Source organism: Bacillus sp. 22-7, from assembly GCF_010628845.1.
GTDB classification, from domain to species: Bacteria; Bacillota; Bacilli; order Bacillales; family Cytobacillaceae; genus Cytobacillus; species Cytobacillus firmus_B.
Window position 1 is genome coordinate 1 of record NZ_NJQY01000009.1, and the last position, 115,343, is coordinate 115,343.

General features: G+C 41.2%; 130 protein-coding genes and 1 riboswitch (1 of these 131 running past the window's edge). Of the genes, 115 read left to right on the forward strand and 15 right to left on the reverse strand.

The window, feature by feature from the left end:
• Positions 1-309 precede the first annotated feature (309 nt).
• Both CE058_RS25045 and CE058_RS07610 read right to left on the reverse strand, forming a co-directional pair.
• Positions 310-441 (reverse strand): hypothetical protein, encoded by a 132-nt coding sequence (locus CE058_RS25045; RefSeq protein WP_258750987.1) that lies wholly within the window; start codon positions 439-441, stop codon positions 310-312.
• A 107-nt stretch (positions 442-548) separates the two neighbouring features.
• Positions 549-1,457 (reverse strand): hydroxymethylglutaryl-CoA lyase, encoded by a 909-nt coding sequence (locus CE058_RS07610; protein ID WP_048008092.1) that lies wholly within the window; start codon positions 1,455-1,457, stop codon positions 549-551.
• A gap of 179 nt (positions 1,458-1,636) precedes the next feature.
• Between CE058_RS07610 and CE058_RS07615 the strand changes: the two genes are divergently transcribed.
• The 5 genes from CE058_RS07615 to CE058_RS07635 all read left to right on the forward strand — a co-directional run bounded on the left by CE058_RS07615 (position 1,637) and on the right by CE058_RS07635 (position 5,031).
• Positions 1,637-2,824: an acetyl-CoA C-acetyltransferase gene (locus CE058_RS07615; protein WP_048008093.1), complete on the forward strand. Its 1,188-nt coding sequence runs from the start codon at positions 1,637-1,639 to the stop codon at positions 2,822-2,824.
• 57 nt (positions 2,825-2,881) lie between these two features.
• Entirely contained in the window at positions 2,882-3,571 is a 690-nt protein-coding gene (locus tag CE058_RS07620; protein WP_048008094.1) for a CoA transferase subunit A, read from the forward strand.
• 27 nt (positions 3,572-3,598) lie between these two features.
• A complete protein-coding gene (locus CE058_RS07625) occupies positions 3,599-4,267 on the forward strand; it encodes a CoA transferase subunit B (RefSeq protein WP_061793533.1) in 669 nt (222 codons plus the stop codon).
• Between the two features lie 69 nt (positions 4,268-4,336).
• Positions 4,337-4,708 carry a VOC family protein gene (locus CE058_RS07630; protein ID WP_048008096.1) on the forward strand — a complete coding sequence of 124 codons (372 nt, stop codon included), beginning with the start codon at positions 4,337-4,339 and terminating at the stop codon, positions 4,706-4,708.
• 77 nt (positions 4,709-4,785) lie between these two features.
• Positions 4,786-5,031, forward strand: a complete 246-nt coding sequence (locus CE058_RS07635) for a YqkE family protein (RefSeq protein ID WP_048008097.1) — start codon at positions 4,786-4,788, stop codon at positions 5,029-5,031.
• Between the two features lie 63 nt (positions 5,032-5,094).
• Here CE058_RS07635 and CE058_RS07640 read toward each other — a convergent pair whose 3' ends face one another.
• The gene (locus CE058_RS07640) at positions 5,095-6,018 is read right to left on the reverse strand and encodes an aldo/keto reductase (RefSeq protein WP_048008098.1); all 924 of its coding nucleotides are present in this window, start codon (positions 6,016-6,018) and stop codon (positions 5,095-5,097) included.
• Positions 6,019-6,203: 185 nt separating this feature from the next.
• The gene (gene mciZ / locus CE058_RS07645) at positions 6,204-6,338 is read right to left on the reverse strand and encodes a Z-ring formation inhibitor MciZ (protein WP_082138920.1); all 135 of its coding nucleotides are present in this window, start codon (positions 6,336-6,338) and stop codon (positions 6,204-6,206) included.
• Positions 6,339-6,413: 75 nt separating this feature from the next.
• On the opposite strand from mciZ, the gene CE058_RS07650 reads away from it, so the two are divergent.
• Together CE058_RS07650 and CE058_RS07655 are read left to right on the forward strand one after the other, a co-directional pair.
• On the forward strand, positions 6,414-6,965 hold the full coding sequence (locus CE058_RS07650) for an NUDIX hydrolase (protein WP_048008099.1): 552 nt from the start codon (positions 6,414-6,416) through the stop codon (positions 6,963-6,965).
• A 1-nt stretch (position 6,966) separates the two neighbouring features.
• Complete coding sequence (locus CE058_RS07655; RefSeq protein ID WP_048008100.1) at positions 6,967-8,133, forward strand: endonuclease Q family protein; 1,167 nt, start codon at positions 6,967-6,969, stop codon at positions 8,131-8,133.
• Between the two features lie 30 nt (positions 8,134-8,163).
• Here the strand turns inward: CE058_RS07655 and CE058_RS07660 are convergent, their stop codons facing one another.
• A complete protein-coding gene (locus CE058_RS07660) occupies positions 8,164-8,727 on the reverse strand; it encodes a GNAT family N-acetyltransferase (protein WP_048008101.1) in 564 nt (187 codons plus the stop codon).
• Positions 8,728-8,900: 173 nt separating this feature from the next.
• On the opposite strand from CE058_RS07660, the gene spoIIM reads away from it, so the two are divergent.
• The 16 genes from spoIIM (at position 8,901) to lysA (ending at position 23,799) form a co-directional block, all read left to right on the forward strand.
• Positions 8,901-9,545, forward strand: coding sequence for a stage II sporulation protein M (gene spoIIM, locus CE058_RS07665; protein ID WP_095244751.1), 645 nt, complete (start codon positions 8,901-8,903; stop codon positions 9,543-9,545).
• 232 nt (positions 9,546-9,777) lie between these two features.
• The gene (fur, locus tag CE058_RS07670) at positions 9,778-10,245 is read left to right on the forward strand and encodes a ferric iron uptake transcriptional regulator (RefSeq protein WP_048008103.1); all 468 of its coding nucleotides are present in this window, start codon (positions 9,778-9,780) and stop codon (positions 10,243-10,245) included.
• A gap of 372 nt (positions 10,246-10,617) precedes the next feature.
• Positions 10,618-10,845 (forward strand): YqzK family protein, encoded by a 228-nt coding sequence (locus tag CE058_RS07675; RefSeq protein WP_035330067.1) that lies wholly within the window; start codon positions 10,618-10,620, stop codon positions 10,843-10,845.
• 9 nt (positions 10,846-10,854) lie between these two features.
• The gene (xerD, locus tag CE058_RS07680; protein ID WP_048008104.1) at positions 10,855-11,748 is read left to right on the forward strand and encodes a site-specific tyrosine recombinase XerD; all 894 of its coding nucleotides are present in this window, start codon (positions 10,855-10,857) and stop codon (positions 11,746-11,748) included.
• A 255-nt stretch (positions 11,749-12,003) separates the two neighbouring features.
• A complete protein-coding gene (gene deoB, locus CE058_RS07685) occupies positions 12,004-13,188 on the forward strand; it encodes a phosphopentomutase (protein ID WP_048008105.1) in 1,185 nt (394 codons plus the stop codon).
• Positions 13,189-13,236: 48 nt separating this feature from the next.
• Positions 13,237-14,058, forward strand: a complete 822-nt coding sequence (locus CE058_RS07690; protein ID WP_048008106.1) for a purine-nucleoside phosphorylase — start codon at positions 13,237-13,239, stop codon at positions 14,056-14,058.
• Between the two features lie 307 nt (positions 14,059-14,365).
• A complete protein-coding gene (locus CE058_RS07695) occupies positions 14,366-15,670 on the forward strand; it encodes a pyrimidine-nucleoside phosphorylase (protein WP_163141783.1) in 1,305 nt (434 codons plus the stop codon).
• Positions 15,671-15,815: 145 nt separating this feature from the next.
• Positions 15,816-16,979 (forward strand): D-alanyl-D-alanine carboxypeptidase family protein, encoded by a 1,164-nt coding sequence (locus tag CE058_RS07700; RefSeq protein WP_048008108.1) that lies wholly within the window; start codon positions 15,816-15,818, stop codon positions 16,977-16,979.
• A 472-nt stretch (positions 16,980-17,451) separates the two neighbouring features.
• Complete coding sequence (spoIIAA, locus tag CE058_RS07705) at positions 17,452-17,802, forward strand: anti-sigma F factor antagonist (protein ID WP_048008109.1); 351 nt, start codon at positions 17,452-17,454, stop codon at positions 17,800-17,802.
• Positions 17,803-17,805: 3 nt separating this feature from the next.
• Positions 17,806-18,246 (forward strand): anti-sigma F factor, encoded by a 441-nt coding sequence (gene spoIIAB, locus CE058_RS07710; RefSeq protein ID WP_035330074.1) that lies wholly within the window; start codon positions 17,806-17,808, stop codon positions 18,244-18,246.
• 12 nt (positions 18,247-18,258) lie between these two features.
• Complete coding sequence (gene sigF / locus CE058_RS07715) at positions 18,259-19,017, forward strand: RNA polymerase sporulation sigma factor SigF (RefSeq protein ID WP_048008110.1); 759 nt, start codon at positions 18,259-18,261, stop codon at positions 19,015-19,017.
• 156 nt (positions 19,018-19,173) lie between these two features.
• Positions 19,174-19,794: a stage V sporulation protein AA gene (locus tag CE058_RS07720; RefSeq protein WP_163141785.1), complete on the forward strand. Its 621-nt coding sequence runs from the start codon at positions 19,174-19,176 to the stop codon at positions 19,792-19,794.
• Complete coding sequence (locus CE058_RS07725; protein ID WP_048008183.1) at positions 19,784-20,206, forward strand: stage V sporulation protein AB; 423 nt, start codon at positions 19,784-19,786, stop codon at positions 20,204-20,206. The genes CE058_RS07720 and CE058_RS07725 overlap by 11 nt, the downstream gene beginning before the upstream one ends.
• Before the next feature lie 54 nt (positions 20,207-20,260).
• Positions 20,261-20,848 (forward strand): stage V sporulation protein SpoVABEA, encoded by a 588-nt coding sequence (gene spoVAEA, locus CE058_RS07730; protein ID WP_163141787.1) that lies wholly within the window; start codon positions 20,261-20,263, stop codon positions 20,846-20,848.
• Complete coding sequence (locus tag CE058_RS07735; protein ID WP_163141789.1) at positions 20,823-22,307, forward strand: spore germination protein; 1,485 nt, start codon at positions 20,823-20,825, stop codon at positions 22,305-22,307. The genes spoVAEA and CE058_RS07735 overlap by 26 nt, the downstream gene beginning before the upstream one ends.
• A gap of 172 nt (positions 22,308-22,479) precedes the next feature.
• Positions 22,480-23,799: a diaminopimelate decarboxylase gene (gene lysA, locus CE058_RS07740; RefSeq protein WP_048008113.1), complete on the forward strand. Its 1,320-nt coding sequence runs from the start codon at positions 22,480-22,482 to the stop codon at positions 23,797-23,799.
• Positions 23,800-23,827: 28 nt separating this feature from the next.
• On the opposite strand, the gene CE058_RS07745 is transcribed toward lysA, so the two are convergent.
• Positions 23,828-24,697: a DUF1002 domain-containing protein gene (locus CE058_RS07745; RefSeq protein ID WP_048008114.1), complete on the reverse strand. Its 870-nt coding sequence runs from the start codon at positions 24,695-24,697 to the stop codon at positions 23,828-23,830.
• Positions 24,698-25,178: 481 nt separating this feature from the next.
• Between CE058_RS07745 and CE058_RS07750 the strand changes: the two genes are divergently transcribed.
• Positions 25,179-25,526 (forward strand): GNAT family N-acetyltransferase, encoded by a 348-nt coding sequence (locus tag CE058_RS07750; protein ID WP_035330083.1) that lies wholly within the window; start codon positions 25,179-25,181, stop codon positions 25,524-25,526.
• A 98-nt stretch (positions 25,527-25,624) separates the two neighbouring features.
• Here the strand turns inward: CE058_RS07750 and CE058_RS07755 are convergent, their stop codons facing one another.
• A complete protein-coding gene (locus CE058_RS07755; RefSeq protein ID WP_048008115.1) occupies positions 25,625-26,146 on the reverse strand; it encodes a DUF309 domain-containing protein in 522 nt (173 codons plus the stop codon).
• A 191-nt stretch (positions 26,147-26,337) separates the two neighbouring features.
• A complete protein-coding gene (locus CE058_RS07760; protein ID WP_048008116.1) occupies positions 26,338-26,436 on the reverse strand; it encodes a YjcZ family sporulation protein in 99 nt (32 codons plus the stop codon).
• A 210-nt stretch (positions 26,437-26,646) separates the two neighbouring features.
• Here CE058_RS07760 and CE058_RS07765 point away from each other — a divergent pair, with 210 nt between their 5' ends.
• The 19 genes from CE058_RS07765 (at position 26,647) to CE058_RS07855 (ending at position 44,754) form a co-directional block, all read left to right on the forward strand.
• Positions 26,647-27,408: a segregation/condensation protein A gene (locus CE058_RS07765; protein ID WP_048008117.1), complete on the forward strand. Its 762-nt coding sequence runs from the start codon at positions 26,647-26,649 to the stop codon at positions 27,406-27,408.
• Between the two features lies 1 nt (position 27,409).
• On the forward strand, positions 27,410-27,997 hold the full coding sequence (gene scpB / locus CE058_RS07770) for an SMC-Scp complex subunit ScpB (protein WP_163141791.1): 588 nt from the start codon (positions 27,410-27,412) through the stop codon (positions 27,995-27,997).
• A 108-nt stretch (positions 27,998-28,105) separates the two neighbouring features.
• Positions 28,106-28,528 carry a hypothetical protein gene (locus tag CE058_RS07775; protein WP_048008119.1) on the forward strand — a complete coding sequence of 141 codons (423 nt, stop codon included), beginning with the start codon at positions 28,106-28,108 and terminating at the stop codon, positions 28,526-28,528.
• Between the two features lie 28 nt (positions 28,529-28,556).
• Entirely contained in the window at positions 28,557-29,045 is a 489-nt protein-coding gene (locus CE058_RS07780) for a YpuI family protein (protein ID WP_048008120.1), read from the forward strand.
• 142 nt (positions 29,046-29,187) lie between these two features.
• Positions 29,188-30,078 carry a superoxide dismutase gene (locus CE058_RS07785; RefSeq protein ID WP_048008121.1) on the forward strand — a complete coding sequence of 297 codons (891 nt, stop codon included), beginning with the start codon at positions 29,188-29,190 and terminating at the stop codon, positions 30,076-30,078.
• Positions 30,079-30,300: 222 nt separating this feature from the next.
• The gene (locus CE058_RS07790; RefSeq protein ID WP_048008122.1) at positions 30,301-31,452 is read left to right on the forward strand and encodes a D-alanyl-D-alanine carboxypeptidase family protein; all 1,152 of its coding nucleotides are present in this window, start codon (positions 30,301-30,303) and stop codon (positions 31,450-31,452) included.
• Positions 31,445-32,032 carry a nucleoside recognition domain-containing protein gene (locus tag CE058_RS07795; RefSeq protein ID WP_163141792.1) on the forward strand — a complete coding sequence of 196 codons (588 nt, stop codon included), beginning with the start codon at positions 31,445-31,447 and terminating at the stop codon, positions 32,030-32,032. The genes CE058_RS07790 and CE058_RS07795 overlap by 8 nt, the downstream gene beginning before the upstream one ends.
• Before the next feature lie 7 nt (positions 32,033-32,039).
• Positions 32,040-32,576, forward strand: a complete 537-nt coding sequence (locus CE058_RS07800) for a spore maturation protein (protein ID WP_048008123.1) — start codon at positions 32,040-32,042, stop codon at positions 32,574-32,576.
• 210 nt (positions 32,577-32,786) lie between these two features.
• Complete coding sequence (gene rluB, locus CE058_RS07805; protein WP_048008124.1) at positions 32,787-33,512, forward strand: 23S rRNA pseudouridine(2605) synthase RluB; 726 nt, start codon at positions 32,787-32,789, stop codon at positions 33,510-33,512.
• A gap of 184 nt (positions 33,513-33,696) precedes the next feature.
• On the forward strand, positions 33,697-34,221 hold the full coding sequence (gene resA / locus CE058_RS07810; protein WP_048008125.1) for a thiol-disulfide oxidoreductase ResA: 525 nt from the start codon (positions 33,697-33,699) through the stop codon (positions 34,219-34,221).
• Positions 34,222-34,240: 19 nt separating this feature from the next.
• On the forward strand, positions 34,241-35,872 hold the full coding sequence (resB, locus tag CE058_RS07815; RefSeq protein WP_048008126.1) for a cytochrome c biogenesis protein ResB: 1,632 nt from the start codon (positions 34,241-34,243) through the stop codon (positions 35,870-35,872).
• A 12-nt stretch (positions 35,873-35,884) separates the two neighbouring features.
• On the forward strand, positions 35,885-37,066 hold the full coding sequence (ccsB, locus tag CE058_RS07820) for a c-type cytochrome biogenesis protein CcsB (protein WP_048008127.1): 1,182 nt from the start codon (positions 35,885-35,887) through the stop codon (positions 37,064-37,066).
• A gap of 80 nt (positions 37,067-37,146) precedes the next feature.
• Positions 37,147-37,863: a response regulator transcription factor gene (locus CE058_RS07825; RefSeq protein ID WP_048008128.1), complete on the forward strand. Its 717-nt coding sequence runs from the start codon at positions 37,147-37,149 to the stop codon at positions 37,861-37,863.
• Positions 37,860-39,644, forward strand: a complete 1,785-nt coding sequence (locus tag CE058_RS07830; protein ID WP_163141797.1) for an ATP-binding protein — start codon at positions 37,860-37,862, stop codon at positions 39,642-39,644. Before CE058_RS07825 ends, CE058_RS07830 begins: the two co-directional genes overlap by 4 nt.
• Positions 39,645-39,896: 252 nt before the next feature.
• The gene (gene sigX / locus CE058_RS07835; RefSeq protein ID WP_048008130.1) at positions 39,897-40,448 is read left to right on the forward strand and encodes an RNA polymerase sigma factor SigX; all 552 of its coding nucleotides are present in this window, start codon (positions 39,897-39,899) and stop codon (positions 40,446-40,448) included.
• Entirely contained in the window at positions 40,423-41,685 is a 1,263-nt protein-coding gene (locus tag CE058_RS07840) for a GerMN domain-containing protein (protein ID WP_048008131.1), read from the forward strand. Before sigX ends, CE058_RS07840 begins: the two co-directional genes overlap by 26 nt.
• A gap of 214 nt (positions 41,686-41,899) precedes the next feature.
• Complete coding sequence (locus tag CE058_RS07845) at positions 41,900-42,799, forward strand: peptidoglycan DD-metalloendopeptidase family protein (RefSeq protein WP_163141801.1); 900 nt, start codon at positions 41,900-41,902, stop codon at positions 42,797-42,799.
• A gap of 68 nt (positions 42,800-42,867) precedes the next feature.
• Positions 42,868-43,680 (forward strand): histidinol-phosphatase, encoded by an 813-nt coding sequence (locus CE058_RS07850; protein WP_163141804.1) that lies wholly within the window; start codon positions 42,868-42,870, stop codon positions 43,678-43,680.
• Between the two features lie 156 nt (positions 43,681-43,836).
• A riboswitch (FMN riboswitch) is annotated at positions 43,837-44,007 on the forward strand.
• Between the two features lie 162 nt (positions 44,008-44,169).
• Positions 44,170-44,754 (forward strand): ECF transporter S component, encoded by a 585-nt coding sequence (locus tag CE058_RS07855; RefSeq protein WP_163141806.1) that lies wholly within the window; start codon positions 44,170-44,172, stop codon positions 44,752-44,754.
• Positions 44,755-44,877: 123 nt separating this feature from the next.
• Here the strand turns inward: CE058_RS07855 and CE058_RS07860 are convergent, their stop codons facing one another.
• On the reverse strand, positions 44,878-45,126 hold the full coding sequence (locus CE058_RS07860) for a ferredoxin (protein WP_048008135.1): 249 nt from the start codon (positions 45,124-45,126) through the stop codon (positions 44,878-44,880).
• Positions 45,127-45,385: 259 nt separating this feature from the next.
• On the opposite strand from CE058_RS07860, the gene CE058_RS07865 reads away from it, so the two are divergent.
• The 5 genes from CE058_RS07865 (at position 45,386) to CE058_RS07885 (ending at position 49,905) form a co-directional block, all read left to right on the forward strand.
• Positions 45,386-46,444: a YpbB family protein gene (locus CE058_RS07865; protein WP_048008136.1), complete on the forward strand. Its 1,059-nt coding sequence runs from the start codon at positions 45,386-45,388 to the stop codon at positions 46,442-46,444.
• Positions 46,441-47,940 carry a RecQ family ATP-dependent DNA helicase gene (locus CE058_RS07870; RefSeq protein ID WP_048008137.1) on the forward strand — a complete coding sequence of 500 codons (1,500 nt, stop codon included), beginning with the start codon at positions 46,441-46,443 and terminating at the stop codon, positions 47,938-47,940. The genes CE058_RS07865 and CE058_RS07870 overlap by 4 nt, the downstream gene beginning before the upstream one ends.
• A 6-nt stretch (positions 47,941-47,946) precedes the next feature.
• On the forward strand, positions 47,947-48,534 hold the full coding sequence (locus tag CE058_RS07875) for a CPBP family intramembrane glutamic endopeptidase (protein WP_048008138.1): 588 nt from the start codon (positions 47,947-47,949) through the stop codon (positions 48,532-48,534).
• 78 nt (positions 48,535-48,612) lie between these two features.
• A complete protein-coding gene (locus tag CE058_RS07880) occupies positions 48,613-49,359 on the forward strand; it encodes a LysM peptidoglycan-binding domain-containing protein (protein WP_163141809.1) in 747 nt (248 codons plus the stop codon).
• A gap of 87 nt (positions 49,360-49,446) precedes the next feature.
• A complete protein-coding gene (locus tag CE058_RS07885; RefSeq protein ID WP_163141812.1) occupies positions 49,447-49,905 on the forward strand; it encodes a YpbF family protein in 459 nt (152 codons plus the stop codon).
• Positions 49,906-49,943: 38 nt separating this feature from the next.
• Here the strand turns inward: CE058_RS07885 and cotJC are convergent, their stop codons facing one another.
• The 3 genes from cotJC to CE058_RS07900 form a co-directional block, all read right to left on the reverse strand.
• Complete coding sequence (gene cotJC, locus CE058_RS07890; RefSeq protein ID WP_048008140.1) at positions 49,944-50,513, reverse strand: spore coat protein CotJC; 570 nt, start codon at positions 50,511-50,513, stop codon at positions 49,944-49,946.
• A gap of 76 nt (positions 50,514-50,589) precedes the next feature.
• Entirely contained in the window at positions 50,590-50,850 is a 261-nt protein-coding gene (locus CE058_RS07895) for a spore coat protein CotJB (protein ID WP_048008141.1), read from the reverse strand.
• Positions 50,850-51,077 carry a spore coat associated protein CotJA gene (locus CE058_RS07900; protein WP_048008142.1) on the reverse strand — a complete coding sequence of 76 codons (228 nt, stop codon included), beginning with the start codon at positions 51,075-51,077 and terminating at the stop codon, positions 50,850-50,852. Before CE058_RS07900 ends, CE058_RS07895 begins: the two co-directional genes overlap by 1 nt.
• 146 nt (positions 51,078-51,223) lie before the next feature.
• Between CE058_RS07900 and CE058_RS07905 the strand changes: the two genes are divergently transcribed.
• The 7 genes from CE058_RS07905 (at position 51,224) to CE058_RS07935 (ending at position 57,631) form a co-directional block, all read left to right on the forward strand.
• The gene (locus CE058_RS07905) at positions 51,224-51,856 is read left to right on the forward strand and encodes a CBS domain-containing protein (RefSeq protein WP_048008184.1); all 633 of its coding nucleotides are present in this window, start codon (positions 51,224-51,226) and stop codon (positions 51,854-51,856) included.
• A 59-nt stretch (positions 51,857-51,915) separates the two neighbouring features.
• Positions 51,916-52,320 (forward strand): hypothetical protein, encoded by a 405-nt coding sequence (locus tag CE058_RS07910; protein ID WP_048008143.1) that lies wholly within the window; start codon positions 51,916-51,918, stop codon positions 52,318-52,320.
• 28 nt (positions 52,321-52,348) lie between these two features.
• Positions 52,349-53,137 carry a metallophosphoesterase gene (locus CE058_RS07915; protein WP_048008144.1) on the forward strand — a complete coding sequence of 263 codons (789 nt, stop codon included), beginning with the start codon at positions 52,349-52,351 and terminating at the stop codon, positions 53,135-53,137.
• Positions 53,138-53,258: 121 nt separating this feature from the next.
• The gene (locus CE058_RS07920; protein ID WP_163141815.1) at positions 53,259-54,164 is read left to right on the forward strand and encodes a MerR family transcriptional regulator; all 906 of its coding nucleotides are present in this window, start codon (positions 53,259-53,261) and stop codon (positions 54,162-54,164) included.
• Positions 54,165-54,291: 127 nt separating this feature from the next.
• Positions 54,292-54,870 carry a genetic competence negative regulator gene (locus CE058_RS07925; RefSeq protein ID WP_048008146.1) on the forward strand — a complete coding sequence of 193 codons (579 nt, stop codon included), beginning with the start codon at positions 54,292-54,294 and terminating at the stop codon, positions 54,868-54,870.
• A 389-nt stretch (positions 54,871-55,259) separates the two neighbouring features.
• Positions 55,260-56,534: a Glu/Leu/Phe/Val family dehydrogenase gene (locus CE058_RS07930; protein WP_048008147.1), complete on the forward strand. Its 1,275-nt coding sequence runs from the start codon at positions 55,260-55,262 to the stop codon at positions 56,532-56,534.
• A gap of 116 nt (positions 56,535-56,650) precedes the next feature.
• Positions 56,651-57,631, forward strand: a complete 981-nt coding sequence (locus tag CE058_RS07935) for a YpdA family putative bacillithiol disulfide reductase (RefSeq protein ID WP_048008148.1) — start codon at positions 56,651-56,653, stop codon at positions 57,629-57,631.
• Between the two features lie 22 nt (positions 57,632-57,653).
• Here CE058_RS07935 and CE058_RS07940 read toward each other — a convergent pair whose 3' ends face one another.
• Entirely contained in the window at positions 57,654-58,622 is a 969-nt protein-coding gene (locus CE058_RS07940) for an asparaginase (RefSeq protein WP_048008149.1), read from the reverse strand.
• 132 nt (positions 58,623-58,754) lie between these two features.
• Between CE058_RS07940 and prsW the strand changes: the two genes are divergently transcribed.
• The 9 genes from prsW to fni all read left to right on the forward strand — a co-directional run bounded on the left by prsW (position 58,755) and on the right by fni (position 67,020).
• Positions 58,755-59,444 carry a glutamic-type intramembrane protease PrsW gene (gene prsW / locus CE058_RS07945; protein ID WP_048008150.1) on the forward strand — a complete coding sequence of 230 codons (690 nt, stop codon included), beginning with the start codon at positions 58,755-58,757 and terminating at the stop codon, positions 59,442-59,444.
• Positions 59,445-59,562: 118 nt separating this feature from the next.
• Positions 59,563-60,399 carry a spore cortex-lytic enzyme gene (gene sleB, locus CE058_RS07950; RefSeq protein ID WP_048008151.1) on the forward strand — a complete coding sequence of 279 codons (837 nt, stop codon included), beginning with the start codon at positions 59,563-59,565 and terminating at the stop codon, positions 60,397-60,399.
• A 14-nt stretch (positions 60,400-60,413) separates the two neighbouring features.
• A complete protein-coding gene (gene ypeB, locus CE058_RS07955; protein ID WP_048008152.1) occupies positions 60,414-61,763 on the forward strand; it encodes a germination protein YpeB in 1,350 nt (449 codons plus the stop codon).
• Positions 61,764-62,172: 409 nt separating this feature from the next.
• Complete coding sequence (locus CE058_RS07960; protein WP_163141818.1) at positions 62,173-62,832, forward strand: flagellar brake protein; 660 nt, start codon at positions 62,173-62,175, stop codon at positions 62,830-62,832.
• 87 nt (positions 62,833-62,919) lie between these two features.
• Entirely contained in the window at positions 62,920-63,105 is a 186-nt protein-coding gene (locus CE058_RS07965; RefSeq protein WP_386852051.1) for a YpfB family protein, read from the forward strand.
• A gap of 168 nt (positions 63,106-63,273) precedes the next feature.
• Positions 63,274-63,954: a (d)CMP kinase gene (gene cmk, locus CE058_RS07970; protein ID WP_048008155.1), complete on the forward strand. Its 681-nt coding sequence runs from the start codon at positions 63,274-63,276 to the stop codon at positions 63,952-63,954.
• On the forward strand, positions 63,951-64,532 hold the full coding sequence (locus tag CE058_RS07975; RefSeq protein ID WP_163141821.1) for a lysophospholipid acyltransferase family protein: 582 nt from the start codon (positions 63,951-63,953) through the stop codon (positions 64,530-64,532). Before cmk ends, CE058_RS07975 begins: the two co-directional genes overlap by 4 nt.
• Before the next feature lie 274 nt (positions 64,533-64,806).
• Entirely contained in the window at positions 64,807-65,946 is a 1,140-nt protein-coding gene (gene rpsA / locus CE058_RS07980; protein WP_048008157.1) for a 30S ribosomal protein S1, read from the forward strand.
• Positions 65,947-65,958: 12 nt separating this feature from the next.
• Positions 65,959-67,020, forward strand: coding sequence for a type 2 isopentenyl-diphosphate Delta-isomerase (fni, locus tag CE058_RS07985; RefSeq protein WP_163141824.1), 1,062 nt, complete (start codon positions 65,959-65,961; stop codon positions 67,018-67,020).
• A gap of 70 nt (positions 67,021-67,090) precedes the next feature.
• Here the strand turns inward: fni and CE058_RS07990 are convergent, their stop codons facing one another.
• A complete protein-coding gene (locus CE058_RS07990) occupies positions 67,091-67,234 on the reverse strand; it encodes a YpzI family protein (protein ID WP_082138921.1) in 144 nt (47 codons plus the stop codon).
• A 146-nt stretch (positions 67,235-67,380) separates the two neighbouring features.
• Here CE058_RS07990 and CE058_RS07995 point away from each other — a divergent pair, with 146 nt between their 5' ends.
• From CE058_RS07995 to CE058_RS08150, 32 genes are all read left to right on the forward strand, one after another.
• Positions 67,381-67,989 (forward strand): YphA family membrane protein, encoded by a 609-nt coding sequence (locus CE058_RS07995; RefSeq protein ID WP_163141827.1) that lies wholly within the window; start codon positions 67,381-67,383, stop codon positions 67,987-67,989.
• The gene (locus CE058_RS08000; protein WP_048008160.1) at positions 67,986-68,873 is read left to right on the forward strand and encodes a YIEGIA family protein; all 888 of its coding nucleotides are present in this window, start codon (positions 67,986-67,988) and stop codon (positions 68,871-68,873) included. The genes CE058_RS07995 and CE058_RS08000 overlap by 4 nt, the downstream gene beginning before the upstream one ends.
• 3 nt (positions 68,874-68,876) lie before the next feature.
• Positions 68,877-69,062 carry a capping complex subunit for YIEGIA gene (locus tag CE058_RS08005; RefSeq protein ID WP_048008161.1) on the forward strand — a complete coding sequence of 62 codons (186 nt, stop codon included), beginning with the start codon at positions 68,877-68,879 and terminating at the stop codon, positions 69,060-69,062.
• Between the two features lie 240 nt (positions 69,063-69,302).
• On the forward strand, positions 69,303-70,613 hold the full coding sequence (gene der / locus CE058_RS08010) for a ribosome biogenesis GTPase Der (RefSeq protein WP_163141830.1): 1,311 nt from the start codon (positions 69,303-69,305) through the stop codon (positions 70,611-70,613).
• 94 nt (positions 70,614-70,707) lie between these two features.
• Positions 70,708-71,769: an NAD(P)H-dependent glycerol-3-phosphate dehydrogenase gene (locus tag CE058_RS08015; protein ID WP_163141833.1), complete on the forward strand. Its 1,062-nt coding sequence runs from the start codon at positions 70,708-70,710 to the stop codon at positions 71,767-71,769.
• Positions 71,770-72,013: 244 nt separating this feature from the next.
• Positions 72,014-72,217, forward strand: a complete 204-nt coding sequence (locus tag CE058_RS08020; protein ID WP_048008164.1) for a DUF2768 domain-containing protein — start codon at positions 72,014-72,016, stop codon at positions 72,215-72,217.
• A gap of 25 nt (positions 72,218-72,242) precedes the next feature.
• Entirely contained in the window at positions 72,243-72,956 is a 714-nt protein-coding gene (locus tag CE058_RS08025) for a hypothetical protein (protein ID WP_163141836.1), read from the forward strand.
• A gap of 348 nt (positions 72,957-73,304) precedes the next feature.
• Positions 73,305-74,783, forward strand: a complete 1,479-nt coding sequence (gene spoIVA / locus CE058_RS08030; RefSeq protein ID WP_048008166.1) for a stage IV sporulation protein A — start codon at positions 73,305-73,307, stop codon at positions 74,781-74,783.
• 642 nt (positions 74,784-75,425) lie between these two features.
• Positions 75,426-75,698 carry a non-specific DNA-binding protein Hbs gene (gene hbs, locus CE058_RS08035; RefSeq protein WP_009332755.1) on the forward strand — a complete coding sequence of 91 codons (273 nt, stop codon included), beginning with the start codon at positions 75,426-75,428 and terminating at the stop codon, positions 75,696-75,698.
• A 221-nt stretch (positions 75,699-75,919) separates the two neighbouring features.
• Positions 75,920-76,486, forward strand: a complete 567-nt coding sequence (folE, locus tag CE058_RS08040) for a GTP cyclohydrolase I FolE (RefSeq protein WP_035330138.1) — start codon at positions 75,920-75,922, stop codon at positions 76,484-76,486.
• A gap of 120 nt (positions 76,487-76,606) precedes the next feature.
• Positions 76,607-76,843 (forward strand): trp RNA-binding attenuation protein MtrB, encoded by a 237-nt coding sequence (gene mtrB / locus CE058_RS08045; RefSeq protein WP_048008168.1) that lies wholly within the window; start codon positions 76,607-76,609, stop codon positions 76,841-76,843.
• A 281-nt stretch (positions 76,844-77,124) separates the two neighbouring features.
• On the forward strand, positions 77,125-77,934 hold the full coding sequence (locus CE058_RS08050; protein WP_163141839.1) for a heptaprenyl diphosphate synthase component 1: 810 nt from the start codon (positions 77,125-77,127) through the stop codon (positions 77,932-77,934).
• A gap of 3 nt (positions 77,935-77,937) precedes the next feature.
• Positions 77,938-78,639 carry a demethylmenaquinone methyltransferase gene (menG, locus tag CE058_RS08055; protein ID WP_048008170.1) on the forward strand — a complete coding sequence of 234 codons (702 nt, stop codon included), beginning with the start codon at positions 77,938-77,940 and terminating at the stop codon, positions 78,637-78,639.
• A gap of 80 nt (positions 78,640-78,719) precedes the next feature.
• A complete protein-coding gene (gene hepT / locus CE058_RS08060) occupies positions 78,720-79,682 on the forward strand; it encodes a heptaprenyl diphosphate synthase component II (protein ID WP_163141842.1) in 963 nt (320 codons plus the stop codon).
• 166 nt (positions 79,683-79,848) lie between these two features.
• Positions 79,849-80,295 (forward strand): nucleoside-diphosphate kinase, encoded by a 447-nt coding sequence (ndk, locus tag CE058_RS08065; protein ID WP_035330143.1) that lies wholly within the window; start codon positions 79,849-79,851, stop codon positions 80,293-80,295.
• A 122-nt stretch (positions 80,296-80,417) separates the two neighbouring features.
• On the forward strand, positions 80,418-81,191 hold the full coding sequence (locus CE058_RS08070) for a CheR family methyltransferase (RefSeq protein WP_163141845.1): 774 nt from the start codon (positions 80,418-80,420) through the stop codon (positions 81,189-81,191).
• A 202-nt stretch (positions 81,192-81,393) separates the two neighbouring features.
• Positions 81,394-82,566, forward strand: coding sequence for a chorismate synthase (gene aroC / locus CE058_RS08075; RefSeq protein ID WP_048008173.1), 1,173 nt, complete (start codon positions 81,394-81,396; stop codon positions 82,564-82,566).
• Positions 82,566-83,642: a 3-dehydroquinate synthase gene (gene aroB, locus CE058_RS08080; RefSeq protein ID WP_048008174.1), complete on the forward strand. Its 1,077-nt coding sequence runs from the start codon at positions 82,566-82,568 to the stop codon at positions 83,640-83,642. The genes aroC and aroB overlap by 1 nt, the downstream gene beginning before the upstream one ends.
• Before the next feature lie 62 nt (positions 83,643-83,704).
• Positions 83,705-84,079, forward strand: coding sequence for a chorismate mutase (aroH, locus tag CE058_RS08085; RefSeq protein WP_048008175.1), 375 nt, complete (start codon positions 83,705-83,707; stop codon positions 84,077-84,079).
• An 87-nt stretch (positions 84,080-84,166) separates the two neighbouring features.
• The gene (gene hisC / locus CE058_RS08090) at positions 84,167-85,267 is read left to right on the forward strand and encodes a histidinol-phosphate transaminase (protein WP_048008176.1); all 1,101 of its coding nucleotides are present in this window, start codon (positions 84,167-84,169) and stop codon (positions 85,265-85,267) included.
• Positions 85,268-85,363: 96 nt separating this feature from the next.
• Positions 85,364-86,470 carry a prephenate dehydrogenase gene (locus tag CE058_RS08095; RefSeq protein ID WP_163141848.1) on the forward strand — a complete coding sequence of 369 codons (1,107 nt, stop codon included), beginning with the start codon at positions 85,364-85,366 and terminating at the stop codon, positions 86,468-86,470.
• A gap of 35 nt (positions 86,471-86,505) precedes the next feature.
• Positions 86,506-87,798 carry a 3-phosphoshikimate 1-carboxyvinyltransferase gene (aroA, locus tag CE058_RS08100; RefSeq protein ID WP_163141851.1) on the forward strand — a complete coding sequence of 431 codons (1,293 nt, stop codon included), beginning with the start codon at positions 86,506-86,508 and terminating at the stop codon, positions 87,796-87,798.
• Positions 87,799-87,917: 119 nt separating this feature from the next.
• The gene (locus tag CE058_RS08105) at positions 87,918-88,823 is read left to right on the forward strand and encodes a hypothetical protein (RefSeq protein WP_163141854.1); all 906 of its coding nucleotides are present in this window, start codon (positions 87,918-87,920) and stop codon (positions 88,821-88,823) included.
• A 19-nt stretch (positions 88,824-88,842) separates the two neighbouring features.
• Positions 88,843-90,105, forward strand: a complete 1,263-nt coding sequence (locus CE058_RS08110) for a tetratricopeptide repeat protein (protein WP_163141857.1) — start codon at positions 88,843-88,845, stop codon at positions 90,103-90,105.
• Between the two features lie 73 nt (positions 90,106-90,178).
• Positions 90,179-90,724 carry a ReoY family proteolytic degradation factor gene (locus tag CE058_RS08115; protein ID WP_048008181.1) on the forward strand — a complete coding sequence of 182 codons (546 nt, stop codon included), beginning with the start codon at positions 90,179-90,181 and terminating at the stop codon, positions 90,722-90,724.
• A 113-nt stretch (positions 90,725-90,837) separates the two neighbouring features.
• Positions 90,838-91,302, forward strand: a complete 465-nt coding sequence (locus CE058_RS08120; RefSeq protein WP_163141860.1) for a YpiF family protein — start codon at positions 90,838-90,840, stop codon at positions 91,300-91,302.
• Positions 91,303-91,451: 149 nt separating this feature from the next.
• Positions 91,452-91,958 carry a Rieske (2Fe-2S) protein gene (locus CE058_RS08125; protein ID WP_163141863.1) on the forward strand — a complete coding sequence of 169 codons (507 nt, stop codon included), beginning with the start codon at positions 91,452-91,454 and terminating at the stop codon, positions 91,956-91,958.
• A 3-nt stretch (positions 91,959-91,961) separates the two neighbouring features.
• Positions 91,962-92,636: a menaquinol-cytochrome c reductase cytochrome b subunit gene (gene qcrB / locus CE058_RS08130; protein ID WP_035330156.1), complete on the forward strand. Its 675-nt coding sequence runs from the start codon at positions 91,962-91,964 to the stop codon at positions 92,634-92,636.
• A gap of 43 nt (positions 92,637-92,679) precedes the next feature.
• Entirely contained in the window at positions 92,680-93,447 is a 768-nt protein-coding gene (locus CE058_RS08135) for a menaquinol-cytochrome c reductase cytochrome b/c subunit (RefSeq protein ID WP_048008303.1), read from the forward strand.
• 121 nt (positions 93,448-93,568) lie between these two features.
• Positions 93,569-94,165, forward strand: coding sequence for a lipoprotein heptaprenylglyceryl N-acetyltransferase LhaT (gene lhaT / locus CE058_RS08140; RefSeq protein ID WP_163141866.1), 597 nt, complete (start codon positions 93,569-93,571; stop codon positions 94,163-94,165).
• A 431-nt stretch (positions 94,166-94,596) separates the two neighbouring features.
• Positions 94,597-95,373, forward strand: coding sequence for a sporulation protein YpjB (gene ypjB / locus CE058_RS08145; RefSeq protein WP_163142078.1), 777 nt, complete (start codon positions 94,597-94,599; stop codon positions 95,371-95,373).
• 421 nt (positions 95,374-95,794) lie between these two features.
• Complete coding sequence (locus CE058_RS08150; protein ID WP_048008306.1) at positions 95,795-96,475, forward strand: zinc metallopeptidase; 681 nt, start codon at positions 95,795-95,797, stop codon at positions 96,473-96,475.
• A gap of 63 nt (positions 96,476-96,538) precedes the next feature.
• Here the strand turns inward: CE058_RS08150 and CE058_RS08155 are convergent, their stop codons facing one another.
• A complete protein-coding gene (locus tag CE058_RS08155; RefSeq protein WP_048008307.1) occupies positions 96,539-97,411 on the reverse strand; it encodes a YitT family protein in 873 nt (290 codons plus the stop codon).
• 214 nt (positions 97,412-97,625) lie between these two features.
• On the opposite strand from CE058_RS08155, the gene CE058_RS08160 reads away from it, so the two are divergent.
• The 19 genes from CE058_RS08160 to CE058_RS08250 form a co-directional block, all read left to right on the forward strand.
• On the forward strand, positions 97,626-97,958 hold the full coding sequence (locus tag CE058_RS08160; protein WP_048008308.1) for a nucleotide pyrophosphohydrolase: 333 nt from the start codon (positions 97,626-97,628) through the stop codon (positions 97,956-97,958).
• A gap of 14 nt (positions 97,959-97,972) precedes the next feature.
• Positions 97,973-98,776: a 4-hydroxy-tetrahydrodipicolinate reductase gene (gene dapB, locus CE058_RS08165; protein WP_048008309.1), complete on the forward strand. Its 804-nt coding sequence runs from the start codon at positions 97,973-97,975 to the stop codon at positions 98,774-98,776.
• A 14-nt stretch (positions 98,777-98,790) separates the two neighbouring features.
• Positions 98,791-99,213, forward strand: a complete 423-nt coding sequence (gene mgsA, locus CE058_RS08170; protein WP_048008310.1) for a methylglyoxal synthase — start codon at positions 98,791-98,793, stop codon at positions 99,211-99,213.
• Positions 99,200-99,916: a bacillithiol biosynthesis deacetylase BshB1 gene (bshB1, locus tag CE058_RS08175; protein ID WP_163141869.1), complete on the forward strand. Its 717-nt coding sequence runs from the start codon at positions 99,200-99,202 to the stop codon at positions 99,914-99,916. Before mgsA ends, bshB1 begins: the two co-directional genes overlap by 14 nt.
• On the forward strand, positions 99,913-101,055 hold the full coding sequence (gene bshA / locus CE058_RS08180) for an N-acetyl-alpha-D-glucosaminyl L-malate synthase BshA (protein ID WP_163141872.1): 1,143 nt from the start codon (positions 99,913-99,915) through the stop codon (positions 101,053-101,055). The genes bshB1 and bshA overlap by 4 nt, the downstream gene beginning before the upstream one ends.
• Complete coding sequence (locus tag CE058_RS08185) at positions 101,055-102,263, forward strand: CCA tRNA nucleotidyltransferase (protein ID WP_048008313.1); 1,209 nt, start codon at positions 101,055-101,057, stop codon at positions 102,261-102,263. Before bshA ends, CE058_RS08185 begins: the two co-directional genes overlap by 1 nt.
• Positions 102,236-103,219, forward strand: coding sequence for a biotin--[acetyl-CoA-carboxylase] ligase (locus CE058_RS08190; protein WP_163141875.1), 984 nt, complete (start codon positions 102,236-102,238; stop codon positions 103,217-103,219). The genes CE058_RS08185 and CE058_RS08190 overlap by 28 nt, the downstream gene beginning before the upstream one ends.
• A gap of 267 nt (positions 103,220-103,486) precedes the next feature.
• Positions 103,487-104,323, forward strand: coding sequence for a 3-methyl-2-oxobutanoate hydroxymethyltransferase (gene panB / locus CE058_RS08195; RefSeq protein ID WP_048008315.1), 837 nt, complete (start codon positions 103,487-103,489; stop codon positions 104,321-104,323).
• Complete coding sequence (gene panC / locus CE058_RS08200; RefSeq protein ID WP_048008316.1) at positions 104,320-105,177, forward strand: pantoate--beta-alanine ligase; 858 nt, start codon at positions 104,320-104,322, stop codon at positions 105,175-105,177. Before panB ends, panC begins: the two co-directional genes overlap by 4 nt.
• Positions 105,178-105,191: 14 nt before the next feature.
• Positions 105,192-105,575, forward strand: a complete 384-nt coding sequence (panD, locus tag CE058_RS08205; RefSeq protein WP_048008317.1) for an aspartate 1-decarboxylase — start codon at positions 105,192-105,194, stop codon at positions 105,573-105,575.
• A gap of 168 nt (positions 105,576-105,743) precedes the next feature.
• Positions 105,744-108,545, forward strand: a complete 2,802-nt coding sequence (gene dinG / locus CE058_RS08210) for an ATP-dependent DNA helicase DinG (RefSeq protein ID WP_163141878.1) — start codon at positions 105,744-105,746, stop codon at positions 108,543-108,545.
• Positions 108,546-108,983: 438 nt separating this feature from the next.
• Positions 108,984-109,832, forward strand: coding sequence for a ComEC/Rec2 family competence protein (locus CE058_RS08215; RefSeq protein ID WP_048008319.1), 849 nt, complete (start codon positions 108,984-108,986; stop codon positions 109,830-109,832).
• Positions 109,833-110,135: 303 nt separating this feature from the next.
• Positions 110,136-110,306, forward strand: a complete 171-nt coding sequence (locus CE058_RS08220) for a YpmA family protein (protein ID WP_163141881.1) — start codon at positions 110,136-110,138, stop codon at positions 110,304-110,306.
• A 15-nt stretch (positions 110,307-110,321) separates the two neighbouring features.
• Positions 110,322-110,795, forward strand: coding sequence for a cell wall elongation regulator TseB-like domain-containing protein (locus tag CE058_RS08225; RefSeq protein ID WP_048008320.1), 474 nt, complete (start codon positions 110,322-110,324; stop codon positions 110,793-110,795).
• Positions 110,796-110,852: 57 nt separating this feature from the next.
• Entirely contained in the window at positions 110,853-112,037 is a 1,185-nt protein-coding gene (locus CE058_RS08230; protein ID WP_163142081.1) for a pyridoxal phosphate-dependent aminotransferase, read from the forward strand.
• Between the two features lie 166 nt (positions 112,038-112,203).
• Positions 112,204-113,496 carry an asparagine--tRNA ligase gene (asnS, locus tag CE058_RS08235; protein ID WP_156185103.1) on the forward strand — a complete coding sequence of 431 codons (1,293 nt, stop codon included), beginning with the start codon at positions 112,204-112,206 and terminating at the stop codon, positions 113,494-113,496.
• Between the two features lie 178 nt (positions 113,497-113,674).
• The gene (locus tag CE058_RS08240) at positions 113,675-114,385 is read left to right on the forward strand and encodes a DnaD domain-containing protein (protein ID WP_163141884.1); all 711 of its coding nucleotides are present in this window, start codon (positions 113,675-113,677) and stop codon (positions 114,383-114,385) included.
• Positions 114,386-114,436: 51 nt separating this feature from the next.
• Positions 114,437-115,093 (forward strand): endonuclease III, encoded by a 657-nt coding sequence (gene nth / locus CE058_RS08245; protein ID WP_048008324.1) that lies wholly within the window; start codon positions 114,437-114,439, stop codon positions 115,091-115,093.
• 68 nt (positions 115,094-115,161) lie between these two features.
• Positions 115,162-115,343 carry the 5' portion of a YpoC family protein gene (locus tag CE058_RS08250; protein ID WP_227888270.1) on the forward strand. It continues 268 nt past the right edge of the window, so only the first 182 of its 450 coding nucleotides appear in the window; it begins with the start codon at positions 115,162-115,164; the stop codon falls past the right edge of the window.

The window sequence follows — 115,343 nt, forward strand, 5'->3', positions numbered from 1 at the left end:
CCTCGCTTTATAATGTAAAGGCCCGAAATAAGGACAAAGACTAAGAACACCACGTCCTCCCAAAAGCTGCCGCTTTCGGTCGTGCGATGTATCGCTGCCGTAGCTTTCCTTGTCCAGTGGCAACGTCTCTGTGAGCCCAATTACTGTGGGCCTCAACTAACAATCAGTGGGGGATAAAAGAAAACCCCCACTGATTGAAGTTTTACTTTATTTTACCATTATGGATAAAATTAAAACAGAGATGTTAACCGGGACATGGTGAAATTTCATAAAGGGGTTCCGGCACAAAAAAAGCCGCTTTTTGGCGGCTTATTGCTGTGCGTTTTGTCTTTTAGTTGGATGAATAGCTTTTTCTAATTCCTCGGCGGCAATTGTCTGGCTGACTGTATCGGAATTCGGCTTCCCCTTCTGGCTATATCCTTTATCACGTTTTTGGCTCATAGGATTATCCCCCTTTTAATGGCTGCAGCAGAACATGAATTCGTCAGCTGCTTTCATCTAATAAGATGCGATAAAAAAGGGGGCATTATTCATCTAAAACTGTAATGCTATTGAACAGTTTGAGCATTTAGCCTGAAATACGTACTTTCAATCGGTCTGGAAAGATGTGGCTGAACAATTTTTACAGCTTCCATTAATTGGTCCAGATTAACATTGGTTTCAATTCCCATGCGCTCAAGCATATAAACAACATCTTCTGTTGCAGCATTGCCTGCAGCGCCAGGGGCAAATGGGCATCCGCCAAGTCCGCCGGCGGATGTGTCAAACCGGTCGACACCTGCCTGCAGGGCTGCAAAAATATTTGTGAGGGCCATTTTTCTTGTGTCGTGGAAGTGTGCAGTGATAAGGGTATTTGGAAACTCTGCTTTCAAACGGGAAAATAGCCCATATGATTCATGGGGAGCAGCCATCCCGATCGTATCTGCCACGCTTAATTCATCAGCTCCTGCCTCTGTAAATTGACGGCATAGCCCAACTGTATCTTCAGGATTGATGGCTCCTTCATACGGACAATAAAATGCTGTAGAGATGCATGCGCGGACAAAGTAGCCTTTCTCCTTCAGTTCTCCGATAATCGGTTTTAGTTCATCCATGCTTTCCTGAGTGGTTTTATTGATGTTTTTCTTGTTAAATGTATTGCTTACACCAACGAAAACGGCAACAGCCCGGCAATCAGTCATATATACTCTGTCAATGCCTTTGCGGTTCGGGGCAAGCACGATATCCCTTGTATCCGCACCAAGGCAATCGGCCGTAATTTCAGCTGCATCCCCCATCTGCGGGACCCATTTAGGAGACACAAAAGAAGTAAGCTCCAATTCTGTTAATCCTGCATTTTTTAAACTTTTAATAAAGTCTTTCTTAACCTCAGTCGGTACAAACGACTTTTCATTTTGCAGTCCATCACGCGGGCCCACTTCAATAATTGTTACTTTATCTGGAAATGCAAGCGTCATGTTTTCCTCTCCCGTTTCATAATTTAATTTTTAGTAAGCGTTTTCTCGGCGTCCTTAAATTTATTGTATTAGGAAAGTATTTTCGATTGCAAGAATAATAGAAATTTTGACAAAATAAAAGGAATTTTGATATCCCTCAACGAATATAAGCAAAGAGATGTTTTGAAAGGATGAGAGAGATGGCACAAACAGAAGTCGTAATAGTCAGCGCTGTCCGGACAGCAATCGGCAGTTTCAATGGAAGTCTTAAAGATGTATCAGCACCAGAGCTTGGGGCGATTGCGATAAAAGGCGCTCTTGAAAAAGCAGGTGTAACACCGGATCAAATAGATGAAGTAATCCTGGGAAATGTCCTGCAGGCAGGCCTGGGCCAAAACACAGCAAGGCAGGCAGCTCTTAAAGCGGGCCTTCCTGAAAGCGTTTCCGCAATGGCGATTAATAAAGTTTGCGGTTCAGGGCTGAAGGCGGTCCATTTAGCAGCACAGGCCATTTTGGCCGGCGATGCCGAAGCAGTGATCGCAGGCGGCATGGAAAATATGAGCCAGGCGCCTTACATACTGAAAAATGCAAGAAATGGCTTTAAAATGGGAGACCAAAAACTTATAGATTCGATGATTTCAGACGGTCTCTGGTGTGCTTTTAATGATTACCATATGGGAGTTACGGCTGAAAATCTTTGCTCGAAATATGAGCTGAGCAGGGAAGAACAGGACAAATTTGCCGCAGACAGCCAGGAAAAGGCGGCAAAGGCAATTGAAGAAGGAAAATTCAAAGATGAAATCGTTCCGGTTGAAATTCCTCAGCGAAAAGGGGATCCGATAGTTTTTGATACAGACGAGTATCCGAAAAAAGGGACAACTGCTGATAAGCTCGCAGGCCTGCGTCCGGCGTTTAAGAAAGATGGCAGCGTAACAGCCGGAAATGCGTCCGGGATTAATGATGGGGCAGCTGTATTGCTGGTTATGAGCAGAAAGAAAGCAGATGAACTGGGGCTTAAACCATTAGTGACGATTAAAGGAAATGCAAGTGCAGGTGTGGATCCAAGCATCATGGGCATTGGTCCTGTTGCCGCTGTGAAAAAAGCGCTTGAAAAGGCATCTGTTTCCATAGAAGAATTGGAGCTGATTGAAGCAAACGAGGCATTTGCAGCCCAGTCGCTTGCAGTTGACAGGGAGCTTCGTTTTAACAAGGAGATCCTTAATGTTAATGGCGGGGCCATTGCACTCGGACATCCGATCGGTGCAAGCGGAGCACGAATCCTTGTAACTCTTATTCATGAGATGCAAAAAAGACAGGCAAAGAAAGGCCTTGCAACTCTTTGCATTGGCGGAGGCCAAGGGGTAGCTACAGTAGTGGAGCTTGCATAGCCGTTTTTGATAATAGTCAGTAAAAATAAGTATTTTTTAATGAAAGGAGAGATTGAAGTGAAGAAAATTTGTACTTCCTTCAGTGAAGCGGTTCAGGAAATTCACGATGGTGCTGTCCTTATGGTTGGCGGTTTCGGTCTGTGCGGAATTCCGGAAAACCTTATTCTGGCTTTAGTTGAAAAAGGGGTTAAGGATCTGACAGTCATTTCGAATAACTGCGGTGTTGACGATTGGGGACTTGGACTGCTTTTAAAAAATAAACAGATTAAGAAAATGGTTGGTTCGTATGTTGGGGAAAACAAAGAGTTTGAAAGACAGGTTCTCTCAGGGGAAATTGAAGTAGAGCTGCTTCCTCAAGGAACACTGGCAGAGAAAATACGTGCGGGCGGCGCAGGCATTCCTGCTTTTTACACACCAGCTGGAGTAGGGACCCCAATTGCAGAGGGGAAAGAGACGAAGATGTTTGACGGCAAGGAATATCTCCTTGAAGATGCTCTGAAAGCAGACTTCAGTCTCGTGAGGGCATGGAAGGGCGATAAGATGGGCAATCTTGTTTATCACAAAACGGCCCGAAACTTCAATCCGATGATTGCAGCAGCCGGCAAAGTGACAATTGCAGAAGTGGAGACGCTTTATGAGATTGGTGAACTGGATCCGAATTATATTCATACCCCGAGCATCTATGTTCAATCACTGATTGAAGGGAAACAGGAGAAGCGCATTGAAAGACTGACGGTGAAGAAATAAATACCAGTGGCGGAAGGAGATGGTGTCATGAGTAACGATAAAGCGGCAGTACGCGAAAAAATTGCCAGACGGGCTGAAAAGGAAATTGAAAATGGCTTTTACGTGAATTTGGGAATCGGTATGCCAACATTGGTTGCCAATTATATTTCTGATAATAAGGAAGTGGTCCTGCAATCTGAAAATGGATTACTGGGCATCGGCCCGTATCCTGCAGAAAGTGAAGTTGATCCGGATCTGATTAACGCAGGAAAAGAAACAGTTACAGCCATCCCGGGATCATCTTATTTTGATAGCGCTGAATCTTTTGCAATGATCAGGGGCGGCCATGTGAATATTGCCATTCTCGGCGGTATGGAAGTCTCTGAAAAAGGAGATCTTGCCAACTGGATGATTCCCGGAAAAATGATCAAGGGAATGGGCGGTGCAATGGATCTGGTTCATGGCGCCAATAAAATCATTGTCATTATGGATCACACTAATAAAAATGGCGATTCAAAAATTCTTAAAGAATGCAGCCTGCCTTTAACAGGTAAAAATGTCGTTGACCGCATTATAACTGAGCGGGCAGTCATCGATGTCACCGAGTCCGGTTTGAAGCTTGTTGAAGTAGCTAAAGGCTTCACAATTGAGGATATTATCAATTCGACAGAACCCCAATTGCAGGTTGATGAAAACGTTGTAACAGAAGCATACTAATACATCTGAAAAGTACAGCTGCATGCTGTGCTTTTCATTATTTTCAGCCTAAAGAAAAGAGGAGAAAAAATGAGTTTTTCCTTTAAAGGAATCGACCATATCCAGCTGGCAGCTCCGAAAGGCTGCGAGGAGGAAGCCAGAAAATTTTACGGTGAACAGCTTGGCCTGAAGGAAATTCCCAAGCCTGAAAATCTTCAAAAGCGAGGAGGCTGCTGGTTTATTTGCGGAAATCAGGAAATTCATATCGGGGTGCAGGAGGGCTTCCTGCCTGCCAAAAAAGCCCACCCTGGATTTATTGTGGACAACCTGGAAGCCTTGAGAAGCAGTCTTCAAGAGCAGAAAATAACAATAAAGGAAGAACCTCCGATAGAAGGAAGAGAGAGGTTCTTTGTAGATGATCCATTCGGAAACAGAATTGAGTTTCTGGAATTTTTACCATAAAAGTGATTTAGCCTGCTCCTTCATGAATAATAAAATATGCTATAATAAATGGCAAAATCAGTTGATGAGGGGATTATATGAAAAAGAAAAAACACCATTCCCAGCCTAAGAAAGACGACAAACCAGTCACGCTAGGCGACATGCTGAACCAAGATCTGGTGGAGCAGCTGAAAGGGAAAAAGCAGGAATTAAAGGCTGCTGAAGATAAACAGAAGGAAGAAGAAGAGCGCAGAAAAAGAGAGGAAAGAAGACTGCGCGAAAAAAATAAAAGTTTTGAAGAACTGCTTGGAGAGAGCGATCTTAACTGGAAAGAATACAAATAACATTAAAAGAAGGGGCAGACTTTTCCGTCAGCCCCTTTCTTGTCTTAAATTATGGACTTTCGATCATCTATGCTGCGCATATTTATTTAGCTTTGCAATAGATTTAATGATAGCCAATTCATCTTCATTGAGAGGAATGGCTCTTGCTGCTTCTGCATTGGCTTTTACTTGCTCAGCCCGGCTTGCACCTGCTGTAATAGAAGCGACTGCTGGGTCCGCGAGATTATACTGAAATGCTATCTCATTCATGGTGCGCTGGTCTGAAATTTTTTCCCGTAGGCTGGTGAGCGTTTTTTCCAATTCAGCATAGCTGTAATCCAAATAGCCTTTCTCTTTTACCGATTCTGATGCTTTATCCAGCATTTTGTCGCTGAGCAGCCCTTTGGCCAGCGGTCCTCTAGTAACAGCACTGATGCCTTTTTGATTAAGAAGAGGCAGCGCTTCTTCTTCAGGACGCCGGTCTAAAATGCTGTATTGCATCATGACAGAAACAATGGATGATTTTGAGGTGAATTCCCGAATGACATTTGGGCGAATGGAGGAAATGCCATATTGGAGGATGTATCCTTCTTCCTTTAGTTCCTCAAATGCTTCAATGGTTTCATCAATCGGATCTTCAATTGTGCCGCCGTGAAGCTGATATAAATCGATATAGTCGGTAGACAGTCTTTTCAAGCTGTCTTTTACAGCTTCTTTGATATGGCGTTTAGAGGGGTCCCAGCTCCAGCCGTCTCTATTTTTATTCCAGCGGTTGCCGGCTTTGGTTGCAATGATCACCTGTTCGCGGACATTCTTTAAGGATTGTCCGACAAGCTTTTCATTTTCGCCAAAGTCGTATAAATCGGCTGTATCGAAATAATTGATTCCTTCTTCAAGAGCCGCTTCAATAATTTCCTGGGCCTTATAAGGGTTGGTGCCAATTGACATGCAGCCCAGCCCCAGCTCGCTTACGTACAAGTCTGAATTTCCAAGTCTTCTCTTTTTCAAGTACCCACCTCATTTGAATGTTTTCTATAATTGTACATAAACAAATGAGGCATACTCAAATTTAGAGGCTTATCATTTTATCGTCTAACGGGCAGTAAGACCCCCACTTCAAAACTAATATTAATCAGGAGGATAAGTTCAACTGACAAGCAGTGGGGATAAGGAAAACCTCCACTGATTGAAGTTCACTTTATAATGTTCTGAGATTCAACCCAGTCTTTTACAAGGACATACTGCCTGCTGTATTGTTTTAGCTTCTCACGGACTTCCCAGGCTTTGCCGGCCAGAATAATTCCCCTATTATGGACATACACCTTCATGCCAACTCCCCCTCATCAAGTATGATAAAATGTATGAGCAATCATTACCGGAATAGAACAGGAGTGACTGAAACAATGAGCCGCCTAGAAGAAAAAACACTTAAGACTGAAAAAATCTTCACAGGAAAAGTCATTAGTCTGCAGGTGGAGGATGTTGAGCTGCCGAATGGCAAAACATCGAAGCGGGAAATTATCAAACATCCCGGAGCAGTAGCTGTATTGGCAGTAACAGAAGATAATAAAATAGTGATGGTTGAACAATATCGAAAAGCACTGGACAAGATTATTGCTGAAATTCCTGCCGGAAAGCTTGAAGCAGGAGAAGAACCCAGCGTGTGTGCAGAAAGGGAACTGGAAGAGGAAACGGGGTACGCCTGCACGGAATTGGAATGGCTGATCTCATTCTACACTTCTCCCGGATTTGCCGATGAGCTCGTACATCTATATATAGCAAAGGGTCTTAAGAAAAAAGAAGATGCCGCTTCGCCTGATGAAGATGAATTTGTGAACCTTTTAGAGGTAACCCTTGAGGAAGCCATATCCCTGCTTGAGGAGCAAAAGGTTTATGATGCGAAAACTGCTTATGCAATCCAATATCTGCAGCTTCAAGAAGCGCTGAAAAAATAGCATGAAGCGGTTTTTTGCTGATCTTCATATCCATATTGGACGTACGTTTACGGGAAAGCCAGTTAAAATAACAGGCGCTAAATCCCTTACCTTCACTAATATCATCAGGCATGCCCGCAATGAAAAGGGGCTAGATATCATTGGCATTATTGACTGTCATTCTCCTGAAGTCATCCTTGAAATCGAGGACTTGGCCCAAAAAGGCTTTGTAACCGAGCATAAGGACGGGGGACTCCAATACGGAGATTTGACGATTATTCCCGGGTCGGAGCTTGAAATTTATGATGATTCCTGTAAAGGCCCTATCCATGTCCTTTGCTACTTTCCAACCCTATCCGCAATGAAGGATTTCTCTTCCTGGCTGACAGGGTATTTAAAGAACATAACATTAAGCTCTCAAAGAATTTATGCCTCAGGCAGAATGCTGCAGGAAAAAGTAAAGGAACTGGATGGGCTTTTTATTCCTGCCCATGTTTTTACCCCGTTTAAGAGTCTATTCGGGAAAGGCGTAGAGCGGTCGCTGTCAGAGGTTTTTGATCCTGATCTAATTGATGCAATTGAGCTGGGGCTTAGTGCAGATACGATGATGGCTGATCAAATAGCTGAACTTCATAGATATACATTCTTAACAAATTCAGATGCCCATTCACTAAAAAAGATCGCCAGAGAATATCAGGTTCTGGAAATGGAAGCACCTACATTTGCTGAACTGCACAAGGCTTTGGCCGGAAAAGAAAAATGCAGGGTTAAAGCCAATTACGGGCTGGATCCTCTACTCGGAAAATACCATCAGACTGTTTGTTCCGAATGTTTTGGCCCCTTTGATGAAGAGAATGGTAAATGCCGAAATTGCAATCACCACAAATTTATCAAAGGCGTGGCTGACCGGATCTCTGAACTAAAATCTTCAGGAGGATTGCCCGATGTACGGCCGCCTTATATTCATCAGGTCCCTCTTGAGTTCATACCAGGGTTAGGCCCGAAAATGCTCGAGAAGCTCCTGAATCATTTCGGAACTGAAATGGCCATTCTTCATGATGTTCCTTTCTCAGAAATCAGCAAAGTAATTCCTGAGAAAACAGCCATGCTTATTGGAAAAGCGCGTGAAGGAAAGCTAAACCTCCAGGCAGGGGGCGGAGGCAAGTACGGCAGAATTGTTGATTCATAAAAAAATAGAGCCCATCGAGGCTCTATTTTTTTAGCTGCTGACTTTAGCATAAATACAAGTATCTCTAAGCTCTTTTCCATCTGCGCTTAGACTGTCATTAATCAGGATTCCTTCAAGTGTGTACCCCAGCTTTTCGGGAATTCTCCGGCTGTTAATGTTTCTCGGATCACATCTGATTTCCACTCTGTTTGCTTGAAAATGCTCAAAGGCAAACTTCGTCAAGCCTGCAGCAGCTTCAGAAATATAGCCGTTCTTCCGAAACCTCACATCACCCCAATAGCCAATTTCGATTTTGCGGACATCCCAATCTATGCGATGCAGGCCAGTAGAGCCGACAAATACATCGTCTTCTTTCCTATAAATATGGATACGGAAATCTTCCCTTTGAATAAACTTGGCATAGGAATTGCGGATACCCGCCTCAACTTCATCAGCTGATTGTTCATTCTGTGCAAAAGGAAGCCATTTTTTAAGCTCGGCAGCTGAAGCTGACACAGCTTCATGAACAGTTTTTCCGTCTCCGGGCAAGGCGGGCCTCATATAAAGTCTTTCTGTTTCAATTCTTTCTGGAAACTCTATTAAAATCGGATCCATTTTCTCCAGCGCCCCCAATGATAATTTAAATAATTTTGAAAATTATAGCAAAAAAAATATGAAGTATTCAAGAACTTTTTTCATAATTGTGAGCAGCACAATTCTTTGTCATACAATTCCGGGACAGGCATACAATTTAATATCCAATTTGTTTTGTCTTAGGAGGATGAGCAATGAAGAAAAAAATGTACCAGAACGCCGCAGCAGCCCACTTTCGCGAACATTCCTCAATTTACTTATTTGTTATTGTTTTATTTCTGATGGGTGTGATTTTTGGAGCTATCGTTGTAAATAGCTTGAGTTTTACACAAAAAGAAGATTTATTTTATTATCTGTCTCAGTTTTTTGGACAAGTATCAGATGGGCATATTGCAGCAGCGGATGAATTATTCAAACAAAGCTTTTTCCATAATACAAAATTTATAGGATTGATGTGGATTTTGGGAATCTCCATAATTGGACTGCCAGTCATTCTGATTCTGTTATTTATGAAAGGCATGGTGGTTGGCTTTACAGTTGGCTTTCTCGTTAATCGAATGGGATGGGAAGGATTTTTACTTTCCTTCGTATCGGTCCTTCCCCAGAACCTGATCATCATACCTATCTTTATAATCGCCGCAACACTGGCTGTGTCTTTCTCTTTAAAGATGATTAGAAGACAATTTATGAAGAAAGCCGGACAGCCCATGATGCCTCTTTTTGGAAGATATATGATTGCTTTTGCTGTGGCCATTCTGTTTCTAATCGCTGCAGCCGGGGTAGAGGCATTTATCTCGCCTGTCTTAATGAAGTCTGTTGTTAGTTCAATCCAATCCTGATAATAATCATTGCTAAAGGCAGAGCTGCTGGCTCTGCCTTTTTGCTGTACGGGAAAAGGATAAAGATTATAATATAGGGTACATATAAAGAGGTTTAAAACTGTTTTAAAGAAAATTATAATTACTATTATATTAAATTCATTATCGTTTGTTATTTATAATTATTTTATTTTGAATGTGAACTTATTTCTGTTATAATGAGAATGTTAGTGGCGAGGGAGGGACTTTCGGTATGGAAAGCAGAATTGAAAGAATCAAAAAACAGTTGCATTCATCCAGCTATAAACTAACACCACAGCGAGAGGCAACAGTTCGCGTCCTGTTAGAACACGAAGAGGATCATTTAAGTGCGGAAGATGTCTACCTCCTAGTAAAAGAGAAATCGCCTGAGATAGGCTTGGCAACTGTATATAGAACACTTGAATTGCTGACTGAATTAAAAATTGTCGATAAAATCAACTTCGGTGATGGAGTTTCCCGTTATGACCTGCGTCAGGAAGGGGCAGCCCATTTTCACCACCATTTAGTCTGTATTGAGTGCGGAGCTGTTGATGAAATACAGGAAGATTTGCTTGAAGACGTAGAAGAAGTGGTTGAACGCCGCTGGAACTTCAAAATAAAGGATCACCGCCTTACGTTCCATGGCATCTGCTACCGCTGCCAGGATAAACAAACAGAAACCGAAGCAGATGAAAATTAATATGATTATTGGCAAAGCTTATTCTACATTAGAATAGGCTTTTTATTTTGGGTGTTTTCGAAGGGTTTGTTGCTTTTTGTATCTTATTTACTGAGTTGATTGAAGCGGAAGGTGCGAGATCCTCGAAAATGCATTCGCATTTCTTCATGCGGTGTCCGGGAAGCTTATTCAAAATCCCACGGTTCGCTGAGCAATCTGAGCGGAAATCAACGGGGAACATTTATTTGAGCTGTTTACACAAACAGAATAAGTGCCCTGAAGAAACACTATTTATGCAAATTCAGGTATAATTCTTGTCCAAAATGGCATACCTTTTAATAATAGAAAGCTGAATATCTTTCTTTTTTATTAAAAGTTATGGAGGACCAAACCATGAAATCCTGGCTGGGCATGGCTTTTCAGACCATTAAAGTTTTTGTGATTTTTACTGGATGCACAATCCTTTTTTATTATGGTATTATGTGGTTAAATGAAGAATACCAGGATTATCACCGCTATGACGAACCAAGGGGAGCGGCTGTTAAGGTGTCAGCGAGCGGAACTGATGAAGATAGGAGCTTGCTGGACCGGTTAATTCTTTTCTACTTAAACGGGGAGTAATGCTATCATATGGATGATCAGTTAAAAGACTTTATTCATTATTTACTTGTAGAAAAAGGCCTCGCCAAGAATACAATTATCTCTTATGAAAGAGATTTGAAAAGTTATCTGAAGTATCTCAAGTCGGAAGAGAAGCTTGCAAGCCTTGAGGATGTGCAGCGCATGCAAATTGTTCAATTTCTCGGCTTTTTAAAAAAACAGGGCAAATCCTCAAAAACTCTGGCCCGGCATATAGCCTCCATAAGGGCCTTTCACCAATTTCTGCTCCGCGAAAAAGCAGTTGGCCATGATCCTTCTGTCCATATAGAAACACCGCAAATGGAACGTTCGCTTCCAAAAGTATTAAACATGCAGGAAGTGGAAACTTTATTGGATTTTCCGGAGATTAAGGATCACTTTGGTCTGCGGGATAAAGCCATGCTTGAACTTTTATATGCTACAGGCATTCGTGTAAGTGAGCTGATAGGCCTGAACTCAGGTGATGTTCATTTAACGATGGGCTTTGTAAGATGTATTGGCAAAGGGAACAAGGAACGGATTGTGCCTATTGGCAAAACAGCTTCTGAAGCGCTTGAAAGGTATTTAACTGAAGGAAGAGGCAAGTTCGTTTCTAAAAAGTATAGGGATGAAGCTTTATTTTTAAATCATCACGGAAGACGTCTTTCGAGACAGGGATTCTGGAAAATACTGAAGCGGCTGTCCCAGGAGGCAGGGATCGAGAAGGAGCTGACTCCACATACGCTGAGGCATTCATTTGCCACTCATCTGCTGGAAAATGGGGCAGATTTGCGGGCTGTCCAGGAAATGCTTGGACATGCCGATATTTCTACTACGCAAATTTATACGCATGTAACCAAAACACGGCTTAAAGATGTGTACAGTCAATACCATCCGCGTGCTTAAAATAGAAAAAACCAAATGTCATAAAGCTGCCATAAAAATAGGCAGCTTTTTCTTGTCATTTTACCTGTTTATTAGGTAAAATATAGATGTCAGACTTCTGACAAATGAAAGGGCTATCCTTAATATGTTTTAAAATGCGGGAGTGGCGGTATACACCCTGGCTCCAACAAGAGAATCAGTGTTAAATAAACCTAAAAAGGGTACTATACGAATATGATTTTTGTAACCGTATTCAAATAATTAGGAGGTTTTTAAATGTCTGCATATACATATAAGCGTGTTTTTTTAATTGTCATGGATTCAGTGGGAATCGGAGAAGCGCCTGATGCCGATAAGTTTGGTGATAAAGGTGCCGATACGATCGGCCACATCGCAGAAAAAATGAATGGCCTGAAGATGCCGAACATGGGCATACTTGGTCTCAGTAATATCCGCGAAATCAAAGGAATCGAAAAAGCGGATAACCCTAAGGCGTTTTACACGAAGATGCAGGAAGCATCAAACGGAAAAGACACAATGACTGGCCACTGGGAAATTATGGGGTTGAATATACAAACTCCATTTAGAGTTTTTCCTGATGGATTTCCGGACGAGTTGATTTCAGAACTTGAAGCACGCACCGGCAGGAAGATTATTGGAAATAAGCCTGCAAGCGGAACAGAAATCCTGGTTGAACTAGGAGAAGAGCATATGAGAACAGGAGCTCTGATTGTTTATACATCAGCCGATTCAGTTCTGCAGATTGCGGCACATGAAGATATCATTCCAATTGAGGAACAGTATAAAATCTGTAAAATCGCACGGGAGCTGACACTTGACGAAAAGTATATGGTAGGCCGTGTGATTGCCAGACCATTCGTAGGCGAGCCGGGAAATTTCCAAAGAACATCAAACAGACATGATTATGCGTTAAAGCCATTTGACCGCACAGTAATGAATGAAATGGCAGATGGCGGACTTGATGTAGTGGCTATTGGGAAAATCTCCGACATTTATGATGGAGAGGGAATAACTGAGGCCATTCGCACAACATCAAATATGGATGGAATGGATAAGCTGATCGAAACGTTTGATAAAGAATTTACAGGCCTGAGCTTTGTAAATCTGGTGGACTTTGATGCATTATTTGGCCATAGACGTGATCCTGAAGGGTATGGAAAAGCTCTTGAAGAGTTTGATGAACGCCTGCCTGAAGTATTTGAAAAAATGCAGGATGGCGACTTATTAATAATTACAGCAGACCACGGCAATGACCCTGTCCATCATGGCACAGATCATACGAGAGAATACGTTCCGCTTCTTGTTTATTCAAAAGATATGGAAGAAGGAAAAGAGCTTCCGGTCAGTGAAACCTTTGCAGATATTGGGGCGACTATAGCGGATAACTTTAATGTGAAAATGCCGGCCTATGGCAAAAGCTTTTTGAACCAACTGAAATAATTACATTCTGAAATAATTACATTATAAATGCAGAAGAGGAGATTGAAAATGGATTACAGCAAAATTCAAAATGCGGCTGAATTTCTTAAAAATAAATATACAGGCCAGCCAAAGATTGGGCTGATTTTAGGCTCAGGACTTGGTGTATTGGCAGACGAAATCGAAGAACCGGTTAAAATCCCATACAATGAGATTCCTGATTTTCCTGTATCAACAGTAGAGGGTCATGCAGGACAGCTTGTATTTGGACGCTTGAACGGCATTGAAGTGGTTGCTATGCAAGGCCGGTTCCATTATTACGAAGGATACTCCTTCGATAAGGTAACCTTCCCTGTAAGAGTTATGAATGAGATGGGTGTTGAGAAGCTCATTGTTACGAATGCGGCAGGCGGAGTGAATGAAAGCTATTCTCCAGGGGATTTAATGCTTATTTCAGACCATATCAACAATATGGGCAGCAACCCTTTAATCGGTCCTAATGATTCCCGCATGGGTCCGCGTTTTCCGGATATGTCAGAAGCATATTCCAAAGAATTGAGGAAACTTGCCAGAGGACTAGCAGAAAAGCTGAACCTGAAGATTCAGGAAGGAGTATATGTCGGTAATACAGGCCCAACATATGAAACCCCTGCAGAAGTTCGTATGCTGAGAACAATGGGCGGAGATGCAGTCGGGATGTCAACTGTTCCGGAAGTGATTGTGGCACAGCATTCAGGCATGAAGGTACTTGGAATCTCCTGTATCTCAAACATGGCAGCCGGCATCCTTGACCAGCCCCTTAACCATGAAGAAGTAATCGAAACTACAGAAAAAGTCAAAGCTGACTTCCTTCGTTATGTGAAAGCAATTGTTAAGGAACTTGGTGCCTAAGCTTAGTAATTTTGGCGGTTATGCTGCTAACTTGGTTTAATAACTGAGTTTATTGGAGCGGAGGGTACTTGATCCTCGAAAATGCTATCGCATTTTCTTCGTGCGGTGTTCATTCGAGGGAGCTTATTTAATGCCCTGCGGGAGGAGAGGGGTCGGGAGACCCACAGGCGAAGCCGAGGAGGCTCCCGTTCCTCCCCCCGGAAAGCAAGTGCCCCGTGCTGAAATCAACGGGCTGACTTTTTAAGTAAAACAACAATCGATTAGACTAAAGCCATAGGAAATGAATAAATGAAAGTGGTGTTTGCTGATGAGAATGGTGGATCTTATTGAAAAGAAAAGAGACGGACTGGAGTTAACGTCAGAAGAAATTCAATTTGTCATTAAAGGATACACAGACGGTTCAATCCCGGATTATCAGGTAAGTGCATTAACAATGGCAATCTTCTTCCAGGGGATGACAGAGAACGAAAGAGCCAACTTAACTATGGCAATGGTAGAATCCGGTGATCAAATCGACTTATCCAAAATAGAAGGAATTAAAGTAGATAAACATTCAACTGGCGGTGTAGGTGATACAACAACACTCGTACTGGGCCCGCTTGTAGCTGCAGTAGGTGTTCCGGTTGCGAAGATGTCAGGGCGCGGCCTTGGACATACAGGAGGAACAATCGACAAGCTTGAGGCTGTTGAAGGATTCCATGTTGAGATAGAGAATGAAGAATTTATTAAGCTTGTTAATCAAAATAAAATTGCAGTCATTGGCCAGAGCGGGAACCTAACGCCTGCAGACAAAAAGTTATATGCACTGCGCGATGTAACAGCCACAGTGGACAGTATTCCTCTGATTGCAAGCTCGATTATGAGCAAAAAAATCGCTGCAGGTGCTGACGCCATTGTCCTTGATGTTAAGACAGGCGCCGGCGCATTTATGAAGACACTTGATGATTCACGTGAATTAGCAAAAGCGATGGTCCGCATTGGAAATAATGTTGGCAGAAACACAATGGCTGTCATCTCAGATATGAGCCAGCCGCTTGGTTATGCCATTGGCAATGCCCTTGAAGTAAAGGAAGCTATCGATACATTAAGAGGCGAAGGACCTGAAGATCTAACTGAGCTTTGCCTGACCCTTGGTAGCCATATGGTTTTCCTTGCGAGAAAAGCGGATTCATTGAAGGAAGCGCGCGAAAAATTAGAGAATGCTATGAAGGACGGTTCAGCTTTAGAAACATTTAAAGTATTCCTAAGCTCACAAGGAGGAGATGCGTCAGTTGTCGATGATCCGCAGAAACTGCCTCAGGCAAAATATACATTTGAATTAGAAGCTAAGCAGGATGGCTATGTTTCTGAGATTGTTGCGGATGAAATTGGAACTGCAGCCATGCTATTGGGAGCAGGAAGAGCAACCAAGGAATCAGAAATTGATCTGGCTGTCGGCCTGATTTTAAGAAGGAAAATCGGCGACCGTGTACAGAAGGGCGAATCTCTCGTCACCATCTGCAGCAATTTCGAAAATGTAGAAGAAGTAAGAACTATGCTTTATGAAAACATTACACTGTCCACTGAAAAAGTGGAGGCACCAGTATTAATTCATGAAGAAATAACTGAATAATACTGAATCAAGAAGCCGCCGGGGTGATATCCGGCGGCTTTTTTGCGTGGAGCTGACTGTTTAATTTCTTTTTAGTCTTACTGAACTGTATAAATTTTCTTTAACTGGAAAAAATGGAGGCTATAAAGAATGGAGGTATTGTGTGATGAAACGACTCGTCTCATTAATGTTAATAGCATTATTAATGGCAACAATCTTTGCTCCTTCCGGGTTTGCAAGAGAAAGCAGCGCAGATTTAGCGGATAATGTGAAGTCCGCAATTCTTATCGAGCGTGATACCGGTTCGGTATTGTATGAAAAAAACAGCGGTGAACAGCTTCCGCCTGCCAGCATGACAAAAGTCATGACCATGCTCTTAATTATGGAAGCGATAGATGAAGGAAAGCTGTCATGGGATGAGAAAATCCGGACAAGCGAATATGCGGCATCAATGGGCGGTTCGCAAATCTTCCTGGAGCCAGGTGAAGAAATGACCACCAAGCAAATGCTGCAGGGGATTGCCATTGGTTCCGGCAATGATGCTTCCGTTGCAATGGCTGAGAGAATTGCCGGTTCAGAAGAAGCTTTTGTTGAAATGATGAATAAAAAGGCAAAGGAATTAGGGCTGAAAAATACTCAATTCCAAAACCCTACAGGCCTGTCAGCTAAGGAACATTACAGTACTGCACATGATATGGCCATAATGGCCAAAGAGCTTCTTAAATATGAGAAAATAACTGATTTTACGGGCACATATGAAGCCTATCTCCGTGAAGACACAGATAAAAAATTCTGGCTGGTCAATACAAATCGCCTTGTGCGTTTTTATCCTGGTGTTGATGGCCTCAAAACCGGCTTTACCTCTGAGGCAAAATACTGTCTGACGGCAACAGCCGAGAAAGACGGAATGCGGGTTATAGCCGTTGTTTTTGGCGCACCGACTTCAAAAGAACGCAATGCCCAAGTGACTAAAATGCTCGACTTTGCATTTAGCCAATATAAGACACACCCAATGTACGAAAGAAATCACGTTCTTGGAAAAGTAGAAGTCAGCAAAGGCGAAAAGAAGATGGTTGAAGCCCTGACCAGTGAACCAATTTCCCTTTTAACTAAAAAAGGTGAAAGCATTAAAGAAATTGAACAGAAGATTACTTTAAATAAAAAAATTAAAGCTCCTGTCCAAAAGGGTGATCAGATCGGAACATTAACCTTGAAAAAGGATGGAAAAGTCTTAGTTGAAAGCCCTTTAGTTGCTAAAGAAGACAGCAGTGAAGCATCATGGTGGACATTGTTTAAACGATCAATGGGGTTGTTTTCAAAAACTGAATAAATAACCATTTATATTAGTCAGAGGGGTGTTTTCGCAAGGTTTGTTGCTATTTGTATATTATTTGCTGAGTTGATTGTAGCGGAAGGTGCGAGATCCTGGAAGCTTATTCAAAGTCCTGCGGGAGTAGCGGGACAGGTGAGACCCCACAGACGCGCAGCGTTGGAGGAGGCTCACCGCCCGCCCCGCGGTTCGCTGAACAGCCTTGAGCGGAAATCAACGGACAACACGGATAGGCGAATAACATAATTTAACGAAAAGGGTCTTGTCGAAAAGTGACCTCTATGATTATTATTTTTAGCGAAAATACACTAGTTTTGTCTCCAGGAAGGAAATGAAGCTCCAGGCATCGAAATTGACTCACTATAAGGGCGGATACCGGAAGTTTATAAGATTTCGGATTATCCTATCCGGAGGAAAAGCATGAGAATTAGCGGCTTTTTCAGTGCGGGTACCAGATAAGGAGGCTAAGATAGTGAGTCTTAACATTAATTTGGAAGTAAAGCATGATGTCTTATGTATTCGTTTAAGCGGGGAACTGGACCATCATTCGGCAGATGAACTGCGTGAACAGGCGACAAAGGCGATTGAAGATCATGACATCCATCATATTATATTAAACCTTGAGCATCTTTCTTTTATGGATAGTTCAGGGCTTGGAGTGATTTTGGGCCGCTACAAACAAATCAAACAGAAGCATGGTGAAATGGTTGTTTGTGCGATTTCTCCAGCAGTGCAGAGACTATTTGATATGTCGGGTTTATTTAAGATAATCCGTTTAGAACCGACAGAAGAAAACGCACTGCAAAGATTGGGGGTTGCCTGAACGATGAAAAATGTGATGAATCTCGAATTCAGTGCGCTTAGCCAAAATGAATCATTCGCCCGTGTCACTGTTGCTGCCTTTATTGCCCAGCTTGATCCGACAATGGACGAACTTACAGAAATTAAAACGGTCGTTTCTGAAGCTGTAACCAACTCCATTATTCATGGCTATGAAAATGATCCTAATGGGGTTGTCTATATTTCTGTCCTGATTGAAGATGGATTTATTGATCTGACCATTAAGGATAAAGGCCTTGGGATTATGGATGTGGAAGAAGCGCGGCAGCCGTTATTTACAACAAAACCTGAATTGGAAAGATCAGGCATGGGCTTTACCATCATGGAAAATTTCATGGACGAAATTGAAATCAAATCGCAGCCGGGAATAGGCACAGAGATCCGATTAAGGAAGCATTTATCAAATAGTAAAATGCTATGCAATTAAGGGAGTCTTGCTATGGATGTGGAGGTTAAAGCAGAGAAGGGCCAAACCTATTTAAAGGACAATGAAGTCAAGGAGCTAATAAAGCAAAGCCAAAGCGGAGATCAGGGTGCAAGGGACAGAATTGTTCAAAAAAATATGCGTCTTGTCTGGTCTGTCGTTCAGAGATTCTTGAATAGAGGATATGAACCTGATGACCTCTTCCAGATTGGCTGTATCGGCTTATTGAAATCGGTTGATAAGTTTGATCTCAGTTATGATGTAAAGTTTTCGACCTACGCGGTTCCAATGATTATCGGAGAAATCCAAAGGTTTATACGGGATGATGGAACGGTAAAAGTAAGCCGTTCTTTAAAGGAAATGGGCAATAAAATCAGGAAAGCCAAAGACGAGTTATCAAAAACGCTCGGACGCATCCCAACCGTTACAGAACTTTCCGAGTTCCTGGGAATTTCTCCTGAAGATATTATCCTTGCCCAGGAAGCAAGCAGGATCCCTTCTTCTATACATGAAACAGTATATGAAAACGACGGAGATCCCATTACACTGCTCGATCAGATTGATGATGGAAATGAAGGAAAATGGTTTGATAAAATAGCATTAAAAGAAGCGATCCGTGAATTGGATGAGCGGGAAAGACTGATTGTTTACTTGCGCTACTATAAAGATCAGACTCAATCTGAAGTGGCGGCAAGGCTTGGCATTTCCCAGGTGCAGGTGTCGCGTCTGGAAAAAAAGATACTACAGCAAATGAAAGACCGGATGGATATTTAAATCCATCCGGTCTTTCATTTTTTTATCCAACAGCCAATTATTGGAGTTCATGAAGCTAATATATGTAACTCATACTAAATATAGACACAAAAGCGAAAAGCTCCAAATAGGCGAATCAATTTCGAAGAGGATATCACTTTGTGGGAAGTGAGCATATTGGAAAAAACAGTTTATATTCGCTTGCGGCATCGGCTGCAAATACGGCCCAATCAGAGAATACTGCTAAAAGATATTGCACAGGTCATTGCCGATGACGGCATTTACGAAAAGCTTTGTGCACTTCCGCTTTATCAAGTAAGCGAGCAGGACCGGAATATTGTGGTAATTGATGTTATGAAGGTAATTAGGACCATAACCCAGTTATTTTCAAACATTGAAGTCCAGTCGATCGGGCCTGCTCAAGCGATAGTTGAGGTTGTTACAAAGAAGCGTAAAGTATCATTTCCTCTATTTCTGCTGGTTTGGCTGCTTCTGTTCGTAGGTGCTGCCCTCGCCATTATGAATTTTCATGAAGACGTGAGCATGCAGGCTGTACAGCTTAGAATTTACACTCTCATAACCGGGGAAGTGGACAGCAGGCCTCTCATTTTTCAAATCCCCTATTCGATTGGCCTGGGGCTTGGCATGATCATTTTCTTTAACCATGTTTTTAAGAAGCGGCTGAACGAGGAGCCAAGCCCATTGGAAGTAGAAATGTTCAATTATCAGCTTGATCTTGATAACTATGTTGCGTTGAAAGAAAACAAGGAGAGTATGAAGTATCTTGATGACCATTAATGTTGTCCTGGTAATGATCATAGGATTTGCAGGCGGGCTCGCTGTTGGTTCAGGTTTTGTTGCTTTCCTGGCAGTTTTGGGCATTATCCCAAGGCTTACCCAGTTGAGCAAAACGATGAAGATGATCCATTATTATGAAGCTGCAGTTATAATGGGGGCTTTGGCTGGTGCACTGGCAACTTTATGGAATCCGGTTTTCCACCTGACAGCCCTGTTACTAATACCCATTGGGCTTGCTTCGGGCATATTTATTGGCATGCTGGCAGCTGCTTTAACTGAAGTGCTGAATGTTTTTCCAATCCTTGCGAAAAGAATCGGAGTAGATGGAAAGATTGTCATTTTATTGATGGCATTTGTATTTGGAAAGGTGTTCGGATCACTGTTTCAATGGATTTATTTTGTAAATAAATAAGCAATCGGCTGGGCATATTTAAGAAAAATGAGGATTCGGAAAGGAAAAACTGCTATGGATGAACGGAGGCACGTCATTCTTATAACTGATGGCGACGATTTTGCAAGAAAGACAGTGGAGCATGTTGCGAAGGAAATCGGAGGAAGATGCCTATCTTTGTCGCATGGAAACCCTTCTGTCTTAAACGGTCAGCAAATCGTCAAGCTGATAAAAAAAGTCTCCCATGACCCTGTATTGGTTATGTTTGATGACAGCGGGTTTATCGGGGAAGGAGCCGGAGAGAATGCGCTGAAATATGTTGCGTGCCATAAAGATATCGATGTTCTGGGAGTCATAGCAGTTGCCTCAAAAACAAGACAGGCCGAGTGGACAAAAGTAGATGTATGTATTGATAACAACGGGGAACTGACTCCATACGGAGTTGATAAGTTCGGAGTACCTGAGATGGAAATTGGCAGAATTAATGGTGATACCGTTTATTGTCTTGATCAGCTTGATGTGCCGATAATCGTTGGAATTGGCGATATCGGAAAGATGTCTAAAAAAGATCATTATGAATTAGGTTCGCCAATTACTAAAAAGGCAGTAGAGCTTATATTGGAAAGGAGCGGCTATTATGGCACGAAACAAGACGAAGGATGATAAGACACCTATATTTGAGTCCGTCCATGAAATTGAAAAATATATGAAAAATAGAGTTGGCCTGGGAGAAAGCTTCGATCTGGGTGTCAGAAAGCTAACGATCTTAAGGAAGGATGTTCATTTCTATTATATTAATGGACTAACGGATACGAGTTATATCATTGCCATCATTGAGGGTCTGGTGGGGATCAATGACAGTGAAAAACTTTCCTCTAACCTTTTTAAAATCATCGAGAACAGGCTGAGGCATCAATCCATTGAGCATATTAAAACAATGGATGAACTGGTTGATCAGGTGCTATCAGGACTGATTGTCGTTGTGGGCGAGGGTGAGGGCGAAGGGCTTGTCATCGATGTCAGAAGCTATCCAGGAAGAACCCCGCAGGAACCGGATACTGAAAAAGTTGTCCGCGGCTCAAGGGATGGCTTTGTAGAGAATATAATAGTAAACACAGCCCTGACTCGCAGGAGGATTAGAGATGAACGGCTTCGTTTTGAAATCATGCGTGTTGGTGAAAGATCAAAGACAGATGTCGCCATTGGGTTCATTAAAGATGTGGCTAATAAGGATTTAGTTGATTTAATTAGAAAAGAAATTAAAGCGATTGAAATCGATGGCATTACAATGGCTGATAAAACAGTCGAGGAATTTCTTTTAAAGCAGGGATACAATCCCTTCCCGCTTGTTCGGTATACGGAAAGAGCAGATGTGGCGGCAGCCCATTTGCTTGAAGGGCATGTCATTATATTTGTTGATACTTCACCAAGTGTCATTATTACACCTACAACATATTTTCATCATTTGCAGCATGCAGAAGAATACAGACAATCGCCAGCAGTCGGCACATTTCTCCGCTGGATTCGATTTTTAGGTCTTTTGGCTTCAATCGTTCTATTGCCGCTATGGTTTTTATTTGTATTGGAGCCTTCACTCCTGCCTGAAAGAATCGCGTTTATCGGGCCAAATGAAGAAACGAATGTTCCTGTTATAGCCCAGCTGTTTCTTGCAGATGTCGGTATTGAATTTCTAAGAATTGCGGCCATCCATACACCGACACCGCTTTCAACTGCAATGGGCTTAATTGCCGCTGTACTTATAGGCCAAATTGCCATAGATGTCGGCCTTTTTGTTCCTGAAGTCATTTTATATGTCTCACTTGCTGCCATTGGAACATATACGACTCCAAGCTATGAACTGAGCATTGCCAATAAAATTTTACGATTGAGTTTGCTTGTGGCAGTTGCGATTTTCCATACACCAGGCCTGGTCGTGGGACTTACATTAATCATTCTTCTGCTCGCAAGCATCAAATCATTGAATACACCATATCTATGGCCGTTTATTCCGTTCAGTCCGGTTGCTTTATCCCAAATCCTGATTCGCCGTTCGATGCCTGGCTCTAAAATACGGCCAAGCATTGTCCAGACTAGAAATCGTTATAAGCAGCCTGTAAAATAAGAAATACGCGTAATGCCGATTGCTAAGATACACGAAATATGGTAAAGTTTTTTTAATTAAATAAAGGATTAAAGGAAACAGAATAGACAGTCTCTTGGGGTGCTGTCTATTTCTTTCATAAATTGTTGGGTCTCGGGGGCAAGACACCTGAGGAAAAGGAAGAGGGGGAACCATGTTTTTTCACGGCACTATGAAGGCAAACGACAAAGGGCATCTTGAAATTGGCGGTATGGATACTGTCGAACTCGCCAGTCAATTTGGAACACCTTTATACGTATATGATGTAGCATTAATAAGAGAAAGAGCCAGAGGATTTAAGGAAACTTTCGAAAAGCTTGGAATAGAAGCACAAGTTGCATATGCGAGCAAAGCTTTCTCAACAGTGGCAATGGTTCAGCTTGTAGATGAAGAAGGACTATCATTGGATGTGGTATCAGGCGGAGAGTTATACACTGCTCTTGCTGCAGATTTTCCATCTGAAAGAATCCATTTTCACGGGAACAATAAGAGCAGAGAAGAACTTGAGATGGCTCTAAAGAATCATGTCGGCTGTATTGTTGTCGATAATTTTTATGAGCTGGAATTATTAGAGGAAATCTGTGAATCTCTTGCAGTTAAAACTAAAATTCTACTGAGGGTTACGCCAGGAATCGAGGCACATACCCATGACTATATCTTAACCGGCCAGGAAGATTCAAAGTTTGGATTTGACCTGCAGAATGGCCAGGCTGAAAAGGCTCTGCTAATAGCTCTAAATTCAAACTGGATTGAAACACTTGGACTGCACTGTCATATCGGCTCTCAGATTTTCGATACAACAGGCTTCATTTTGGCTGCCAAGAAAATTTTTGAGAAGATGGCAGAATGGAAAGAAAAACATGCATATGAACCTAAAGTGCTTAACTTAGGCGGAGGTTTTGGAATCCGCTATACAGAAGAAGATGATCCGATTCATGCATCTAAATATGTTGAAGAAATTATCCTGGAAGTAAAAAAACAGGCTAAGCATTTTTCCATGAAGATGCCGGAAATTTGGATTGAGCCGGGGCGTTCCCTAGTGGGAGATGCCGGAACAACTTTATACCAGACTGGGTCACGCAAAGAGGTTCCAAATGTAAGAAATTATCTCGCTGTGGATGGCGGCATGAGTGATAATATCAGGCCGGCCCTTTATCAGGCTAAGTATGAAGCGGTATTGGCAAACCGGGTGTTGGATAAGCCGGAAGAAACAGTATCAATTGCCGGAAAATGCTGTGAATCAGGCGATATGCTTATTTGGGATTTGCCTCTTCCAAAAGCAGGGGATCAAGACCTCCTGGCTGTTTTCTGTACAGGCGCATACGGTTATTCTATGGCGAACAATTATAATCGAATCCCAAGGCCTCCTGTAGTTTTTATTGAAAATGGAGAGGCTAAGCTGGTTGTTAAAAGGGAAACCTACGAGGATCTATTACGATTGGATCTGCCCATTAATGAAAAAATAAAAAATTAAGCTGCCCCCTAAGGCAGCTTAATTTTTTTTAAGAAAAGAAGGCTTTAATCGCATCTATTGCACTAGTGAAAAAACGTTTCAGGTTTTCTAAAAATCCCTGGCCTTCTTCACTTTCAAGGTATTTGGAAATTTTGTCTTTTGCCTGGTTAAGCTGTTCACCGACCTGATTCCAATCAATATCAAGCTCTTTCAGCTTGTTAAATAAATCTATTAAGCTTAGAATCTCCTGTTCGGTCAGAGTGATGCCAAGGTCCTTTGCTGCATTTTCGATAATTGTTCTGAGTTCTGCATCGGTTTCAGGTGAATTTTTGGCAATTTCCTCTTTGATTTTGGTAATTAAAGCAGCTGCATTCTCGTTTCCAACCGAATCGCCAAGCTTGGCTGTTTCAACCATTTCCTCATTTGCCGCCTGTTTTACATCCTCAGGAATTGTTTTTTCAGCTGAAATTTCATATGCCTTAATAATGCCTGTTAAAGCAGCTGTTCCAGAAACATTTGCAGGTGCTGTAATATAAATTTTTGCATCTTTTACACCTGCAGTAATCAAAGCATTAATGTACATTTCATCTGTGACCCAGTTAATATTCTTAGTCTCGACTTCAAGGCCGGAGCCTTGTTTTGCTACTGTGACTGCCGAAGAAGATATCGCTCTTGTTCCTATAAGAGCTTTAGAGATATAATTTCCAAGATATTGATGTTCTTCCTCATTTGAAACAGTAATAATGGCAGCATCTTTCGGAGCTTTCATTTCAGCCAGAAGCATATTTTTTTGTTCTTCTGATAGATTCTCACCTAAAGTGACAATTACATCACCTTCCGCCATATCTGCAAATGCCTGTATCGGCAAAATAAATAATAGCGACATTATGAATAGTAATAGCATTTTATTCCATTTCATGCGGTTACCTCCCGGAGTAAAAATAGCGAAGCCATATGCCAGTTCTTCGGCTCGCTTAATGGCTTCCTGTAAATAGACGATTCCTTCTGCGAAAAAGTTTCAACTCTCCTCTAACAGAAACCTTAGCTCAAAATGCCTATTTCAGCAAGCAGAATGGAATTATGAGAAAGAATAGTGTAAAATGAATGATAGTTTGTAAGTCATAGGATTTATATATAAATGGGGGCAGTAAGGAAATATGAAAAAAAGCAATTGGCTTCTTTTTATAATATTGCTTGTGTTAAGCATCGGATGGGGACTTGTTTACTGGTTCTTTATAGTATAGGCTTTGCCGAAGGCGTCAAGGTAATGAATTAGCCGGTTTTATTCGAAAATAGCAACATTCAGCATGAATACATATACTGTTATGAAAAAGTTTACAAACATTAAAATATGGGAAAAATAGTTTATGATGTTTTTATTCAAATAATGAGGGATTAATATGCTAATTCGATATAAAAAGTCATTTGAAAAAATTGCAATGGGTCTTTTATCTTTCATGCCTAATGAAAAAGACTTGAAAAGGCTGCAGCAGACGATGAAGCAATATGAATCAGAAGAAAATCGGCAGCTGTTTTTGTGGAAGGAAGGCGAAGATATCATTGGACTGGTCGGCGTTACTTCAAGTGATCAGACAATGGAGATTCAGCATATCTCTGTTAACCCGTCACACCGGCATCAAGGCATTGGCAAAACAATGATAAAAGCATTGGATGAACTATATCCTGGGAAAACTTTAACTGCAACCGATGAAACCGAATCTTTTCTAAGCAAATGTGATGTTAATTAACAAAAGCGGGTGTGCCTGCACAAACCCGCACCCGGTCAGCTTAACCGCTATCGGGGTTCAGCAATATGCTTTGCTACATGGAAAAGGCAGCGAATAAATTATTCCTGCCTTTTTTTCCGGTTCAGGGCATCAAGTCTTTCTTTAATAACCATGGTTCTATCTCTTCTTTTATGGCGGTGTACAATATCTTTATCTGGTAAATTGCTGTCAAAGCACCAGGGAAATCCCTTGGATGCACAGAACTTCATACATTCTTCCTTAAGTAAGGGATCTATAATTGGCAAGTTAACACTGGAGTAATCTCCGCCTTTTTGAATCAGTAGAAGCCTGTTCTTAAGATCCTTTATCAATTGACCTGTATCCAGACCCAGTGCCTGTATTTCTTCAGCTCTGCTCTCCAAAATGACGATTCCTTTGCGGAGGGTTCGTTCAGCACCATTTAAATTCTCTCTGCGATGATGATAAAAAGAAACTGCCATAAGAATTAATCCGACCCATGCAGACTTTTTATTGTTTGGGTCCGTACTCTTCCAATATTCCTCCAGTAACTCGTGACATTCAAAATAATCTCGGTCACCATGAAAATGGACCAGGAACTCAATATATTTATCAGGATACATACTTTCACTCCTTGAAATTCTTACTTCATTTTACCACAGCTCAATCGATTAACAGAAAAATAAAAACCCGGCGCTTAACCGGGCTTTAACAGCTGATAAATCTGAACATATATATTGGTGATTTTGGGTTGCTAACAGGACAGCCTTGTCTATTGGCATATGTGCAGAATCTGCTTAATAAACAAGGAGGCTTAGAAGAAGCAGGAAGCTCCGACAATAATTAATAAGATGAACAGAACGACAATTAAAGCAAACCCGGTTCCGCAATCTCCAAATCCAGTATTAGACATATAAAATACCTCCTGTATCTTTATTTCCCTACATCGTATGTAGGCAATTGCCTTATTGATTGGGCGGTTCAAAAAAATCACGAATGAAGCAGGGGCATTGCTGACATCAGGTTTATTTTTCTATTGGATAACATCCATGAATAATCTATACTAGATATAGCCTTTTGGCATTTAAGGGAATTTATATTAGGAAAATTTGGTGGGTATTTTATGCAATATGATCATTATAACGTCAAAATAGATGCTTTCGAGGGGCCTCTGGATCTTCTTCTTCATCTTATTAACAGGCTGGAAATTGATATCTATGACATCCCTGTATCAGAAATTACCGAGCAGTACCTCATTTATATACATACAATGAAGGAGCTTCAGCTTGACGTAGCAAGCGAATATCTTGTAATGGCCGCAACGCTTCTGGCAATAAAAAGCAAAATGCTGCTGCCAAAGCATGATGAGGAAGAGCTCGAGGATGAATTTGGAATGGAAATGGAAGAAGACCCCAGAGATGAACTTGTAGAACGGCTGATTGAATACCGTAAATATAAGGAAGCTGCAGAGGAGCTTAAGGAGCGGGAACAGGATAGAAGTTTAATGTATACAAAGCCGCCTGCAGACCTTTCGGAATATGTGAATGAAACACAGCAGGAAAAAGCTGATTTGAATGTAAGTCTTTATGATATGCTTGGCGCTTTGCAAAAGTTATTAAGAAGGAAAAAACTGCAAAGGCCGCTTTCTGCAAAAGTTGCCCGCCAGGAGATTCCCATTGAGAAGCGGATGTCTGAAATTGTGGAACAGTTAAGAAGTGTAAAAGGCAGGAAAAAATTCACCGATCTTTTTCCGGTATCGGACAGAGAGCATATAGTAGTAACTTTCCTGGCGGTACTGGAGTTAATCAAGCGAAAAGAAATTCAGGTCGAGCAGGACAAAAATTTCTCTGATATTTTTGTAGCTTCCATGGAAGGAGGAAAATAGTGTGGAGATCGTTAATTGGAAGGGGATAGCCGAAAGCCTCCTGTTTGCAGCTGGTGATGAAGGCTTGTCTCTTAAGCAAATTGCCCATGTGCTGGAGGTGGAAGAGAATCAGGTCCGTGAAATAATGGACAGTCTTATGGAAGACTACAATACTGGCAGCCGCGGAATAATGGCTGTTGAATTGGCGGGGACTTTTCAGCTGGTTACGAAAAAAGAGTTTTCCCCATACCTGAAGAAGCTGGTAGAGTCTCCTTCTGCCGCTTCCCTTTCTCAGGCGGCACTCGAGACGCTCGCAATTATTGCTTACAGACAGCCTATTACAAGGACAGAAATTGAGGAAATTAGAGGAGTCAAGACAGAGAGACCTCTTCATACATTGTCTGCTAAAGCCCTGATTAAAGAAGTTGGACGGGCAGATGGAACAGGGCGTGCCTATTTGTATGGAACGACTAAAGAGTTCCTTGATTATTTTGGCCTTAAAAGCATAGAAGAGCTTCCGCCTCTCCCGGATAAGATCAGTGAAGAAGAGGATTCATTACAGGAAGAGGCTGATTTATTCTTTGAAAAGTTCCAGGAGCTCGATTCTTGAGTTTTCTGACACATTACATAGGAAGTGTGGTAAAATAGATTTAAATTTTTCCCTTTCCTTTTAATACATATTAATCTTGTAAACCATCGGAAAATAGGAGGGTTTTGCTTGCTGATTAAACATTGCAGGGGATATGAGCTTGAAAAAGAAAAGCCAAACACCTCGGAAGATTTTTTTAACAGAAGTGAGATTGTGTTCGAAGAAGATGGACAGGAGAAGACTTTTCATGTTTTATACGTCCGTTTCTTTGATGAATCCATGAATGAGTTCACACCATATGACCAGGATCCAGTCTTTAAGGCTGGTTCTAGAGAAGTTCGGTTCAAGGATATTGTTGCTCTTTCATGTTTATTGAAGAACCCGGGTTTTAGACATCGCAAACGAATTTATCTTAATTCAAAGGCTGATTTTGCATCCTATTTTCAGGATCTGGAATTTTCCAAGCTTCCCTCCATTTTTGAAGCGCTGGAGAGTAAAAAATCCTATGACCTGCGATCACCTTTAGATTTCATTGTTCAACCGCAACAATAGCCAGTTTATAATTATGGGGGTGTAATGGATGGGGAATTCAATTGTTAAATCACAGATGGAAGATGTGAAAAATTTCCTCGGTAATAGCGTTGCCGCATTTGAAGATTTCTTAAATAATACAACAATAAAAGATCTTGAAGCAGAACAACAAGGGAATGCGAATTATTATAAAAGTATCCTCTCACATGTTAGAAAACTGCTTGTATATTGTGAAGAAGGACTTGATGCCAGCACGATCATATTAAAAAGTGACCCTTTCCAAAAAGGGGCTGCCGAAAAGACGTTATACCGGATTTACCATCAATGCATTGAAGAGTTTTTTTCTCCGAAAAATGATGCATGGTTTGAGAATAGCCGTTCAGCATATACAGGAAAAAACTCAATCCAGTTTCATGATGAAGTTCCGGACAGCCTCAAATCAATGTTCAGGCAGCTGGAAGGAGAGTTTCAAAGGGTTCGTGAGGAACTTGAATATTACGAAACAGATTACCGGACAAAAATGATTCAATCAAAATAGCATTGGAAGTGGAGAACAGCGGGCAGCTGTTCTTTTTTTTCTGGCACGTTATAGGGAGATTTCCATTTTCATTGGAAAACGTACAAACTTTCACTCATACAAATAGAAAGTGAGCTATTTATGGAAGCGAGTGAGGGATTGTATGAGTAAAATGGAAGATTACATTAAGGACGTTACGAAATGGAACAAAGAGCTAAGAGATTTTTTAGACTCGGAGGATGTTGAACAAAACAATGAATTGTGGCAGAGGCTGGATCATTTTACCGAAATTATGGATGGAATAAACGGCCCGCTGGATATAGAAGCTTTGGAAAAGCTGCAGAAACAAGTGGACTCTCTTCATTCTGATATGGAGAATTACTTTTCCAATAGACAGCAGCTTGGAAATATCTATATGAATGAAACGTACATTTCTGCGGGAAAGCATATTTTACCCCCGCTGCCTTACGATTACAGCGCACTTGAACCGCATATCTCAGGGGAAATTATGAGGCTGCATCATGATAAGCATCATCAATCATATGTAGATGGCTTGAACAAAGCAGAGGTAATGCTCCAAAAAGCAAGGAATAATAATGATTACAGCCTCGTAAAACACTGGTCCCGCGAGCTGGCCTTTCATGGTTCCGGTCATTATTTGCATACGATTTTCTGGAATAATATGAGTCCTGAAGGCGGTGGGAAACCTTCCGGTGCACTCCTGAAGGAAATGAACAAATACTTTGGGAGCTTTGAGAAATTCAAAAGCCACTTCACTGAAGCAGCCAAGCAGGTAGAAGGAGTGGGCTGGGCAATCCTGGTGTGGTCTCCAAGAGCGCGCAGGCTCGAAATACTTCAATCGGAAAGGCATATGCTTTTAACCCAGTGGGATACAATCCCTCTGCTGGCTTTGGATGTATGGGAACATGCTTATTATCTGCAATATAAAAATAACCGTGGTGACTATATTAAAAATTGGTGGAATGTTGTCAACTGGAAGGATGTAGAAAACAGGTATTTAAAAGCATCTGAATTAAAATGGAAGCCTTTCTAAATAGGAGCAGAAATAAGCAAGAGGGGAGTACTAAGCGTATTCCCCTGTTTTTTGATGTACAAGCCGTTTCCAAATCCACAATACAAGTCAAACATAATAGTCATATCACTACTTGTCCTGCATAAACTTGTACAAATAAATGAAAACATGCGACTCCTCCTTTTGGGGAGATCATGTATTTCGCTCAATCTGACATCCACAAAGGAGACGGGGTTTTGTGCAATGAAAATGTTTAGCAGGCTGATGGCCATATCTTTGGTCACCGCGTTGATGATGGTGAATTTCCCTCAGAAGACAGAGGCTTCAGTTTCAGTAAGTGCCCGGAGCGCAATATTAATGGAACAGGATTCTGGCCGTATCCTTTACCAGAAAGAAGCAAATGAAATGAGGAGAATAGCAAGCATTACAAAAATAATGACGGCAATTCTGGCCATAGAATCCGGAAAAATGGACGATATGGTTAAAGTAAGTGATCGTGCTGTCAGAGCGGAAGGGTCATCGATATATCTAAAGGCAGGAGAAAAAATAAAGCTTGAAGATCTGGTTTACGGGCTAATGCTTCGTTCAGGCAATGACTCTGCAGTCGCAATCGCAGAACATGTTGGCGGAAGCCTTGAAGGATTTGGCTTTTTAATGAATAAGAAAGCTGAAGAAATCGGCATGAAGAATACCCATTTTGCAAACCCTCATGGTCTGGATGATCATGAAGACCATTATTCGACTGCTTATGATATGGCTCTGCTGACCAGGTATGCAATGAATAATGAGAACTACCAAAAGATTGCAGGAACAAAGGTGCACCGTGCACCAAACCCGAATGAAAGCTGGGACAGGGTGTGGAAAAATAAAAATAGGCTCCTGACCGAATTATATGAGTATTGCACAGGGGGGAAAACAGGATATACAAAAAGGGCAAAGAGAACTCTTGTAACAACAGCATCGAAAGGCAGTCTTAATTTGATTGCAGTCACCTTAAACGGGCCGGATGATTGGAATGACCATATAAATATGTATGAAACAGCTTTTAGAACCTTTGATTCTGTGGAAGTCATGCCTGAGGGAATTATATCGGATATTGATGATGAATTTTATAAAGGCAGGGTTTATATAAAGCATTCATACAATTATCCTGTTACCAAAGAAGAGAAAAACAACTTTAAAATTGATATAAAGCTGCTGAAGCCTGAATCAGAATGGGATGACGGCAGGACAACACCTGACGTGGTCGGTCAGGCAACTGTGTATTTTGAAGACCAGCAAATTAAAAAGCTCCCAATCTATTATAAGCATGATGAGGTAAAAGAGGATAAGTCTCTATTAGACTACTTTAAGGGTCTTTTCACCTCAATTGCAGGAGTGAAGACAAATGGTTAATATCATTTGGGTGATGCTTACAGCTATAGGCTTAGTTTTTGCTATGATAAACGGCACCATAAATGAAGTGAACGAAGCCATTTTCAATGGTGCAAAAGAAGCGGTCACGTTGTGCATCGGTCTAATCAGCATTCTTGTTTTTTGGCTGGGAATGATGAAAATTGCCGAGGACGCAGGCCTGCTGAATAAGCTTGCTTCCCTATTCAGGCCAATTGTGAAAAAACTTTTTCCGGAAGTGCCCGGTGACCACCCGGCAATGGGATATATGCTATCGAACATGATGGCCAATATGTTCGGTCTCGGAAACGCAGCTACCCCTCTTGGCATAAAAGCAATGGAAGAGCTGAAAAGATTGAATGGGGGTAAGAATGAAGCAAGCCGTTCTATGATAACCTTTTTGGCCATCAACACTTCAAGTCTGACCTTAATTCCTACAACCGTGATTGCCATACGGATGAATTATAATTCTGCCTCGCCCACCGATATCGTAGGTCCTACCTTAGTGGCTACATTCTGCTCTTCATTGGCCGCAATAATGATTGACCGTTATTTCTATTACCGAAGAACGCGAAAAGGATGAGGTTAGGATGGAGATTGTTTCAGCTGTTTCCCTTTGGTTAATTCCTATTTTAATAGGCTTTATATTAATATATGGAACATTTAAGAAAGTTCCTACTTATGAAAGCTTTACTGAAGGCGGAAAAGAAGGAATAAAAATTGCTGTATCCATTATTCCTTTTCTTGTCGGGATGCTTGTAGCCATATCGGTTTTCAGGGCTTCCGGTGCCCTGGAGTATTTTATGAATCTGATCAGGCCAGGACTGGAGGCAATTGGAGTGCCTCCTGATATCGTACCCTTGGCTATAATTCGTCCGATCTCAGGAACTGCAGCACTGGGAATGACCAGTGACTTAATTGCTGTCCATGGTCCCGACTCCTTCATAGGCAGGCTTGCCTCAGTACTGCAGGGCAGCACAGATACAACTTTTTATGTCCTGACGGTCTACTTTGGAGCAGTGGGAATCAAAAAAATGGGAGATGCACTTAAAGTCGGACTGCTGGCCGATTTGGCAGGCATCATAGCATCCATTGTGATCGTAACACTTGTTTTTGGCAGTATGTAACCATTAAAGAAATGATCCGGAACAAAAGATACCTGAGTGTGGGTATCTTTTTTATTTTACTTTCAAATCTCAACTTTCAGTAATTACAGTTTATTACTTACCTAAGCTGTTTTGGCAATGGTTTGCTTTGAAAACTTGACGAATTATGTCATAATTCATTAGGAGTGAAAAAGTATGAAGTATTGTTAATAAAACTTTGAGGTGACATAAATGGAAAGATTGCAGAAAGTTATTGCCCATGCAGGGGTTGCTTCGCGAAGGAAAGCTGAAGAGCTAATGGCTGAAGGGCGTGTAAGGGTTAACGGAAAAACAGTAAAGGAACTGGGTGTTAAGGTCTCTCCTTCTGACCGCATAGAAGTGGATGGAATACCGTTGGAGAGAGAGGAGCCTGTTTATTTTCTTCTCTATAAACCAAGAGGAATCATTTCAGCCGTCTCAGATGACAAGGGCAGAAAAGTCGTCACGGATTTCTTTGAGGGAATCAAACAAAGAATATACCCTGTTGGAAGACTGGATTACGATACATCCGGAATCCTCATTCTTACCAATGACGGGGAGTTTGCGAATCTTTTAATGCACCCAAGCAATGAGATTGAAAAAGTCTATGTTGCCAAGTTGAAAGGCATTCCTTCAAAAGAAAAAATGAAGAGCCTTCAAAGAGGCATTGTGCTTGAAGATGGAAAAACAGCACCTGCCAAAACCAAGCTGTTATCAATGGATAAGAAAAAACAGACAGCTATTGTGGAAATCAGCATTCATGAAGGACGCAACCGCCAGGTTAGGAGGATGTTTGAAGCCATTGGACATCCTGTTCTGAAACTGAAGAGGGAGAGATATGGGTTCCTCACTCTGCAGGGATTATCAGCGGGGGATGCAAGAGAACTTACTGCCCATGAAGTTAAACAGCTTCGGACACTCGCGATGAAGAAGAAATAGTCAGCTTTAGAAAAATTCATAGAAGTGTCACAGTTACGCTAATTTGTAAACAATATAGGTATGATGAAAAATGCTATAATAGTAAACAGCTATGAGGCAAAAATCTTTTCCATATGTTACATATAAATTTGTTAAGGTACGGTCTTTTGGCCTGATTAGGATGCCTTAGGAGGGGAAGTTTTTTATGAAAAAGCAGCGTCTGGTAATGAGAACAGTCATATTGCTTGTCCTTGGTGCTGCCGTGGCATATACGCTATACGCAAATTTTACGAAAGATAAAATTCAAAAGGTTGCTGTTGGGGAAAAGGCACCTGATTTTGTTCTGACAGATATGGATGGCAATAAACACAGGTTATCCGATTATGAAGGCCAGGGTGTTTTCCTGAATTTCTGGGGTACATGGTGCAAACCCTGTGAGAAAGAAATGCCATATATGAACAATCAATATGAGCAATTTAAAGATGAGGGTGTTCAGGTTTTGGCTGTTAATGTCGGCGAGACAGATTTAGCAGTAAATAAATTTTCTGAGCGTTACGATCTGGCTTTCCCGATTGTAATTGATAAGGATGGCCAAGTCCAATCTGCTTACGGAATTAATCCTCTTCCTGCCACTTTTCTCATTGATAAAGATGGAAAAGTTGTCAAGTATATTACAGGCGAGATGACGGAAGAAACGATCAAGAACTATATGGAACAGATTAAACCATAAGTTACGGGGAGTTTTATATATGAAAGAAGTAAAATGCGACTGCGGCCATGTTAATCCCATAGGTACTATACTATGTGAGTCGTGCGGGAAGGTATTGGAAGAAAAAGAAAAAGACAAGAAACTTCTCGATATGCGGTATGAAGGCAGTGCACGCCGCTCGCAAACCTATAATAAAACGATAATTGATAAGATATGGAATTTCTTCTCATCTGTTAAGGTTGGAGTCTGGCTGATCGTAATAACGCTGATAGCATCAGCCGTTGGAACAATACTGCCTCAGGAAATGTACATTCCGCCAATCATGCCTGCTGAAGAATATTACGAAGACCAATATGGATGGATTGGTAAATTATACTACGATCTTGGATTTCATAATCTATACAGCTCATGGTGGTATTTGATTTTGATAGCCTCAATCGGTATATCTCTTGTAATATGCAGTCTGGATAGGGTTGTCCCTTTGTATAGAGCTTTAAAAAAGCAGAAGGTAAGCCGTCATGAAAGCTATCTGCAGCGCCAGAGGGTTTTTGGTGCGTCACAGCCAGAAGATACTGATAAGGCCTTCACAATGGCAAAAGAAAAATTAAAATCCAAGAAATACAGCATCCGGGAAGAGAATGGAAACATCCTTGCGGAAAAGGGACGTTTCTCAAGATGGGGCCCATACGTTAACCATGTGGGGCTTATCATATTTTTAATTGGCGGAATGCTCCGTTTTGTACCGGGCATGTATGTTGACAAAATTCTTTGGATCCGGGAAGGCGAAACAAAGGTCATTCCGGAAACCAATGGTGAATATTACCTTAAAAATGATGGCTTCATCCTTGAAATGTATGATAAAGAGAAAGATAACGAAGTGTTTGGGGAAGCGATTGACAAAGCAGGAATGGTAGCTAAAAATTATCAGTCCAATGTCATTCTTTATAAAAAACAGGGCGATACTGTTGCAGGTGAAGAGGCTGATCTCAAGAAAGTTAAGGACTATGAAATTAAGGTAAATAAACCTCTGAAGTTTGAGAACTTTGCATTATACCAAGTAGATTATAAACTTAATGAACTTAACAAAATGTCATTTGCCCTTACAAATAAAAAAACGGGTAAGGAATACGGGGATTTAACAGTCGACCTGAATCATCCACAGGATGAATATGATCTTGGAAATGGCTATAAAGCAGAAGTTGTCAGCTATTTTCCCGATTTTGAATTTGATGAAAATGGAGAACCTGTTACAAAGTCCAGAATCCCAAATAATCCTGCCTTTGTTTTTAAAATGTTTACTCCGGATAAGCCTGATGGCGAAATAAGTTTTGTTGCGATCAGACAGACTATTGAACCATTCGGCGATAATGAATACAAGATGGCCTTTAAAGGCATAGATACTAAAAATGTATCGGCCCTGACCGTCCGAAAAGATTTAACATTATGGATTATCGCATTGGGCGGCGTTATTTTCATGATAGGTGTTGCACAGGGATCTTATTGGAACCATCGGAGAGTTTGGCTGCGCCGTGTTAATGGAGAAGTGTGGGTAGCAGGACACACTAACAAAAACTGGCATGGACTTAAAAGGGAAATTGAAGCAGCATTGGATGGAACCGGAATTACGATGCCGGAAGATCAGCTGCAAAATCAAAGTGAAAAGAAAGGCTAAGGAGGAATCTGAGTGGTTACAATAAGCAGCAATTTACTATACACAGCTTTTATCCTCTATTTAATTGCTACTGTCTTTTTTGCCGGCTCTATAAAGGATAAGAATAGAACGAAACAAGGGCCAAACAGATGGGCAGCAATTGGATTATGGATCTCGATTATCGGGTTTGCTGCACAGCTTGGCTACTTTATTACAAGGTGGATTGCAGCCGGGCATGCGCCTGTCAGCAACCTTTTCGAATTTACAACATTCTTTGGAATGTCGCTTGTTGGTGCTTTTATAGTGATTTACTTAATTTATAAAACACCTATTTTAGGAGTCTTTACGCTCCCGGTTGCGGTACTGATGATTGCTTATGCAAGTATGTTTCCGCGGGAGGTTTCACCGCTGATCCCCGCCCTGCAGAGTGATTGGCTTCATATTCATGTTACAACAGCTGCAGTTGGGCAGGCTATTTTGGCTGTAAGCTTCGCTGCCGGATTAATTTATCTGGTAAAGTCAGTGGATCAAACTAAGCAAAGCAAACAGAGATTCTGGCTGGAAGCCGTTATGTTTGGCCTGGTTTGTACACTTGGATTTATTATTATAAGCTCAAGCTTCTCAGCTTCAGGCTACAAGGCGGAATTTAACTGGATTGATAAGAACGGTCAGGAAGACGTTCTCGAATATCATATGCCTGCTTTAACAGGTCCTCACGAGGGCCAGCTGATTACAGAAGGTAAATTTGAACCGCTTGCGGAAATGCCTGCAATTATTAATGCTAAAAAATTAAATACCGTTATATGGTCTTTGGCTTCAGGTGTCATTCTATATCTTGCTCTAAGATTGGTTCTACGCAAAAGGGTTGGAGCTGCACTTCAGCCGCTTGCCAAAAATATTAATCTTGATTTGGTTGACGAAATCGCTTACCGCTCAGTATTAATAGGATTTCCGGTCTTTACACTAGGAGCTTTGATTTTTGCCATGATATGGGCACAAATTGCATGGACTCGTTTCTGGGGATGGGATCCAAAGGAAGTATGGGCTCTCATTACCTTCCTATTTTATGCTGCCTACCTGCACCTTCGCCTTTCAAAGGGCTGGCATGGCGAAAAGTCTGCATGGCTTGCTGTAATCGGATTTATCATTATCATGTTTAATCTGGTTGCGGTAAACCTGGTCATTGCCGGATTGCACTCCTACGCTGGATCATAATGAAAATAAACAAGCCTTCACTTCACAATAGTGAAGGCTTTAATTAAAGATTTTTTATTGAACGTTAGGGGGACTTGAAAATGGAAAACCAAGTGAAAATATTACTAGTGGATGATGAAGAAAGAATCCGCCGTTTATTGAAGATGTACCTTGAGCGTGAAAATTTTTCAATTGATGAAGCAGAGAATGGTAACCAGGCTTTGTCAAAAGCCCTGGCAAATGATTATGATGTCATCCTATTGGATTTAATGATGCCCGGCAAAGACGGAATAGAAGTCTGCAGAGAACTGAGAGAAAAAAAAGCTACCCCTGTGATCATGCTTACAGCTAAAGGGGAAGAAGTTAATCGCGTACAGGGATTTGAAGTCGGCACTGATGATTATATCGTAAAGCCTTTCAGTCCCAGGGAAGTTGTCCTGCGTGTGAAGGCTTTATTGCGCAGATCTTCTAAAACTACTTACCTGCAGACAGAAACAACAGCAAAAGATGTAATCGTATTTCCTCATCTAACGATAGATAATGATGCTCACAAAGTATTGGCTGATGGAAAAGAAGTCAGTTTGACGCCAAAGGAATATGAACTGCTTTATTTCCTGGCAAAGGCGCCGGATAAGGTTTTTGACAGGGAGCATCTGCTTAAAGAAGTATGGCATTATGAATTTTTCGGAGATTTGCGAACAGTTGATACTCATGTGAAGCGCTTGCGTGAAAAACTGAATAAAGTTTCTGAGCAGGCTGCCAGAATGATTGTCACCGTTTGGGGAGTGGGCTACAAGTTTGAGGTTATTAATGAATGATGCTCTTTAGGAGTGTTGCCGGAAAGCTTTGGGGCACAATTCTTTTATTAGTTTCCTTTGTACTGCTTATTTTAACAGTCATGCTGCTGGAATTCTTTGAGAATTACCATATAAATGAAACAGAAAAAGGATTATCAAATACTGCCCATAAAATAACCAGAATTTTAAAAGAACATAATCGTGATGTCGGTTTGGAGATTTCCTGGGAGCTTGTCGATGATGTTACAAAAGTAGTCATAATTAACTCGCCGAAAGAGTACTACTATTCTCCAAACCATACAGATTCATTAAAACTGCCCATTTCCTACCTCACCGAGGAAGATGATTTAAAAGAAGTTCTTACGAAAGACAAGACTGTAAAAAAAGTAACATCCGTTAATCCGGAGTATACAGATGTATCTGCAGATGACGACAGCAAAATTCTTATCATTGGAGTCCCGCTTGAAGGTGACGGCAGCAATGGAGCCGTTTTTATTTATCAGTCCATTGAGGTAATGCACGAAACATTGCGTTCAACCACAAAGTTTATTTTGCTGGCTGCGGGAGTTGCCATCATTTTAACAACCATCTTTGCTTTTTTCTTATCGACAAGAATCAATGCTCCACTGAGAAAAATGAAAGAAGCTGCCTTTGAGGTAGCAAGAGGTAAATTTGATACGAAAGTTCCGATTCTGACTAATGATGAGGTTGGCGAATTAGCCATGGCTTTTAATCAAATGGGCAGACAGCTGAAATTTAATATGAATGCCTTAAGCCAGGAAAAAGAACAGCTGGCAAGCATTTTAAGCGGGATGGCTGATGGGGTAATCACCTTCAACCGGGATGGAACGATACTGATTACGAATCCTCCTGCAGAGCGTTTTCTGCAAAGCTGGTTTTATGAGCTGGATGACATCGAGAATAATACGGAGGAAGTTCCTTCCAAAGTAATGGAGCTCTTCCAGCTTGCTGTTAATACGGAGAAGGAACAGATTGGTGAAATCCCAATACAGGGCCGTTCATGGGTGATAATCGTTAGCCCTCTTTATAATAAAAAATATATTAGGGGAGCGGTTGCAGTTATCAGGGATATGACGGAGGAGCGTAAGCTTGATAAGCTCCGCAACGATTTTATAGCTAATGTTTCTCATGAATTAAGGACGCCAATTTCGATGATGCAAGGATATAGTGAAGCGATCGTCGATGATATTGCGGGAACGGATGAAGAGAAAAAAGAGATGGCAAGTGTCATTTATGATGAATCCCTGAGAATGGGCCGGCTTGTGAACGAATTGCTTGATCTTGCCAGAATGGAAGCTGGGCATATTCAGCTGACAATGGAAGAAACTGATGTAAACTCCTTTCTGCAAAGAATCACCAGAAAATTCCAGGGACTCACAAAAGAGAAGGAAATTAACCTGGAACATGATTTGCAAAGCGAAAATTTATCTATTCAATTGGATCCGGACAGAATAGAACAGGTTATGACCAATCTGATTGATAATGCCATCCGGCATACCCCCCATAACGGAGAGGTTAAAGTTATCGAACGGAGTGATGAACGGGGACTGCTTATCGAAGTGAAAGATTCTGGCTCGGGAATCCCCGAAGAAGACCTGCCCTTTGTATTTGAGCGTTTTTACAAAGCTGACAAAGCAAGGACAAGGGGCCGCTCCGGAACTGGCCTTGGACTCGCAATTGCAAAAAATATTATTGAAGCTCATAAAGGTCATATTACGGTTCAAAGCAAGACCGGACATGGTACGACATTTTCAATATTTATCCCTCGAAATGACGGATAAAGACGGGAATTGTGGCGATTGTTCTTGATACACGGGAAACAATTAATCATAGGCTGGGGAAGGAGATGCAAGAATTTCCTTCCCTTTCTTTTTGAATTATAATGAAAAGGCATTGGCCGTTCGTATCTGAAGGCAGGGAGTAATCCCCCGCCCAAACAGGCTCTTGCGTTTTTCTGCACAATAATAATATAGTTAAACTGTAACTTTTTTTAGAGAGAGAACGACTATTTTATTGAACGGGGAGGGGAATTCATGGACTCCGTTTTTGATGAACTTTATAAAAAATACCATCAGGACGTTTTTCAATTTCTTTTTTATATGGTCAAAAACAAGGAACTGGCTGAGGATTTAGTTCAGGAAGTCTATATAAGAGTGTTAAAGTCATATGAAAGATTTGAAGGGAAAAGCAGCGAAAAAACCTGGCTCTTTTCAATTGCGCGGAATGTTGCCATTGATTCCTTTCGCAAGCAAAAGGGCTGGAAACAAAAGATTATGGAGAAATTTGACTGGTCAACTCAGCAGGTAAAGGATGAACACCCCTTGCCTGATGAAATTGCTGTTCAACGGGAAGAAATCCAGATGATCTATCGCTGTCTTGATTTATGCACCATTGACCAGAGGCTAGTCATTATTATGAGATATATACATGAACTCACCATTACAGAAACAGCTGATTCACTTGGCTGGACTGAAAGTAAGGTAAAGACAACGCAGCACCGTGCGTTAAAGGTGTTGAAAAATCATATGGAACATTTTAAGGCAAAGGAGGGAATGGATAATGAAGGAATCAAAATGGAGCGATGAGCAGCTTCAGGAATTGCTGAGCCAGATGCCTAAGATTAAAGATAGTCGAGACCCGAGAGAAATTTATCAAACCATACAAATCAAGATGGGCAAACAAAAGAAAAGAACATGGGTCATGCCTGCTGCAGCAGCGGCTGCTGCATTGCTCCTGCTTTTCATTCTTGCCCCGAACCTTATGAATTGGCAGGAGTCTGCTGATCAACAAGTCGAAATTCAATCAGATCAGACACAATCATCTGAACAAATAACCGGTGACAATTACAGTATATCGGAAGCCAAAGACGAAGATTCAGACCCGGAACCTCTTGCAAAAGAAGAAGATCCACAAGAGGATCATGCGCAGCTTTCCGGTGACCCGGAAAAAGAATCTAGCAATGATATAAGCATGAAGTCTGTTTCATCCGAAGCAAGCCCTACTGCCGTTTATGAAGAAGACTTGGCAGGAAAAGAAGTCCTGACCTATGCAATTCCGGATAAGGAGGCTCAAAATATTGTACCTGTCAGCGTTCTGGTTGATAGTGACCCGGCCAGGACGAAATTTGCTCTGTTTGAAGACACGATGAGCAAACTTACTGAAGATGCATGGGGTTTAGATGATTACTATCCTTTAAAAGCAAATTTAACTCATGACCAGGAAAATAACATCCTGACAGTTGATGTGCCGGCGGATCACCCATATAGTATTTCCTCCACCTCAGAGTTACTTTTAGAGAAGGTTTTGGCGAATATAATGAACAATTTAGATATAGAAAAGATTGACCTTAGAACGGAAGGGAAAGTCGGCATTGAGTTCGGCCATTATGGATATAGAGACGAATTTATCCCGGAAAATAGCAATGGTAACTTAATTTATTATTTCTTGTATCCTAATGGTGCAGATTCAACACCATTCCTGGTGCCGTTAAGAGAAGAGCTCAATTCGGTAAAAGATGCTCTGAAAGCCATGAAACAAAATAGGACTGAAAATAATTTACAGGCATCCATACCGGATGATGTTGATTTTGAAATAGAAGAAAAAAAGGATGGCAAACTCAAAATCCGTTTTAATAATGAATCAGAAATAATCGATAATGCACCAACACTTCATGCGATCGAAGCAATCCTTCTTACGGCAAAAGACTTTGATTTCGACACGGTCAAATTAGAAAATGCAGATGTTGATAAAATAGGCAAGTTTGATCTTACTGAGGAATTAAAGGTACCTGTAGCAGCTAATAAACGAGATTTGCCAAATTAGAAAGGCGGCCCTATGTGGCCGTCTTTTCCATTTTAGGATAAAGTTCCTCCATATCTGCATAAAAACGTTGCTGCTGGAAGAATACTAATCACTGTGCTTTTATGAGCTTTATTATTAATTGTTCTAAAAGAGTACAAGCTGTCATAGGGTGAAAGAGAGTGCAGATAGAAAGCGCTCGAGCGGATATTTCAGCTGACATCATAGGAGGAAAAGAATGAAGGATTACATAAGGCGTTTCTTTATCGCAGGAATAATGGCTCTTTGTGTGAGTCTGCTATTTCTGGGAGGGAAGCATTCTAAAGCTGCTGAGCCAAAAATTTCTGAGTTGACAGAGCATTGGGTATGGCCGGCAGAAGGTGTAATTACGGACACGTATGGTACAAGAAGTGGTCAGCATAAGGGCATTGATATTGCCGGAGATTCCGGTTCTCCGGTTTATGCCGCTGACGCTGGAATTGTGTCCAGGTCGTATTACTCTCAAACATACGGAAATGTAATATTTATTAAACATAGCAACCAAACCGAAACAGTATACGCCCATCTGAATAAACGATTATCTGCTGAAGGCGACAAAGTTTCGCTCGGACAGAAAATCGGATTGATGGGAAGCACGGGTGACTCTTCAGGAGTCCATCTTCATTTTGAAATACATGCGCAGGCATGGACAGCTGATAAAATAAATGCAGTGGATCCCTCTGTGGCATATGGCATGGGAGAAGTTGGACAAGCTGTAAATGCAGCGGCAAGAACTGAAAACGCACGTGAAGTATCAGCCCGGCCGTCTAATTATAATTCTGGACAAATAACAAATGATTCCGGGGAAACCTACCATATAGTTAAAACTGGGGAAACATTATGGACCATCGCTGCACACTATAATCTGCTGCCCGGTGATATTGCCGGTTTAAATAATATTAATCCTGATCACATTCTTACAGGTCAAAAACTGATGATAAAACCCGGCAAATTTAGTGAATACACTGTTAAGCAAGGCGATACATTAACTTCTATAGCGAAAATGCATGATACAACAGCAGAAGCTATTAAAGAGTTAAACAATTCAAATTCAGATGTTATCAAAATTGGACAAATTCTAATCATTCACAAAAAATAGAATAGAAATGATTGCACCGCTTTACTCCCTTAAAGTATAATGGGTAAAAAACTGGGGGAGTTAGAGAAATGCTTACAGACTATCATAACCATCTTGAAAATGGCACGTTAAGCCTGGATTATTTAAAAAAATTTACAGATGCTGCTGCCCAAAAAGGGATTGAATCTTTTGGGATTTCGGAACATGCATATCATTTCTATCAGACAGCAGACATTCTGCAAAATCCATGGGTAAACGAAAGACGATTTTATGATATGAAAGACTATGTGAATGTTTTTCAAGAAGCGTGGAGCAATAACATAGATGTGAAAATGTCAATAGAAATGGACTATACGCCGGGCAAGCATTATGAAATGGCGAAGTTTATTAACAGTTACTCATTTGATTATGTAATTGGATCCATACATTGGGTTGGAGATTTCGGCATAGATCTTGCTGAATTTAGAAAAGAATGGGATAAACGGGATCTTTATGAGATATATAGGAAGTATTTTGATCAAGTGGTCACACTGGCCCAATCCAATTTATTTGATATTGTAGGCCATTTAGACCTCGTGAAAATCTTTAAATATGTTCCTAAGGACGAAGAATTTTTGCTGGAGCAGTATGATCGTGCAGCCAATGCACTGGCAGAATCCAAGACATGTGTAGAGATCAGCACAGCCGGTCTGCGAAAGCCAGTCGGTGAACTATACCCGGACAAACGGCTCCTGCAGAAATGCTATGAGAAAAATATCCCGATAGTACTTTCATCTGATGCGCACTTTCCTGAACATGTAGGTGCCGATTTTGATAAGGCTATTGCTCTTGCAAAAGAAGTGGGATATGAGTCCATCATGACTTTTTCCAAAGGAGAAAGAAAGGAATATCCTCTTGGATAATGCAAAAGGGATGGCAGAGCCTCCCTTTTTTGTATTATCCAGAAAAATTTTAATAGGTATGGACATGGATATATATGTTTCAAATCCATACAGATAAACAAATCCCTTCACAGAATAACTTTTTTTCAGTATAATTAATCTGTATAAATAAATACGGTCTATCTTCGGGGCAGGGTGAAATTCCCGACCGGCGGTGATGGGTTAATCTTAACTCTAAGCCCGCGAGCCTGAGAGAAGCGTTTGGTCGAAAAACGCTTTGCATTTAATTGGGCAGGATTTGGTGCGATTCCAAAGCCGACAGTACAGTCTGGATGGGAGAAGATGGAGGTTCTGCAGACGTTCAAAAAATGCAGGTTTTGAACGTTATTAAGCATGCCTTAGCAACTCTCCCTCAAGTTATTTTTGCTTGAGGGTTATTTATTGCGAAGATATTTGCTTAGCCGAACCTTTCTTCTATAGGAGAGATAGTCCTAAAAAGGAGAGAGGAACATGAAAAAACTTAATATCAAATCAATGGTTGCCATCGGAATGCTAAGCAGCATCTCTTATGTATTAATGCTGCTCAATTTTCCAATTCCGCCGTTTCCGCAATTTTTGATGATTGACTTCAGCGATATTCCTGCATTAATCGCGGCGTTAATCTTTGGCCCGGCGGCAGGAATATTAGTGGAGCTTATTAAAAATATTCTTGATTACTTCATGACTGGGAGTGCAACAGGGGTACCTGTCGGACATATTGCAAACTTTGCGGCAGGCATTTTGTTCGTCTTGCCTACTTATTATGTATACAGCAAGCTGAAGACCAAAAAAGGCATGACGTTTGGGCTCGTAATCGGCACCGTGGTTATGGCTGTTATTATGAGTGTGCTTAATTACGTTGTCATTCTGCCGGCATATACATTCTTCCTGAATTTCCCGGCAATGTCAGCGCCTGAAATGAGAACAATGATTGTGACAGGAATATTGCCATTCAATATCCTAAAAGGAATTATTATTTCAATTGTTTTCATGCTCATTTTTACACGCATGAGAACCTGGGTAGAAAAGCAGGCTGTATTAAAAAGTGCAGCATAATGAATATATAAATTTAAAGCAGCGGCAAATGTTCCGCTGCTTTTTCAATTTGTAAGCCAAAAAACTCCCTTTCTAGTTGAAAGGGAGCAGTAGCTTAACAAAGATTAGAGTATGGCTGAGGGATTATTCGTATTTAAGCGGGTCGCCATCAAAAGCGTCATCAGCAACTTTGATTGAATCGGTTGGGCAGCCTTCGAATGCATCCATCATATCGTCCATCAATACATCTGGAATCTCAACGATACCCTGGTTATCATCAAGGGTAACAAATGCGATGCCTTCATCATCGTAATCATAAATGTCCGGTGCAGCTGCGCCGCAAGCTCCACATGCAATGCATGTTTCTTTGTCAACAATTGTATACTTTGCCATGAAAAAAACCTCCCAAGAATTAAACAATTAATCTCCCATCAAGATGATGGTAACACATTCCTCACATCCTATTGTAAAACTGTATGTTCAACTTTTCAATAGAAAATGTATTGAGAATGCTTATCACATAAGGGTTTAGGCATAATTTACCCTGTTAGAAATAATTAAAACGGCCTGCTGATTTCTTTCATGATAAAATAGAAGTAAGAAAAAGAAGGTAATGAAAAAATAAAAAATCTTAAGCCGTAAGGTGAACATAATGCAAAGAGCTTATTTGAAATCTGTAATAATGTACTGTGTTAACGAGTTGCAGGGACAAAGAACTATATATTCCATTTTACATTTGCTTAATGGAAAAAAGTCTTCCCAGACCATCCAAGATGCTCATCTATTTCAACTAACCCCGTTTTTTCGTACATTTGGAAATTTAAGCAGGGGAGTACTGGACCATCTTGCAGAAGAAATCCTAAGCAGCAGCTGGATGACTGCCATTGATGAAAAGCATTACATTTTAACTGAAGAAGGGAAGAAAGAGCTCGAAAGATCTCTTTTAGAATGTCCAATACCTTCATCATTAAACGGATGGCTGTATCATAGTACAGGTGAATTGTTTTGGGAGAGGATTACACTTTTAATTCAGGTAATATCCCACTTAAATAATAACAATGTAAAGTACCTTCCTATCCAAAGAAAAAGAGATATTCATGAATGGCTGAAAGACTTTCTGGGGAAATCTGGATTTTCCCGCGGTGAAGTTGGGGTTATGCTGTACAAGGAACTTGGTCAGTGCCTTGAAGGTCTGAATAATATTAATCCTGCTGTGCTGACATTGAGGCTGACAGGCTATAACCGTATTGGCCTCACAGCTGTTCAGGCTTCTGAACAGCTTGGAATCAGCCAGGATTATTACCACCATCAGTTCCTTGGGGCTATTCATCATATACTGGCAAGCGGAAGAGATAATTCTGCCGAATATCCGCTTATCAATAAGATCGTTAGCGATGCAGGAAATGAAGTTCAGCTAACATTGTCTGCCCAAAAGACTTACACAATGTTAAAACAGGGACTGGAATTGGATGATATAGCTAAAATGAGAAGATTGAAAAAAAGTACAATTGAGGATCATATTGTGGAAGTAGCATTAAACGACAGCTGCTTTAATATCACACGTTATGTCTCCGAGGAAAAACAGAAGCTGATCCTTCATGCAGCCAATCGTGCTGATTCAATGCAATTAAAGCAAATACGTCAAATAGTGCCTGAATCCGATTATTTTGAAATCAGATTAGTAATGGCAAAGCTTGGAGAGGGACAATGAGATTGGACGAACTATTGGAAAGAAAATTTGGATATTCTGCCTTCAGACCTGGACAAAAGGAAATCATTGAATCCGTGCTCGCAGGCAGGAATACTGTTGCCATGCTGCCTACAGGTACAGGTAAATCCCTTTGTTATCAGCTGCCGGGATATATGATTGAAGGCCAGGTAATTATTATTTCTCCTTTGCTGTCCCTGATGCAGGATCAGGCAGAACAGCTCATGATGAATGGAGAAAAAAAGGTGATAGCATTCAATTCTTTTCTATCCCGTTCTGAAAAAAAGCAGGCATTAACTAATCTGGATCAGTATAAGTTTATCTTTATTTCACCCGAAATGCTTTATTTTGAATCAGTACAATCTCAGTTGAAAAAATTGCGCATCGCTTTATTTGTTGTTGATGAAGCACATTGTATCTCCCAATGGGGATATGATTTCAGGCCTGATTATTTAAAGCTTGGCGAAGTGAGACAAAAGGTAGGGAACCCGGTTACACTTGCTTTAACTGCCACAGCTACGCATGAGGTTAAATCAGATATAAAAAAGTCACTCGGCATACTGGACTGCAGCGAAATTATTTATTCGGTTGACCGTCCTAATATAGCGCTAACTGTAGAAAAGGCAGAAAATTTCCGTGTAAAAACAAAGAGGCTTGTGGAGCTTGCTGAGAGCCTTGAGGGTCCTGGCATTATATATTTTTCCAGCAAAAAAATGGCAGAACAAACAGCCGATATGCTGAGAGTAAATGGAGCTAAAAGAGTGATGGCTTATCATGGGGGAATGGACCAGGAAAGCCGCATCCTTGTGCAGCAGCAGTTTATCCATGGGCAGCTCGATCTTATTTGTGCTACAAGTGCCTTTGGCATGGGCATTAATAAAGAAAATATCCGGTATGTGATACACTTTCATATGCCTCTTCAGATTGAATCTTATTTGCAGGAAATTGGGCGGGCAGGAAGAGATGGAAAACAAAGTATAGCTATTATGCTCTATACACCCGGTGATGAGCAGCTTCCCATACAAATTGCAGAAAATGAATTTCCTGACAAGTCTCAAATTGATTGGATCAGCGGCTGGATGGAAGAAAACCCGAATGCGCTCACGAATATCAGTGCTTATGAAGAACAAATTAAACAGTGTTCCGGTTTAACAGAAATTCAGTGGAGAATATTTTATGATTTTTTTGAACGGAAAGCCAAATCTGGACTGGGGTATAAAAGGATTCTGCAGGAAATGAATGGGTACTGCGAAGGCAGAATCAAATTGAAAAGAAATAGCATTGAGGAAGTGTATAGGTGGATACACAATAAAAATTGCCGGAGAGAAAATATACTTTCCTTTTTTGATGAGGAAAAAAATACTCCGGTCCAATACTGCTGTGATATATGCGGTTTGCAATTTGATGAATTCATAAGAAACACAAAATCAGATAATCAGGATAGTATGCTTTATGATTGGAAAAATCATTTAGAATATCTCCTGATTCCAAGTGAGTGAACCGGATTGAAGAAAAAATACGAGGACATCATTAAGGAATTAACAGACAAGGAGCTATTATTCCATCTTTATCTTACTCAGGTGCTTATTTTAGCCATTGCTTTCATCTTTAGTATTATATTATTTAACAGCTTTAAGGAATTCCAGGCTCTTTTTGTACTTGATGATATTAATATTCTTGTCATTGGGGCAGCGGCGGGATTGACTGTTGTCCTGATTGATATTGTCTTGATGAAGCTCCTCCCTGAGGAAATGTATGATGACGGAGGGTTAAATAAGAAAATCTTTCAAAACCGCCATATTCTTCATATTGCTTTTATTGCAGCAGTGGTGGCAATAAGCGAAGAACTTTTGTTCAGAGGTGTCATTCAGACCCATTTTGGACTAGCAATTTCTAGTCTTATTTTTGCACTTGTTCATTATCGATATCTTTTTAATTGGTTTTTGTTTGTAAATATTATTACATTAAGCTTTTTTATAGGTTATATTTATCATATATCCAATAATTTGCTTGTTACGATTGTTATGCATTTTCTGATTGATTTTCTTCTGGGTATTCTTATTCGAAAACGGTACCTGAAAAAATCTAAATAGGAAAAGGCAATGAACAAAGTAGATAACAGCAGCGTCAAATAAACTTCTTATGATTTTTTTTACAGGAAGGGATGAAACATGAGTAAAGAAGACCCATATAGAGATCAGGCTGAAAGACTCCGCAAGAGGATTGACAGAAAACAGGAGACGGGAGACAGCGTGCAAAAATCCGCTTTGCCGCCGCGGAGCCGTATACATCAGGAAAAAAGAAAAAAAAATAAATGGAGAGTTAAATACCCTGTTATTCGCTTGCTGGCTTTATTTTTTATCCTGCTCCCGATTACCATTTTCAGCATTTATCAATATGTAAGCAGTGATAAGAGCATTAATACCGGGTTAAATGCAGAATCTGAAGAAATAGGTTCTGAAACGGTCGTTTTTGCCACAAATGATGAAGGTGAAGGGACGACCATAGAAGAAAGAGAAGAGCAGGAAACTGAGAAATCTGAACAAGCTGAGAAACCTGAAAAAACTAAAAAAGCTGAAGAATCACAAGAGAAAGATGCTGCCAGCGACCAGCAGGAAAAACAGACTCCTCAAAAGCCTGATGAAGAAGATAAAGGTTCTGAATCCGCTTCTGAAAAGCAGGCCCGGCAAACAGCTTCTGATAGTACAGACTCGTCGAAAACTGCCGGGACACAGGAAGAATTAAATAAGGAAGGCAAAGTTATCTACCATACGGTTAAACCAAAGGAAACAATCTTTCGAATTGCCATGACCTATTATAAATCCCAATCCGGAATTGAAATAATAAAGCAAGCCAACAATTTGCCGTCAAATGAAATACAAACGGGCCAGGTATTAAAAATTCCGCTTGAGCAATAAAAGAGTCTAAGACCATTTGCTGTCTTCTCTCCCAGTCATAGAATAATGTACAAGCTCATACATTATTATGAAAGGGAGGGAGCGTTTTTGGAATCGTCGATTAGAATGCTTGACGAACGTACAGACCAGGCAACAAGAAAAATGCTAGAGAAAGTTGTGGAGAGAAAACAAAAGTTTGATCGATTCAAGTCCTGGCATTTGATTGCCATGTGGGCGACCGTTTTTATATCCTTTTTATTCTTTTTTTATCTTTATAAAAGTGTTATGCAGCCTTACTCTTACTCGTTTGCATCGATGTTTTCGGCTTTTGTCAATCAGTCTGAAAATTTCTATTTACTAGTTTTTACGGTTGGCCTTTATGGGTTTATGAATCTTCTGAGAGAAAAAAGAGATAAAGCAGAAAAAGAATTTCATGCACTAAGGTGTGAAATAATTGATAAGAGCAAAGATCTCTGGAAAAAAGAAGATGAATGGAAAAATCGCCATAACGTTTTCGAAATGATGAAAAAAAATTATGATATAAACCTTTATCATGAAAACAAATGAAAAAAGAAGCAGCCTGCCTGCTTCTTTTTGTTAAGTATTTAGAAGAATTTCTTTTTATCCCGTTCTTCCTTTAGAATCTCAACGGCTTCTCTGAAGCGCTGTGAATGGATGATCTCTCTTTCTCTTAAAAACCGGAGTCCGTCATTTAGATCCGGATCATCACTCAAATTTATAATCCACTGATAGGTTGCCCTTGCTTTCTCTTCTGCGGCGATATCTTCGTATAAATCTGCTATTGGATCACCTTTTGCCTGGATATAAGAAGCTGTCCACGGCACACCTGCAGCATTATGATAAAACAGAGCATTATCATGGTTAGCATAATGGGCATCCAGGCCGGCAGCCTTCATTTGATCAGGTGTAGCATCCTTTGTTAATTTGTAAATCATTGTCGCAATCATTTCCAGATGTGCAAACTCCTCTGTTCCTATATCTGTAAGTAGTCCGATGACCTTATCCGGTATAGTATAACGCTGATTCAAATATCTTAGTGCGGCAGCAAGTTCACCGTCCGCACCCCCATATTGTTCTATTAGATACTTTGCCAGCTTAGGATTGCAAGTGCTTACCTTCACCGGGTATTGCAGTTTTTTTTCATAAACCCACATTTTATTCTCAGCCTCCTTTGGAAGTCCGTTAGTAAGTCTTTAGCGCCTCCCCATTAAGAAGGCGCCTGAAAATCAACTATACCTGCCATGGCCACGGGGGATCATCCCAATTCCATGGCTGTCCCGAATAGCTGTGGCCAAATTGCATTAATGGACCATATTTGCTTTCAATGGCATTTCTCAGTTTTTTCCGTTCTTTTGCATAATGGTTGAATTGCTTAATGGCTTCTGTATCATTATTGTGAGTATCAAGGTATAAAGTCAGCTCAACAAGAACAAAGTCCACAGCCTGAAGCTGTTCAAGAAGCTGGTAGTAATCTGCGGGTAATTGTTTCATTACTGCTGTCCCTCCCTGGATTTTTCATAGGGACTGTACCATGGATCATAGAAAGCCTTCCACAGAGTTCCTGTTTTTAAGGCCTGCATTGGTGTAAATTGTTCCAGTCCTGGCGGCTGAAAACCCATATAAAGGTTTGGAGGTGTGGAATAAGTTTTGACCTTTATAGGAGTGCAGGGGTCAAAGGGGCTAACATATGGGTGCCAGGTCTTGCGGAGTGTATTCATCATAATCCCTCCTTTTTATGCGTCATTGAAACTTATGAAAAGCACAGTGATTTTATGATCGTTTACTCCAATAAAAAGAGGGGAAAGTTGAATAAATGGCGAATTAAATGTTAGGTCTAATTAATATTATTCTTGAGGTGATGGCAATGTTTGTGAAAAGTATTATGATCCCTAAACATAACTGTAAAACGGTCAGACAGGATGAAGCATTGAAAGATGCTCTGGATTTGCTTGAGGACAACCAGATTGATGGACTTCCTGTGTTGGACGGCGATCAATATGCCGGCATAATTACCAGATATGGAATATATGAGAACTTCTTTTTGTCAGGAAAATCAAAGGAAGAGTTTCTTGGAGGAACACTCGTAAAAGATATTGCCACACATCAGGAACAATATTTACAGGGGAATGAAATTTTTGAAAAAACACTGCTGGATTTAAAGGATTTTCCTTTACTTGCTGTTTTGGGCGAAAACCGTAAATTTCTGGGCATCGTTACCCGCTTTGATGTTCTGGCTCAATTTCAATCTGCCTTCGGGACGAATAAACCCGGTGTCAGGATTGCGTTTACCTCTGTGGAAGCGGAGGGGCGAATTGCCCGTTTGGCCGAAATCGCCCATTATTTCCATGAACACATCATATCCCTTGTTACTTTTGATGAAACAGACAAGCTGGTCCGCCGCATCGTGATGAAAGTAGAGAAAAATGATAATATGGATAAGTTCATCAGCCGGCTTGAAAAATCAGGTTTCCGTGTTCTGGATATTACTGAAGATTAATGTATATATAGTCAACAAAATAAATCCTTCTCATACACTCTGTATGGGAGGGATTTTTATTGTTTATTATTTTGCTGAAGCTGGTGACAGGCTTTATTGGCGGCATTTTATATATTAAACTTTTTCCGGTGTCTATTCCCATGGGCATTTCAGATATGATTGTTATTTTTGTGCTCGAGCCGGCAGGCTTTGTCCTGGGAATGACTTTTTTTCTTATCTCCTTTATTGCCAACGCAGAAATCATTAGGATGATCATCGAATGGGCTGCAGGAGTTTTTAAAAATTTCAAGTCATTGAAAGAAAGCAATGCTTTATTTGGCACTGTTCTGATCTTATTGCTGATGGGATGCTTTTTTACTTTATCAGTCCTTTCGCCATGGGAAGCGTTTGCCCTTTTCTGTTTTTCGGCAATCTATGGTATTATTTCTTTAGATTTCAAGAAAATCAATTTTGCTGGAGACTGAGTAAAGGAAATTGATGGCAGGAGGATTTATGATATACTTAATAGCTTTAGCCTTAATTGGCGTTGCGGGTTTACTATTGTTTATGCTTAGGGAGGCATTTGCAGATAGAATTATATATAAAGAGCTTTCTTTTCCTGAATTTCCGGAAACCTTTGGTGAAATAAAGCTTTTTTTTATTTCTGATATTCATAGGAGGACAGTATCAGAAACCATTATCGGGGAGATAAAAGAGAAGAAGCCTGACCTGGTGATTATCGGCGGCGATCTCTTGGAAAGAGGAGTCCCTTTTGATAGAGTAAGGAAAAACCTGCTGGGTTTGAAGGAATGCGGGCCTGTCTATTTCGTGTGGGGGAACAATGATTATGAAGTTGATTACCATCAGCTCGACGCCCTCCTCCTCGAATGCGGAGTTAAAATTCTAGATAACACTGCCCTCTCTTTTGAATCAGAGGAAGGTGAGCGTTTTATTCTGCTGGGAACAGATGATTTCAGCAAAGAGAGGGATCGGCTCGACCTTGCACTTGAGGATGCAGGCTCTGATGGATTTCGGGTTCTCGTCAGCCATGATCCACGAATCATTAATAGTATAGAAAAAGAACAAAATATTCACCTTGTCTTAAGCGGGCATACGCATGGCGGACAAATACATATTTTAGGGTATAGCCCTTATGAAAAGGGACGGATAAAAGTGCTGCCGCAAACAACAATTCTGATCAGCAACGGCTATGGAACGACTGGAGTGCCTTTAAGGCTGGGAGCAAAGTCTGAAACTCACTTCATCACCTTAAAAAAAGCTGATATCTTAGCTTCAAAATGAAAACACATCCAGATTTTACAATACTTACTGTTGTTTTTATACTTTTTAAGTAGGTATAAGTTCTGAAATTTAATCGCTGTCCAGCGATATTTGCTAATTAGCATTGAAGGGAGGGCTGAGCATGGCAACTGAAGAAGGTAAATATAATATTAAGGCTGTTTCTAAGATGCTCGGTATTCAGCCAGGAACCTTAAGGGCGTGGGAAAGGCGGTATCAAATCGTTGCTCCAAAGAGAAATGAATCAGGCCATAGACTATACACCGAAGAGCATATCAAAATACTAAAATGGCTGATCATGAAAGTAGATCAGGGCTTTTCCATCAGCCAGGCTGTTTCCCTTCTGGAGAATAAGGAATTAAATGCCGAGCCGCTTCAGGTGGATAAGGAAGGAGACCGGTCGGGTGCCCTCGCCAATGAGCTTCTTGAAGCTCTCCTTCATTTTAATGAATCGAAAGCGCATGATTTGATTAATCAGGCTTTTAGTTTTTACACAATAGATAAAGTCCTAATTGATATACTAGGCTCTCTTTTAGTGAAAATTGGCCATCTATGGGAGGATGGGAAAATTACCACTGCTCATGAGCACTTTGCCTCGTCCATATTAAGATCAAGAATAGGGATGATTCTGCATTCATTTCCGCATAACGGGGTTCTGCCAAAGGTGGTCGCAGTTTGCGGGCCTGGAGAAGCTCACGAATTAGGACTTTTAATTTTTACGTTATTTCTGCGGAGAAGAGGATTTGAGGTTGTTTACCTTGGGACAAGCATTGCTGATGAAGATATTGACACTGTAATTGGAGTGGTTAAACCCAAGTTTTTATTTCTGTCGTGTACAATGAAGTCAAACGTGCCGGAAACCCTTAAACTTTCAGAGAGACTTACCGGGACTTATGGAAACCTCCATGTAGGCATTGGGGGATTCGGCATTGATTCCCTAAGCAATGAAGAAAAAATGAAGTATGAACAGTTTATACCCGGAAGTTCTCCGCAAGAATGGGAAGAATGGATTAAAGAACGGCTCCTTTAAACAATAGATCTGGCGGTTAATTGCCGGGTCTTTTCTTTTTTTAGTCACAGAAAAAAAAGACGACTCACAAACTAAGCAATATATCATACACTAAACCAAAGAGTTGGTTCAGGTCAGGGGGCTTATCATGCGCTTAGAACGTTTGAATTATAATAAAATCAAAATCTTTCTCACTTTAGATGACTTGAATGATAGGGGACTGACTAAGGAAGATGTCTTGAAGGATTCATTAAAATGGCATCAGCTTTTTCATGAAATGCTGGAAGAAGCAAGTGAAGAATTCGGTGTAGACATTCATGGGTCAGTAGCAGTGGAAATATTCTCCATGCAGGCACAGGGAATGGTGATGATTGTTACGATGGAGGAGCAGATGGATGAAGAGCTCCTTGAGGATGGTTTTATTGAAATGCAGGTAACTGTTGATGGCAGTGAAGATATATTATTCGAATTCCTGGATTTTGAACATGTAATTCAAATGGCAAAAAGTCTGAACAGCGTGCAGATTGAGGAAGGAAGCCTATACTTTTATAAAGAAAAATATTTTTATCATGCAGCAGATTTGGAGGGGGGAAATATTCACCGGGTAATTGCCATATTAGCTGAGTACGGTGATTCGGCTTTTACCAGCATTCACGTTATTCAGGAATATGGGAAAGTGCTGATCGAAGCCAATGCTGTAAAAAAGCTGGTGGAATATTTCACATAATGTAAAGAGGGGATCCAACCTCTTTTTTTTATGCAGGTTACTCTTTTGCAATATGCATTAGCTGCATCCAGCAACGAATCTGGATTAATAGCTCATGAATTATATAAAAATTGGGTAAACCAAATATAGTCAAACAGCTGCAATAATATCATATATAAAGATGTTACTTTACAAAAGGAAACAGGAGGTTTCTTTTGCCCTTCAGCGGGAAAAGGAGTACTGGGAGTAAACAGAAAATTCCCTTTAATACCAACGCTGACAGCGTTTTCACAAAAATATCAAAAAATGCGGAAAACCGCATGATTCTTCTTGCATAAATTAGGCAAAGGTGTATACTATTCCATGGAAGCGGACAACTAATGAAAGTGATTTTTCTAGGAGGTTTACAAATGGTAGCCGAGAAAGGTACTGATTCAAATAAAGCTGAAAAATTGGACGTTTTAAAGTCGACTCAAACGGTCATACATAAGGCTTTAGGGAAGCTGGGTTATTCCGATGAGGTGTATGAGCTTCTTAAAGAGCCAATTCGTATGATGACAGTGAAAATTCCTGTACGGATGGATGACGGAACAGTAAAAGTCTTTACTGGCTACCGGGCCCAGCATAATGATGCTGTTGGTCCTACTAAAGGCGGTATTCGTTTTCACCCGAATGTAACTGAAAAGGAAGTAAAAGCACTGTCGATTTGGATGAGCTTGAAATGCGGAATTGTAGATCTTCCATATGGCGGAGGTAAAGGCGGAATCGTTTGTGACCCGCGCGATATGTCCTTCGGTGAGTTAGAGCGGCTTAGCCGCGGGTATGTTCGGGCAATCAGTCAAATTGTAGGTCCTACTAAGGATATTCCTGCGCCTGATGTATTTACCAACTCGCAGATCATGGCATGGATGATGGATGAATACAGCCGGATTGATGAATTTAATTCCCCAGGCTTTATTACCGGTAAACCACTTGTACTTGGGGGTTCACATGGACGGGAATCAGCAACAGCTAAAGGGGTTACAATTTGCATTCGGGAAGCTGCCAAGAAAAAAGGCATTAACCTTGAAGGTGCAAGAGTTGTTGTTCAGGGATTCGGAAACGCTGGAAGTTTCCTCTCAAAGTTTATGCATGATGCAGGTGCAAAGGTTGTTGGTATTTCAGATGCTTATGGCGGTTTATATGATCCAAACGGCCTTGATATTGATTACCTTTTGGATCGCCGTGACAGCTTTGGCACTGTGACAAAATTGTTTAATGATACAATTTCAAATAAAGAGCTGCTTGAACTTGATTGCGATATTCTGGTCCCGGCAGCCATAGAAAACCAGATAACAGAAGAAAATGCACATAACATAAGAGCTGGCATTGTAGTGGAGGCGGCTAACGGGCCAACTACTTTGGAAGCAACACAGATTCTGTCTGAGCGGGGAATCCTGCTTGTCCCTGATGTACTGGCTTCTGCCGGCGGTGTAACAGTATCCTATTTCGAATGGGTTCAAAATAACCAGGGATATTACTGGACTGAAGAAGAAGTAGAAGAAAAGCTTGAGAAAGTCATGGTTAAATCATTCGATAATATCTATCAGACATCCCAAACACGCCGTGTAGATATGCGTCTGGCTGCCTACATGGTAGGTGTCAGAAAAATGGCGGAAGCTTCAAGATTCCGTGGATGGATTTAACTGTAAATCTTCACATTTGAATAATCATAAAAAATCTCCTATCATAAACTGATGGGAGATTTTTTATAAAACAGCAGCATGGAATACTTGTTTTTGGCATTTAAGGAGTGAGAATCTTGAATATAGACGCTATTATTGTTGGGGGAGGGCCCTGCGGACTGGCAGCTGCCATTGCCCTTCAGGAAGCTGGAAAAACCCCCCTTGTTATTGAAAAGGGCAATATCGTAAATGCAATATACAACTACCCAACACACCAGACTTTCTTCAGCACAAGTGAGAAGCTCGAAATCGGCGGGGTGCCCTTCATAACGGAAAATTACAAGCCTAAGAGAAACCAGGCGCTAACGTATTACCGGGAAGTGGTGAAAAGGAAAGGCATTAAGATCAATGCTTACGAAAAAGTTCTAAATGTAGTAAAAAATCATTCCGAAGCATTTGAAGTACAAACTGATAAGGGGGATTATACAGTTAATAACGTCATAATTGCTACAGGTTATTATGATAATCCCAATTACATGGAAGTTCCCGGTGAGGATCTTTCAAAGGTACTTCACTATTTCAAAGAAGCTCACCCATTTTTTGATAAAGACGTAGCAGTTATCGGAGGGAAGAACTCAAGCGTTGATGCCGCAATCGAGCTGGTAAAAGCAGGAGCAAGAGTTACGGTGATCTATCGCGGAACAGAATATTCACCAAGCATAAAGCCCTGGATTTTGCCTGAGTTTGAGTCTTTAGTGAGAAATGGCGTCATTAAAATGGAGTTCAATGCACATGTGAAAGAAATTAGTGAAAATAAGCTATTATATACAGTGGATGGTAAAGCCTTTGACATTAAAAACGATTTTGTGTTTGCCATGACTGGCTATCATCCTGATCACGGATTTTTAAGAAATATGGGGATTCAAATTAATGATGAAACCGGGCGCCCTCAATTTAACCCTGAAACAATGGAAACGAATGTCCCTGGAATATTTATTGCAGGTGTGATAGCTGCCGGAAATAATGCCAACGAAATTTTTATTGAAAATGGAAGATTTCACGGCGGACAAATAGCAAAAGCAATAATTGAAAAAGAGAGCGGAAACAGAAAAGGCTGATCATTTCAGATCAGCCTTTTAATTATATTTGAAAAATCTCTTCGATATTTTGCTGTGTCTCCAGTCCAATTAACAGTTTAATTCTGGCTTTTTGTCCATTAAGCCCATTTGAAAATATTACCCCCATGTCCTTGAGATGTTTTCCGCCTCCGTCATAACCATAAACATCTTGAGCAATTCCATTGAAGCAGCGGGAAACCAATACAATCGGAATGTTTTTTTCTGTAAGGGCTTTAATGCCCTCAATTGTGGCTGGAGGCAGATTACCTTGTCCAAGTGCTTCGATAACAACACCATCGAAATCTAAATTCCCTATCGCATGAAGCAAAGAAGAATCCATTCCGGCGAAGGCTTTAATGAGTGTGACTTTTTTTACAACTGTATCCAAAGGGTAGTATTCTCTATTTGTCGGCGCGTTATGGAATAATACACCTCTCTTTGTGACTATTCCAATTGGCCCGTACTGAGGGCTCTGGAAAGTAGAGACATTACTCGTATGTGTTTTTGTAACATTTTCTGCTGTATGGATTTCATCATTCAAAACGACAAGGACTCCTTTGTCTTTTGCTTCTTCACAAGCAGCTACACGAATAGAAGAAATAAGGTTGTATAGTCCGTCTGAACCGATTTCATTACTCGATCTCATTGCACCTGTAACAACGATCGGAAGGGATGTTTTCACACTTAAGTCCAAAAAGTAGGCTGTCTCTTCTAATGTATCTGTTCCATGTGTGATCACTACGCCGCTAATCTCTTCCTTTGCAAGGCTGTTTTCAATGATTTCCTTTAATTTAAGCATTTCCTTTGGCGTAATATGCGGTGAAGGAAGGTGGAATGGCTCTTCAATCAGTAATTCTGCAAGGGACAGCAGTTCCTTTGTTTTTTCAGTTAATGGATTATTATCTGTTGGTTTTACGGCACCTGTTTCTGCATCCTCGCTCATTGAAATGGTGCCCCCTGTGTGTATAACAAGTATCTTTTTTTTCTCCATGTTAATCCCCCAATTTTCGCCTTGAAAAATAAATATGAACCGAAATATTTATTTTCCAATATTTGAATAATCATTTTAATTCTTACTATATCATGATACGATTAAGAAAACAGATTGAAAAGAGGACAGCTCATGCTGGGAATATTATCCGCTGGCATCGCGCCGGGACTGGCACTATTAAGTTATTTTTATTTAAAAGATCAATATGAGTCAGAACCTATCTCAATGGTTTTTAAAACTTTTTTATTTGGTGCTTTGCTTGTGTTCCCTATCATGTTCATCCAATATGTTTTAGAAACTGAAGGGGTGCTGCAGTCCAGTTTAGCGGATGCATTTCTATCATCAAGCATGCTGGAAGAGTTCTTTAAATGGTTTATATTATTCTATACTATTTATCAGCATATAACCTTTGATGAACCATATGATGGAATTGTGTATGGTGCCTCGGTATCACTCGGCTTTGCTACTGCAGAAAATATCTTCTATCTCATCGGGCTAGGTGTGGAACACGCACTTGGGAGGGCCTTGCTCCCGGTTTCCAGTCATGCTCTCTTCGGTGTTATCATGGGCTATTATATAGGAAAAGGAAAATTCTCGGCAACATCTACAAAAAAATGGATAGCCTTTTCACTTCTTATACCTTTTCTCCTTCACGGTATTTACGACTATATCCTTATTTCCCTTAAGCATTGGATTTTTATCATGTTTCCATTTATGATCTTCCTTTGGTGGCTGGGCTTAAGAAAAGTTAAAAAAGCAAGGGCTCATAGCGTAAAGCATGTGAATAATCAAATTGATATACAGAAAACTCTCCATTCCTGATGGAGGGTTTTTTATTTGCCGGCAGCCTTAATAAATGATTCAAGTTATTGAATAAAAAGCCAGAGACTACAAAAAATAGGGTCAATGATAAAAGATTGACTTTTGGAGGTTATAATCCATGAAAAAGAAATTTATGGCAGGAAAGGTGTTACTCATAATCTCCCTTTGTGTTCTGGGAATTCCATTGAGCGGGAATATGGAAAAAGCCAATGCCTTTTCAAATCAGGTGATTCAGCACGGGGCTGTAGGTAACGATGTAATAGAACTTCAATCCCGTCTGCAGTATTTAGGCTTTTACAACGGGAAGATCGATGGAGTCTTTGGGTGGGGAACCTATTGGGCACTTAGGAACTTCCAATATGAATTTGGACTTCCCATTGACGGGCTTGCCGGCCAGGAAACAAAAAACAAGCTCGTGAAAGCATCTAAATATAATGAACAATATGTGAAAGAACAAATCAATAAGGGCAATAAATTCACCCATTATGGCGGGGTGGAAACTGAAAAGCAGACTAAGCCTCAGCAAGGGTCAACGGGGGGAACAGCACAGCAGCAGGAAGCTCCCAAACAGCCCACTGCTTCAAATGTCCCTAATGGATTCTCGGAAAATGATATTCAGCTAATGGCCAATGCAGTCTATGGAGAGTCAAGAGGGGAACCGTATACAGGCCAGGTGGCAGTTGCTGCAGTTATCTTAAACCGTGTAAACAGTGCTTCATTCCCAAACACTGTTTCTGGTGTCATTTTTGAGCCTCGTGCTTTTACTGCCGTTGCCGATGGACAGATATGGCTAACGCCGAATGATACGGCAAAAAAAGCAGTACTGGATGCGATTAATGGATGGGATCCGACAGGAGAGGCGCTGTATTATTTTAATCCGGATACCGCTACAAGCGGATGGATTTGGACACGGCCGCAAATCAAGCGGATTGGAAAACATATATTCTGTAAATAGAGGGGTGAATAATCATGCTTAGAGGAATTCTTATTGGAGTACTTGCGCTGGGTGTTGCCGGTACAGCGTTTTGGGGTTATCAGGAACACCGGGAGAAAAATGCAATCCTCATTAATGCTGAAAATAATTATCAAAGAGCATTTCATGATTTAACTTATCAAGTCGACCTATTGCATGACAAAATCGGAACAACTTTAGCGATGAATTCGAGAACTTCGCTATCACCTGAATTGGCAGAAGTATGGAGATTGACTTCAGAAGCCCACTCGGATGTGGGCCAGCTGCCTCTAACACTTCTTCCTTTCAATAAAACCGAAGAATTTCTATCCAATATTGGAGATTTCAGTTATCGGACAGCAGTAAGAGATTTAGAGAAGGAGCCATTATCTGAGAAGGAATACCAAACGCTCAAACAGCTTTATAAGCAATCTGCGGATGTTCAGCAGGATTTACGTAAAGTACAGCATATGGTTCTTGAAAAGAACTTAAGATGGATGGATGTGGAAATGGCTCTCGCGTCCAATAAAGAACCTGCAGATAATACAATCATAGACGGCTTTAAGACAGTGGAAAAAACAGTTGAAGGCTATGGAGAGACAGACTTTGGGCCTGCATTTGTAAATATGCAGAAAAAAGATGAAAACTACAAATATCTGAATGGCAAAGAAATAACAGAAAAAGAAGCTGCACGTATTGGCCAGCGTTATGCAGGTTTGGGAAAGAATGTGAATATCAGAGTAACGGAAAACGGCAAGGGATCTGATTACGGGTTTTTCAGTGTGAGTATCCTAAACGAGAAAACAAATGAAGAAGCAAACATGGATATTACCAAAAAAGGCGGCTATCCAATCTGGTTTATCCTCGACCGGAAAGTGGCGAAACAAAAAGTAAGTCTTAATGAGGCAAGCAATAATGCAGTTAAATTTCTTAAGGACAATGGCTTTAAAGACCTGGATTTATTCGAGAGTGCCCAATATGACAATTTAGGGGTATTCACCTTCGTGTCGAACCAGGATGGTGTAAGAATTTATCCGGACTCCATCCGTGTGAAAATTGCGCTTGACAATGGCAGGATGACTGCTTTTTCTGCCGAAGATTATTTAAAATCTCATCACCAGCGAGAAATCCCTGAGCCTGCGATTACTTCAGAAGAGGCAAGATCCAAGGTGAATCCGCAGCTGAAGGTCATGGAAGACAGGCGTGCAATAATCATTAACGATTTGAATCAGGAAGTTTCCTGTTATGAATTTATGGGCACATTGGGTGAAGATACTTACAGGATTTATATAAATGCAGAAACTGGACAGGAAGAAAAAGTAGAAAAGCTTAAGAATGCAGAACCAATATTTGAAGATGTAGTGTAAAGAAAGCCGGATAGGCTTTCTTTTTTTTGTTTGGCTATTTTCGAAGGTTTGTTGCTTTTTGTATATTATTCACTGATTTGATTGGAGCGGAAGGTGCGAGATCCTCGAAAATGCATTCGAATTTTCTTCGTGCGGTGTTTAACCAATGAAGCTTATTCAATGTCCTGCGGGAGTAGCGGGACAGGTGAGACCCCGCAGACGCAGAGCGTCGAGGAGGCTCACCGCCCGCCCCGCGGTTCGCTGAGCAGCCTGGAGCGGAAATCAACGGACAGCATTAAAGAACAGCAATTTATTCAGAGTGTTTGGGTCTTTTTGCCTAAAGGAAATAAAAATGTTATTGCAGGATTCTTATATAGCGTTCATAATTAAATGACAAGATTATCCTTTTATTATGGGGAAGTGTGGAAGTATGATAAATATTGGTGAAGCATTGATGCTCGAATTGACGTACTCTGAAAAACCTGAGAAGTATAAATGCAAGCTTGCCGAAAGAGAAGGAAATAACTTATATATTGATTATCCAATAAATCAGGAAACGAATAAAACTGCATTTCTGGTTGATGGTACACAGCTGAAGGCTACCTTTTTGGCTGATGATGGAACGGTATATCTTTTCGAAAGCGAGGTTCTTGGAAGAGTTAAGCAAAAAATCCCGATGATGATTTTATCATATCCCGGGGATGAACATTTAGTGAAAATTCAAAGACGGCAGTTTGTCCGGGTAGAAACTCCTGTTGATGTTGCAATCCATGCGGAAAATAATGAGTTCTCTCCTTTGGTGTCCGTTACGGATGATATTAGTGCAGGCGGGGCTGCGATCATTGCTAAGATGGATAGTTCCTTAAAAGCCAATATGCAAATATTTACTTATTTCGTATTAGCCATGCAAAACGGTGTCAATTATTATTTGAAGCTTAAAAGTAAGGTAATAAGAGTCTCTGAACCCCGAAATGGTAAATCGCTTATTTCTATTCAGTTTATGGAGGTAAGCCCGCAGGACAGGCAATTGCTTCTGCGCTTTTGTTTCGAAAGGCAATTGGCCATGAAGAAAAAAGGCCTGGAAATATGAAGAAAGGAATAATTTTTATATTCATCTCTCATAATAGATGGTGAAGTCTATTGACTTGATTTTATATTTCCGGTTGGAGAGATGGCAATGATGAAAACAGTGGAGAGGATTATTCTTAAATTAATAATAGTGCAATTTGTTTTCCTGCTGATCACTCAATTTTTTTTTCATCATATGGATGCTTTTCCCGAATTAAAGCAGCTGACACAGTATGAAGGTGTCACAGATCAGAATTTTACTGAGCTGCTTGAAACTTTCAGGAAAAATAATTAGCAGGCAGGCGCCTGCTTATTTTTTGTGGTGAGATTTTTTTGAGACTGCTTTTGAAAATTTGTAAGACTTAAAATACAGCTTATTTATGCACTGAAGCAGACTTATTATGTTAAAATAAAAGCGGAATGAACCTGGGGAAAAAGCGGCCAGGGTTACACAGGAGGAACTATGAGTAAACGTATATCAATCGCAATTGACGGCCCAGCTGCTGCAGGGAAAAGTACAGTAGCAAAGATCGTGGCGGAGAAATTATCTTACATATATATTGATACTGGTGCCATGTATCGAGCCTTGACTTATAAAGCAATTCAGAAAAATGCAAACCTCGAAGATGAAGCCTCTCTTATGGAGATTTTAAACAATACAGTTATTGAACTGCAGCCAGGCGAAAAAGGGCAATTAATTCATCTTGACGGCCAGGATGTGACAAATGAAATCAGGACTTCCGAAGTGACAAATTCTGTTTCCGTTGTCTCGATGCATAGGCTGGTTAGGGAAGAAATGGTTTCGCGCCAGCAAAGCTTTGCTTTAAATGGAGGAGTGGTAATGGATGGACGGGATATTGGAACCCATGTCCTGCCCCAAGCAGAAGTAAAGATTTTTCTTTTAGCCTCTGTCGATGAAAGAGCTGTAAGGCGACATAACGAAAATATCCAGAAGGGATATCCATCTGATCTTGAAAAGCTGAAGGAAGAAATTTCTTTAAGGGACAAATTGGACTCTGAACGTGAAGTAGCTCCATTAAAGAAAGCAGATGATGCAAAAGAGATTGATACAACTTCTTTGTCAATTGGACAGGTAGTCGATAAGATAATGGATCTGGCTATTGAAAGGATTGGTTCAAAGTGAATCTCTATTCTTTTGCCAAAGCAGCGGTTTATGGAGTCCTAAAACCCATTTACAGATTTGAAGTATTCGGAAAGGAGAACTTTCCGAAAGAAGGCGGAGTTCTTCTTTGCTCTAATCATATAGATAATCTTGATCCTCCGGTAGTCGGCATTAATGCTCCAAGGTCAGTTTATTTTATGGCCAAAGAAGAGCTTTTTAATGTACCGGTTCTGGGGAAAATTCTTCCCGATCTAAACGCATTTCCTGTCAAGAGAGGAATGAGTGACAGGGAGGCATTAAGAAAAGGGCTTGGAATCTTAAAAGAAGGAAATGTTTTAGGGCTTTTTCCAGAGGGTACTAGAAGTAAAACGGGGCAGCTGGGGAAAGGACTGGCGGGTGCAGGCTTTTTTGCTCTCAGGTCAGAAGCGCATGTCGTTCCCTGCGCCATCATTGGCCCCTATAAAGCTTTTTCAAAATTAAAAGTTGTTTATGGAAAACCAATTGATATGAAAGAGCTAAGAGAAAGAAAGGCTTCGGCAGAGGAAACCACCGAATTGATTATGTCAGAAATACGTAAATTAATTGAAGATTACTCATAGACCTTCTTGCTTGACAAAAAACTTCTTTTGTAAGAAGTTAGTAAAAAGGCATTTTTTAAAAAGGCGAAAATATTCGAAAAATTAGGCTGTCCTTTACTGAACAATTTTTATATGAGGGCAGAAAGAGACATTCAACAACAGTTGAAAAAAAGCCTGCAAAATAAATAGCCATTCGAGTATTTCTGCTGCTGACACAGGGTTCTTGCCTGGATGGCAGGCAGTTGAATACAGATTAAAAATTTGAAAGCAGCCATTGGATTAAGGAGGAATACATATGTCAGAGGAAATGAATCAAGTAGAAGTTAAGAATTTTGAGGTGGGTGACAAGGTGAAAGGCCAAGTTACCAAGGTTGAAGAAAAGCAAGTCATTGTTGATCTTGCTGACAGCAAACTGGACGGGATTATCCCGATCAGCGAGCTTTCAAGCCTGCACATTGAAAAAGCTGGCGATGCGGTATCAGAAGGAGATCAACTCGAGCTTGAGGTTTTAAAAGTCGAGGAAGATGCTCTTATTCTTTCAAAGCGTAAAGTTGATGCCAGTAAGTCATGGGAAACTCTCGAAAAGAAATTCAATGAGGGTGAAGTTTTTGAAGCAGAAATAAAAGATGTAGTTAAAGGCGGATTAGTAGTAGACCTGGGTGTCCGCGGATTTGTTCCTGCTTCCCTGGTTGAAGCTCATTTTGTTGAAGATTTTACTGATTATAAAGGCAAAACGATGACATTTAAAATTGTTGAGCTTGATAAAGATAAAAATCGTCTGATTCTTTCCCATCGTGCTGTAATAGAGGAAGAAAAAGGCAAGCAGAAACATCAAGTGCTGGAGTCCCTTCAGGCAGGCCAGGTCCTGGATGGAACAGTTCAAAGAATTACTGACTTTGGAGCATTTGTTGATATCGGCGGAATAGATGGACTTGTTCATATTTCCCAGCTTTCCTATGAGCATGTGGAAAAGCCTTCAGATGTTGTCGAGGAAGGCCAAAAAGTGAAAGTGAAAGTATTAAGCGTTGACCGCGACAATGAACGCATTTCACTATCCATTAAGGAGACTCTGCCTGGACCATGGGATAATATCAGCGAAAAGGCTCCTAAAGGCAGCACACTTGATGGAACAGTAAGAAGGCTTGTTTCATACGGAGCATTTGTTGAAGTTTTCCCGGGTGTTGAAGGACTTGTCCATATTTCTCAAATTGCTCATAAGCACATCGGAACTCCACATGAAGTTCTAAGCGAAGGACAGGAAGTGAAAGTGAAGGTTCTTGATGTGAACGAACAGGATCAGCGTTTGTCATTGAGCATCAAAGATCTTCTTGAAAAAGAGCAGGAAGAAGTGACTGACTATGAACTTCCTGAAGAAACAAAAGGCTTCTCGCTTGGTGATATGATTGGCGACCAGCTAAAGAATTTAAAAAAGTAATGGTGATAAATTGTGTCCAGATCAAAACGTAAATGGGATCATATACAGCATGCTTTAGCAACAGGCCAGAGCAGCAATACCGGTTTAGCGGATGTTGCTTTTGTACATCAAAGCCTTCCTGATGCGTTTCTTGATCAGGCAGATTTAGGCACTTCAATTGGCGAACTTTCATTAAGTTCGCCAATTTTTATAAATGCCATGACAGGAGGCGGAGGAGAAAGAACGGTTCAAATTAACCGTGATCTCGCCTTGGCTGCCAAATCAACAGGCCTTGCTATGGCAGTAGGGTCTCAGATGTCTGCACTTAAGGATCCAAGTGAAGCAGAATCCTACAGGGTTGTCAGACGAGAAAACCCCCGAGGGATTATTTTTGGCAACTTAGGAAGTGAAGCTACAATCGATCAGGCAAAAGCAGCAGTTGATATGATTGAAGCAGATGCACTGCAAATTCATTTAAATGCTGTACAGGAATTGACCATGCCGGAAGGGGACCGTGATTTTCGCGGTGCATTAAAGAGAATTGAAAATATCGTCGCCCATTCCGAAGTCCCAGTAGTAGTAAAAGAAGTAGGGTTTGGCATAAATAAAGAAGCAGCTTCAATGCTTTCATCTATCGGTGTTACAGCCATTGATATCGGCGGATTTGGAGGAACAAATTTCTCCCGTATTGAAAATGCAAGAAGAGATAGACTGTTAACGTTTTTCGATGAATGGGGAATACCGACAGCTGTCTCCATCGCAGAAGCTGCATCTTTAAAAGCAGGCGTTGCTGTCATTGCTTCCGGGGGAATTCAGACAAGTCATGATATAGCAAAGGCAGTTGCGCTTGGTGCAGGAGCTGCCGGGATGGCGGGATTCTTTTTAAAGGTTCTGATGAAAGAAGGACTTGAGGCACTTATCGAAGAGATTAACAGTATTCATTCTGAATTGAAGATGATCATGACTGCCTTGGGGGCAAAAAACATAGCGGAACTCCAGCAGTCTCCGATTATCATATCTGGAAGAACCCACCATTGGCTGAATGAACGTGGAATTGATACAAAAGCATATTCCAGACGGACCACCCAAAAATAGCTCTCGTCATTTGACGAGAGCTATTTTTTTCATTATGGCTGCAGTGCATAGCAAGGCGCAGCAGCTTTTCTTAACTGTATTTCGAATCATTCAGAGATCTGGCTTCTTCGGGACTCTGCATCTTGGAAGCTCCAGGATAATGAAGTGCCTGGTCGCGATCGGACTCCACTTTTCCGCTATTTTTCAGCTTTTTTTCCTGTCTGTCTTTGCCCATATTTAACACCTCCATGTTATTAAGATGAAGTGAGCGGAAGAGAATTATGCAAAAAAGGCAACTGGGATTCCATAGACGCAGCTTTTGAACTTACAGGGTTAATTTACATACGAAGTAGCCATAATGGAAATGATAGGAGGTAGAGGATGGAAGGGTTAATTTTTTATTGGATTTCCTGGATGGTTTGGATTATGGCGACGTTTTTTATGGCTCGAACTAACAAATACAGGTTTTTATTGTCTGCCTGGATCTTATGCTTAGTGATCATGTCACCCCTGACAGTTAATATCCTTAATTTTGAAATTGGTATTGCTGTACTTTTTCTGCTTGCATCACTATATGTTTTTGCCGGGAGACTAAAAAAACTGAGCAGACTTTATTTCCTTTTTTGCACATTCATCCTGATGATGGCCTATGTCACTTTTCACCTTTTTGAACTGTTTGATCCTGTTTGGGTGATTTTCTCCCGGGAATGGATGCTTTCAGTCCTTATGGTTTATATGGCTGTACTCCTGCAAAAAAACAGAATGCTCAGGCTGCCGTTAATATTGCTCGGAGGCATTCAGGGAGAATTTTTGTATGCATTTATCCTTAAATCATTTTCCTTTCCGTATACGATTGGATCATTGGCCTTTTTGGATATCATGGCCATTTCAATTTCCATATCTTCTTTATGGATTGCAGTGCATTGGACGGTCAAATATATTGAAGCGAACTTTAAACATTTTGAAAGGGAGAAACAAAAATTATCATGAGTGAATACACGTACCCGATCCTTTTTGGTCTGGCAACAGGAACCTTGACCCGTATTTATATGCTTCGGACCGATTACCGGCAATATCCTACATATTTGCATGGGAAAATTATACACGTTGCACTGGGATTCATTGCTGCAGGCCTGGGAACGGTAGCAATTCCTTCAATTATGGAGGAAGACTTCACAGCCATCACCTTTCTGACTCTTGCAGCATCCCAGTTTAGAGAAGTCAGAAATATGGAGAGAAACACACTTACTGAGCTGGACAGCTATGAAATGGTTCCAAGAGGCAAAACATATATAGAAGGTGTAGCAATAGCCTTTGAAAGCAGGAATTATCTTGTAATCTTCACATCATTGCTTAGTACTCTAGGCTATCTGCTATTTAATATATGGGGAGGACTTGCGGCAGCGGTTCTTGCCTTACTGATTTCCACGAAATTAATGTCGGGTGGCAGGCTGAAGGATATTGTTGATGTTGAGTTTGTGGAACCGCGTTTTGATGGAGCAGGCTTGTATGTGGACAATATTTACATTATGAATATTGGCTTGCCTGAAAGGCAAGCAGAAGTGCTCCGATATGGCATGGGGTTTATTTTAAATCCAAAAAATTTCAATGCCCGATCCACTATTGCTAATCTGGGACAGAGGCAGGCTATATTGCATGATGTTTCTACAGCTTTGGGTGTTTACCGGGATTCCGGGACTCCTGCGCTTGTTCCTCTGGCGAAAAGGGATCTGGATGATGGGCGTGTAGGGGTATTTGTCTTGCCCCAGGAAAAGGATATTAATAAAGCCCTAAAAGTCATCGAAGCAGTCCCGACACTCGAAAATGCGATTAGGATGCCTACTGAACGGCAAACGAACGGGAAAGGAAGTTAGTGTATGGTGCTTGAAAAATACATACTTGCTGCAATTACAACAAATCCATCCAAAATACCTTCAGGAACAGCCGTTTTTCATTGTGAAGATAAAAAAGAAATGGAAATCATCGCAGCCAATCTTGAAGCAATTCTAGACGGAATTGCCCATGCCTTAACAGAAGAACTATATGTAATTGTTAAGCATTAAGGGAGGTTTCCAAGTTTTTCATTGCCGTGAAGGTTTCTCTTTGTTAAAATATCTAAGTTAGACCCTTCTATCTTTGAGAAGGGTTTATTTTATAAATGTAAAGCGTTTTGGATGGTTTTAACATCAATGTAGTGTTATTGTGGACAGCCATCTGTATGCTTACTTTAAGTAAAAGTCCTAAATGGATCATAGACGCAAAGTTTAACAATTTAAGAATAAAGAATCGAAAGGGTGATGTTCATGGCAAAACCAGTTTTGGCTATTGTCGGGCGTCCTAACGTTGGAAAATCAACGATATTTAACAGAATTGTAGGAGAACGGATATCAATTGTCGAAGATATTCCGGGAGTGACCAGGGACAGAATTTATAGTTCTGCAGAATGGCTGACTCATGATTTTAATATTATTGATACAGGCGGAATTGATATTGGGGACGAGCCATTTTTAGAGCAAATTCGTCTTCAGGCAGAAATTGCGATAGATGAAGCAGATGTCATTGTCTTTCTTGTGAACGGAAGAGAGGGTGTCACAAGCGCAGATGAGGAAGTTGCGAAAATTTTATATAAAGCCAAAAAGCCTGTAGTTCTGGGTGTGAATAAAATCGATAACCCTGAGATGCGGGATTTGATTTATGACTTTTATGCACTTGGCTTTGGTGAGCCGTTTCCGATTTCAGGTTCCCATGGTCTTGGTCTTGGAGACTTGCTTGATGAAGCTGCTAAGCATTTCCCAAAACATGGCCAAAGTGAATATGGAGAAGATGTCATTAAGTTTTCATTAATTGGCCGCCCGAATGTCGGGAAATCCTCCCTTGTAAATGCAATGCTTGGCGAAGAACGGGTCATTGTCAGCAATATTGCAGGCACCACAAGAGATGCAATCGACTCGAAGGTAAAAGTGGATGGACAGGAATATGTCATCATTGATACTGCGGGTATGCGAAAAAAAGGGAAAGTATATGAAACAACAGAAAAATATAGTGTACTAAGAGCTTTGAGGGCAATTGAACGTTCCGATGTTGTCCTGGTGGTCATTGATGGGGAAGAAGGAATCATTGAACAGGACAAGCGCATAGCCGGTTATGCTCATGAAGCAGGCAGAGCTGTTGTTATCGTTGTCAATAAGTGGGATGCTGTTGAAAAAGATGAGAAAACAATGAAGGCATTTGAACATAATATCCGTGAGCATTTTCAATTCCTGGATTATGCACCTGTTGTTTTCCTTTCTGCCAAAACTAAAAAGCGTATTCATACACTTATTCCAATGATTAACACAGCCAGTGAAAATCATTCTTTGCGTGTTGAAACAAGCGTCTTGAATGATGTTGTCATGGATGCTGTTGCAATGAATCCTACGCCAACAGATAAAGGAAGACGCCTCAGAATTTATTACACCACACAGGTTGCTGTGAAGCCGCCGACATTTGTTGTGTTTGTCAATGATCCTGAACTTCTTCATTTTTCATATGAACGGTTCCTGGAAAACCGAATCAGGGACGCTTTTGGTTTTGAAGGCACACCTATTAAGATATTTGCAAGGGAAAGAAAATAATGCGATGACTCCGGCCGGATAGCTTTATAATGTGTCTGGCTGCAGAATCGGATGAATTTTTGATGCATCAAATACATTAAAAGGCAGTGATCAAATGGAGCGAAAAAAAGAAAGCGTTGCTGTAGCTGGTGCCGGCAGCTGGGGTACTGCCCTGGCGATGGTGCTTGCAGATAATGGGCATGATGTCAGACTGTGGGGCCATAATCCTGATCAGATAGAGGAAATTAATAAGCACCATACTAATCAAAAATATTTATCAGGGATACAGCTGCCTGCAGAAATAAAAGGATATACATCACTTGAAGAGGCTTTAACCGGAACAGACACGCTGATTTTGGCAGTTCCGACAAAGGCCATTCGTGAAGTAGTGGGGAAGATCAAGGGAATTAGAAGAGAGCCCCTAACCATTGTACATGTAAGTAAAGGAATTGAACCTGATTCACTTCTCAGGATATCTGAAATGATTGAAGAGGAAATGCACGGAGACCTTCTGGACAGTGTAGTTGTGCTATCAGGCCCAAGCCATGCAGAAGAAGTTAGTCTCAGACATCCGACAACTGTTACGGTATCATCAAAAAATATGGACGCTGCCGAAAAAATTCAGGATTTGTTTATCAATAACAACTTCAGAGTATATACCAACCCTGATATCATTGGAGTGGAAATTGGCGGTGCTTTGAAAAATATCATTGCCCTTGCTGCCGGAATTACAGATGGCTTAGGTTATGGAGACAATGCAAAGGCAGCTCTGATAACGAGAGGTCTTGCTGAAATTGCCCGTCTCGGGTTGAAGATGGGGGCAAGTCCGCTTACTTTCTCCGGATTAGCGGGTATCGGGGATTTGATCGTTACATGTACTTCCGTCCATTCACGCAATTGGAGAGCAGGTAACCTTCTTGGAAAGGGACATAATCTGCAGGAAGTTCTGGATAATATGGGCATGGTCGTAGAGGGTGTCAGAACAACAAAAGCGGCGCATCAGCTTGCTCAAAAATATGACGTCAAAATGCCTATTACCACTGTTCTGTATGATGTCCTTTTTAATAATGTTAATGCGAAGGATGCTGTTGATCTTCTGATGGCAAGAGGGAAAACACATGAGATGGAAGATCTTGCGAACGTTTTGGAAGATCAAAGCGGGAATAAAAAAATCTAATATCTATATAAATTTAAAAATATAGGCATTAGATGATGCGAGACAGCAGGTTCCTGCATACAATGCAACGAAGCAAACTAGTGTAATGAACAGGGTGCTGGGTTATTTAGTCAAATGGCTGAGGTAAAGAATTGCCCCTTCTTTGCCTCAGTTTTTTTTGTCTTCATTTTTTTCGTGATGAAAAGTTTTTAGATTTATCCATTTAATATGGTATAATACATTTCGGAAAAGGGAGTTGATTTGTATGTCGCCGGCTTTAATGAAAATGTGGATTTCCCTTGCTTCTATGGGATTCATGTTTTTATCTATAATATTGATTTATCTTAGCCGATACAAGCTGAAAGCTGGAGTTTTTAAGTTTATAACAGCTATCGTTGCCTACTTTTTAATGATAATAAGCGGAATTATTATAGTGATTGTCGTGTTCAGCGGTCCGACAAGCAGCTAGCACTTTTACATAAAGGGTTGATTACATGAAAAAAGCTTTTAACATGTTTTTGCTTTTACTAAGCTTTGCTTTGATTCTGACAGGCTGTATGTACCCTGAAGAGAAATTATCTCAAAACCAGATAGCCTATAAGGATCAGATTCAGTCAGTACAGTCTGCAGTGGATCAATATAGGGAAGCGAATGGAGGTCTCCTTCCAATTAAAACCAAGGGCCAGACAACCCCTATCTATCAAAAATATCCAATTGACTTCAAAAAAATTGCTCCTGAATACATGGCAGAACCGCCTGGAAATGCCTTTGAATCCGGCGGAGTTTTTCAATATGTGATTGTTGACGCAGAAACAGATCCAAAAGTGAAAATTTTTGATTTGAGAATTGCTGAAACAATCCGGGATATTAACCTGAGGGTTAAGGCACATGGATTCCCGCCATATAAAGAGCAAATTGCTGAAAATGTTTATACAATGGATTTTAACAAATTAGGATTTAAGGAAGAGCCAAAAGCCCTCAGTCCTTATAGCGGCCAGAGCCTTCCATATGTCGTAACCGGCAATGCTGAGGTATATGTAGATTATCGGGTTGATTTGTATAAGGCATTGGAGAATAAGGAGAATAAACCTGAACCTGGAAAGGATATTAGAAATCTTCTTGTGGAGGATTCTGATTTTGTTCCCGCCTATTCACTGCCTTATACAATTGAGCCCGGCACAAATGATCCAATCTTTTTGGTGAAATAGTCATAACCCTTCTCCTTCAAAATATATTGTAGGAGAAGGGTTATTTTTTTATTTATTTTTATAACCACTCTTCAACTAATGACTAAAAGCATAAAGGCAAAGAAATAAAGGAGCAGGGGAGTTTGAAAATAAAAAGGAAATTTGGAATGGCCTGCTGTCCATTCCAGACTGTCATAGGATTGGAGATTTCCAGCTCGATTGACAGGTGCAGTGCACTTTCCTGATAGGGGGGTAAAAAAGAAAAAAACTGTCATAACAATGTAGGACAACATCATACACATATAATGTCCAAACATAATAGATAGGATAATATTATCCCATTAACTCAAGATTTCAGGAGGGGATCACTTGGAAAAGGTTGATATTTTTAAAGATATTGCCGAAAGAACTGGCGGCGATATATATTTCGGAGTAGTTGGCGCAGTTCGCACCGGCAAATCTACATTTATAAAAAAGTTCATGGAATTGGTTGTACTGCCAAATATGGAGAACGAAGCAGAACGTGCCCGCACACAGGATGAGCTTCCGCAAAGTGCTGCCGGCAAAACAATTATGACCACAGAACCGAAATTTGTTCCTAACCAGGCTGCTACAGTTCATGTAGCGGAAGGGCTGAATGTAAATATCAGGCTTGTGGATTGTGTGGGATATACAGTACCGGGGGCGAAGGGCTATGAAGACGAAAACGGCCCGAGAATGATCAATACACCATGGTATGAAGAGCCGATTCCTTTTCACGAAGCTGCTGAAATAGGAACAAGAAAGGTGATTCAGGAGCATTCCACAATCGGAGTGGTGATTACAACAGACGGAACAATTGGGGAGATACCGCGTGCAAACTATATTGAGGCTGAAGAAAGAGTTATTGAGGAGTTAAAGGAAGTTGGCAAGCCGTTTATCATGATCATAAACAGCGTCCAGCCTCACCACCCAAATACGGATGCCCTCAGAAATGATCTTGCTGAAAAATATGATATCCCTGTCCTGGCTATGAGCGTAGAGGGCATGAGAGAATCAGATGTATTAAATGTTATGCGTGAAGCTCTTTATGAGTTCCCGGTACTGGAAGTGAATGTAAATCTTCCAAGCTGGGTTATGGTGCTGCATGAAGATCACTGGCTTCGTGAAAGCTATCAGGAAGCAGTTAAAGAAACGGTTAAGGATATTAAGAGGCTAAGAGATGTTGACCGTGTGGTCCATCAGTTCAGCGACTTTGAATTCATTGACCGGGCAGGCCTTGCAGGAATTGAGATGGGGCAGGGAGTAGCCGAAATTGACTTATATGCGCCGGACGATCTTTACGATGAGGTCCTTAAAGAGATAGTGGGCGTTGAAATCCGCGGAAAAGACCACTTGCTCGAGCTGATGCAGGAATTTGCCCATGCTAAAGCAGAGTATGACCAAATTTCCGATGCGCTGAGAATGGTGAAGCAAACCGGCTACGGCATTGCAGCCCCTTCACTGGCTGATATGAGCCTCGATGAACCGGAAATTACACGCCATGGATCACGCTTTGGTGTAAGGCTTAAGGCTGTTGCTCCATCCATTCATATGATTAAAGTAGATGTGGAATCTGAGTTCTCTCCTATCATCGGAACAGAAAAGCAAAGCGAAGAACTCGTCCGGTACCTGATGCAGGACTTTGAAGATGATCCGCTTTCAATCTGGAACTCCGACATCTTTGGACGCAGCCTCAGCTCCATCGTAAGAGAAGGAATCCAGGCAAAATTGTCACTAATGCCTGAAAATGCAAGATATAAGCTCAAAGAGACTTTAGAAAGAATCATCAACGAAGGCTCTGGCGGATTAATTGCGATAATCCTTTAATGAAGGCTCCTTTTGGAGTCTTTTTTTATTGCCGGCGAAATGAGCCGGAACCGGGCTAACTTCGGACACAGGAGGAGAAAATCAAGTGCTCAGAGTCAGAACCTGTGGCAACTTCGGACAGAGGAGGAGAAAATCCAGTGCCCAGAGTCAGAACCTGGGCCATCTTCGGACACAGGAGGAGAAAATCCAGTGCTCAGAGTCAGAACCCGTGGCAACTTCGGACACAAAAAGCTAAAATCCAATGTTCAAAGTCAGAACCCAGACCTCCTTAAAGGAAATGGCAAACCTTGAAAATTGAAAAAATATGTTTCAACCCGTATGCTAAGGGTAATTAAACGAGGTCAGCGTATTACAAATATGTTGCAGATAAGAAAAGATTCCCATTAAATCATGAAATATTCTTGATAACAGCATTTGATTGTGATAATCTTTTAACAGAATTACCGTTATGGCGGCCAAACCCTTATTTTAAAAGGGTTTATAATGATTTTTTGATTGAAAAATTTCAATTTATCATTTAATATAAGGCTTGTTAAACAAAAACACGCCATAACGTATAGAATTCAGTAATTTTGTTTACAAATGTATGTAAGGAATCTTATTTTACTGGGTTTTATCCATATTTGGGAGGAGGTGAAAGGCATGAACAAAACAGAACTAATTAACGCAGTTGCTGAGGCTGGCGAACTTTCTAAAAAAGACGCGACTAAAGCAGTTGATGCTGTTTTCGATACAATCCTTGATGCTTTGAAAAATGGTGATAAGGTACAACTAATCGGTTTCGGAAACTTTGAAGTTCGCGAACGTGCTGCCCGCAAAGGACGCAACCCGCAAACTGGCGAAGAAATCGAAATCGCTGCAAGCAAAGTTCCTGCTTTCAAACCAGGCAAAGCGCTTAAAGATGCAGTTAAATAATCTACATACAAGTGCTTAAAGCTTATGCTTGAGCTAAAAACCGCGATATATTCGCGGTTTTTTCTTTTTTGCGTTACTGGCTCTTAAAAAGCAGAGGATTCACTCTGTTCCAGATATTTTATTTGAACTCATAGAAAGAAGTTTCAGTTTTGCCTGAATGAGGGGGTTATGCTAATATGAACATATTATTACCACAGTGTTAATACATAGGAGGCATAATTATGGCAGAGGTAAATCGTGCCCAGATCGAAGATGCGGTGCGTTTAATATTGGAAGCAATCGGTGAAGATCCAAATCGGGAAGGACTTCTTGATACACCAAAGCGGGTCGCTAAAATGTATGAAGAAGTTTTTATGGGACTGAACCAGGATCCTAAAGAATACTTTGAAACAGTATTTGGCGAAGACCATGAGGAACTTGTTTTGGTTAAAGATATTCCGTTCTATTCTATGTGTGAACATCATCTTGTGCCTTTCTTTGGTGTTGCCCATGTAGCTTACATCCCGCGGAATGGCAGAGTAACAGGTTTAAGCAAACTCGCCAGAGCTGTAGAGGCAGTTGCGAAGCGTCCTCAGCTTCAGGAACGCATTACATCTACTGTAGCAAATTCGATCCTGGAAAAGCTTGAGCCGCATGGTGTGATGGTTGTTGTGGAAGCAGAGCATATGTGCATGACAATGCGCGGAGTTAAAAAGCCTGGTTCAAAAACGGTGACATCAGCAGTAAGAGGCGTATTTGCAGAGGATGCAAGAGCACGTGCAGAAGTCCTTTCACTGATAAAACAATAATATGGACTCTGTTTATGAATGAGTTTAGGCAATAAACAGGTCAAAGGCTGAAAGATAAAACTTTTAGCCTTTTTTTGTAAATAATTATCAATCACCAACATTTCGCAAAGGATGGTATGAATGGAAAAGAAAAATCCATCAGGAAACGATTATATTGTGATTAAAGCAAAAGAAGACGGTGTTAATGTTATAGGGTTAACAAGAGGATCTGATACAAGATTCCACCATTCAGAAAAACTTGACCAGGGAGAAGTCATGATTGCGCAATTTACTGAGCATACTTCTGCGATTAAGATCAGGGGGAATGCCAGGATCATGACCAGCTATGGAGAACTCGAAAGTGAGGCTAAGAAATAGGTTTCCCCTGGAATTAGAAGGGCAGAATATTTTCATAAGATAATGTCCTGACATGTTCCTGTCATTTATGATATAATTGTCTCTGCTTGATTAATTCTCTTGAATACAAGATACCGGGTAAAAGGTTTTTTTGCCCTTTTTATATTTAATAGGAAACAATGAATTGGCTAAAAATAGATAATAATGTGTAAGGCGTTTTGTATCCGTTCTCTTTGTCGCAGTATTCACATGGAGAAATAGCGGTTGGGAAAAGAAAATTAAGGGGAAACAAGGGTGATGGCATGCATGATGTGAAGATTAAATTAGCAGATTTGAAAGAACAGATTGAAAAAAAAGTTAACCACCCTTATCTGCTCAGGTATATTGATTCACCTGTTATTGATGAAGACAAGCTTCTGCTTTTTATCTCATTACTCGATGATGTGGAGATACCTGAATCAATAGCAGAAAAATATGCAGTAACTGCAATGCTTATCCAAATCGCCCTTGATACCCACGAACTTGTTAAGAACGATGAATCTGAAGACAAAGGTCTTAAACATAGACAGCTTACTGTCCTTGCTGGTGTTTATTACAGCGGATTATATTACAAGATTCTCGCAGCTCTTGATGATATCAAAATGATCAGGGTCTTCGCAGATGGGATCAAAGATGTAAATGAGCATAAAATTTCTCTATATCAGAAATCTCCTGAAGCGGTAGACACTCTGATGAGTTCAGTCAGGAAGGTTGAGGCGTCACTTTTTGAAAAGCTGGCTGACGCATTCAGCAAAACAGCATGGAAAGACGTAATATCCAATCTTTTATTCATTAAGCGCCTGATTATGGAGAAGCAGCAGTTCATGAAGGAAGGCACCTCAGTTGTTTTTGAAGCGCTTAAAAAGCTGACTTTCCCAAAAGTGAAAGAGATGTCTGCTGAGCAGCGGAAATATTTAATTCTCATTTGCGACAGGTATATTGATTTTTCAAGGAATATTGTCGATCAATCACTGCTTAAATTTCCTATGGCAAATGAATTATTAGAGCACCGTATTCACTGCATTTTCAACAATAATCAGTCTGTGGCTAAAACATTTGTGGAAGAAGGATAAAATATGCAGCAATCAAAAGAAGAACGTGTTCATAGCGTATTTGAAAAGATTTATGGCAACTACGATAAAATGAATTCGGTTATCAGCTTTCAGCAGCATTTAAGATGGCGTAAAGATACAATGAAAAAGATGAATGTTCAAAAAGGTACAAAAGCGCTTGATGTATGCTGCGGTACAGCCGATTGGTCCATTGCGCTCGCTGAAGCCGTAGGTGAAAGCGGTAAAGTGGTAGGCTTGGATTTCAGCAAAAATATGCTGAAAATCGGTGAGGAAAAAATCAAGGAGCGGAAACTGAAGCAAGTTGAGCTTGTCCATGGTAATGCAATGGAGCTTCCATTCGCTGACAATTCCTTCGATTATGTTACAATCGGTTTTGGTCTGCGCAACGTTCCGGATTACCTGCAGGTGTTAAAAGAAATGCACCGTGTTGTAAAGCCAGGGGGTTTAGCAGTTTGTCTGGAGACTTCTCAGCCAACAATGTTCGGATACAAGCAGGCATATTATTTCTACTTCCGCTTTATTATGCCTATGTTCGGAAAGCTTTTTGCCAAAAGTTTTAATGAATATTCCTGGCTGCAGGAATCTGCGAGAGACTTTCCCGGGATGAAAGAGCTTGCAGGAATGTTCGAGGAAGCAGGCTTTAAAAACGTTACATTCAAGCCTTATAGCGGCGGAGTGGCTGCCGTACACATTGGAACGAAATAAAAATAATAACTTGTTCTGTATGTTTCTCATGGAAGATAGAGAATAGATCAGACGGGATCGATAAGCTGGGTGAGTAAGCGATGAAATTGAAAATGATGTATTCATTTTTAAATTCAGATTTAAATGTTATAGAAAACGAGCTGGAGGAGACGATTAAAGCTGAGTCTCCCCTATTGCATCAGGCTTCCCTGCATCTGCTGCAGGCCGGGGGGAAAAGAATCCGCCCAGTTTTCGTTTTGCTGGCTGCGAAGTTCGGAGAATACGATATTGATAAAATTAAAAACGTAGCTGTATCACTGGAGCTTATCCATATGGCGTCGCTTGTCCATGATGATGTTATTGATGATGCAGAACTGCGCAGGGGACAGCCTACCATCAAAGCAAAATGGGATAATAAAATTGCCATGTATACTGGTGATTATATTTTTGCGCGTGCGCTGGAATTAATAACAAATGTGGAAAATCCGCATGCTCATAAAATTCTCTCTCATACACTTGTGGAGCTGTGTATAGGTGAAATAGAGCAAATTAAAGATAAGTATAATTATGACCAGAATATCAGGACATATTTCCGGAGAATTAAAAGGAAAACAGCCATGCTGATTGCTGTGAGCTGTCAGCTTGGCGGAATTGCAGCTAATGTAGAGGAAGATATACATAAAAGGCTTTTTAAATTCGGCTATTTTGTGGGTATGTCCTATCAGATCATTGACGATGTCCTGGATTTTGTCGGTACAGAAAAAGAACTTGGCAAGCCGGCAGGAGGAGATCTCCATCAGGGAAACATTACGCTTCCTGCTTTATTTGCAATGGAGGATCATAGAATCTCCGAACAAATCAGGATAGTCCATGAAGGAACTGAAAGGTATGACATAGAGAACATAATTGCCTTGGTCAAAGACTCCGGTGCAATTGAAAAGTCCCTTCAAATTAGTGATAAATATCTGCAGAAAGCTTTAGGGGTACTCGAAGAGCTGCCTCATTCCAGGTCCAAGAAAGCTTTGCGGGATATCGCAAAATTTATAGGCAAAAGAAAATTCTAATTTACTGTACCAATTGCCAGCACTCTACCGGGTGCCGGCAATTTCTGTTTTTGGGAAGTTAAAATTAAAAGCGCTTTCAAATTTTTGTTGCTAAATTTTCAAAACAATGTTAATATTTTCGTGGATTAACATTATAACTATACATAAGTTTTAGGAGTGGAATTCAATGGAAAGAACTTTTTTAATGGTTAAACCAGACGGTGTACAGCGCAATTTAATCGGGGAAATCGTTTCCCGTTTCGAAAAGAAAGGCTTTCAGCTAGTAGGCGGCAAGCTAATGAGCATTAGCCAGGAACTTGCGGAAGAGCATTATGGAGAGCATAAAGAGCGTCCATTCTTTGGAGAGCTTGTTGACTTTATTACATCCGGACCAGTTTTCGCAATGGTGTGGGAAGGTGAAAATGTTATCGCAACAGCTCGTCAGATGATGGGTTCAACAAATCCTAAAGATGCTGCTCCAGGAACAATCCGAGGAGATTTCGGCATTACAGTTGGAAAAAATGTAATCCATGGATCCGATTCACCTGTAAGTGCAGAACGTGAAATTGGCCTTTTCTTCAAAGAAGAAGAAAAAGTGGAATACAAAAAATTAATGAATGACTGGATTAACTAATATTTTCAAAAAGTACTTGTCCATGACAAGTGCTTTTTTTGTAACCGAATTCATTATTTCAACTGGATGGGTATAAACGATAAAAGAAAAAAGCTCACCGGTAATATCAGAGGGGAAATAGAATGGCAGACGATTATCAGGAATTTATTCAAAATATAAAAAGAAAAACAGGAATTGATCTTTCTCTGTACAAAGAGGCTCAAATGAAGAGAAGGCTCATATCCCTTTATGAGAAAAAAGGCTTTCAATCATTTGGAAGTTTTTTTAGCGCGATAGTCAAGAATAGAGAACTGCTGAATGACTTTTTGGACAGGATGACAATAAATGTTTCCGAATTTTACCGAAATGCACAAAGGTGGGAGGTGCTCGAAAAAAATATTCTGCCTGGACTATTAGATCAAAATAGGAATCTGAAAATCTGGAGCGCAGCCTGTTCCACTGGTGAAGAACCTTATACAATTGCCATGATTTTATCAAAAATGCTGCCGATGTCCCAAATCAAGATAACTGCAACTGATATTGATGAAAATGCCCTGGCAAGGGCACGGATGGGTATTTACCCTGAGCGTTCGCTAAATGAAGTTCCTGAAATGATGAAACAAAAGTTTTTTAAGCGCGAAGGAAGTTTCTATAAAATATCCGAGGATATAAAAAGGACAGTAACCTTTAAAAAGCAAAATCTCCTTTCAGATGATTTTGGCGGTCCGTATGATCTCATCGTATGCAGGAACGTTCTCATATATTTTACAGAGGAAGCAAAGGATCAGCTTTATCATAAATTCAGCGGTGCATTAAGAAAAGATGGGATATTCTTTGTTGGGAGCACTGAACAGATATTTAACTCAGGCCGCTATCAACTGGCATCTGCTGAAACTTTCTTTTATAGAAAAGAATAATAACGCATGGAGGATGATTTTTTAATCGTCCTCTTTTTCTTTTCTTTTTTTGTTTGGTAGTAAATAACTATTCGTGTTAAAATGGCTCCATTCATAAGAAGAAATAAAATATTATAGGAATTTTCAATTTTATCTATTCTTATATTTATCATTATGTTATATTGATACATAATCCTTTAATGAGTTGAAGGGGGAAAGAGTTTTGAGATATCTTACATCTGGTGAATCTCACGGACCGCAGCTGACCACTATAATAGAAGGGCTGCCAGCAGGAATGCCGCTCGTAGATTCAGATATAAACGAAGAGCTTGCCAGACGCCAGAAAGGTTATGGCAGAGGCAGAAGGATGCAAATTGAAAAAGATACTGTTCAAATAACAGCGGGGATCAGGCATGGATACACACTGGGATCCCCGGTAGCGCTCGTTGTAGAGAATAATGATTGGAAGCACTGGACAAAAATTATGGGCCAGGATCCTCTTAATGCTGAGGATGAGGCAGAAGTGAAAAGAAAAATTTCCCGTCCTCGCCCAGGCCATGCTGATTTAAATGGAGCCCTAAAATATGGACACAGGGATATGAGAAATGTTTTGGAGCGTTCTTCAGCCAGAGAAACCACAGTAAGAGTGGCTGCCGGTGCAGCTGCAAAAAAACTGCTTTCTCAGCTGGGAATTGAGGTTGCAGCACATGTTATTGAAATTGGCGGTGTTGTTTCAGGCCAAAGAGATTATTCTTCACTTAAGGAGTTAAAGGAAATTACAGAAGAATCGCCTGTTCGCTGTCAGGATCAGGCTGCCGCCCAAAAAATGATGGCTGCGATTGATTCCGCTAAGGAAAATGGCGATTCCATTGGCGGAGTAGTGGAGGTTATTGTTGAAGGAATGCCGCCGGGAGTTGGAAGTTATGTACACTATGACCGAAAGCTTGATTCGAAGCTTGCAGGTGCAATGGTGAGCATTAATGCTTTTAAAGGTGTGGAGTTTGGCATAGGTTTCGAGGCTGCAAGGAAGCCTGGAAGTGAAGTTCATGATGAAATCGCATGGGACCCGGATAAGGGCTATTATCGGAAAACGAACCGTCTTGGCGGCTTAGAAGGGGGCATGTCAACGGGAATGCCAATCGTCATCAGAGGAGTAATGAAGCCAATACCGACTCTCTATAAACCGCTGCAAAGTGTCGATATTGAAACAAAGGAACCTTTCTCAGCAAGCATAGAGCGTTCTGACAGCTGTGCAGTGCCGGCAGCTGCAGTCGTTGCAGAAAATGTAATTGCCTGGGAACTGGCTTCTGCCATTGTAGACCAGTTCTATTCTGACCGGTTTGAGACATTAAAAGCATCGGTTGAACAGCAAAGGCAATTTGCGAGGGAGTTTTAATGAAAAGGATTTTAATCAAAACACCCGACAGGGCCTATCCGGTTTATATAGGGACCGGAGCAATTGAAGGATTGGGATCATATATTAAAGATACTTTTCCAGCCTTGACGAATGTAATGATCATTACGGATGAAACAGTTAGGGACTTACATCTGCCAGAGCTGGAAGCGGCACTTAAGGGGATGGAGCCAAAAGTCTGTACAGTGCCAAGAGGCGAGAAAGCCAAAACCTTTGAAGTATACTACCAGTGCTTATCATTTGCTCTGGAACATAAACTTGACCGAAAATCTCTGATCCTGGCGTTTGGCGGGGGAGCTGTCGGAGATTTGGCAGGTTTTGTGGCAGCCACATTTATGAGGGGAGTACCCTTCATTCAGATTCCAACTACCATCCTGGCACATGATAGCGCTGTGGGAGGAAAAGTTGCCATCAACCATCCTTCAGGAAAAAATATGGTAGGGTCTTTTTACCAGCCCCAGGCAGTATTTTATGACCTGGCGTTTCTTGACTCACTGCCTCAAAAAGAGCTGCGCTCAGGGTTTGCAGAAGTCATAAAGCATAGCCTGATAGATGATATGAACTTTTACCTGAACCTTAAAAACAACATCCTTACCCTTGAGAACCTCCCCTCTGATGTATTAAGCAGGATGCTTACAAAGGGAATAGAGATCAAAGGCAGGATCGTTGCAGAGGATGAAAAGGAAGCCGGCGTTCGGGCATTTCTGAATTTCGGCCATACCCTGGGCCATGCAATTGAAGCGGAGAAAGGCTATGGAGAATGGACACATGGCGAATCTGTTGCAGTCGGAATGTTATTCGCACTTCAATTAAGTAAAACACTGCTGGATGTTAGCTTTGATGTTAACGAGTTCAAGCTCTGGCTTGATCAGCTTGGCTACAAAACAGATCTCCCTGAAGATTTATCACATTCAAAACTGCTTGAGCGGATGAAGCAGGATAAAAAATCAGAAGGCCAGAATGTTCGCTTTGTTCTTTTAGAGGAAGTGGGTAAGCCTGTCATATATCAGGTTTCTGATGACATGATTTTGCGGGAGCTTGCTCTTTTTACAAAATAAATAGGCTTGACTATGACTAAGAGATAAAAAGGCTGACAAAACAGCTATGGGAGGTGCTGCAAGTGATTCGAGGGGTGAGGGGAGCCGTCACCGTAGATAAGAATTGTGAAGCTGAGATATTAGAAGCGACTGAGCTGGTGATCAGGCAAATGATTCAGGAGAATAATATTGTATCTGAGGATGTAGCTTCTGTCTTTATATCCGTTACGGAAGAATTAACAGCAGCCTTTCCTGCAAAGGCAATGCGTTCAATTGAGGGATGGAAATATGTTCCTGTTATGTGCATGAGCGAAATACCTGTTGAAGGGTCACTCCCTAATTGTATCCGGGTAATGATGCATGTGAATACAGACGCACCTCAGCAGAATATCCGCCATATTTATTTGCGTGGAGCCATCAAGCTTCGGCCAGATCTAAATACCACGAACTCTCCTTAATGGAGAGTTTTGTGATAATATAGGAGCAGATCAACAACGCTTTAATACGATAATTAGTGAAAGCGATAAAAAAAGAGGTGGATTTGAATGAAATGGAAGGAACAGCTGTTGAATTTAACTCCTTACCAGCCGGGAAAATCAATTGATCAAGTAAAAAAGGAATATGGACTGAATCAAATAGTTAAGCTTGCTTCAAATGAGAATCCTTTTGGATGCTCTGAAAAAGTTCTTTTTACGATGAATCAGTCGCCATCATTTTTTGCCCTGTATCCCGATGGTTATGCTTCTGAGCTGAGGTCGGTTTTGGCTGGGCACTTAAGCATACAGGAAGATCAGCTGATTTTTGGCAATGGCTCGGATGAAATTATTCAAATGATTTCCAGAGCTTTATTAAGTCCGGAAACCAATACTGTTATGGCGGCGCCTACATTTCCGCAATATAGGCATAATGCTGTGGTAGAAGGTGCGGAAATCAGGGAAATTCCACTGGTTGAAGGAGAGCATGATCTTGATGGAATGCTGGCTGCCATTGATGAAAAAACAGCTGTAGTTTGGGTGTGCAGTCCAAACAATCCGACAGGGAACTATATTAATGAGTCTGCATTGCTTTCATTCCTGAAAAAAGTGCCTCAAGATGTATTGGTTGTCCTTGATGAAGCTTATTATGAATATGTTACAGCAGAGGATTACTGCAATACATTGGATTTAATCAGGAATTACGAAAATTTGATTGTCCTGCGTACATTCTCGAAAATTTATGGCTTAGCAAGCCTTCGGGTAGGCTATGGAATTGCAAATCCTCAAACAATCAAAGCCCTCGAACCGGTAAGAGAGCCATTTAATGTAAATAAGTTTGCTCAGGCTGCCGCTGCTGCAGCCATAGGAGATCAGAATTTCATTGAAGAGTGCAGACGGAAAAATCGCGAAGGGCTCGAACAATTCTATGCTTTCTGTGAAGAGCATGGACTGGGTTATTACCCTTCACAAGGAAATTTCATATTAATCAATTTTAATGCCGATTCAGATGAGGTGTTTCAATTTTTACTTGAAAAAGGGTATATCGTCCGGTCCGGCAAGGCACTTGGCTTCCAGGGCTATGTCCGTGTAACGGTAGGTTCTAAGGAACAGAATGATGGTGTACTTGCCGCAATGGGTCAATATCTTGCAAAGCAGGCTGCAGCATTGTAGGAAGTTTTTTGGGTTAACAGGATTAAATACTTTTTTGATATCCATTCAGAGGCATAAGTATGCCTCTGAATTATTTTTAATAAAGGCGGTGAGAGGATGAGAGGGAAGATCTTTATTATTGGCCTTGGTTTGATCGGAGGTTCTTTGGCCCTATCAATAAAAAGAAAACATAGCGAAAGCATGATCATCGGCTTTGATGTAAATAAAGAGCAGGGGCGCCTTGCCCAAATGCTTGGGGTCGCAGACGAAATTTCTGCTACTATTAAAGATGGGGCAAGGGACGCAGATTTGATTTTAATAGCTGCACCTGTACAGGAGACTCAAAAAATTATACATATTTTAAAAGAGTGTGAATTGAAAAACAGCGTCATCATTTCGGATGCAGGCAGCACGAAAAAAGAAATTGTCAGCTGCGCAAAGGTGCTAAAGGAAAAAGGAATTACTTTTATCGGAGGGCATCCAATGGCTGGCTCCCATAAGAGCGGTGTCACTGCAGCAAAAGATTTGCTTTTTGAGAATGCCTTTTATCTGCTCACTCCTGAAGAGCATATTGCTCCGGCAGAAGTTGAAAGGTTAAAAGAATGGCTATCAGGAACAAAAGCGAAATTTCTTACCATAGCTCCCGATGAACATGATTATATAACCGGGATCGTCAGCCATTTTCCGCATATGATAGCTGCTTCCCTTGTCCATCAGGCAGAAAAAACAAGCCGTTCGCACAAGCTGATTCCAAGACTGGCAGCTGGAGGCTTTAGGGATATTACCAGGATTGCCTCCAGCAGCCCCGCTATGTGGAGGGATATTCTTCTTCAGAATAAAGAAGTGCTGCTTAAGTTAATGGAGGATTGGCAGGGAGAAATGGAGTTAGTAAAATCAATCCTCAGACAGGAAAACAGCGAGGGTATATTTGAATATTTTTCCCATGCAAAAATGTTCAGGGATGAACTGCCGCAAAAAGAAAAAGGGGCAATTCCGGCATTTTATGATCTGTTCGTGGATGTACCGGACTACCCTGGTGTCATTTCAGAAATCACTGGATATTTGGCAAAGGAAGAAATCAGCATAACGAATATTCGAATCCTGGAGACAAGAGAAGAAATTTATGGAGTTCTGGTTATAAGCTTTCAAACGGAAGAGGACAGGGATCGGGCAATCAATTGCCTGGAACAGTATACAAGCTATGAAACAACCATCGGTCTATAGAGCGAATTTATTAATCCAGCAAAGGGTGATGATAGATGAAACTGGCAAAATTGAAGTCAAATGTCAAAGGTTTAAGCGGAGAAATAGCGATACCCGGTGATAAATCCATATCACATCGTTCTGTCATGTTTGGGTCTATTGCAAAGGGGAAGACTGCTGTAACTAATTTTCTGCCCGGAGAGGACTGCCTTAGTACGATAGCCTGCTTCCGCAAGCTCGGAGTAACTATTGAGCAGGAAGGCAATAAAGTTATCATTATGGGGCGGGGAATGGATGGATTACAGGAACCGGCTGATATTCTGGATGTTGGGAATTCAGGTACGACGATACGTCTTATGATGGGGATTCTGGCTGGCCGTCCGTTCCATTCAGTCCTTGTAGGAGATGAATCCATCGCAAAAAGGCCGATGACAAGAGTGACCGCGCCACTAAGTTTATTTGGTGCAAAGATTCATGGCAGGAAGAATGGAGAATTCACCCCCTTATCAGTCATTGGCGGCCCCTTGTGTGGAGTAACATATGAGCTTCCTGTCGCGAGTGCACAGGTTAAATCAGCACTGCTCTTTGCCGGCCTGCAGGCAAGCGGCGAAACAGTCATTATTGAACCTGTGAAGACACGTGATCATACTGAAAGAATGATCACACAATTTGGCGGGGAAGTTGCAGCAGATGGGCAAACCATTCGGATTAAGGGAGGCCAAACACTGACAGGGACAGAAATTCATGTTCCCGGTGACATCTCCTCTGCTGCCTTCTTTCTGGCTGCAGGAGCCATTGTGCCTAATAGTGAAATTACTTTGAAAAACGTTGGACTGAATCCTACAAGAACCGGCATCCTTGAAGTGCTGCAGCAGATGGGTGCAGATTTCAGTATTGAGCCGTATGAAAATGGATCAGCTGAGCCTGCAGGGGATATTACCATCAGGACTTCTAAACTTAAAGGAACAGTTATCGAAGGGGCGCTCATTCCCCGGCTTATCGATGAAATTCCAATTATTGCCCTGCTCGCAACACAAGCAGAGGGAGAAACAGTAATTAAGGATGCAGAGGAACTTAAGGTGAAGGAAACGAATCGCATTGATACGGTTGTCAATGAACTTTCAAAGCTTGGAGCCGTGATTACTGCTACAGAAGATGGGATGGTTATCAGGGGGAAATCATCTCTTTCAGGTGGAACTGTCTCAAGTCATGGAGACCATCGCATCGGCATGATGCTGGCAATAGCTGCTGCTATTTCAAAAGGCGAAGTTCACCTTCAGCAGGAAGAAGCGATCTCTGTATCCTATCCGTCGTTTTTTGATCATTTAGATAGCCTTATTTCAGATTGAAATACCTTCATTGAAAAAAGAAAGGGCTGTATTCCTGCAGCTCTTTTTTTCTGTTAAAGCAGTCATATTTATCTGAAAATTTCATAGCTTGTCATAAGACCGTTTAAGAGGGTGGTTTTATGACATATATTATTGAGAATGCAAATCTGCTAAAGGGAGACAAGCTGTTAAAAACATCAATGCTGATAAGAAATAATGAGATTTCACTGATGCAGGCTGAAATGAAAAGGTTTCAGTTTACAAGAATGGATGCGGGTGCATTTATTATGTCTGCAGGATATGTGGTTCTGGACACATCTATCCCGCTGGAAATGCCTTTTTCAGAACTCAAAGAGTATTATATCCGGGAGTTCATATTAAAAGGATGTACAGCCTTCCTGACAGCCGTGCCTGTAAAGCATGAATATTCTTTGAAGAGTGATCTTAAAAGCTTTAAGGCAAGATTATTAAGCAGCCCGATTGATTATATTATTGGTGTGAAAATTCCTGTCCGTCTCCTCACCCCTTCTTTTATGAGGAAATCCAAGAGAGAAAAAGTTCCTGTTGTTTTTGTTGAAATACAGGATGCACAGGAGCTTGAACAAGTTCCATGGGGATGGCTTCGTGAAGCAATGTTTCCTTATAATTGTCCGCTTGCACCCATCTTTGCAGGCAGGAATGAAAAGGAGAAAAGCAGAATAAATACAGTATGGGCAAAACTGATGCAGGAAGAGAAAATACCTTTGGTGCCGAATGAGCTGATGGAACACGAGCCTTTATCCAGGTCAGTTCTGTCCAAAGCCGGGATTTACCCTTTAAAAGGGAATATTCTTCAGGGCGGGGAAGTCAGTTATAATTTATTTAAAAAACCTGAAGAAGGTCTTACCGTTGAAGAATCACAGCTGTTTCATTATCATAGAGATAAACTTGCTGTCACTGTACTGAAGGGAAAAGTGATTAGAGCCGGACAAGAAGTGATTTTTCGTTCAGGTTTCGGAGAGCATGTTAAAATCAGCACACCAGCTTATTTTAAAATAGCCGATTAGCATTCGAAAGGAATTTAGTATGGATAAAGTAAATAAAATCATTACTCTTTTAGAAAACGGTCATCATGAAGAAGCGTTGGAGAACTATCAGCAAATACTGCTGGATGGTTCCCATGAAGAAAGGTTCCTGCTGGCAGAAGAACTGTTCCAGTACGGGTTCCTTGAGGAATCAAAGGCCTTATATGAACGGCTTCTGGAAGCATATCCTGAAGAAGGAGAACTGCTCGTTCTGCTGGCTGAAACACATATTGATCTTGGAAATGAAGAGGAAGCCATCCTTGTCCTTGAAAGAATAAATGAACATGATCCGAGCTTTCCGCAGTCGCTTCTCTTATTAGCAGACCTTTATCAGATGGATGGTCTATTTGAGGTCAGCGAACAAAAGCTCCTGAAAGCAAAAGAAATATTGCCTGATGAGATAATTGTAGATTTTGCCCTGGGTGAACTTTATGCAGAGCAGGGACGGTTCCTGGAAGCAAAGCGGATTTATGAAAATGTTCTCAGGAAAGAGGAAATCATTGCAGGCATAAATGTAAATCAGAGATTGGCGGATATTCTCAGTGCAGGCGGAGCTTTTGAAGAAGCCCTTCCATACTACGAAAAAGCGCTTGATGACAAACTGGAGATTAATACCCTTTTCAGTTATGCTTTTACAGCGCTTCAAGCCGGCTTTAACCGTACAGCCATTGAAAAATTGACTGAACTGAAGGAGCTGGATCCCGAGTATCATTCACTGTATTTATACCTTGCTCAGGCATACGAGCGGGAGGAAGAAGCAGGCAACGGCCTGGAAGCAGTCAAGGAAGGCATAAAACAGGACGAATTTAACAAAGAATTATTCTTCTATGGCGGGAAGCTTGCCTTGAAAAATGGCAATGAAAAAGAATCAGAAGATATGTTCAGGCAGGCTCTTGCACTGGATCCCGAATATGTCCAGGCAGCCATTCTTTTAAATAAACTTCGCCTCCAGCAGGAAAGATATGAAGATGTAATCGAAATCACTGAAATGCTGAACGAGCTGGAAGAGCCCCAGCTTATATGGGATTCAGCCGTTGCCTTTCAGCATATAGAGAAATATTCAGAGGCATTAAACAAATATCAGCTTGCATATACTTTCTTTAAACAGCAGCCGGATTTTCTTTCAGATTACGGATATTTTTTAGCAGAGGAAGGAAAAAGGGAAGATGCTGCCGAAATTTTTAATACATTAACCGAACTGGAGCCTGGCAATGAGGAATATCTGGATGTGCTGCAGCGACTTACGGATGATTTACTTGATTAAAAAAGGCAGTGTCTATCCTTAATGCAGTTTCAGTAAGACCAAATTTGTCTGTAAGCAGAGGAGGGAATCAAAAATGGCGACCCCTGTATCTGTCAACGAGAAGAAAGATTTTATCCGCTGGTTTTTAAACCATTATCAGCTCAAAAGAAGAGAATGTGTTTGGATTCTCAATTATTTGATGAGTCATGACCAGCTTATGGAAAAGGTGCATTTTGTGGAGCAGGCACAGTATTGCCCAAGAGGCCTCATCATGTCGACCCATTGTGTGGATGAAGTTCCTTTCCGTTTTTACAAAGAGAATGTAATGACCACAGATGCGGAGAAGTCCTTCCATGATATCCGCTTAAACAGGGATGAAGAGATTTATATCCAGCTTAATTTCCATGCTTCAAATAAGGCTCATCAGTATGCAGCGGTCATGGAGGAAAATCCCTTTATGCCAAAGACACTTCAGATAAACGAAAAGGATCGGCTGATCGCCGAAAGGTTCCTGACAGAAAGCCTGGAAAAGTTCAGAAGAGAGAAACTCCTTGAGCTCATTGATGAAGCATTGGATAAGCAGGATAAAAAAGCTTTTAACGTTCTAACTCAGCAGCTGAATAGATTAGAAACTACTTAAGCCTTGCTTTTATAAAAGCAGGGCTTTTATTTTGCCTGCATTCTCTGATTTGAAGCACTCTAAGCATTAATGATATATTAAGGAAGGCAAATATATGTAATGGAGTGAATGATATGAAATGGATATCACAGGATATCGACATGTTCCTAAAAGAAAAGCAATATGTAGACACTGCTGTTCTGCCGCTCCTTCCTGTATCATTTGGCGATGATATCAAGCAGTCTGTAGCGATGACAGAATTTATATCACTTCTAAGTGTGCAGCTTGAAAGGCAATTCAGAGGACGCCTTATCATGCTGCCTGGATATGCCTATCTGAAACCGGCATCAGAAGAGAGCATGATCAGCGGCCTGGGCCAATGGGAATCAGAATTGAAGGCACAGGGATTTAAGCATATTTTCCTATTAACTTCGGACAGCATGTGGAAAACGTTCGAAGACCGGCTGCAAGGAGGCTTAATTTGGCTGCCATCCCTGCCTCTTGAGCATATGGATGAGAATTATCGGAATTCCATTCTGGATGACCAGGTGAAACAGCTGCTGAATCTTTTTGTGCAAAAGTGGCAAAATGGTGAATAGTGTGAATGTTAAGTCGCTCTATTTACATGTTTCGCCAAAGGATTATATTGACCTTGCATAAAGATTGATATATCATTGTTATGTCCTAGTTTTATATTGTGTTGAATTTTGTCCGTTGGACTTAACTTCATAATAGAGGGGGGAAAAGTATGAGCAAAAATCGAGTTTCTAGACGTCAATTCCTGAACTATACACTTACTGGTGTAGGCGGTTTCATGGCAGCAGGCATGCTTATGCCGATGGTCCGTTTTGCGGTTGATCCTGTATTGCAGGCAGCTGGTGAAAGTGATTTTATTCCAACAAAGCAAAAAGTGGCTGAAATTACCGAAAAGCCGACAAGGGTTGATTACACTTTCGAGCAGCAGGATGCATGGTACACATCCGAAGTTACCGGCACTGCTTGGGTTTATAAGGATGATAAAGGTGAAATTGTTGCATTGTCTCCAGTATGTAAGCATTTAGGGTGCGTAGTTGACTGGAATACTGACAAGTCAAACCCTGATCATTTCTATTGCCCTTGCCATGGCGGCCTTTATACAAAGGATGGGACAAACGTTCCAGGTACACCGCCGGTTGCATCACTTGATGTATTTCCTTACAAAGAAAAAGATGGCTTCTTGTATTTAGGCAAGGCTGAACCGCGAAAGGAGGCGTAATAATTGTTAAACAAAATTTATGATTGGGTAGATGAGCGTTTAGATATTACGCCGATCTGGCGGGATATTGCTGACCATGAAGTGCCTGAGCATGTAAACCCTGCACATCATTTCTCTGCATTCGTTTACTGTTTTGGCGGTCTGACGTTCTTCGTTACTGTAATTCAAATCTTATCCGGTATGTTCCTGACAATGTACTATGTTCCGGATATCAAAAATGCATGGGAATCCGTGTATTATCTTCAAAACCATGTTGCATTCGGGCAGATTGTCCGCGGAATGCACCACTGGGGAGCAAGTTTGGTAATCGTAATGATGTTCCTACATACGTTACGTGTTTTCTTCCAGGGAGCTTATAAGAAGCCCCGTGAATTAAACTGGGTTGTCGGAGTGCTTATTTTCTTCATTATGCTTGCACTTGGACTGACTGGTTACTTATTGCCTTGGGATATGAAAGCCCTTTTCGCTACAAAAGTAACAATCCAGATCGTAGAATCAACTCCGCTGATTGGAGAATATCTGAAAATACTTATTGCAGGACATTCTGATATTGTCGGCGCGCAGACGATCACCCGATTCTTTGCTATCCATGTATTCTTCTTACCGGCTGCATTATTCGGGTTAATGGCTGCCCACTTTATTATGATTCGTAAGCAGGGTATTTCAGGACCGTTGTAAGAAATAATTTTTTGATCATTGCAAAAGGAGGGGAAATCGCCCAATGCATCGTGGTAAAGGTATGAAATTCGTAGGTGACTCTCGTGTTCCTGCAGAACGCAAACCGAATATTCCGAAAGACTATTCGGAATATCCAGGAAAAACAGAAGCATTCTGGCCAAACTTCCTGTTAAAGGAATGGATGGTAGGGGCTGTATTCCTCATCGGTTTCCTATGCTTGACAATTGCGCATGAGCCGCCGTTAGAAAAAATTGCTGATCCAAGTGATACAGCTTATATTCCGCTGCCAGACTGGTACTTCCTGTTCTTGTACCAGCTTCTGAAATACAGCTATGCATCCGGACCTTATAATGCAATCGGTGCTTTCATTATTCCGGGTCTTGCATTCGGAGCATTGCTGCTTGCACCATTCATTGACCGCGGACCTGAACGCCGTCCGTCCAAGCGTCCTTTAGCAACCGGCTTTATGCTATTGGCTCTAGCCGGCATCACTTATCTGACTTGGGAATCAGTTGCCCACCATGACTGGGAAGCGGCTGCACAGCAAGGTAAGATTGTGGCTGAAGTAGAGTTTGATAAAGAAGACGAAGGCTACAAGATTTTTGAAGCAAACGGCTGTATTTCCTGCCACGGGGGAGATCTTCAGGGTGGTGCAGGTTCACCTGCACTTGTTGACACTGGGTTAACACCTGAAGAAGTTGCTGACATTGCTAAAAACGGTAAAGGCGCTATGCCTGCAGGAATGTTCAAAGGCTCTGATGAAGAACTTCAAAAGCTTGCTGAATTCATTTCTGGCCTTGAAAGCAAATAATTTAAAAGGAGCTGGCTTTGCCAGCTTCTTTTTTTTGCCTAAAAATTGTTCGTTTTTTTACAGGAGTTTGATGTGGTAAAATAATGAAATAATCGTGTACATAGAGAAAAGGAGAAAAAACATGAAATGGATCTATCCTTTATTAGGCAGCAGAGCTATGCTGATACTGCTTCTGATTATTAATACAGCAGGCACCATCTATGGCTATATTTGGTATAAGTGGCAGCTGGTAGATACACCGGCTATTTTCTTGCCATTCGTACCCGACAGCCCTACAGCGAGCCTGTTTTTTATGTTTGTGCTGATTGCCTTTATAATGGGCAAAAATTGGCCATTGATGGAAGCTCTAGCAATTGTAACCCTTATTAAATACGGTATATGGGCCGTAGTTATGAATTTGCTGGTATTTGAGGTTACAGGTGAATTGGATCCTGTTGCTCTCATGCTAATCTTCTCCCATGGTGCAATGGCAGTCCAGGGTGTTCTTTACGCACCTTTCTATCGCTTCAAAACATGGCATCTAGTCATTACGGGTATCTGGACTTTACACAATGATGTAATTGATTATGTCTTTTTCATGCTACCCCGCTATCCTATTTTAAATCTTTACACACCGCAAATCGGCTATTTTACATTCTGGCTCAGCATTTTCTCACTAGGAACCGCGTATTACTTCGTCCTAAGAAAGAATCGGTTTAGTCTGGATATAGTGAAATAGTGCTCTGATTCCCATGATCCAAACCATTGAGTGTTTTGGGTCTTTTTTTTAGGCTGTTTTCGCAAGGTTTGTTGCTTTTTTGTATCTTATTTACTGGTTGATTGGAGCGGAAGGTGCGAGATCCTCGAAAATGCTATCGCATTTTCTTCGTGCGGTGTTTCTCGGGGGAGCCTATTCAACGTCCAGCGGGAGTAACGGGACAGGTGAGACCCCGCAGTCGCGGAGCGTCGAGGAGGCTCACCGCCTGCCCCGCGTTTCGCTGAGCAGCCTGGAGCGGAAATCAACGGGCAATATTGATAGATGAAAAACAACATTATATACGAAAAGAGCCTTTTTTAAAGAAATAACCTGGCTTCCAAAATTATTTTCTGGTCTAACCTTGTCCCTCTTTTCATATTTATCTAATAGTAATTTGAGGGGGGACAAGTTTGATGAGGCGAAAAGTAATCGCATTCTTATTCATTATTATGTTATTGCCTGGAATGGTGTCTGCAGATAAGACAACAAAAATAGATAAATTAGATCAATTATCTAATGAAGCCTTACAGATGGTTAAGCTTCACAGGTATGAGGATGCCAAGAAGCTTTTGGAGTATTTCTCCGAGCAATTCGTTGCTGTAAACGGCAAGGATAGGCCATTTACAATGGACGAACTGCGGATTATTACCGTCTCTCATGATGATGCTGTACAAGCTGCGGTAAATACATCCATGAGCCATGAAGAACGGCTGAATCATGCAACAAAATTCCGCCTCGTAATGGATGCGATTTCCACCAAATATCAGCCTTTATGGACTGAAATGGAGAAGCCGATCATGTCAGTGTTTGGTGAGGTAAAGGAAGCGGCTTACAGCGGCAATAACGAGAACTTCCATTCACGTTTGAATTCCTTTTTGTCTTTATATGAGGTTATTTATCCCAGTCTGAAGATTGATGTGGATGCAGAAAAGGTACAAAAACTGAACGCACGCATAAATTTTATCGATCATTATCGGCCGCAGGTGCTTTCCCAGCAGGCAAGCCAGCAGGAACTTGCTGCATTGGAAAATGATCTGCAGACGATCTTTGATGAAATGACAGAGGATGAAACGGATCCATCCCTCTGGTGGGTGATCATCTCAACCGGGAGCATAATCATCATTACATTATCTTACGTAGGATGGAGAAAATATAAGGGAGACAGGGCAAGACAAAAAAATCGATCCTAAATACAAAGAGCTGTTTTCGCAAGGTTTATTGCTTTTTGTATATTATTACTGAGTTGATTGGAGCGGAAGGTGCGAGATCCTCGAAAATGCATTCGCATTTTCTTCGTGTGGTGTTTACTCAAGGGCGCTTATTTAACGTCCTGCGGGAGTAGCGGGACGGTGAGACCTCGCAGACGCGGAGCGTCGAGGAGGCACACCGCCCGCCCCGCGGTTCGCTGAGCAGCCTGGAGCGGAAATCAACGGCCGATATTGTTGGCGAAAAACAATATTTTATACAAAAAGAGCCTTACAAAAAAAGAGAGTCTTTTCCCGTTTTGTAATGAAGAGAAAAGGGAAAAGATAGGCAGAGTGACTTGTATGCTGGGCATTCGCAGGCCAGCGGTTAAAATTCACCATGACCAGCTTAATGGGAGGTAACAGAATGGGAGGATATCTCATTTATTTTGCAATAATTATTCTTGTTCCGCTTTGGGCACAAATGAAAGTAAAGGGAGCTTACAGCAAATATTCAAAAGTTCCTTCATCCACTCAAATGAGGGGTGCTGAAGTAGCCAGAAGAATTCTGGATGAGAATGGTCTATATAAAGTTGGCGTTGAAGAAACAAGGGGGCATCTAACAGATCACTATGATCCGCGATCCAAGACAGTCAGACTTTCAGCAACAAATTATCATGGCCATTCTGTGGCTGCTGCTGCAATTGCAGCCCATGAAGTTGGCCATGCTATTCAGGATAATCAGGATTACGCTTTTCTGCGTTTCCGCCATGCACTCGTACCTGTTGCGAATCTTGGTTCCAACTTCTCCTGGATTCTGATCATGATCGGTTTTTTTGCTGGGTTGAGCGGTATGGTGCTGCTTGGAATTATCTTCATGGCAGCTGCAGTGGTTTTTCAGGTGATCACACTTCCGGTAGAGTTCAATGCTTCCAATCGTGCGATGGATCAGGTAGTATCCCTTGGAATTATCAGAAACGATGAAGAAAGAGAGACTAAGAAAGTTTTAAATGCAGCTGCTTTGACATATGTGGCGGCAGCAGCCGTGGCTGTGCTGGAATTGCTGCGTTTAATTCTTATTTACACAGGAATGACCAGATCTGAGTAAAAGCCGGCAATGCCGGCTTTTTTAATGAAAAAAAGTGATGTCCCTGGGACATCACATTAATTTTTAGCGTTCAACCGGCTTTTTATTTTCATCCAAAGTAAAGCCTTCCCCCAGCACATCATGTACAGCTGTGACAGAAACAAATGCATGGGGATCAACAGAAGTAATCGCATTTTTTAAACGGACAATTTCATTTCGGCCGACAACACAATATAATACTTCCCGCTCTTTTTTGGTGAAGGAACCATGGCCTTTTAATACTGTAACGCCTCGATCCATTTCTTTCATGATTTTATCGGCAATTGCATCGTTTTGTTCTGATATGATCATGGCCCCCCTTGCTGCATAAGCCCCTTCCTGCATGAAATCTATTACTTTTGCACCCACAAAAACAGCAACCAGGGTATACATGGCTTCCCTGTAGTTCAAATATGTAATTAATGAAAGGGCAATTACAAAAAAGTCAAAAATGAACATTGTCTTTCCCATGCTGACTCCGGCATATTTATGTACAAGTCTGGCAATTATATCAACTCCGCCTGTTGTGCCTCCAAACCTGAAAATTGTGCCAAGGCCGATCCCGATAAAAACACCCGCGAATAAGGAAGCAAGAGTCAGATCCTCTTTTAATGGCATTTCAATCTGGTACCGCTGAAAAATCCATAGGAATAGGGACACACCGACCGTTCCGATGATGGTATAAAGAAAAACATACCTGCCCAGAAGTTTCCATCCAATAAAGAAAAGAGGTATATTTAGCAGAAGGTTAGTATAGGAAGGGTCCCACTCGAAAAGGAAGTATAAAAGCAGGGTAATACCGGTGAAACCGCCTTCAGCCAAGTTATTTTGCATATTAAAGTGAACAAGGCCCCATGAAAAAATGGCCGAACCTAGCAAAATGAAAAAAATATTCTTAAATTTTAATCCATAAAACATATTATCCCTCCGCTGCCTGAATATCACAATACCAAAGCGTATCTAATTATATAAGATACAGATTATAAGAGCAATAACATCAAAGGACAAGAAGCGGCTGACTGATCATCTATAAGCAATGATAAAAAATATTTGTAAAATGGCTGAGCTATAGCTTAACATGAAAAGTGGAAATATCGTATATAAAACATGTAATAGAAACAGAGGTGAAAGTATGGAGAATCCAAAAACAATGAAAGAAATGCAAACAGACGTTGACAAATACATAAGCCAATTTAAAGAAGGTTATTTCAGCCCATTGGCGATGCTTGCAAGGATGACCGAGGAACTTGGGGAACTATCCAGGGAAGTAAACCATCACTATGGTGAAAAACCAAAAAAATCCACAGAGGAAGAAAAGGCTATCGAGGAAGAGCTTGGAGATATGCTCTTTGTTCTAATATGCTTTGCTAATTCCTTAAATATTGACTTAGAAGAAGCGCACAATCGCGTCATGGAAAAATTCAGCACACGCGATAAAGACAGATGGACAAGAATTGAAGAGTAGAAGGAGAGAGGACAATGGATAAAGTTAAAGTTATTATTGCGGGACCGCGGGGGAGGATGGGAAGCGAAGCCGTCCATCTTGTTAATCAAACAGAGAACTATGAGTTAGCTGCTGTGATCGACCATAAAAATAGCGGTGGCTTTCTTAGCGATTTTGAAGGCTTCTCACAATTTGGCCATGTTCCGGTATACACAGATCTGGCCCTAGCCTTTCAGGAGCTAAGTCCCGACGTTCTGATCGATTTGACAACTCCGGAAGTAGGAATGTTCCATACAAAAACTGCCCTGGAATATGGTGTAAGGCCAGTTGTTGGAACAACAGGCTTTTCGAAGGATAATCTGAAAGAGCTTGAAGAACTTTGCCATGAAAAAGGCATTGGCTGCATTATTGCCCCAAACTTTGCACTTGGTGCTGTATTAATGATGAAATTCTCCCAATTGGCAGGAAGATATTTTAATGATGTGGAAATTATTGAGCTGCACCATGACCAGAAATTGGATGCTCCATCTGGTACTGCAGTTAAAACAGCGGAGATGATTGCTGATGTAAGAACGAAAAAGGAGCAGGGGCACCCGGAGGAGAAGGAAACGATTCCTGGTGCCAGAGGCGCAAATTTCGATGGCATGCATATACATTCTGTACGCCTGCCTGGCCTGATTGCTCATCAGCAGGTAATGTTCGGCTCTGAGGGCCAGACATTGACGATCCGTCATGACTCATATAATAGAGCTTCTTTTATGTCAGGAGTAAAACTTGCTGTTGATACGGTTTTGAAAATTGATACACTCGTTTACGGTCTCGAAAATATTATTGATTAGAGAGGGGTGCCGACATGAATATTGCCTTAATAGCCCATGATAAGAAAAAGGATGATATTGTAAGATTTGCGATCGCCTATAAATCCATTCTTGCCGAACATACCCTTTATGCTACCGGAACGACCGGTTCCCGCATCATGAAAGAATCTGGCCTTTCCATTCACCGTTTTCAGTCAGGACCTCTTGGCGGGGACCAGGAAATTGGTGCTTTAATTGCCAACAATAAAATGGATGTTGTATTTTTCTTCAGAGATCCTCTGACTGTTCAGCCCCATGAGCCGGATGTCTCAGCTTTGGTGCGTCTCTGTGACGTATATGCTGTGCCGCTCGCGACCAATATGGGCACAGCTGAAATTATTATTAAAGGCCTTGAACGCAATGATTTATCTTGGAGAAATATCGTAAGTGAAAAAGGTGACATGAATGAACCCGGATAACCTTGATATACTGGCATTTGGCGCGCATGCTGATGATGTTGAAATCGGCATGGGCGGCACAATTGCCAAATTTGCCTCTATCGGAAAAAAGATTGGAATATGCGACTTAACACGGGCCGAGCTTTCTTCCAATGGGACAGTTGAAATCCGTATAGAAGAATCGATGAAAGCAGCAGGCATTCTGGGGGTTAGTGTCCGGGAGACTCTTAATCTGCCTGACAGGGGCTTATTTTATAACCAGGAATACATAAAAAAGATCGCTGAAATGATCCGCAAATATAGACCTGCCCTTGTGTTTGCGCCATATATGGAGGACAGGCACCCAGACCACGGGCATAGTGCCCGCCTGGTGGAAGAAGCCGTCTTTTCAGCCGGAATCAAGAAATATGAAACAGGCGGCAATTTTGCTCCGCATAAGGTGAAAAGCCTGCACTTTTACATGATAAACGGCTTCCATAAGCCTGACTTCCTGATCGATATCTCTTCATTTATGGATAAAAAAATTGCAGGTCTCGAGTCCTATCAAAGTCAATTTACAAGAAGCCCAGGTTCATTTGATACACCGCTTGTCAACGGTTATATTGAAACTGTTGCAGCGAGGGAAAGCTTATTTGGAAAACAGGCAGGGGTGCAATATGCAGAGGGCTTTAAAGTGAAGAATCCCTTACTGGTAAATATGGATATATTCGGTGGAAAAATATGAGAAAAAAATTAAAAATAGGTATCACCTGCTATCCCACGGTGGGAGGATCAGGTGTTGTAGCAACAGAATTAGGGAAGATGCTTGCCGAAAAAGGCCATGAAATACATTTTATTTCATCAAGCCTCCCTTTTAGACTGAAAAGGATGTACCCCAATATTTTTTATCATCAGGTGGATGTCAATCAATACTCCGTATTTCAATATGCTCCTTACGATATCGCGCTGGCAAGTAAAATGGCGGAAGTGATAAAACGCGAGGGACTTGATCTGCTGCATGTGCATTATGCGATTCCTCATGCAGTCTGCGCGATTCTGGCAAAGCAGATGAGCGGTACAGACATTAAGATTGTTACCACCCTTCATGGAACAGATATTACAGTTCTCGGGTACGACCCATCCCTTACAGATGCGATACGTTTTGGAATCGAAAAGTCTGATGGAGTTACAGCTGTTTCCAAAGCTTTAATATCACAAACTTATGACCTGATCAAACCTGATAAGTCCATAAGAGCTGTTTATAACTTTATAGATGAAAGAATATACAGGAAAACCGATTCTCTTTATCTAAAAGAAGAATATGGCATAAACGCTGGTGAAAAGGTGATCATCCATGTATCTAATTTCCGCAGTGTAAAGCGGGTGCCGGATGTTGTGAAGGCCTTTGCAAAAATTTCTGCAGAAGTTCCTTCGAAGCTGCTGTTAGTAGGAGATGGACCGGAAATGAGCGTTATATGCAGACTGGTGAATGACCTGAAGCTTAAAGACAAGGTTTTGTTTTTGGGAAAGCAGGACAATGTGGAGGAGCTTTACAGCATCAGTGATTTAATGCTTTTATTATCGGAAAAGGAAAGCTTTGGACTTGTTGCTCTTGAGGCAATGGCATGCGGAGTGCCATGCATCGGTACAGATGTCGGTGGAATTCCCGAAGTAATCAGCCATGGTGAGACCGGCTATATTTGCACATTGGGTGATATAACTGATATCTCGCTAAAAGCAATTAAATTGCTTACTGATGAGAAACTGCTTGACAGGTTTTCTTCACAATCCATTTCGCTTGCAAAAGACAGGTTCAGTGCCGGCCGCATTGTCATTCAATATGAAGAGTTTTATTATGAACTTTTGGAAAAAGGTGACATTTGATGAATGAAGCTTTTGCAAAGGCAGTTCCTGTGCTCGAGAAGTTAGAGGCTGCAGGTTTTGAGGCCTATTTTGTAGGAGGCTCTGTCAGGGATTATATACTTGGAAAAGAAATTGCAGACGTCGATATTGCTACTTCGGCTACCCCGGAAGAAGTAAAAAACATATTCTCGAGAACACTTGATGTGGGTATTGAACATGGCACTGTGGTGGTTCTATATCATGGCATACCCTATGAAATTACAACCTTCCGAACAGAGGCTGAATACCTGGATTTTCGGCGGCCTTCAGAAGTGCAATTTATCAGATCACTGGAAGAGGATTTGAAAAGAAGAGATTTTACGATGAACGCGATTGCCATGGATAAAGAAGGGCTGCTTATCGATCCTTTTAACGGCAGGGGCGCTATAGAGGGGAAAAAAATTTGCACTGTAGGCAACCCTGCTGAGAGATTTACTGAAGATGCCCTTCGAATGATGAGAGCAGTCCGCTTTTTCAGCCAGCTGGCATTTGAGATTGATAAAAACACTTATGATGCTTTGGCATCCCTGTCACATTTACTTGAAAACATAGCAGTGGAAAGAAAGCTGGCAGAGTTCGAAAAGCTATTAGCGGGAACCGGCAGGATGAAAGCTCTTAAGGTCATTGCGGAAACAGGATTGTCTAATTATCTGCCAAAAATGTCAGGCTTCCAACAGGAATTAAAAGAAGCAGAAAATTATAATGCAGCAGATCTGACAGGAGATGAAATGTGGGCCTTTCTTGCGTATATCTTTAAGTTGGACGAGTCACAGGCTGAAGCTTTTCTGAAGAACTGGAAACTGCCTGTAAAGAGAACAAAAAAGATAGTGTCGATTATCAGCTGGATCCGGTACAGGGCCGAAAACCAGTGGGAGGCCTATTCCCTTTATCAGGCAGGGGACAAGTCCCTGAACGCTGAACGGGTCCGCAACGTAATCTTGCATGAGGACTCAAGCAGGGGAACAGACAGCCTGCTGAGTCAATATAATTCTCTGCCGATTAAAGAAAGAAGCGACCTTCAGCTTACTGGAGATCAGCTGATGGATTGGTTTGGCAAACCTCCTGGTCCCTGGATTAAAGCGGAGCTTGAAAAAACCGAAAAAGCAGTCTTGCGCGGCGAAGTGAGTAATAGTGATGAATCCATAAGGGAGTGGCTCATAAAGTGCAATCAGAAATCAGGAACAAATTGATTGATGCTTTTACGAAAAGCAATGAGGAATTTCTTTCAGGCCAGTATTTAGCTGACCTGATTGGATGTTCAAGAACGGCTGTATGGAAGCATATTGAAGAGCTGAGGAAAGAAGGCTTTGAATTGGAAGCGGTCAGAAGAAAAGGTTATCGGATAACAAAAACACCTGAAAAAGTTACCCCTGATGAAATCAGGCTTGGTCTGCAGACTGAAACCCTTGGACGCCAGATCCATCATGAAGAAAGTGTTGATTCAACTCAGAAGATTGCCCATCGCCTTGCATACGAAGGTGCGCAGGAAGGAACGGTGGTCATTGCGGAAGAACAGCTTTCAGGCAGGGGGAGAATGGACAGGAGATGGCACTCCCCAAAATCAACAGGCATATGGATGAGTGTTATTCTAAGACCGAACATTCCACCTCCGAAAGCTCCGCAGCTTACGCTGATTACAGCAGTGGCTGTTGTACAGGCAATTGAAGAGCTGACCGATTTAACACCGCAAATTAAATGGCCAAATGATATTTTGATGAACGGGAAGAAGGTTACAGGAATTCTGACAGAACTGCAGGCGGATGCGGACCGGATTATTTCTATTATCATAGGAATTGGCATCAATGTTAACCAGCAGCTTGATGATTATCCCGATGAACTTAAAGAAATTGCCACTTCATTATCCATTGAAAAAGGCGAAAAACTTTCAAGAGCTGAGCTGATTAAGATCCTGCTTGGCAAACTGGAAAGTCTGTATAAACTTTATTTAGAGAAGGGCTTTTATCCGATTAAGCTTTTATGGGAAAGTTATGCGGTCAGCATTGGCAAAAATCTTACGGCAAGGACGATTACCGGAAGCATATATGGCAAGGCCCTTGGAATAACCGAGGATGGGGTCTTGATGATTGAAGACAGCAGCGGGAAAGTCCATCACGTATATTCTGCAGACATTGAGCTGGATGTATAGAATGCCGGCCTGAAATTTTTTATAGCCAACTCAATTGCCTTTTTGATATACTTTTTATGGGCAGTATCCTTAACAGAACTGCACCTTTCTTAAGGAAACGCAAATATAATATATCTGCCTAGATCCAAAAAATGGACCGGGACAGAGGGATGAACTGATATATGAGCTAATGTAAAATCCTTCTGCCGACAGAAGGATTTTTTTAATGTTCTGTTTTTATAACTCATTATAGTTTTATTGCCTCTTCCTGCATAAGGAGGACGAATGATGAAGCAAACAACAGACTTTTTAAAAATGAAGGAAAATGATGAGAAAATTGTCATGCTGACCGCCTATGATTTCCCTGCTGCCAAACAGGCTGAAAAAGCCAACGTGGACATGATACTTGTTGGGGATTCGCTTGGGATGGTAGTGCTGGGCTATGATTCAACCGTTCCTGTTACGATGGAGGATATGATTCATCACGGAAAAGCTGTTAAACGAGGGGCACAACATACATTCATTGTGATTGACATGCCGTTTATGAGCTATCATTTGTCCGTAAAAGATACACTGTTAAATGGGGCAAGGCTCATTCAGGAGACAGGTGCACATGCTGTTAAGCTTGAAGGCGGTGATGAAGTCGCACAACAAATTGGTGCGTTAACAAAAGCAGGCATTCCTGTTGTTGCCCATCTCGGCCTGACACCACAATCCGTGGGGGTCCTTGGAGGCTATAAGGTCCAGGGGAAAAACGCTGAAGCAGCCAGAAAGCTGATTGATGATGCCAGGGAATGTGAGAGAGCCGGAGCCTTTGCTCTTGTCCTTGAGTGTGTTCCAAAACAGCTGGCAAGGCAGATCACGGAAGAATTGACGATTCCAGTCATTGGAATCGGGGCCGGCAAGGATACCGATGGACAGGTCCTTGTGTACCATGATGTATTAGGATACGGTGTAGATCGTGTTCCAAAGTTCGTGAAACAGTATGAAAATCTGAATCCGATTATCGGCGACAGCCTTACTAAATATTCCGATGAAGTGAAGAATGGAGCATTTCCTGATGATTCCCATTCTTTCAGGATGAAAGAGGAAGAGCTGCTGAGTCTGTATGGAGGAAAAGCATGAGAACGATTACTGATATAAGAGAAATGCAAAGGATTGCTTTACAGCTTAAGAGGGAAGGAAAAACAATCGGGTTTGTCCCCACAATGGGCTATTTGCATGAAGGCCATCTTTCGTTATTACAGAATGCCAGGAAAGAAAACGATGTTACAGTGGTCAGCATCTTTGTCAATCCGCTGCAATTTGGACCTAAAGAAGATTTAGCGACATACCCAAGGGATTTAGAGCGTGACAGCAGCCTTGCAGAGAAAGAGGGCTGCGATTATCTTTTTTTTCCTTCAGCAGAAGATATGTATCCTGCAGCACTGTCGGTAACGGCTAAGGTACAGGAGCGGACAGATGTTTTATGCGGAAAATCACGGCCCGGCCATTTTGATGGTGTTGCCACAGTTCTGATAAAACTGTTCAACATTGTTCAGCCGGATAAAGTGTATTTTGGGATGAAGGATGCCCAGCAGGTGGCTGTCGTTGACGGGCTTGTAAGAGATCTTAATATTCCAGTGGAGATTATCCCTGTTCAGACCGTCAGGGAAGAAGATGGTCTTGCTAAGAGCTCACGGAACGTGCATCTTCTGCCGGCAGAACGCGATCAGGCATCTGCTCTCTATAAAAGTCTTATAATGGCGGAGACTCTAATAGCTGAAGGGGAATACGATCCAGCGAGGATTCTCCGCAGCATCAGGGAATTTATTGAAAAAAACACAAGCGGAGAAATAGATTATATTGAGATTCTATCCTATCCAGATCTTAAACAGCTTTCCTGTTTGGAAGAGAAAATCATTATCGCTATGGCCGTTAAATTCAAAAAGGCCCGTTTAATAGATAACGCAATAATATCAGTGAAAAAAGAAAGCTAAGGGAGGAAGGCAGCATGTTTCGCACCATGATGAATGGCAAGATCCATCGTGCAACAGTAACAGAAGCCAATCTGAATTATGTTGGCAGCATCACAATTGATACGGACATTATTGAAGCGGTAGGAATGGCACCTAATGAAAAGGTTCAAATCGTTAATAATAACAATGGTGCTAGATTTGAAACCTATATTATCCCAGGGGAAAGAGGCAGCGGAGTAATCTGCGTGAATGGTGCAGCTGCACGTCTTGTTCAGGAAGGCGATATTGTCATTATCATTTCTTATGCTCTTGTTCCGGATGACAAGGTGCCTTATCATGAACCAAAGGTAGCCATAATGGACAGCAGCAATCGCATCGCTGACATGATACATGCAGAGCCTGAAAGTACAGTGCTATAATGTATTTTAACTAGAGCGGAACTCTTAAGGAGCTTCGGCTCTTTTTTATAATAGTCAGTGAATAAGGGACCTAAGCAGGTGGAAGAAAATAAAGAGAAAAAGGATTTGCCTTTTTCTTTTACCGTTTTTATGATACCTTTTGAATGACTGAATATAGAGGTGTTAGCCATGGGTAATAAATATGTTGTAGTGGATTTGGAAACAACCGGTAACGCCCCGAAAAAAGGCGATAAAATAATACAATTCGCTGCTGTGGTGATCGAAAACGGAATAATTACAGAGCAATATTCCTCCCTTATAAACCCGGAGCAATCCATTCCCCCTTTCATAGAAGAACTGACAGGTTTGTCAGATGAAATGGTAGAGAATGCCCCGCTTTTCTCGGAGATTGCCCCTAAAGTCCTGACTTTGCTCGAGGGTGCCTATTTTGTGGCTCACAATGTTTTATTTGATTTGTCCTTTTTACAGGAAGAATTGATTGAGGCGGGATATAACGGGTTTTACGGTCCTGTTCTTGATACAGTGGAGATGGCCAGAATTCTTTTTCCCACCGCAGATAGCTACAAATTATCGGATCTCGCACTCAGGGAAGGCCTTGATCATGAACGCCCCCATCAGGCTGACAGCGATGCATATGTTACCGCTGAGCTCCTGTTAATATTGTTAAACAAGCTTAAAAACCTTCCTCATACCACCATAGAACGGCTGCATAAGCTGTCTGGAGGCTTAAAAAGTGATCTGGATATATTATTGGACGAGCACATTTTAATTAATGAAAGCAAGATTGAGCAATTGGCAGATGACATTGAAGTTCACAGAGGTATTGCTTTAAAAAAAGGAACAGAACCACAGGAATCTGCAGGATCCGGACTTCAGGCCTTTCCTTTCCGTGAAGAGGAAAAACAGGCGTTGTTCGTTAAAGCTTTCCCGTCCTATGAAAAAAGGCAAGGCCAGTTTATCATGATGGATTCGGTTTATGAAGCCTTCAAAAATAAACAGCATGCATTAATAGAGGCAGGAACTGGTGTTGGTAAATCCCTGGCATACCTTGTTCCGGCGGCTTTACATGCAAAGGAGAGCGGCAGAACTGTCATTATCAGTACATATACAACACAGCTGCAGGAGCAGCTGCTTTCAAAGGATGTTCCTCTGCTGCAAAAAATGCTGTCATTCCCGCTTAGTACTGTATTGCTGAAGGGGAGAAGCCACTATATCAGCCTCGCGAGGTTCGTTCAAACACTAAGAGATGATGAAGATAATTATGATACAATCCTCAGCAAAATGCAGATTCTTGTATGGCTTCTGGAGACTGACACTGGTGATATTGATGAATTAAACCTGTCAAGCGGCGGGATGATTTACTGGAGCAGAATAAAGAATGATGAAACAGCTTTTTTGCAGGATAAGTCGTGGATATCGAGAGATTTTTATTTGAGGGCAAGAAAGGAAGCACAAAAGGCAGATATCATTATTACGAATCATTCACTGCTATTAACGGATCTTACAGCAAGTACTGCTATTTTGCCGGAATTCAGCCATGTGGTGATCGATGAAGGGCATCATTTTGTTAAGGCTTCCGGGAAACATTTCGGAAACAAGCTGGATTATTTATCAGTGCGGCTGATGCTTGGACAAATTGGAATGATGGAACAGAAACAGCTCTATTATAAGCTTGAGAAGCTGGTGGAAGAGAAAGCAGGGACACGGGATGATTTCATGCATTCTTTTGAAGTCAACCAATTAATAGCTGATATTCTTCATGAAATGGATGATTTGTTCAGAATAATAGCGATTTATGCTAAGAAGTACAATAAAGCCAAAAAAAGCGTAAATCGAATTTCAGTAAGATTTAATAATAGTACTGCCAATAAGGAAACGAAGGCTGTATTAGCGGGTGCCGAACGTTTTGGATTTATGCTTAAGGATTTAATCCAGGCGATAGACAGTCGTGTATGCGCAGTTTCAGCAATTAAATCGGTCCTGTCTCTTGAGGAAAAGGCATTAATGGAGGAAGTGGCTTCTATTTTGGATGATTTGCGGGATATGAAAGAAGACTTAAAGCATATCTTTCATTTGCCGGCCTCCGAATTTGTTGTATGGGTAGAAATGGATACACGCGCAGCACAAAATGCCACAACGGTTTATGCACAGCCAGTATCGGTTTCTGAATACCTTAAAGATCAATTCTTCAGCCGAAAGGAAAGTGCGGTCATTACATCTGCCACTTTATCTGTAAAAAATTCCTTTAGTTTTATCGTAAAAGAATTAGGTCTGGAGGAACAGCAATGCACTCTAAAGCAGATTCAATCTCCTTTTGATTATCAGAATCAGGTTAAACTAGTGGTTTCTGATGATTTGCCTGAAGTTAATGCAGTACCGCTCGAGGAGTATGTGGCCTCCATAACCGAGCATATTATTTCCATTGCGGAAGCAGCAAAGGGAAGAATGCTGATTCTTTTCACTTCGCATGAAATGTTAAGGAAAACCCATGAGCTTATTAAGGAATCAGGATTTCTGGAGGACTATGCTATCATCGCCCAGGGTGTGACAAGCGGGAGCAGGTCAAGGCTAACGAGAAATTTCCAGCGTTTTGATAAAGCCATCCTCTTAGGGACAAGCAGCTTTTGGGAAGGTGTGGATATCCCGGGTGAGGATCTTTCCTGTCTTGTTATTGTAAGACTGCCTTTTTCACCGCCTGATGAACCAATGGCACAGGCAAAAAATGAGCAAATTGCCAATAAAGGAAAAAACCCGTTTTCCGAATACTCATTGCCCGAGGCAATTATCCGCTTTAAGCAGGGTGTAGGGAGATTAATCAGAACAAGTTCCGACAGGGGAGTCATCGTGATATTTGACCGGAGAATCATCACCTCAAGATATGGGAAAGCATTCCTGGATTCCATTCCTCCCATTCCTGTCGAGAAAAGCCATATTGATGAAATTGTTGATTTGATTAATAATTGGCTATAAACGTTTTGTGTATTTTCACTTTCATTCCTTTATGATGAACAAAGGTCTGTAATGCAGGATAAATTTAGATGATTAACACATTATAAATTTGTTGGGTTTTAATTTTAAATGGCTATTTGTGATATGTAGCTTTTTCATAACTTAGTTAATTTGCTGAGTTGATCTTCGCTGTGGACACTTGATCCTCGAAAATGCTGACGCATTTCCTTCGTGCGGTGTTCAATCTAGGAAGCTTATTCAATGTCCTGCGGGAGGAGAGGGAAGTGTGAGACCCCGCAGGCGAAGCCGAGGAGGCTCGCATTCCTCCCCGCGGGTTCGCTGCGTGCCTGGAGCGGAAATCAACGGGCTAAATTCATTAACCAAAAACAACAATCTTTGAAAAGAGCCTTTTAAATAAACCCTCAGTCTGCTTTTGTTTCAATGTAGGAGGATGGAAAGATGAACGTGCTGTTCGCCTTTATGCTGCTGTTTGCGAATTGGTATTACATACCGAAAGATTCACCGGCAGTTCCTGTTAAAGTGGAAAGCATTGACCTAAAACTAAAAAATGATGAACTGGCTATTACGTTTTTTTCTCTATCGGATGGCGAGTCTGCCTTAATTCATCATGGAAATGACGAAAAAATCCTCATTAACACCGGTGGGCAGGGAACTGAGGGTGAATTAAGAAAGCTTCTTGAATTATATGGCGTTAATCAGATTTCAGCAGTCATCCTGACAGATGAAGAATTATATAATAAGGCAAGCCTTAAATGGCTTATTAAAAACTTTGGGGTAAGGGAAATTATAGCGAATGAATCTGCCCTTTCAGAACTGAAGTCTGAAAAAGGAATAAGTGATCTCGATTGTCATGCCTGGAAACAAAATGCGAAGCAGCAGCTTTTTCCGGGATTACATGCAGAAGTTTTATACGAAGGCAGTGACCTGGGGGAAGGAATGGATATTTCTTTTATATTCCAAAGACATCGGGTATTGTTTATGAACTCGACAAGTCCGGAAGCCAAAGAATTTCTTATGAAAAAAAAGTTATCAAATGTTAATATTGTTAAACTTCCTGCGTTTGGAGGGAATGGCTCTATATCAGAAGAGATGATTAAACATCTGGATCCCCAGATCGCTATTCTTTTTTATAGACCATCCATAAAACATGATTCAGATCTGTTTCGGCTGTTAAATGATGCCTGGGTTGATGTATATTATACAAGAAAGCACGGTACGGTCACCATCAAATTTACAGACGTTAATTATGAGCTATTCACGATTTTCCCGGATGAGGAGTTCAAATAAACAGAAAATGAACCTTCATGAAAAATTCCCAGGGAAGATTTTGTGAAGGCAATTAATTTTTGGCGGCTAATTAATGTAACTCAGCTAAGTTCCTGCCTTTTGAAAAGGCAGGAAACGAAAAAGCTGCGCTTATGGCGCAGCATGACGTGGTGGACCAGAAGAAAATTTGTATTGTTTTAATACCAGTTGATCATTTCTGCTGTTATACTGTTACTGAGAATTATTTCTTTGTAAAATTAGTTTAACCTTAACGGTTGGGTATATAAGTTACAAATATTGTAGAGGCTGAGGAGGAATTCCAGAATGGAAAGCAAAATTGAGGTTTTATCTACGGTGAAGATCCAGCATAGCCCGGATCTGTATAAAATTGTTGATGCACTGAATAGAACGTTAAAAGAAAAAGACTTGATGTTCGGTTTGGCGCTTGATCAGGAAGACCAAAATAAAGCGATTTTTACGATTTATCGTACATAAAAGAGTGATTGAGACATGAAAAAAATTTTATGGGGTATCATTATTCTGCTTGTCATAAGCATTGGAGCAGGCTCTTTCATTTACTTAAACAGCACGAAGCCAGTGAGGGCAGCAGAATCAAAGGCAGTTGAGATTGCAAAACAGGAAACGGATCTTTCTGAAGCTGAAGATTTCAATTTATATCATGGAACAGAGACCTTCTATGTGATTGAAGGCAAAGACCATGATGGTACAAGCATATATGTCTGGATTCCGGAAAAAAAGGGAAAAATCGTCTCACTGAAGCAATCTGATGGAATTTCCAAAAATGAAGCCATTAACAGGCTCAAGCAAGAGAAAAATGCTGCTGAGATCGTGTCTGTTCGGCTGGGAATGGAGAAAAATATTCCATTATGGGAAATTCATTACCGTTCCGGCAGTAATTTAATAAATTATTACTATATAGATTTTAAAACAGGGGAATGGCTGAAAAAAATTGAAAACCTGTAGCCTAAGGCATTCACCGCCACAATGCAGGAGAAAATCGGGAGGAAGCAAGCAATGGAGATTCAATTGGCACAAAGAGTAAAAGCATTAACACCATCAACAACTCTGGCAATCACTGCTAAAGCAAAAGAGCTAAAGGCCCAGGGACATGATGTTATCGGATTGGGAGCAGGCGAGCCGGACTTTAATACGCCACAGCATATCATTGATGCTGCCGTGAAATCAATGAATGAGGGTCATACAAAATATACACCATCGGCAGGGCTTCCAGCATTAAAGAAAGAAATCGCAAACAAGTTTAAAAAAGATCAGGGACTTGAATATGATGCTTCACAAATCATCGTAACCAATGGGGCAAAGCATGGCTTATATACACTGTTCCAGGTCTTGCTGAATGAAGGGGATGAAGTCATTATCCCAATTCCATATTGGGTCAGCTATCCTGAACAGGTTAAACTAGCCGGGGGTGTTCCTGTTTATGCAGAGGGAAGAGAAGAAAATGGCTTTAAAATCACTCCGGAACAGCTGGCCAAAAGCATAACTGATAAAACCAAGGCTGTTATTATCAACTCTCCAAGCAACCCGACAGGCATGCTTTATTCTGCAGAGGAATTAAAGGAGCTTGGAGAGGTATGTTTAAAGCATAATGTTCTGATTGTTTCTGATGAAATTTATGAAAAACTGGTTTATGGCAGCCATCAGCATACTTCAATTGCTGAGCTTTCACCTGAGCTTAAGGAACAAACCATTATAATTAACGGGGTATCTAAATCTCATTCTATGACAGGCTGGAGAATTGGATATGCTGCAGGCAATAAAAGTATTATCAAAGCCATGACCAACCTTGCCAGCCACAGTACATCCAACCCGACAACAACAGCACAATATGGCTCAATCGCTGCATATGCCGGGCCGCAGGATACACTAGAAGAAATGAGAGAAGCATTCGAACATCGACTAAACGTTATCTATGATAAATTAATCAGCATTCCGGGTTTTACCTGTGTAAAGCCACAAGGTGCATTTTATCTGTTTCCTAATGTAAAAAAGGCAGCAGAATTGACCGGATTTGCGAGTGTCGATGAATTTGTGGAGGCTCTTCTGGAGGAAGCGATGGTTGCAGTCATTCCTGGATCAGGTTTTGGCGCTCCGGATAATATCCGTTTATCCTATGCAACTTCTCTTGAGTTATTAGAAAAGGCAGTGGAACGGATGCGCGGATTTGTTGAAAGAAACTTAAAATAATAGTAAAACGGGAAAGCCGGATCGTATCCGGCTTCCTTCTATGTTTTCAGCCTAATTAGAGCGTTTACTAATTTACTGTTATTGCTTGTCAATGTGCTTGAAGGTATAATATATAGCGATACATAAGAAGTGATTGCTTAGATTTTTTTGGAGGGAACTTAAATTGATAAAAACAACAATTTCTCAAGTTCATAAATATGTTGACCAGGAAGTTACTATTGGTGCTTGGATTGCCAACAAGCGTTCAAGCGGGAAGATTGCGTTTTTGCAGCTGCGCGATGGTACAGGATTTATTCAAGGTGTTGTAGTAAAAGCGGAAGTGCCGGAGGAAATCTTCCAAGGTGCTAAATCAGTCACTCAGGAATCTTCCGTATATGTGACGGGCAGAATCCAGAAGGACGAGCGTTCTCCTTTCGGATTTGAAATGCTGGTTACAGGCCTTGAAGTTCTTCATCAGGCTGTCGATTATCCTATTACGCCAAAAGAGCATGGAACTGAATTCCTTATGGATAATCGCCACTTGTGGCTTCGGTCCCGCCGTCAGCATGCAGTCATGAAAATCAGAAATGAAATTATCCGGGCAACTTATGAGTTTTTCAATGAGCAAGGGTTTTCCAAGGTTGACCCGCCAATTCTGACGGGCAGCGCACCGGAAGGAACGTCCGAGCTTTTTGCGACCAAGTATTTTGATGAAGATGCTTATTTATCCCAAAGCGGCCAGCTTTATATGGAAGCAGCTGCGATGGCTCTTGGAAGAGTATTTTCATTCGGCCCGACTTTCCGTGCTGAAAAATCGAAAACCCGCCGTCATTTAATCGAATTTTGGATGATTGAACCTGAAATGGCTTTCTGCGAATTTGATGAAAACTTAAAAGTTCAGGAAGAATATGTTGCTCATATTGTTCAGTCCGTACTTAAGAATTGTTCAATTGAACTTAAAACACTTGGCCGTGATACAGAGAAGCTTGAAAAAATTACAGCTCCATTCCCTCGCATAACGTATGATGAAGCAATTAAGTTTCTTCAGGAAAAGGGCTTCGATGATATTCAGTGGGGGGACGACTTTGGAGCACCGCATGAGACTGCAATTGCAGAAAGCTATGATAAGCCAGTCTTTATCACGCACTATCCAACTTCACTGAAGCCTTTCTATATGCAGCCGGATCCTTCAAGAGAAGATGTTGTACTATGTGCCGACTTGATTGCACCTGAAGGATATGGAGAAATCATCGGCGGCTCTGAGCGGATACATGATTATGACCTGCTTAAGCAGCGCATTGATGAACATAAATTAGATTTGGATGCTTACAAGTGGTACTTGGAGCTTCGCCAATATGGTTCAGTGCCTCATTCAGGATTTGGCCTTGGGCTTGAAAGAACAGTTGCCTGGATCAGCGGCGTCGAGCATGTACGTGAAACAATTCCGTTCCCTCGATTATTAAACCGCCTATATCCATAATAAAAAGTGAATGAATAAATTAAGCAAAAATCCGCCTCCCGCGGATTTTTTGCTTCTTCTAGTTTCGTTAGAACATTCAGAAGAAGGCAGTCAAGCTGAATCTTCATGGAAAAGTTACCGTTTTTTCAACTCACTTTGGTCACTATGTTCATGATATACTGAGAAGGAGGTGTCCCGAATGTCTAAAAATAGTTTATTAAAATGGCTGCAGGAAGGTAATATTTCAATACCTGGAGTCCTGCTTTCACAATATAAAGAAATGAATTTGAATGAGCATGAACTCGTCCTGATACTTCATGTAATTTCCTATATTGAACATGGAAATAAATTTCCCACCCCTGTAGAATTATCTTCCCGAATGACCATTTCTGTGGCTGAATGTACAGAAATGCTAAGAAAATTAATCCAAAAAGGCTTTATTGATATTAAAGATAGCTACTCTGCCGATGGAATCAGATATGAAAGTTACCATCTTGATCCGCTTTGGGAGAAGCTCATTGATCAGTTTCTGCTCAGCGGTAAAAAAGAGGAAGCTGCTAAGATGCAGCAGGAGGAAACAGATCTTTATACCTGCTTTGAAAGGGAGTTTGGCAGGCCGCTTTCACCTTTTGAATGTGAAACACTTGCTCTTTGGATGGATGATGACCACCATGATCCCCATATTATAAAAGCTGCCTTAAGAGAATCTGTCCTTTCCGGTAAACTGAATTTCAGATATATAGACAGGATCCTTTTTGAATGGAAAAAGAACGGCATAAAAACGATTGAACAGGCTAAAAGCTATGGGAAAAAATTCAGGCAGAATCAAGCACAGCAAAGGACAAAGAGGGAGGATACTCCGTCACAGACAACGAAATCTGTTCCCTTTTATAATTGGCTTGAACAGTAAGCAGGCACTGCTGCCCGAAAAAATAATGAAGATAGTAAGTTGGTGATTTCTTTGTTAAATAAAACACAAATTAGACACTGCCTTGATGCAATGGGAGAAATGTTCCCGGAGGCACATTGCGAATTGAATCATTCCAACCCGTTTGAACTGGTCATAGCAGTGGCACTGTCTGCACAATGTACTGATGCACTGGTTAACAAAGTGACAAGGAACCTGTTCCAAAAGTATAAAACCCCCGAGGATTACCTGAATGTTTCCATAGAGGAGTTGCAGGAGGATATCCGCTCCATTGGTCTTTATCGAAACAAAGCCAAGAATATCCAAAAGCTATGCAAATTGCTTCTCGATGAATACGGAGGGGTAGTGCCGCGAGACAGAGACGAGCTGACAAAGCTTCCCGGAGTAGGCCGCAAAACAGCTAATGTCGTTGTCTCAGTGGCTTTTGGGATGCCTGCCATTGCGGTTGATACTCATGTTGAACGAGTCAGCAAAAGGCTTGGTTTCTGCCGCTGGAAGGACTCTGTACTGGAAGTTGAAAAGGCATTGATGAAGAAAGTGCCGATGGATGAATGGTCAGTTACACATCATCGTATGATCTTTTTTGGAAGATATCACTGTAAGGCACAAAAACCTCAATGTGAAATATGCCCGCTGCTCGATTTATGCCGGGAAGGCAAAAAACGAATGAAGGTGAAGCAGGCAAAATGACCGGAGAAATCGTCATACCTGTTAAAGAACAATTATGCCATTCCCTGTTTTATAAAAGGGGTGATTCAGTGGCTGTAAACCAAGAATCTCTTTTCGCTTACCAGCCCCTGCCGCCCTTTTTATACGAAGCGGCTTTTTATGCAGGTATCCCTGCAGTAAGACCTTGGGAAAACAATGCTAATTATATTCCGGTTTTGTTTGATGAGTGGGCAGGACAGAAGAATCTCCTTGGTATGCACTTCACAAACCG

Coding starts and splice junctions, on each gene's coding strand:
- hepT (WP_163141842.1), top strand. CDS start 78,720: ATGAAATTGAAAATGATGTATTCATTTTTAAATTCAGATTTAAATGTT.
- CE058_RS07760 (WP_048008116.1), bottom strand. CDS start 26,436: ATGTCTAATACTGGATTTGGAGATTGCGGAACCGGGTTTGCTTTAATT.
- cotJC (WP_048008140.1), bottom strand. CDS start 50,513: ATGTGGGTTTATGAAAAAAAACTGCAATACCCGGTGAAGGTAAGCACT.
- CE058_RS07940 (WP_048008149.1), bottom strand. CDS start 58,622: ATGGAGAAAAAAAAGATACTTGTTATACACACAGGGGGCACCATTTCA.
- hbs (WP_009332755.1), top strand. CDS start 75,426: ATGAACAAAACAGAACTAATTAACGCAGTTGCTGAGGCTGGCGAACTT.
- CE058_RS07900 (WP_048008142.1), bottom strand. CDS start 51,077: ATGAATACACTCCGCAAGACCTGGCACCCATATGTTAGCCCCTTTGAC.
- CE058_RS07865 (WP_048008136.1), top strand. CDS start 45,386: ATGCAAAGAGCTTATTTGAAATCTGTAATAATGTACTGTGTTAACGAG.
- CE058_RS07905 (WP_048008184.1), top strand. CDS start 51,224: ATGTTTGTGAAAAGTATTATGATCCCTAAACATAACTGTAAAACGGTC.
- CE058_RS07790 (WP_048008122.1), top strand. CDS start 30,301: ATGAAAATGTTTAGCAGGCTGATGGCCATATCTTTGGTCACCGCGTTG.
- CE058_RS07840 (WP_048008131.1), top strand. CDS start 40,423: ATGAAGGAATCAAAATGGAGCGATGAGCAGCTTCAGGAATTGCTGAGC.
- resB (WP_048008126.1), top strand. CDS start 34,241: ATGAAAGAAGTAAAATGCGACTGCGGCCATGTTAATCCCATAGGTACT.
- CE058_RS08005 (WP_048008161.1), top strand. CDS start 68,877: ATGGTGCTTGAAAAATACATACTTGCTGCAATTACAACAAATCCATCC.
- lysA (WP_048008113.1), top strand. CDS start 22,480: ATGTTTTTTCACGGCACTATGAAGGCAAACGACAAAGGGCATCTTGAA.
- mgsA (WP_048008310.1), top strand. CDS start 98,791: ATGAATATTGCCTTAATAGCCCATGATAAGAAAAAGGATGATATTGTA.
- bshA (WP_163141872.1), top strand. CDS start 99,913: ATGAGAAAAAAATTAAAAATAGGTATCACCTGCTATCCCACGGTGGGA.
- ypjB (WP_163142078.1), top strand. CDS start 94,597: ATGAGGCGAAAAGTAATCGCATTCTTATTCATTATTATGTTATTGCCT.
- CE058_RS08020 (WP_048008164.1), top strand. CDS start 72,014: ATGTCGCCGGCTTTAATGAAAATGTGGATTTCCCTTGCTTCTATGGGA.
- CE058_RS07675 (WP_035330067.1), top strand. CDS start 10,618: ATGAAATCCTGGCTGGGCATGGCTTTTCAGACCATTAAAGTTTTTGTG.
- CE058_RS07725 (WP_048008183.1), top strand. CDS start 19,784: ATGACCATTAATGTTGTCCTGGTAATGATCATAGGATTTGCAGGCGGG.
- CE058_RS07660 (WP_048008101.1), bottom strand. CDS start 8,727: ATGGATCCGATTTTAATAGAGTTTCCAGAAAGAATTGAAACAGAAAGA.
- rpsA (WP_048008157.1), top strand. CDS start 64,807: ATGTCAGAGGAAATGAATCAAGTAGAAGTTAAGAATTTTGAGGTGGGT.
- CE058_RS07920 (WP_163141815.1), top strand. CDS start 53,259: ATGGCAACTGAAGAAGGTAAATATAATATTAAGGCTGTTTCTAAGATG.
- CE058_RS08240 (WP_163141884.1), top strand. CDS start 113,675: ATGTCTAAAAATAGTTTATTAAAATGGCTGCAGGAAGGTAATATTTCA.
- CE058_RS08215 (WP_048008319.1), top strand. CDS start 108,984: ATGAACGTGCTGTTCGCCTTTATGCTGCTGTTTGCGAATTGGTATTAC.
- CE058_RS07850 (WP_163141804.1), top strand. CDS start 42,868: ATGCTTACAGACTATCATAACCATCTTGAAAATGGCACGTTAAGCCTG.
- CE058_RS07625 (WP_061793533.1), top strand. CDS start 3,599: ATGAGTAACGATAAAGCGGCAGTACGCGAAAAAATTGCCAGACGGGCT.
- sleB (WP_048008151.1), top strand. CDS start 59,563: ATGAAAAAGAAATTTATGGCAGGAAAGGTGTTACTCATAATCTCCCTT.
- CE058_RS07960 (WP_163141818.1), top strand. CDS start 62,173: ATGATAAATATTGGTGAAGCATTGATGCTCGAATTGACGTACTCTGAA.
- CE058_RS08155 (WP_048008307.1), bottom strand. CDS start 97,411: ATGTTTTATGGATTAAAATTTAAGAATATTTTTTTCATTTTGCTAGGT.
- CE058_RS08120 (WP_163141860.1), top strand. CDS start 90,838: ATGAAATGGATATCACAGGATATCGACATGTTCCTAAAAGAAAAGCAA.
- mciZ (WP_082138920.1), bottom strand. CDS start 6,338: ATGAAGGTGTATGTCCATAATAGGGGAATTATTCTGGCCGGCAAAGCC.
- bshB1 (WP_163141869.1), top strand. CDS start 99,200: ATGAACCCGGATAACCTTGATATACTGGCATTTGGCGCGCATGCTGAT.
- CE058_RS08095 (WP_163141848.1), top strand. CDS start 85,364: ATGAGAGGGAAGATCTTTATTATTGGCCTTGGTTTGATCGGAGGTTCT.
- ndk (WP_035330143.1), top strand. CDS start 79,849: ATGGAAAGAACTTTTTTAATGGTTAAACCAGACGGTGTACAGCGCAAT.
- CE058_RS08125 (WP_163141863.1), top strand. CDS start 91,452: ATGAGCAAAAATCGAGTTTCTAGACGTCAATTCCTGAACTATACACTT.
- CE058_RS08050 (WP_163141839.1), top strand. CDS start 77,125: ATGCATGATGTGAAGATTAAATTAGCAGATTTGAAAGAACAGATTGAA.
- CE058_RS07855 (WP_163141806.1), top strand. CDS start 44,170: ATGAAAAAACTTAATATCAAATCAATGGTTGCCATCGGAATGCTAAGC.
- CE058_RS07655 (WP_048008100.1), top strand. CDS start 6,967: ATGAAGCGGTTTTTTGCTGATCTTCATATCCATATTGGACGTACGTTT.
- CE058_RS08015 (WP_163141833.1), top strand. CDS start 70,708: ATGGAGCGAAAAAAAGAAAGCGTTGCTGTAGCTGGTGCCGGCAGCTGG.
- panC (WP_048008316.1), top strand. CDS start 104,320: ATGAGAACGATTACTGATATAAGAGAAATGCAAAGGATTGCTTTACAG.
- spoVAEA (WP_163141787.1), top strand. CDS start 20,261: ATGGATGAACGGAGGCACGTCATTCTTATAACTGATGGCGACGATTTT.
- CE058_RS08135 (WP_048008303.1), top strand. CDS start 92,680: ATGCATCGTGGTAAAGGTATGAAATTCGTAGGTGACTCTCGTGTTCCT.
- CE058_RS08105 (WP_163141854.1), top strand. CDS start 87,918: ATGACATATATTATTGAGAATGCAAATCTGCTAAAGGGAGACAAGCTG.
- CE058_RS07650 (WP_048008099.1), top strand. CDS start 6,414: ATGAGCCGCCTAGAAGAAAAAACACTTAAGACTGAAAAAATCTTCACA.
- CE058_RS07800 (WP_048008123.1), top strand. CDS start 32,040: ATGGAGATTGTTTCAGCTGTTTCCCTTTGGTTAATTCCTATTTTAATA.
- CE058_RS07795 (WP_163141792.1), top strand. CDS start 31,445: ATGGTTAATATCATTTGGGTGATGCTTACAGCTATAGGCTTAGTTTTT.
- ypeB (WP_048008152.1), top strand. CDS start 60,414: ATGCTTAGAGGAATTCTTATTGGAGTACTTGCGCTGGGTGTTGCCGGT.
- CE058_RS08070 (WP_163141845.1), top strand. CDS start 80,418: ATGGCAGACGATTATCAGGAATTTATTCAAAATATAAAAAGAAAAACA.
- CE058_RS07635 (WP_048008097.1), top strand. CDS start 4,786: ATGAAAAAGAAAAAACACCATTCCCAGCCTAAGAAAGACGACAAACCA.
- dinG (WP_163141878.1), top strand. CDS start 105,744: ATGGGTAATAAATATGTTGTAGTGGATTTGGAAACAACCGGTAACGCC.
- CE058_RS07630 (WP_048008096.1), top strand. CDS start 4,337: ATGAGTTTTTCCTTTAAAGGAATCGACCATATCCAGCTGGCAGCTCCG.
- cmk (WP_048008155.1), top strand. CDS start 63,274: ATGAGTAAACGTATATCAATCGCAATTGACGGCCCAGCTGCTGCAGGG.
- CE058_RS07750 (WP_035330083.1), top strand. CDS start 25,179: ATGCTAATTCGATATAAAAAGTCATTTGAAAAAATTGCAATGGGTCTT.
- prsW (WP_048008150.1), top strand. CDS start 58,755: ATGCTGGGAATATTATCCGCTGGCATCGCGCCGGGACTGGCACTATTA.
- CE058_RS08225 (WP_048008320.1), top strand. CDS start 110,322: ATGAAAAAAATTTTATGGGGTATCATTATTCTGCTTGTCATAAGCATT.
- fur (WP_048008103.1), top strand. CDS start 9,778: ATGGAAAGCAGAATTGAAAGAATCAAAAAACAGTTGCATTCATCCAGC.
- CE058_RS07830 (WP_163141797.1), top strand. CDS start 37,860: ATGATGCTCTTTAGGAGTGTTGCCGGAAAGCTTTGGGGCACAATTCTT.
- xerD (WP_048008104.1), top strand. CDS start 10,855: ATGGATGATCAGTTAAAAGACTTTATTCATTATTTACTTGTAGAAAAA.
- resA (WP_048008125.1), top strand. CDS start 33,697: ATGAAAAAGCAGCGTCTGGTAATGAGAACAGTCATATTGCTTGTCCTT.
- CE058_RS07745 (WP_048008114.1), bottom strand. CDS start 24,697: ATGAAATGGAATAAAATGCTATTACTATTCATAATGTCGCTATTATTT.
- spoIIAB (WP_035330074.1), top strand. CDS start 17,806: ATGAAAAATGTGATGAATCTCGAATTCAGTGCGCTTAGCCAAAATGAA.
- CE058_RS07845 (WP_163141801.1), top strand. CDS start 41,900: ATGAAGGATTACATAAGGCGTTTCTTTATCGCAGGAATAATGGCTCTT.
- CE058_RS07925 (WP_048008146.1), top strand. CDS start 54,292: ATGCGCTTAGAACGTTTGAATTATAATAAAATCAAAATCTTTCTCACT.
- CE058_RS07695 (WP_163141783.1), top strand. CDS start 14,366: ATGAGAATGGTGGATCTTATTGAAAAGAAAAGAGACGGACTGGAGTTA.
- CE058_RS07880 (WP_163141809.1), top strand. CDS start 48,613: ATGAGTAAAGAAGACCCATATAGAGATCAGGCTGAAAGACTCCGCAAG.
- CE058_RS07825 (WP_048008128.1), top strand. CDS start 37,147: ATGGAAAACCAAGTGAAAATATTACTAGTGGATGATGAAGAAAGAATC.
- menG (WP_048008170.1), top strand. CDS start 77,938: ATGCAGCAATCAAAAGAAGAACGTGTTCATAGCGTATTTGAAAAGATT.
- CE058_RS07785 (WP_048008121.1), top strand. CDS start 29,188: ATGAGTAAAATGGAAGATTACATTAAGGACGTTACGAAATGGAACAAA.
- CE058_RS07965 (WP_386852051.1), top strand. CDS start 62,920: ATGATGAAAACAGTGGAGAGGATTATTCTTAAATTAATAATAGTGCAA.
- deoB (WP_048008105.1), top strand. CDS start 12,004: ATGTCTGCATATACATATAAGCGTGTTTTTTTAATTGTCATGGATTCA.
- CE058_RS07610 (WP_048008092.1), bottom strand. CDS start 1,457: ATGACGCTTGCATTTCCAGATAAAGTAACAATTATTGAAGTGGGCCCG.
- CE058_RS08110 (WP_163141857.1), top strand. CDS start 88,843: ATGGATAAAGTAAATAAAATCATTACTCTTTTAGAAAACGGTCATCAT.
- CE058_RS08220 (WP_163141881.1), top strand. CDS start 110,136: ATGGAAAGCAAAATTGAGGTTTTATCTACGGTGAAGATCCAGCATAGC.
- CE058_RS07860 (WP_048008135.1), bottom strand. CDS start 45,126: ATGGCAAAGTATACAATTGTTGACAAAGAAACATGCATTGCATGTGGA.
- hisC (WP_048008176.1), top strand. CDS start 84,167: ATGAAATGGAAGGAACAGCTGTTGAATTTAACTCCTTACCAGCCGGGA.
- sigX (WP_048008130.1), top strand. CDS start 39,897: ATGGACTCCGTTTTTGATGAACTTTATAAAAAATACCATCAGGACGTT.
- CE058_RS07700 (WP_048008108.1), top strand. CDS start 15,816: ATGAAACGACTCGTCTCATTAATGTTAATAGCATTATTAATGGCAACA.
- aroB (WP_048008174.1), top strand. CDS start 82,566: ATGAAAAGGATTTTAATCAAAACACCCGACAGGGCCTATCCGGTTTAT.
- CE058_RS07735 (WP_163141789.1), top strand. CDS start 20,823: ATGGCACGAAACAAGACGAAGGATGATAAGACACCTATATTTGAGTCC.
- CE058_RS07895 (WP_048008141.1), bottom strand. CDS start 50,850: ATGAAACAATTACCCGCAGATTACTACCAGCTTCTTGAACAGCTTCAG.
- CE058_RS07615 (WP_048008093.1), top strand. CDS start 1,637: ATGGCACAAACAGAAGTCGTAATAGTCAGCGCTGTCCGGACAGCAATC.
- dapB (WP_048008309.1), top strand. CDS start 97,973: ATGGATAAAGTTAAAGTTATTATTGCGGGACCGCGGGGGAGGATGGGA.
- CE058_RS08150 (WP_048008306.1), top strand. CDS start 95,795: ATGGGAGGATATCTCATTTATTTTGCAATAATTATTCTTGTTCCGCTT.
- mtrB (WP_048008168.1), top strand. CDS start 76,607: ATGGAAAAGAAAAATCCATCAGGAAACGATTATATTGTGATTAAAGCA.
- lhaT (WP_163141866.1), top strand. CDS start 93,569: ATGAAATGGATCTATCCTTTATTAGGCAGCAGAGCTATGCTGATACTG.
- CE058_RS07870 (WP_048008137.1), top strand. CDS start 46,441: ATGAGATTGGACGAACTATTGGAAAGAAAATTTGGATATTCTGCCTTC.
- der (WP_163141830.1), top strand. CDS start 69,303: ATGGCAAAACCAGTTTTGGCTATTGTCGGGCGTCCTAACGTTGGAAAA.
- CE058_RS07930 (WP_048008147.1), top strand. CDS start 55,260: ATGGTAGCCGAGAAAGGTACTGATTCAAATAAAGCTGAAAAATTGGAC.
- panB (WP_048008315.1), top strand. CDS start 103,487: ATGAAGCAAACAACAGACTTTTTAAAAATGAAGGAAAATGATGAGAAA.
- CE058_RS08000 (WP_048008160.1), top strand. CDS start 67,986: ATGAGTGAATACACGTACCCGATCCTTTTTGGTCTGGCAACAGGAACC.
- CE058_RS07915 (WP_048008144.1), top strand. CDS start 52,349: ATGATATACTTAATAGCTTTAGCCTTAATTGGCGTTGCGGGTTTACTA.
- CE058_RS08185 (WP_048008313.1), top strand. CDS start 101,055: ATGAATGAAGCTTTTGCAAAGGCAGTTCCTGTGCTCGAGAAGTTAGAG.
- CE058_RS07780 (WP_048008120.1), top strand. CDS start 28,557: ATGGGGAATTCAATTGTTAAATCACAGATGGAAGATGTGAAAAATTTC.
- CE058_RS07995 (WP_163141827.1), top strand. CDS start 67,381: ATGGAAGGGTTAATTTTTTATTGGATTTCCTGGATGGTTTGGATTATG.
- CE058_RS08025 (WP_163141836.1), top strand. CDS start 72,243: ATGAAAAAAGCTTTTAACATGTTTTTGCTTTTACTAAGCTTTGCTTTG.
- CE058_RS07765 (WP_048008117.1), top strand. CDS start 26,647: ATGCAATATGATCATTATAACGTCAAAATAGATGCTTTCGAGGGGCCT.
- CE058_RS07690 (WP_048008106.1), top strand. CDS start 13,237: ATGGATTACAGCAAAATTCAAAATGCGGCTGAATTTCTTAAAAATAAA.
- CE058_RS08160 (WP_048008308.1), top strand. CDS start 97,626: ATGGAGAATCCAAAAACAATGAAAGAAATGCAAACAGACGTTGACAAA.
- CE058_RS08115 (WP_048008181.1), top strand. CDS start 90,179: ATGGCGACCCCTGTATCTGTCAACGAGAAGAAAGATTTTATCCGCTGG.
- rluB (WP_048008124.1), top strand. CDS start 32,787: ATGGAAAGATTGCAGAAAGTTATTGCCCATGCAGGGGTTGCTTCGCGA.
- CE058_RS25045 (WP_258750987.1), bottom strand. CDS start 441: ATGAGCCAAAAACGTGATAAAGGATATAGCCAGAAGGGGAAGCCGAAT.
- CE058_RS07755 (WP_048008115.1), bottom strand. CDS start 26,146: ATGTATCCTGATAAATATATTGAGTTCCTGGTCCATTTTCATGGTGAC.
- folE (WP_035330138.1), top strand. CDS start 75,920: ATGGCAGAGGTAAATCGTGCCCAGATCGAAGATGCGGTGCGTTTAATA.
- panD (WP_048008317.1), top strand. CDS start 105,192: ATGTTTCGCACCATGATGAATGGCAAGATCCATCGTGCAACAGTAACA.
- spoIIM (WP_095244751.1), top strand. CDS start 8,901: ATGAAGAAAAAAATGTACCAGAACGCCGCAGCAGCCCACTTTCGCGAA.
- CE058_RS07990 (WP_082138921.1), bottom strand. CDS start 67,234: ATGGGCAAAGACAGACAGGAAAAAAAGCTGAAAAATAGCGGAAAAGTG.
- aroA (WP_163141851.1), top strand. CDS start 86,506: ATGAAACTGGCAAAATTGAAGTCAAATGTCAAAGGTTTAAGCGGAGAA.
- sigF (WP_048008110.1), top strand. CDS start 18,259: ATGGATGTGGAGGTTAAAGCAGAGAAGGGCCAAACCTATTTAAAGGAC.